Origin of the sequence: Palleronia sediminis (genome assembly GCF_004358695.1) — a bacterium.
Classification (GTDB): Bacteria; Pseudomonadota; Alphaproteobacteria; order Rhodobacterales; family Rhodobacteraceae; genus Palleronia; species Palleronia sediminis.
In genome coordinates this window covers 1-109,383 of the sequence record NZ_SNAA01000013.1, presented here as the reverse complement: position 1 = coordinate 109,383, position 109,383 = coordinate 1, and the positions used below count along the sequence as shown (strand labels likewise).

Below are 109,383 nucleotides of genomic sequence, written 5' to 3'. Positions count from 1 at the left end.
ATGACGTGTGACGACAAAATCCGCGCGGATTGCACCTTGCGCTCAGCCTAACTCATTGATTCTTCGTCTTGGCCGATGCGCAGCAGCCGAAAATCACCCCCGGAAGTGTCGAACTTCCGTGGCCCGCAGCCGCCCGTAGATCCCGCGCCGCGTCACGTGACCTGCCCCGCGCGGCGATGGGCGAAAAAGGACTGCGTCGGCGGCATCGAGACGACCGCCGCGGCCGGCGCCTCGGGCTCGGGTTCGGGCTCGGGTTCGCGTGCGTCGGCCGGGGGCGCGGGATGCAGCCGCGCGCCCCCAAAGCTGGGAGTGGGCGCCGGGGGCGGCGGCGATGCCGGTGCCGCGTCAGGTGCGGGCGACCGCGCCTCGATATCGTGCAGCGCGGCAAGCTGAAGCTCGAGATTGCGCGCCACGGTCTCGGCCCGTTCGGTCAGATCGCCCAGCGTCGCGTTCGAGCCCGAAGCGGCCTCGGTCGCGCGGTCGAGCGCGCGCATCAGGTCGTCGACCTGGCCCGACAACACGGCGACCGCGCCGCCGACCCCACGCTCGAGATCGGTAAAGCGCGTGAGACGGCGCGACAGGACATAGCAGTAGAACGCCAGCCCGAGCGCGCCTCCGATCAACAGGATATCAGCGATCTGCGACATCTCGACCCCCTTCAGCTCAATACGAATTCCATCACGAGGATGTCGCGTACGCGCCCCTCGCCGACGACCAGGGCCACGCGGCGCATGAGTTGCGCGCGCAGGTTGATGATCGCGCCGGGGGCCGAGAACTCCGCCGGATCGACGGCGCGAAGATACGAGTTCATCGCGTCCACGACGCGCGGCATCAGATATGCCACCTCGTCCACATGGGCCGACCCGACCTCGAGCTGGGCGGCAAAGCGCAGATGCTGCGCCTGGCCCGAAGTGAGGGAGACCACGATGGGATCGACCGGCAGAAAGGCGATGTCGCCGGTTCCCGGCACCTCGCGCCAGGCCGATGCCGATTCGGCTGCGGCGGACGCGTCGTCCGCGCCGCCGGCACCGTCGCGCGGGCCGAACACCATACCCGACCAGACGGCATAGAACCCGGCGCCGCCCAGCAGGAGACCGAGAATCGCACCGAGAACGAGCCCCTTTCCCCCGCCCTTTTTCACCGGGCCGCTTTCGGCCGCGGCATCCATCGCCGTCATGTCACGCTCCTTCTGAACCCGTTTCGGCGATCTCTGGATAACCCGGCATCCACTAACCGAATCTTAAGAGCGGCCGGTTCATACCGGGGTCACGGCGGGCAGAAGCCCGGCGCCACGCGTGACAGGAGGTCCGCCTTGCAGCAGGTGCTACAGATCTGGTCCGGGCTTTCGCCGAAACGGCGGATCGTCATGGGTCTTGCCACCCTGGCGATGTTCGTCACGGTTCTGGGCATCGGGCGGCTGGCCACGCAGCCGTCGCTGACGCTGCTCTATGCGGGGCTCGAGGCGGGCGCGGCCGGCGAGGTCGTGAGCGCGCTGGAACAGCGCGGCGCGGCCTACCAGATCCGCGGCGATTCGATCTTCGTGGACGGGGCCGTGCGTGACGAGCTGCGGATGACGCTCGCCTCCGAAGGGCTGCCCAGCAACCCGGTGCGCGGCTACGAGCTGCTCGACGAGATGACGGGGTTCGGCACGACGAGCCAGATGTTCGACAGCGCCGCCTGGCGCGCCAAGGAAGGAGAGCTTGCCCGAACCATCGTATCGTCGCCCACGATCGCGATGGCGCGCGTCCATATCGCCAATGCCGGGACCAAGCCGTTCCAGCGCGATCTGGAACCGACCGCATCGGTCATGCTCACCCCGGCCGGCAGCGGCCTGTCGGCGGCGCAGGCCCGCGCGGTACGCTACCTCGTCGCGTCGGCGGTCGCGGGGCTCGCGCCCGAGAATGTGTCGGTGATCGACGCGAATGGCGGCGTCATCCTCGCGGGCGACGGCGACGGGGCGCGTGAAACCGGCGAGGCGGGGCGCGCCGCCGAACTCAAGCGCAATGTCGAACGGCTGCTCGAGGCGCGGGTGGGCTATGGCCGCGCCGTGGTCGAGATCGCGGTCGAAACCGTGACCCAGCGCGAGGAGATCAACGAACGCCGGATCGACCCCGAAAGCCGCATTGCGATCAGCGAGGATGTCAGCCAGTCCTCGTCGAACGCGAGGGATGCCGGCGGCGGCGACGTCACCGTCGCCAGCAACCCGCCCGATGGCGACGCCGCAGGCGGTGGCGACGGATCGTCCTCGACCGATACGGAAACGCGGGAACGCACGAATTACGAGGTGTCCGAGACGGTCCGCCAGGTGGTCAAGAGCCCCGGCGCCGTCGACCGGATCAGCACCGCCGTCCTCATCGACGGCATCCGCGGCACCGGTGCCGACGGCGCCCCGACCTGGACCCCGCGCCCCGAGCCCGAGATGGCGGCGCTGCGCGAACTGGTGGCCGCCGCCGTGGGGTTCGACGAGGCGCGCGGCGATATCCTGTCGATCCAGTCGATGGAGTTCGAGCCGCTGCCGCTGGATGGCAGCGACCCGGTCGCCCGTCGCCTGTTCGGACCCATCGACGCCATGCGGCTCGTCCAGCTCGGGGTTCTGGCGCTTGTCGCGCTGATCCTGGGGCTGTTCGTGGTGCGCCCGGTCCTGCGCCAGCAGGCCGCGTTGCCCGCACCCGAAGGGGCGCCCGCCGCAGCCGCGGCCGCGGCGCCCCTGACCGGCGAGATCGACCCGCAGGACACGCCCGGCACCTTCATGCCGCCCGCCCTCGCCGATGCCCGCGCGACGCCGGGCAGCCCGGCGGCCTCCGGTGAAAGTCCGGCAGAGCGGCTGCGACAGCTCATCGACGAGCGGCAGGAGGAATCGCTCCAGATCCTGCGAAGCTGGATGGAAGACGAAGAGGAAACCGCGTGATGGCCAGGCTCGTCGTTCTAGAGGATTTCACACGATCCGCGGCCGCCGATGCGATGCCCGGCATCGACAACGCCCGGCTCGAGGCCGAGACGCTCGAGGCGTTCGACCGCGGCTATGCCGCGGGGTGGGACGACGCCTCGCGCGCGGCCGAACAGGACAGCGCCCAAGCCCTGAACGCGCTGAGGCTCAAGCTGCAGGACCTGTCCTTCACCTATCACGAGGCGCGCGCCCACGTGATGCAGTCGCTCGCGCCGCTGCTCGAGGCCATATCGCACCATGCCGTGCCCGAGATCCTGCGCGAGACGCTGGGCGCGCGCGTGGTGTCCATCCTCGACGATCTCGCCACCGGCAGCGATGGCGGCGAAGCCGAACTGTTGGTCGCACCGGGCGAGGCCGCCGGCGTCGAGGCCGCGATCGACGGGCTCGTCGTCTTTCCCGTCACCATCGTCGAAGAGGATCTGCTGTCCCCCGGCCAGATCCAGCTCAGGCTCGGCGCGGCCGAGGTTGCCGTCGATCTCGACGAGATGCGCCGGACCCTGAACGAGGCGCTCGATGCGCTGTCCACCCTCAACAAGGATATGCTGTCCCATGGATGACACCCACCATACCCCGCCCGACGCACCCAAAACCGCGCCGGATGCGTCGAAACACGCCACGCCCTTCAGCCGCGTGCCGGTCGAGATCGTGGTTTCGGTCGGCAAGGCCCGCCCCAAGCTGTCGGAACTGCTCAAGATGGGGCGCGACGCGGTGCTGCCGCTCGACACCAAGGTCGAGGACCCCGTCGAGCTTTATGTCGGGGATCGGCTGATCGCGCGCGGCGAGCTCGAAGAGATCGAGGGCGAGGGGCCGGGCCAGCTTGCCGTGCGCCTGACCGAGATCGCAGACCTGGAACCCGGCCTCTGACCTCCGCGATGCGTGCGGCCCCGATCCTCTGCGCGCTGGCATGGCTCTGCCTCGCCGGTCCCGCCATGGCGCAAAGCGTGACGCTCGACCTTGGCGAGGGGCTGGGCTCGGGCACGCTGGCCGGTCGTTCGGTGCAGCTTCTGATGCTGGTGACGGTGCTGAGCCTCGTGCCGGGGCTCCTGGTGATGGTCACGTGCTTTCCGTTCATCGTCACGGTGCTGTCGATCCTGCGGCAGGGGATCGGGCTTCAGCAATCGCCGCCCAACATGCTGATCGTGACGCTTGCGCTGTTTCTGACCTATTTCGTGATGGAGCCGGTGCTGATGATCGCCTGGGAGCAGGGAATCTCGCCGCTGACCGAGGGCGAATTGACGCTCGAACAGGCGTTCCCTCTGACGCTCGCGCCGTTTCGCGAATTCATGGCAGCCCGGATCGCGCCCGACACGTTCGAGGCGCTGGCCAGCCTGCGCCCCGGCCCGCCGCCCGGCTCGATCTCCGAGGATTCGTCGCTGTCGCTGATGGTCCCGTCATTCCTGCTGTCCGAGATCGAGCGCGCCTTTCGAATCGGCTTTCTCATTTTCCTGCCATTCCTCATCATCGACCTCGTCGTGGCGGCGGTCCTGATGTCCATGGGCATGATGATGGTGCCGCCCGCCATCGTGTCGCTGCCCTTCAAGCTCGCGTTTTTCGCGGTGGCCGATGGCTGGACGCTGATTTCGGGCGCGCTGGTGCGCGGCTACATGTGAAACGAGAAAGGGCCGCCCGGCGGGGGCGGCCCTTTCCCAACGTCAAGGCGCGGCGTTCAGCTTGCCGAATCCTCGGCGGCGGCGTCGGCCGCGTCGCCCTCTTCCATCTCGGGCCCGAGCGAGACGATATAGGCATAGACGTTCTTGGCGTCGTCCTCGCTGCGTACCTTGTAGGCCATCTTGCCGCGCGCACGGCTGTCGTCGAGATACTCGCGCAGGAAACCGGTCGGATCCTGCACATAGGCCACGAAATCGGCCTCGTTCCACTCGAGCCCGGCCTCGCCCGCCTCGACCATAGCGTCGGAGTAGCGGAAATCCTCGACGGTGCCGGCCACGCGGCCCTGGATCCCGTAGAGGTTGGGCCCCGTGCGACCGGCGCGGCCCGCGAGGGTGTTGCCCTCGTCATCGGCCACGACGTGACAGGCCGAACACTGGTTGAACACGGCTTCGCCCGCGGCGGCGTCGCCGGTGACCTCGGTCGCGGCAAGGGCCTGTCCGGCCCCAAGAAGGAATATTCCGGTCGTCGCGATAAACTTCATCTTGATCTACCTCTCTGGGGTGGTTCGACTCCGAACCCGTTTGCGGAACCTAGCGTGTCGTCGGCGCCGCGCAACCGGCATGATCGGTCAGGCGACCTGCCGCGACAACGCGCAGCGGCTCCACAGGGAATTGAGCGCCGAGACGAGGTGATCGATATCCGCATCGCTGTGGAACGGACCGGGGGTAAAGCGCAGCCGCTCGGTGCCCTTGGGCACGGTGGGATAGTTGATCGGCTGCACGTAGACGCCCCAATCGGTCATCAGGATATCCGCGATCATGCGGCATTTGACCGGATCGCCGATCATCACCGGGATGATGTGGCTCGGATTGTCGAGATGCGGAATGCCGTTCGCCTCGAGCCCGGCGCGCAGCCGCGCGACCTGCCGGCGCTGCCGGACGCGCTCGGTCTCGCTTTGCTTGAGGTGTTGCACCGAGACGCGCGCCGCCGCCGCCACCGCGGGCGGCAGGGCGGTGGTAAAGATGAACCCGCTGGCAAAGGACCGGATGAAATCGCACATCGCGCGCGACCCCGAGACATAGCCGCCGAAACAGCCGAACGCCTTGCCCAGCGTCCCCTCGATGATGTCGACCCGGTCCATGACGCCGTCGCGCTCGGCCACGCCGGCGCCGCGGGGGCCGTACATGCCCACGCCATGCACCTCGTCGAGATAGGTGAGCGCGCCGTGCTTGCGGGCGACCTCGCAGATCTCGGCGATGGGGGCGATATCGCCATCCATCGAGTAGACGCTTTCGAATGCGACGATCTTCGAGCGATCCGGCCCCACCGCGGCCAGCTTGCGGTCCAGATCCTCGGGGTCGTTATGGCGCCAGATGACCTTGTCGGCGCGCGAATGGCGGATGCCCTCGATCATGCTGGAATGGTTCAGCGAGTCCGAGAATATCACCGCCCCCGGCAGTCGTGCGCCCAGGCAGGACAGCGTGGCCCAGTTCGACACGTAGCCCGACGAGAACAGCAGCGCATCCTCCTTGCCGTGCAGGTCGGCCAGCTCGCGCTCGAGCATGACGTGGTGATGCGCGTTGCCCGAGATGTTGCGCGTGCCGCCCGCGCCGGTTCCGCAGGCGCGCGAGGTCTCGGCCATCGCCTCGACCACCTTGGGATGACGCCCCATGCCCAGGTAGTCGTTCGAGCACCAGACCGTCACCTCGGCCGGACCCTCGCCATGATTCCTGACGCGGGGAAACGACGCGCAGTCGCGTTCTAGATCCGCAAAGATCCGGTAATTGCCCTCGGCTTTCAGCGCCTCGAGCTGCGCCCCGAACTCGGCCTCAAAATCCATTGCTCGTACCCCCGCCTTTCATTCCCTTGTTCACTATCGCGGGATCATCCCGCTGGTTCCGCGGCAAGGCCCATCGCCAAAGCGACTCGTCGGGCAAGGGCAGAACCATCAACCAATGTTCCAAAAGCGCCAGCGTCGTCAGGCACAGCAGCAGCGCAAAGGCCGGCTCCCCGGTGACGGCAAGCCGCTCGATCCAGCAAAAGACGGCCAGCGTCAGCCCCAGGATCGAGACGGGAAACAGCCAGCTTACAGGGCCCTGCCGGAAATAGCTGGGCAGATGCGCCAGCGGCTCGGGCAGGAACTGCGCGTTGATCCGCGGGACGCCGAAAAAGATGTTGAGCTTGGCCGAGATCCGCGCGCCGAACAGCACCGCATAGGTCCAGAAGGCCAGCGTCGTCTCGGCCCCGCGCGTGGCGGCCCAGATCGCGACCAGCCCCGCGGCCAGCAAGAGCTCGTGCCAGGCCAGCGCCGACCAAGCGGCGCGGAACCGCTGTGCCTCGGTCACGCAGAACGGCATCTCATCGCGGCGCGGCCCCGTCACGCAGCCCGTCAGAAAGGCCGTCTCGATCCAGCCCCAGATCGCCAACGCCGACAAAAAGGCGCCATAGATCGCCAGTGGCCCGCCCATGTCGCGGGTGACGATGACCCCGGCGATCCCGGCGACCAGAACCGGCACGCTGGCCAGCAGCACGCGGCCATGCGCCCCCGCGCCGCGGCCATCGGCGCGTTTCACCGCCCACAGGATCACGCCGGTGGAAAACCACCACAGGAAAAGCGCGGTCGCGACGGCGATCCAGGGGTTGTCCAACACGCCCGCTCCTTCTCTGTTTCCCTAAATACTCATGTCGGACCGCCCGGTGACGGGCGATCCGGGCGACTGTTCAATAGGTCGGCTGAAGCCGGACGCTGGCCGGCGGCTCGGTCCGCCGGGCGGGCATGGTATAGATCGACGCAAAGGCCATCGCCGCCCGCGCCCCGGCGCCCACGCGGCCCAGCGCGCCCATGGCCCCGCCGCGGCGTTTCGCGGTCTCCATGTCGCGCATCGCCGCGTCGAGCCGCTTGCAGCCCCGGACGAAACGCGGGTTCTCGATGTCGATCTCGACGGGAAAGACCTGGCGGGCGATCTCGCTGGTCTTGCGGAACACCTCCATGTCGTACCAGTCGATATCGACGCCCAATGCCTCGTGGAACCGCGGCCGCGCGTGATCGCGCACCCACATGGTCGAATAGATCGCCGTGAGAAAGAACCGGATCCACAGTTTCGAGGTGAAGCTCTGCGTGATCTTCGGATCGGTGCGCATCAGCAGGGCGAATGCCTCGCCATGGCTGAACTCGTCGTTGCACCATTCCCTGAACCACTTGAAGATCGGGTGGAACCGGTGCTCGGGATGCGCCTCGAGATGGCGGTAGATGGTGATGTAGCGGGCGTAGCCGATCTTTTCCGAAAGGTAGGTGGCGTAGTAGATGAATTTCGGCCGGAAATAGGTGTATTTCTTTTCGCGGGTGAGAAACCCGAGATTCACCGCGACGCCCGCCTCGCGCAGCGCATCGTTGATGAATCCCGCATGCCGCGCCTCGTCGCGTGACATGTAACTGAACAATTCGCAGATATCGGGGTTGTTTCCGCGCCGCTTCATTTCCTTGTAAAGCACGCAGCCCGAAAACTCGGCGGTGCAGGACGAGATCAGGAAGTCGAGGAACTCGGCCTTCAGCTCAGGCTCCATCCCGTCCCAATCGACCTTGTCCCAATCCTCGGTCTTGCGGAAATGGCCCTTGTTGGGGTCCGAGCGCATCTGCTCGAGCAGTTCGTCCCAGTCCTTGCGGACGGGCGAGACGTCGATCGCGTCGAGCTCGTCGAAATCGGTCGTGTAGAACCGCGGCGTGAGCAGCGTGTTCTGCATGGCGAGATCGGTTGCCGCCTTGCTGTCGAAGCGGGATTGCTCCTGCTGGATGGCAAGGCCTTCCTCGGCTGTCGTGGCGTCTGCGGTATGACGTGCCTGCACGTTCATGGCCGAACCTCCATTTCCTCGGAAAAGCTGAATTCGCAAAGCTCCATGAACTCGAAATCTCCGGTCAGACGGGTCCAGAGCCTTTCGACGGCGCTTGCACGGGTGATCGTCGCGGTGCGCTTCTCGACCACCGCCTCGCCGAAGGGTGCCATGACGGGGGCACCGTGGACCAGCACCGTGTCGCCCGGATGGATCACGGCCCCGTTATCGAGACGGACATGGGCGCTGAGTTCCTCGAACTTGTGCACGACCTCGACCGTACAGGGCGCCTCTTCCCGGCTGCGCGTCAAAAACCCCATGTCATCCCCCTTCGAGATCGAACAGTTCCGCCCAGTGACGGGCATTGCCCGCGCCGAAAGACGTCAGTTCGGTCGTCCAGCCCGTCGCGGGATCGGACAACACCAGCCGGCCGTTTTCAAGCCGGCGCAATGCCACGGGCGGGTTTCCCTCGACCTTCGAGACCAGGCGCTTGCGCTCGAGCCCGTCGCCGACGACGGCGATGAACGCACCGTTCTCGCGGTCGACCAGCACCGAGCCGTCAGGCCGGACGAGCCGGATCGCCTGGCCGTCGGTCTCGAGGCTGAAGATCAGCTCATCCACCACCGGCGCGGGTTTCGGCACCCCCGAAAGCGGACGGTCGGTCAGCGACGCATAGGTCGCGATCGACAGGCCCAGCATGGCAAGCGCCCCCATGGCCACCAGCAACCGCTTGGGGATCATGTCGCGGTCGCGCCGTGCCATTTCGCGCGCTTCCGCGTCGTAATAAAGACCGCCTTCAGCCATCACATGTCCTCCTCATTCCGCCGCGATCGCGATTTCGGGACGTTCGGTGCGCGCGGCGACGGCATCCGACAAAAGCGCCGCCACGCGCGCGGGTTCGGGGATGCAGCGCAGGGCGGGCTGCACGATCTTCATCTTCCAGGGGCGGACATGGGGCCACATGACCGCATAGCTGAGCCTTGCGCCCTTGACCGGGGTCAGGGCGATGGTGCCCGTGCCGCCCGTGCCGGGCGCCATGTCGGCCCCCGCGATCCGCGCAAAGGGCATGTTGAGCGTGATCGTCAGCGCCGCGCCGATCCGCATCGCCACCCGCTCGGTCGTGATGGTGTAGAGCGTGGCGCGCGCCTGGATCCACGCGACCCCCAGCACGATGCCGCAGGCGACCGCCCCCAGCAAAAGAAAGGGCAGCCCCAGCATGATCGCGCGCCCCAGCCCGAACTCGGGCACGAGGGTGGCGACCCGCCAGGCATAGAGCCCCGCGAAATACGCCGCGATCCAGGTCAGCCACATGGATTCCCGCGCCAGGGCCAGCGTCCTTGGACGCCCCTGCCACAGGATCGACTCGCCGCGGGGAAGACGTTCGGGCAGGCCCGGAACGGGTTCGGTGCGAAAGTCGGGATCGTCGGTGTAATCGCGGGGCATCTCGTGCCTTCCTTTCTCAGTCGTACAGCAGGCCGCCGCCGAAGAAGGCGACGATGCGCTCTTCCTCCAGCAGGGTGATCTGCTCGGCGCTTTTCAGTTGCGGGATCTGCGTGGCGCGGTGCGAGGACAGGGTCATCGCATCCACGAAGCGCGGGCGAACCCGGACGAACTGCATCGGCATGAGCCGCCGGCCGCCGCCGAACTGCGGGTCGATCTCGATCTCGAGATAGCGGATGAGCTGCTCGGGGACGTCGACCCACAGGTCGACCACCGTGCCGATCACCGGGTCGTCCTTGGCCACCACGGGCATGCCGCGCGGATCGCGCCCGGCCGAAACGGTGAACTCCTCGAGCGAGGACATCGGCTGGATCTTGACGTGGCCTTCGCCGGTCAGCTCGGGCAGGTCGCCGCGCGGCGTCCACGAGGCCGGCCCCACGCCGTCGACGATGGGATCGCCGGTCGGCTTGTGCGGAAAGCCCTCGCCCACCGCGGTGCGCGCCATGGCAAGCTCGGTCCGCGCGTGGTTGGCCTCGTTCTCGGCCGAGGGCACGACGACGTCGGGGCGCCCGAACGGCATGTTGATCGTCTTGGGCTTGGGCACCGGGAACGGGCCCTGGTTGGGCGATACGCTGCCATCCTCGAGCTCGAGCGGATAGCCTTCGCGCATGTTTTCGGTCTGAAGATAGTAGATCAGCCCCGCGAAGAAGATCCAGAAGCCCCAGATGGCGAGCGATGCCAGATCGAAGTTTCCAAAGAATGTGACGCCGACCATATCGACCTCCTCAGGTTGGGAAATCGGCAAGCCCGATGCGGGCCGGCCGTTCGGTTTCGGGAATGGGATTCACAAGGGACAGCCGAACGAGCGGCCCCAGAACCGCGAGCGTGACGAACAGCAGGCAGATCTCGATGTGATAGACGGTCGTATAGCCCAGCGCGGGCGTCGCCAGCACCTCGCCCAGCGCACCCGAGGCGGCGAGCGATCCGACCCCGTCGCGGATACCCCCGCCCAGCGCGATGGCAAGCCCCGCCGCCGTCGCCTGTGCCGCGCCCCAGGCGCCCAGCGCCATGCCGCGCCCGGCCAGCCCGCGCGCGGGCAGCGTCATGGCCGCGGTCAGCGTGGCGACGGCGAAAAGCCCGCCGCCCAGGCCGATCCCGGCCGCCCCGGCAAAGAACAGCGCGGTCGAATGCATCGGCGCGGCAAAGACCACCGCCGAAAAGGCCGCGACGCCGAAGAGCACGCCGCGCGCGGCCATCCGCAGCGGATCGAGCCCGCGCGCGAGCCACCGCGCTGCCAGCCCGAAGCCCACCAGCGCCCCCGCCGCCCATATCGCCGACAGGAGTGTCGTCTGCGCCACGCTCAGCCCGAGGATCTCGCCGCCGTAGGGCTCCAGCAGGACGTCCTGCATGTTGAAGGCGAGCGTCCCGACAAAGACGACGGCCAGCAGCCGCCCGGCATCGCCGCCCGACGCATAATCGCGCCACGCATCCCCGAAGGAGGGGCGCGGCGCGGCGCGCTCGGCCGCGCTCATGGGGCGAAAGGCCTCCTGCTTCCACAGGGCGACGAGGTTCAGCGCCACCGTGACCATCGCCGCGCCCTGCACGACCCGGATCAGGCGAAGCGCCGAGAAATCGGCCAGAAGCGTCCCGATGATGACGGCCGAGACGCCCATGCCCACGAGGAACATGACATAGAGCAGCGCCACGACACGCGGCCGCGCCGCGTCGTCGGCCCGGTCCGAGGCCAGCGCCAGCCCGGCGGTCTGCGTCATGTGCAGCCCCAGCCCGGTCATGATGAAGGCGAGCGCGGCCAGCACCTCGCCGGCAAAGGGGATCGTGTAGGTCGTGTCGCCCCCCAGGACGAGCAGGGCAAAAGGCATCAGGGCCAGCCCGCCCATCTGCCACAGCGTCCCGAACCACAGGTAGGGCACGCGCCGCCAGCCCAGCGCCGAGCGGTGATGATCCGACCGGAACCCCAGCAGCGCCCGGAACGGCGCCACCAGGACCGGCAGCGCGATCATCGTGGCCACCAGCAGCGCCGGCAGCGACAGCTCGACGATCATCACGCGGTTCAGCGTGCCCAGCAAGAGGACCGTGGCCATGCCGACGCTGACCTGGAACAACGACAGCCGCAAGAGCCGCCCCAGCGGAAGCCCGTCGCTGCCTGCATCGGCGAATGGCAGGAACCTGAGAGGAAGGCGCGCGAGGCTCACGGGTGCAGCTCCATGCAGGTCGAGATGTAGAACCCCGAGGTGATGCGGCCGATCTCGGCCACCGGTCGGCCCAGCGTCCGGGCCAGCGCCGCGGGGGCCTGCGGCACCATGACGGGCGACCGGTCCCGGCGCGGAAACATCCGCCCCATGCCCCACATCGCCATCAGCAGCGGCGTGCGCGGCGCGGCGGTAAAGACGACCGGCCCCGCGCAGCGGGCCGACAGCCCGTCGACGGCGGCGGCGACCTCTTCGCGGGTGTAGTAAAGCAGGCTGTCCATCGCGATGACGGCATCGAACCGTCCGAGATCGGGGGCGAGCATGTCGCCCGCGAGAAACCGCACCTGCCCGCGCAGCCCCCGGTCGAGCCGGGCCTCGGCCACCTCGAGCAGCTTGGGCGAGACGTCGACCGCGACCACATCGGCGCCGCGCGCGGCCAGCTCGGCCGCCATGGCGCCCGTGCCGCATCCCGCGTCGAGAACCCGCGCGGCGGCCAGATCCTCCGGCAGCCGCGACAGCATCATCGCGCGCATCCGGTCGCGCCCGGCGCGCACCGTCTCGCGGATGCGGCTGACGCGCGCCTCGCCGGTGAGGTCGGTCCAGGCGCGCGTGGCCGTGCCGTCGAAATACGCCTCGACCCGGTCGCGGGTGCCGTGCCAGCCGGCGCCGCCGATATGATCCTGCGCGGCCATCAGTCGAACCCCAGAAGCTCGAAGATATCGCGGTCCTCCATCGGCGCGGGGGCCAGCGGCTCGGTCCCGGCGATCAGCGTCTGGGCCAGCCGGATATACTCGGCGCGGGCACGGACGATGTCCTCTTCCTCGGGCATCTCGAACAGGGTCTTCTTTTTCAGGCGCGACCGCCGGATTGCGTCGATATCGGGCAAATGCGCGATGCGCTTGAACCCGACCTCGGCGCAGTAGCGATCGACCTCGTCGGTATCGCGCGAGCGGTTGGCGATGCAGCCCGCGAGCCGCACGTTGTAGTTGCGCGCCTTGGCGCCCACGGCGGCGATGATGCGGTTCATCGCGTAGATCGAGTCGAAATCGTTCGCGGTGACGATCACCGCGCGGTCGGCATGTTGAAGCGGCGCGGCGAACCCGCCGCAGACCACGTCGCCCAGCACGTCGAAGATCACGACATCGGTGTCGTCGAGCAGGTGGTGCTGCTTCAAGAGCTTGACCGTCTGCCCGACGACATAGCCGCCGCAGCCCGTGCCGGCGGGCGGTCCGCCGGCCTCGACGCATTTCACGCCGTTCCAGCCTTCGGTCACGAAATCCTCGGGGCGCAGCTCCTCGGCGTGGAAATCGACCTCCTTGAGGATGTCGATTACCGTCGGTTGCAGCCGCCCGGTCAGGGTAAAGGTGGAATCGTGCTTGGGATCGCAGCCGATCTGCAGCACCCGGTTTCCCAGTTTGGAAAAGGCGGCCGATAGGTTGGACGATGTCGTGCTCTTGCCGATCCCGCCCTTGCCGTAGATCGCGAAAACCTGGGCCCCCTCGATCTTCATCGCGGGGTCCTGGTGGACCTGGACCGATCCCTCGCCGTCACGGCCGAGATCGGGAACGCCGGCGGCGCGGCGCAGCGTGGTCACGTCGTCTTTGGGGCTCATGATGTCCCTTTCCGGGCGGCGAGCGCGGCCCTGTTCGTTTCCCTTCCCGAAATATCTCGGGGGAGTCGCCCGAAGGGCGGCGGGGGCAGAGCCCCCTCGGTCCGGCGATATGGGGTGCATCCGGTCATTCGGCCGCGATCCCTTCCATCCGGTCGTCCAGCTCGTCCGCGGCGTGCATCAGCGCGTCGAGCGTTGCGGCATCCGGCTTCCAATAGGCGCGTTCGGAGGCCTCGATCAGCCGCCCGGCCATGCGCGCCGAGGCGGTGGGGTTGAGCTCCGACAGCCGCTTGCGCATCTCGGGGTCGAGCACGAAAGTCTCGCTCAGCCGCTGGTAGATCCAGGGCTCGACCGCGTCGGTCGTCGCCGACCATCCCATCGTGTTCGTGACCTGCGCCTCGATCTGGCGCACGCCCTCGTGGCCGTGCTTGAGCAGTCCCTCGTAGAAACGCGGGTTCAGACTGCGCGAGCGGGATTCGAGCGCGACCTGGTCCTTGAGGGTGCGCACCTTGCCCGTGCCCCGCGTCTGGTCGCCGATATAGACCGGCGTTTCCCGGCCGCCGCGGGCGCGGCGCACCGCGCGGCTGATCCCGCCCAGCGTGTCGAAGTAATGGTCCACCGTGGTCACGCCCAGCTCGACCGATTCGAGATTCTGATAGGCCAGGTCGACCTCGCCCAGCGCGGCCTGGAGCAGATCGGGCTGGGCCGACGGCTTGCCGTCGATCCCGTAGGCAAAGCCCTTGCGCGCCTCGTAGGCATCGGCCAGCTCGTCCTCTTCGCCAAAGGCCGAGCCGTCGACCAGCAGGTTGACGTTCGAGCCATAGGCCCCGGCCGCGTTGGAAAAGACCCGCAGGGCCGCGGTCTCGATGGTGCAGCCAGACCTGGCGGCATAGGCCTTGGCATGGGCCTTGACGAAGTTCATCTCGAGGGGCTCGTCGGCGGTCGCCGCCTTGAGCGCGGCCTCGGCCAGCATCCGGGTCTGGAGCGGCAGCAGGTCGCGGAAGATGCCCGACAGCGTCATGACCACGTCGATGCGGGGGCGGCCGAGCTGCTCCAGCGGGATCAGGTCGGCACCGCAGAGCCGCCCGTAGGAATCGAATCGCGTGGTCGCCCCGAGCAGGGCCAGCGCCTGCGCGATCGGGCCGCCATCGGATTTGATGTTGTCCGATCCCCAAAGCACCATCGCGACCGAGCGCGGCGTTCCCTCGTGCGTGTCGAGCAAGAGCTGCGCCTGACGCGCCCCGTCGGCCATCGCATAGGCGGTGGGCATGCGGAACGGATCGAAGGCGTGGATGTTGCGGCCCGTGGGCAGGATCTCGGGCGACCGGATCAGGTCGCCGCCCGGAACCGGCGCGATATAGCGCCCGCCCAGCGCCCGCAGCAATGCGGGGATCTCGGTCTGGCGGTCCAGTGCGGCGCCGATCTCGGCGCGGCGGGCGGGATCGGCGGCGTCGGGCAGCAGCGACAGCCATTCCTCGCGGGCCGCATCGGGCAGCGGCGCGCCGACGACGTGAAGCCCGTCGGGCACCAGCGCATCCTCGGTCTCGAGCAGCCGCAGCCACAGCGCATCCGGGGCGATACCGCCCAGATCGACCGCCTCGGCCTGGTCGGCGATCAGCGTCTCGAGCGTCGCGCGGGCCGTGCCCGGCGCCGTCTCGCGCCAGCGCGTGAGGCTTTCCTTGAGCTCGGCCAGCCCCTTGTAGAGCCCCGCACGCGCAAGCGGCGGGGTCAGGTGGGTGACGCAGACCGCATTTGCCCGGCGCTTGGCCAGGGTCGCCTCCGAGGGGTTGTTGGCGGCATAGAGATAGACGTTGGGCAGCCCGCCGATCAGGCGATCGGGCCAGTCGGCCGCGCCCAGCCCGGCCTGCCGGCCCGGCATGAACTCGAGCGCGCCGTGCATCCCGAAATGCAGCAGGGCATCGGCGCCGAAATCGTGCTTGAGCCAGTGATAGAACGCCGCAAAGGCATGGGTGGGCGCAAAGCCCCGCTCGAAGAGCAGCCGCATCGGGTCGCCCTCGTAGCCGAAGGCGGGCTGGATCGCGACCGTGACATCCCCGAAGGACGCACCGAGAATATAGACGCCGCGGCCGCTGGATTGCGCGCGGCCCGGCGCGGGGCCCCACTGCGCCTCGATCTCGTCGAGCCACGGGATCTCGGCCACCAGCCGGTCGGCCTCGATATGGTCGAGGACGTTGGCCTCCTGCCCGTGGCGCATCGCGTTGCCGTGCAGCACCGCCTCGCGCAGGTCGTCTACCGTGGCGGGCGGCTCGCAATCGTAGCCCTGCGCCTTCATCGCGTGGAGCGTGTTGTGCAGGCTCTCGAACACGGCGAGATAGGCCGCCGTCCCGATGGCGCCGGCATTGGGCGGAAAGCCGTAGAGAACCACCGCTACCTTGCGCCCCGCCACCTTGCTGCGGCGCAGCCGTGCGAGGCGCGCGGTCTTTTCGACCAGCACCTCGATCCGTTCGGGGCACGGCGCCATGACGCGGCCCTCGCCCGCGGAGCAGCAATGGCGCGAACAGCCCCCGCACCGGTCCTGCCCCAGCCGCCCGCCAAAGACGGTCGGGTTCGTCGCGCCGTCGAGCTCGGGCAGCGCGACCAGCATCGTCGTCTCGACCGGGCCGAGCCCCTGCGGCGAGGCCGACCACTGGTTGAGCGTCTGGAACTCGAGCGGCTGCGCCGCGACATAGGGCACGTCCAGCGCCGACAGCATGGCCACCGCCGCGTCGCTGTCGTTATAGGCCGGCCCCCCGATCAGCGAGAACCCGGTCAGCGACACCAGCGCGTCGATGCGGTTCTCAGTGAAATAGGCCTCGACCGCGGGGCGGCCGTCCAGCCCGCCGGCGAATGCCGGCAGCACGCGCAGGCCGCGCGCCTCGAAGGCGCGGATGACCGCGTCGTAATGCGCGGTATCGCCCGACAACAGGTAGCTGCGCATCATCAGCAGGCCGACCGTCGCCACCGGCGCGGCCGGCGCGGGAAGCCGTTTGGGGTCGGTGACGATCCGCGAGGCGAGGTCGGGGTGATAGAGCCCGATCTCGGGATACTCGATCGGCGCCTCGGCGCGGCCGCCCCGCCAGCCCGGCTCGGAGGCATAGCGCGACAGCAGGAACCGCATCATCTGCTCGACATTGTCGTCCGACCCGCCGAGCCAGTATTGCATCGACAGGAACCAGGCGCGCAGGTCCTGGGACTTGCCGGGGATATAGCGCAGGATCTTTGGCAGGCGCCGCAGGATGGTCATCTGGCGTGCGCCCGAGGACGCGCCGCCGCCCGTCTTGCCGCCGCCGCGCAGCTTGCGCATCAGCTTGGAGATGCCGGTGGGCGGCTTGCCCATGTCCAGATCGCCCATCTTGGTCAGCCGCACGACCGACCCGTCCGCGACCATGCCCACGAAGGCGTCGCAGCGGTCGCGCGCGGCCTGCAGGTTGGGCAGGATGGCGTTCAGATGTTCCTCGAGAAAGATCAGCGCGCAGACCACCATGTCGGCATTGTCGACCGCCGACCGGGCCTCGTGCAGCGATGCGGGATCCTCGCCCCATTCGGCCGCGGCGTGGACGGAGATGCGCAGACCGGGAAAATCGCCTTCGAGCCGGGCCAGGGCGCGTTCGGCCGGGCCGGCCGAGTGGGCGTCGAGGGTGACGATCGCGATCCGGTAGCCCGGAGCCGTGTATCCCGTGTCATCGCGCATAATGGGCCTTCGCTTCGTAAAGGGTATCTACGCTGATCTGCGCGACGCCGCGCGCGGCGGCGAAGCTCTCGGTGTTGCGGCGCGCCTTGCCGCGCACGAAGAACGGGATCTTGCGAAGCTCCCGCTCGGCCGCGTCGAGCCAAACGACCTCGCCCGTCGCAGGCTCGGCCGCAGGCTCGGGCGCGCGCTCGGCGGCGGCGGGGCGCGCGGCCGCGGTGCCGTGATGCGATGCGCCGGCCTCGTCCGAGAACTCGAAATCGTCGCGGAACATGTGCAGCAGGTGCTCTTCGAGCCCCATCACGAGCGGATGCACCCAGGTGTCGAAGATGACGTTCGCGCCCTCGAACCCCATGACGGGCGAGTAGCGCGCGGGGAAATCCTGCACATGGACCGGCGCCGAGATCACGGCGCAGGGGATGCCCAGCCGCTTGCCGATATGGCGCTCCATCTGGGTGCCGAGGATCATCTCGGGCTGGGCGGCCTCGATGGCGGCCTCGAGTTCGAGATAGTCGTCCGTGATCAGCGGCACGACGCCGTATTCCTTGGCCGCCTGCCGCAGCGGCCGGGCGAATTCGCGATTGTAGCAGCCCAGCCCGGCCACCTCGAACCCCATCTCGTCGCGCGCGATCCGCGCCGCGGCGATGGCATGGGTCGCGTCGCCGAAGATGAACACCCGCTTGCCCGTCAGGTAGGTCGAATCGACCGATGCCGCGTACCAGGGCAGGCGCAGCCCCGCCTCGGAGGGGGCGGTGGCCTCGGGGACGAGGCGGCGGATCTCGGCCACGAAATCGCGGGTCGCGCCGACGCCCATCGGCACCGTGCGGGTAAAGGGCTGGCCGAGTTCCTTTTCGCACCAGCGCGCGGCGGCCTCGGCCGTTTCGGGATAGAGCAGGACGTTGAAATGCGCCGCGCCCAGCCGCGCGATATCCGAGGGGCGCGACCCCATCGGGGCGGTCACGTTCACCTCGATGCCCATATCGGCCAGCAGCGACGTGATCTCGGTCACGTCGTCGCGATGCCGGAACCCCAGCCCGGTCGGGCCGAGGATGTTGCAGGTCGGCCGCTCGCTGCGCGCGCAGGGCACGGCAAGGTGGCGAACGATCTGATAGAATGTCTCGTCCGCGCCGAAATTCTCTTTCCGCTGATAGGATGGAAGCTCGAGCGCGATGACGGGTACCGGCAGGCCCATCGCCTCGGCCATCCCGCCGGGGTCGTCCTGGATCAGTTCGGCCGTGCACGAGGCGCCGACGATGATCGCCTCGGGCGAGAACCGCGCCACGGCATCCTCGCAGGCCGAGCGGAACAGGTCGGCCGTGTCGGAGCCCAGATCGCGCGATTGGAACGTGGTGTAGGTGACGGGCGGGCGATGGCCGCGCCGTTCGATCATGGTGAACAGCAGGTCGGCATAGGTGTCGCCCTGCGGCGCGTGCAGGACGTAATGCAACCCCTTCATCCCGGTGGCGACGCGCATCGCGCCGACATGGGGGGGGCCTTCATATGTCCATACGGCGAGTTTCATGTCCGGCGGTCCGACGGCAAAGGCGCGAGCGCGGTGATCGGGGGGCGAGGCTGCGTCATTCGGCGGCCTCCAGCTTGAGGGCGGCGCGGCGGCGCAGGGGCCGCGCGAATAGCTCGGCCAGGTCGCCCGCCTGCTCGTAGAAATGCACGGGCGTGAAGACGAGCTCGATCGCCCATTTCGTCGTCAGCCCCTCGGCCTCGAGCGGATTGGCAAGGCCCAGCCCGCACACGGTCAGATCGGCGCGGGCCTCGCGGGCACGGTCGATCTGGCGGTCGACATCCTGCCCCTCCGAGATCACGGGCCCCTCGGGCAGGAGCGCCAGGTCGGGCCCGGCGATCTCGGAATGGATGAAGGGCTGGCCCACCTCGACCGCCTCCATCCCGCATTCGCGGGTGAGAAACCGCGCCAGCGGGATCTCGAGTTGGCTATCGGGGAAAAAGAAGATGCGCTTGCCCGAAAGCGTGCGGGTCGCAGCCTCGACCGCCTTGCGGGCACGGGCGCGCGGGGCGGCGGTGACGGCCTCGAACCGCTCGGCATCGACGCCGAACTCGCGCGCGATGGCGGCAAGCCACGCGGTCGTGCCCTCTTCGCCAAAGGGCATCGGCGCAGCGATGTGCCGCGCGCCGTGGCGGATGAGCGCGGCATGGGTTTCGCCCAGAAAGGGCTGCGTCAGGGCAAAGACCGTCTCGGGACCGATGGCCGGAATGTCGTCGGCGCGGCGCGCGGGCAGGCAGCGCACCGGGCCGATGCCCAGACCGTCGAGCAGCGCAAGCGCCTGGTCCTCGACCACGTCGGGCAGCGCGCCGACCAGCAAGAGCTCGCGCGCCTGAGTCTTGGGCAGGGCGGGAACCATCGCGGCGAGGCAGGCATCCTCGCCCTCGGTAAAGGTCGTCTCGATCCCCGATCCCGAATAGTTCAGCACCCGCACATGCGGCGCGTGACGCGCCGAAAGGCGTTCGGCCGCCTTGCCGAGGTCGAGCTTGATGACCTCGGACGGGCACGAGCCGACGAGGAAGAGCTGGCGGATATCTGGGCGACGCGACAGCAGGCGCGCCACCTCGCGGTCGAGCTCGTCCTGCGCGTCGGCAAGCCCCGCGAGGTCGGTTTCCTCGAGGATCGCGGTGGCGAAACGCGGCTCGGCAAAGATCATCACGCCCGCGGCCGATTGCAGCAGGTGCGCGCAGGTGCGCGAACCCACGACGAGAAAGAACGCGTCCTGCATCTTGCGGTGCAGCCAGATGATCCCGGTCAGGCCGCAGAACACCTCGCGCTGGCCGCGCTCTTTCAGGACGGGCGCGTTGCCGCACCCGCGGGCCGGAGGCATCGCGGTCATGAACCGCCCTCCAGCCGGCCGCGGCGCAGCTTGAGCAGGAATTGCGCGGCATTCGCGACGTAGAGCGCGTAGGCCGCCAGCGCGACCGCCATCAGCGCGTGCGGCGCCATGGCCCCGGTGAACAGCGCCCAGAGATAGGCGGTGTGCAGCGCGATCACGACGAAGGAAACGACATCCTCCCAGAAAAAGGCGGGCGCGAACAGGTAGCGGCCAAAGACCTTTTTCTCCCAGATCGCACCGGTCACCATGATCGTGTAAAGCAGCGCGGTCTTGAGCAGGATCGACAGGTTGGCCGCGACATAGCCCTCGCCCGTGGCGAGGAACCGCATCACCAGCACCAGCGACACGCCGAACACGGCGAACTGGACCGGCGCGAGAATCCCCTGAACCAGCGTCCAGCGGGTCGCGTCGCGACGCGCGCGCTGTTCGGCCGTGTAGAGGGCGCGGGGCGCGCGGGCGGCGGCGGGGGCGAAGGGTGTGGCGGCTGCATCTGACATGCCTCGACTGAACCATCGGTCCGGCGATGTGTCAACTCTGATTTACACCTTGAGATTGACACTCGGGTGGATCGCCCTGCCCTTCTGTCAATCTGCTTTGACAACCCAATCGTTTTCCCCGAAGGTTTCCATGAAACCGGCCCGCCTTCCGGCCGGTCGAACGAAGGGAGGCGGACCCCTATGGCCTCGTCGTCGAATCGCAAGCTTGAGGCGGAACCGCCACGGAGCCATAGCCGTGTGGAGGATCTCGTGACCGAGGCGCTGGACGAACTCGCTTCGCGCTCGAGCGTGCGCCCGAAGATCGACGAAAGGTTCCTGGTCCCGCTCATCAGAAGCGTGATCGGAACCGATGCGAATGCGCGCTGTGCCGTGATCGATTCGATGCTGATGCACGGCGTTCCGCCCGACGATATCTGCGATTTCTACATCCCCGAGGCGGCGCGCCGCCTTGGCGGCGGCTGGGAAGACGACTCGCTCAGCTTTGCGGTCGTGTCGGTCGCGGTCGCACGCCTTCAGGGCTGTCTGCGCGACCTCGTCCCGGTCGAGGACGTGCCGCGGGGCGACCGGATGGGCGCGCCCGCGGTGGTCGTGGTGTCCGACAGGTATCACACGCTGGGCTCGATGGTGCTGACCGCGCAGCTTCGCCGTGTCGGCATCTCGGTCAGGCTCTTGCTCGGCCGCACGCCCGAGGATGCCTGCGCCATCGTCTCGACGGGCGATTACGACGCAGTCCTCTTGTCGGTCGCGCAGTTCGACGATCTCGACGAAGTTGCCGCATTGGTGAACGGGCTGCGACTCGCAATGGGCGCGACGGCACTTATCATCATAGGCGGAGGCGCACTTGGCGCGGGGGCCGATCAGGTCCGGGAAAAGACCGGTGCAGACCTTGCGACGAACGATTTGACCGAAGTAATTTCACAGGCCCGCCTTGCATCGAACCGGGCAAACGCGACATGACGTCGCGCGACGCGCGATCGAGACATGCGGCGACAGGAGAACACGTATGACCTCGCGAGGGGCGAAATACTGGTCGGCGAATTCCATCCCGCTGGTCGCACCCGACCTGCTGGGGGATATCATCGCCTCGGCTTCGGATATCGCCCTGGTCATCAACGATCTGGGGACGATTCTCTCTGTCCTGGTCAACCGCAATCACGCCAGCTTCGGGACGCTCGACGGCTGGCAGGGCCGCGACGTGCGCGAGATCCTCGCCCCCGAATCCGTGCCCAAGATCGAAAAGCGCCTGGTTGCTATGTCCGCCGGCGAGGATCCCGAGCGGCCCATCGAGCTCAACCATGCCGATAACGGTTTGATCTTTCCGATCCGCTACAGCCTGCACGAGATCGGCCCGGACGGCGCGATCCTCATGCTGGGGCGCGACCTGCGGCCCATCGCCGAGATGCAGCAGCAGCTCGTCGCCGCGCAGATTGCGCTCGAACGCGACTACGAAGGCCAGCGCGAGGTCGAGACGCGGATGCGCGTGCTGATGGAGACGACGGCCGATGCGGTGGTGTTCGTCTCGATCGGCACGGGTCTCGTCGCCGATCTCAACGCGCGCGCCGCGCAGCTTCTGGGCGGGACGATCCGCGATTTCACCGGCCGCCCCATCGGGGGCGAATTGCAGCGCGACGAGACCCCCGTCGAGATGCGCGACCTGATCGAGGCGGGCGCCGAGGACGAAGGTCCGGTCTATGCCGCGCGCCGCACCCGGCGGCCGCTATCGGTTCATGCCACGGCGTTCCGCGCCTCGGGCGAACGGATGGCGCTGCTCAGGATCACGCGCCCCGGCGGGCAGCCCGAACAGGATAGCGGGTTCGCCGCGCGGCTGTTCGAGAACGGCGTCGACGCGATGGTGTTCACCGACCGCGACGGACATATCCTGTCGGTCAACGAGGCATTCCTCGACCTCGTCGATCTCGACGACCCGACCAAGCTGCGCGGCCGCCCCATCGGGGATTTTCTGGCCCGCGGCGGCGTCGACGTAAAGGTGCTGTCCGACCACGCGGTGCGCAACGGCCAGCTCAAGGGCTATGCCACCCGCCTGCAAGGCGCCTATGGCACCGAAACGCCGGTCGAGATCTCGGTCTCGCACCTCGCCCATGCCGAACACCCGTCGCTCGGCATGGTCATCCGCGCGCCGCTGCGCGCCGAGGCCGGTGCGCAAACCGGGGCCGATCGCGAAAAGCTCAAGTCCACGCGCGAGCTGGTGGGCACTGCAACGCTCAAGGATATCGTGGCCGAAACGACCGAGGTGGTCGAACGGATGTGCATCGAGACCGCGGTCGAGCTGACCGACAACAACCGCGTCGCCGTGGCCGAGATGCTCGGCCTCTCGCGACAGAGCCTCTACGTCAAGCTGCGCAAGTACAATCTACTTTAGGCCTCACCGCGGCATCGGGTTGGTCGCCTTGCTGTAGGGCGCCCAGTCCTCGATTTGCGGATAGAAGGCCTTGCGCCATGCCCGCACGCGCTTGTTCATGATCCGGCGCCAGACCGGCGGAATCATCGCGACAAAGGTCATGGCCGGATATCCGGCTGGCAGTTGCGGCGCCTCGTCCGCGGCGTGGGCCTGCAACAGCGGAAAGCGCCGGTCGGGCTTGTAGTGATGGTCGGAATGGCGCTGGAGGTTGATGAGCAGCCAGTTCGACCAGCGATGCGACGCGTTCCACGAATGGCGCGGCTTGACGTGTTCGTAGCGGCCATCGCCAAGATATTCGCGCGTCAGCCCGTAATGCTCGACGTAATTCGTCAGCTCGAGCTGCCAGATCGCCACGCCGGCCTGCATCAGCAAGAGCCCCACGCCCTCGATCCCGCCCAGCGCAAAGGCCAGCAGCAGGAACGCCGCCTGCAGCGACCAGTACAGCCAGAACGGGTTGCTGCGGTGATACCACGGCCGCCCGCGCCGCGTCTGGCGCGCAGCCTCGGCGCGAAAGGCCGAGACCAGCGATTGCCGCAGGACGCGGGGATAATAGCGATGGAACCCCTCGTTGTAGCGCGCCGTCACCGGGTCGCGCGGCGTGCCCACATAGGGGTGATGCACCAGCAGGTGCTCCGAGCGGAAATGCGAATAGAACACCATCGCGAGCAGCAGATCGCCCAGCCGCCGCTCCCACCGGGCCTTCTGGTGGCAGAGCTCGTGCGCGTAGTTCACGCCGATCGTGCCGCTGAGCACGCCGACCCCGAAAAAGATGCCGATCTTTTCCCACGCGCCGAAGGCGGGGTTGCCGGTGACGTACCAGATCAGCCCGAAGGTCAGCGCCGCCTGCACCGGAAACCACAACACCGTGACCGCGCGATACCAGAAGAGTTGCGCGTCGGGCGTGTCAGGATCGGCATTAGCCTCGTTCAGGCCGGCAAAGCTGTCAATCAACGTGAAGAGCCACCAGGCGACGGCGGGCACCAAAAGCACGCTCCACCCCCCGCGCATCGCGGCAAAGACAACAACCGGCACGAGCAGCAGGGACATCCAGAAGGGCAGCGCCCTGACGATATGCGACATGATCCGACCTTTCAGCCCCCGGCGACCGCTATAGGCCCGGATCGTCGCCCGCATCAATCGGTCCCAGTGCCGCAACCCCGCGGGCGTGCGCCTTGCGCATCAGCGTCGGCAGGTCGCCGGGGTCGAAATCGCGGGCGCCGACAAAGCGCAGCCCGGCGGGGGCGGGGGCGTCGCGGGGCAGCCCGGCCGCGCGCACGTCGAGAACCAGGTGGAAATGGGTGAAGGTATGCCGCACCTCGCCCGCCGGGCGCCATTCGGCAGCAAGAGGCGGGGCGTGGTCCGGCACCCTTTCGGCCCAGTCCGTACCGGGCCAGCCCAGCATCCCGCCAAGCAGCCCCCGCGCGGGGCGCGTCTCGAGCAGCCAGGCCCCGTCGCCGCGCCGCGCGAGATAGGCGACGCCGCGGCGCACGGGCTTGGCGGGCTTGGGCGACTTGCGGGGCAGGTCCGCCGCGATCCCCGCGGCATGGGCGCGGCACATCGGGCGCAGGGGGCAGATGCCGCAGGCCGGACGGCGCGGCGTGCAGACCGTGGCGCCCAGATCCATGACCGCCTGCGCGTGATCGCCGGGCCGCTCTTGCGGCGTCAGCGCGTGGGCCAGCGCGACGAGTTCGGGCTTGGCGGCGGGCAACGGCGTCTCGACGGCGTGGAGCCGGGCCATTACCCGTTCGCCATTGCCGTCCACCACCGTTTCGGCGCGGCCAAAGGCGATGGCCGCGATGGCGGCCGAGGTATAGGGCCCGATCCCCGGCAGCGCCTCGAGTCCGGCACGCGTATCGGGGAATTGCCCGCCATGCAGCGACACCACCGCCCGTGCGCAGGCCAGCAGATTGCGCGCCCGCGCGTAGTACCCCAGCCCGGCCCATTCGCCCATGACGCGGGCATCCTCGGCGGCGGCCAGCGCGCCGACATCGGGCCAGATGGCGGTGAACCGCTCGAAATAGCTGCGCACCGCCGCCACGGTGGTCTGTTGCAACATGATCTCGGACAGCCAGACGCGATAGGGGTCGGCCCGGCGGCCCGCCGCGCTTTCGGCAGGGCCGATCCGCCATGGCAAATCGCGCGCATGAACGTCATACCACGCAAGCAACGCCGATCCGATCTCAGTGTCACGCAATATTTATGCCTTTCCGCCTATCGCCTCTGGTTCATGGCGCTTCAGACCGTAGATTGACACGGATGACCAGCCGCACGCCCAAGACCCGGACATTCCGCAAGCGCGCCGTGCGCGCCGCCGATCTCGTGTCCGTCACCGTGCGCCGCGTCGGCGAAGGGCGCGGTTTCGCCGTGTCGCGGGTGCTGACCCACTGGGACGAGATCGCGGGCCCCGCGCTGGCCGCGATCGCCCGCCCGGTCGAGGTTAAATACGGCCATCGCGGCAAGGGCGGCACGCTGCGCCTGCTGACCTCGGGGGCGCAGGCGCCCATGGTGCAGATGCAGCTTGAGCCGCTGCGCGACCGGATCAACGCGGCCTACGGCTACAACGCCATCGCGCGCATCCTCGTGACCCAGACCGCGCCCATCGGGTTCGGCGAGGATGGCGCGGGCTTCGACATCACGGGCCGCCCGCCCCCGGCCCGAGAGCCCCGCCCCCCGGACGAGGCGCAGATCCGCGCGGCCCGCGACCTTGTGGGCGATGTGTCCGACCCCGCCTTTCGCGACGCGCTCGAGCGTCTCGCCTGCACCGTCCTCACGAAATCCCGAACAGAAAAGTGACCCGATGATGACCCGCACCCCCCTCGCGATCCTCGCCGCCACCGCCGTGATCGGCGGCGGCTGGTACATGCTCCAGCCCGCCGCGCCGGGCAACGACCTGACCCCCTTTGGCGCGACCGCGCAAGAGGCGGACGAGACCGCGGAAAGCGGCGATGTCGAGATCGCCGAGATGACGCTCGGGGATGCCGACGCGCCGGTGAAGGTGATCGAATACGCCTCGTTCACCTGCCCCCATTGCGGCACGTTCCACGACATCGTCTTTCCCGAGCTGAAAGAGAATTACATCGACACCGGCAAGGTGGAGTTCACCTATCGCGAGGTCTATTTCGACCGCTATGGCCTCTGGGCCGGGATGGTCGCGCGTTGCGGGGGCGAGGATCGCTATTTCGGGATCGCCGATCTGCTCTACGAACGTCAACGCGAATGGGCGCGGGGCGAGCCGGCCGAGATCGCCGCGAACCTCAAGACGGTGGGCAAGACCGCCGGCCTGACCGACGAACAGCTAGATGCCTGTCTCGGCGACGGCGCCAAGGCCGAGGCGCTGGTCCGGAATTTCGAGCGCAACGCCGAGACCCATGACATCACCTCAACGCCGAGCTTCATCATCGACGGCGAAAAGTACTCGAACATGAGCTATGCCGATTTCTCGGCCGTGCTCGACGAGAAACTCGGCGAGGACAGCTAGGCGAACAGCCGCCCGAGCGCCGTGTCGAGCGGCGCCGGGTCGTCGATCTGCAATCGCACCGGGACGAACAGAACCTTGTGGCGGAAGGACGCGGGCAGGCGCACCGCGTCCTTTTCGGTCGTGACGAGCTGCGCGCCGGCCTGCATGGCCTCGCGTTCCAGCCGCATCATCAGCGCGGTCGTCAGCGGCTGGTGATCGGCCAGCGCGACGGTCCGCACGACATCCATCCCCAGGCCGCGCATCGTGTCGAACGCCTTTTCGGGTCGACCGATCCCTGCAAAGGCCAGCACCCGCAGGCCGCCCCATGTCATGCCGGTCTGCAAGGGCTCGAGCGCGCCGCGCAGGCGCGTGATTGCCGAGGCGATGGGCCAGTCGCGGGTGAACCGCTCCTGCGCCTCGGAAGGGCCGATGCTGAGCAGCAGGTCCGCACGCGCCAGCCCCGCCGCCACCGGCTCGCGCAGGGGGCCGGCCGGGATGACCCGCCCGTTGCCGAACCCCACATGCGCATCGACCACGACGATGGACAGGTCGCGGCGCAGCGCCGGGCTCTGGAACCCGTCGTCGAGCACGATCGCCCCTGCCCCCGCATCCACCGCCGCGCGCGCTGCCGCCGCGCGGTCGCGCCCCACCCAGACGGGCGCAAAGGCGGCCAGCATCAGCGGCTCGTCCCCGACATCGGCCGCAGCGTGGCGCGCGGGATCGACGCGGACGACGCCCACGGCCCGCCCGCCATAACCGCGGCTGACGACATGGGCCGCGATCCCGAGCCGCTGCAACCTGTCGAGCACGGCCACCACGGTCGGCGTCTTGCCCGTTCCGCCCGCGTTGATGTTGCCCACGCAGATCACCGGCCGCCCGACCGTCGCGCCAGCCGCCGCCACGCGCCGCGCCGTCTGACGGCGGTAGAGCGCCGCGAGCGGCGCGAGCGCGCGCGCCTGCCAGCCCGGCGCCTCTGGAGGGCGCGACCAGAAGGCGGGCGGCTTCATCGCAGGGCGATCCCGTCGACGAGATCGTCGAGCGTTTCGAGCAGGCGGGCCGAGACCTCGGCGCCGTCGCTCGTCACCGCCCAGGCGTCATGGGCGATCTGCGCCGCACGGTCGGGGTTCAGCAGTTCTTCGACCGCGGCGGCAAGCTGCCCGGCCCCCTCGATCCGCAGCGCCGCGCGGCCGCGATGCAGCCGCGTGACGGCACGTTCGTGGCCCGCCACCGCCGGGCCGTGAACCGTCGCCGACCCGAGAGAGGCCGGCGCATAGGGCGACGAGGCGGGGCCAGGCCCGGCAAGACTGCCGCCGAGATAGGTGATGGGCGCGATCCGCAGCCACAGGCCCCGCTCGGCCGCGTCGCAGGCCAGAAAGACCTGGTCCGACGGCTCGGGCGTGCCGACCTCGTCGCGGGCCGACCACAGCCAGCCGCCGCCGAAAAGCGCCTCGCGCGCTGTCTCGACCCGTTCGGGCACCAGCACCAGAAGCAGCCGATGCGTCAGCCGCGACGCGACGGCATGGGCATCGAGCACGGTCGGGATCTCGGCGTCGGGCACGTCGAGCGCCAGCCAGACCGGCCGGTTCGACAGCGATCGAGCCATTTCCTCGACATCGTCGGGATCGGCACCGGGCGGCGAGGGCACGGTGCTGAGCCGCCCGCTGGGCATTTCGGGGATGCCCAGCCGCGGGTCCGCGCGCAGCGGGAACACCGCGTCGAACCGGTGCAGGTCGCGCACAAGCGCCAGCCGATGCGGGACTGTATCGATCTCGGCCGCGGCCTGCGCGATGTTGCGCGCCAGCGCCTCGGACCACAGGGTCGGGAACGCGTCCGCCCCGGTCCACAGGATCACGTCGGGCGCCCAGCGGTCGAGAAAGCGGCGCACGGGGCCGCTGCGGTCGGGCGGCGGCGGGGGCGCCCCGGCCCCGCCCGTTCCCAGCAGCGCGAGCGTCGGGTGGCGGTCGCGCAGGTCGTTCAGCACAAGCTCGATCCCGAGCGGATCGACCCCGGCGCCGAGATGCACCCAGAGCAACGGGCCCGGAGGGCGCACCGGCTCGACCCCGTCGGCCGGCCGCGCGCCGCCCAGCCGCTCGCGCAGCCGCGCGAGCGACAGCGCCATTGCGGGTGGGGGGGTCAGCCCAGTTCCTCGGTCGGCGAGGCCGCGCTTTCCTCGTCGCGCAGCCGGTGGATATGGGCGATGAAATAGCGCATATGCGCGTTGTCGACGGTCTTGTGCGCCTCGCCCTTCCAGGCGGCAAAGGCCGAGGCATAGTCGGGATACATGCCGACGATGTGGATATCCGCGACGTTCTTGAACACGTTCCGCGACGGATCGGTGAGTTCGCCGCCGAATACGAGATGCAGGCGTTGGGTCATAGGCTCGCTCCTTCTTGCGGGGTTCCTCTAGCACTCCGGCCGCGGCCGTCCAATCGTGCGGCGCGGGCCGCTCAGGCCAGCGCGTCGAGGAGCCGGGCGTGCAGCGCGGCATTGGCGGCGACGACGCCCTCGGTCCGGCGCCCGGCCGAGTTGAAGCGAAGCTCGTCCCCCAGCCGGTCCGTCACCGCCGCGCCCGCCTCGGACGCGATGAGCACGCCGGCGGCGATGTCCCATTCCCAGGCCGGCATCACCGTCAGCATCGCATCGGCCCCGCCCTGCGCCATCTTGCACAGGCGATAGGCCATCGACGAGCGGTAGACGCGCCTGACCGGCGGCGGCCCGGCGCGCCAATGCGCGCCGCTGAAGGTCGCGCGGGTGGCGAGCGCCGTGGCCCCGCCGAGCGTCGCGTGGCGCGAGACCGCGATGGGTTCGCCGTTCAGCGTCGCGCCCAACCCGATCCCGGCGGTATAGGTCAGGCCGCGCGCGGGCAGGTGCACCACCGCCGCGGTCGGCCGCCCGTCCTCGACCACGGCCAGCGACAGCGCCCATGTGGCCTGCCGTTCGAGAAAGGACCGCGTGCCGTCGATGGGATCGACCACGAAACAGTGCCGCGCGCCCAGCCGGTCGGGCGTGTCGGGAGTTTCCTCGCTCAGCCAGCCGTAGCCGGGCCGCGCATGGGTCAGCGCGTCGCGCAGCGCGGTATCGACGGCGATATCGGCCTCGGACACGGGGCTGTCGTCGGGCTTGATCCACGTCTCGGGATCGCCCTTCCAGTGGCGATGCGCGATGTCGCCCGCCATCAGGGCCGCGTCGATCAGCAGGGCGAGATCGGCGGCCGACATGGCGCTAGCTTCCCGCGAGGGTGAGGCCCTCGACCAGCAGGGACGGCACGCGCCGGGACAGGTGCGGGCGTGCATCGTTGGCCGGCACCATGTGGCGCAGCATGTCACGCAGGTTGCCGGCAAGCGTGACCTCGTTCACGGGAAAGGCGATCTCGCCCCGCTCGACCCAGAACCCCGAGATGCCGCGCGAGTAATCGCCGGTATTGGGATTGATCGTGGCGCCGATAAAGCTCGTGACCAGCAGGCCGGTGCCCATCTGCGCCATGAGGCCCGCGCGATCCACCTCGCCCGGTGTCAGCGTCACGTTCGTCACCGAGGGGCTCGACACGGCAGCGGGCGAGCGGCTGGCACTGGCGGTCGAGCGCATCCCGAGCCGGCGCGCCGAGGACAGGTCGAGCGTCCAGCCCATGAGCACCCCGTCCGAGACAATGGCGCGTTTCGCGGTGGGCAAGCCCTCGGCGTCGAAAGGGCGAGAGGACGACACGCGCGGGCGGCGCGGATCCTCGACCAGGTCGAGCCCACGGGGGAGCACCTCTTGGCCCATCAGGTCGCGTGCCCAGGACGACCCGCGCACGATGGCCGATCCGTTGGTCGCGGACAGCAGGTGGCCGATCAGGCTCGAAGCGATGCGTTCGTCGAAGATGACCGGATAGGCCCCCGTTCTGGGTCGCCGGGGGTTCTGAAGGGCGACGGCGCGCTCTCCGGCCTCGCGACCGATGGTTTCGGGCGTGTCGAGATCCGAGGCGAACACCCGCCCGTCATAGCGGCCGTCCCGCTCCATCCCGGTGCCTTCGCCCGAGATCGCCGAGCAGCCCAGCGACGACCCGGTGCGGGCATAGCCGCCGGCAAAGCCGTTGGTCGCGGCAAGATGCACCTCGCGCCATCCCCAGCCCGCCGACGCGGCCTCGACCTGCGTCACGCCCGGCACCGCGCGGGCGGCGGCCTCGGCCTCGCGGGCCATGGTCTCGAGCGTGGCGGGGTCGGGCTCGGGGGCGGGATCGACAAGTTCCAGCGCATCCGCCGACAGGTCGCTGGCAAGATCGTCAGCATCGGCCAACCCCGCGCCCGGATCCTCGGGCGCCTCGCGCGCCATCGCGACCGCGCGCTCGGCCATGGCGCGCATCGTCTCGGGGGTCAGGTCCGAGGCCGAAACGCAGGCCTGCCGCCGCCCGATCAGGACGCGCAGGCCGATCTCGGTGCTTTCCGACCGCTCGGCCTGTTCCAGCGCGCCGCCGCGCACGTCGACCGAGATCGAGGCGTCGCGTATGGCCAGCGCGTCAGCGGCATCCGCACCGGCCGCGCGAGCGGCGTCCAGAAGGGCGGCGGACAGGTCGTGCAGCGAATGGGACATGAGGCTCCGGCAGGTTGCGCGCTGTGCAAGAGGTAGAGACGGCTGGGCCGAGCGCAAGCCGAAAAGCCCCGCGTGTGCCGATGCGAGGGGGCTCAGGGCGCGGGCAACTGCCCCGCGACGTTCCCGTTGAGCAGGATGTTCCCGTCCTCGCCGATCCTGAACTCGGACACGAGGCTGTCGGGCGTCTCGCCGGCGCGGGCGAAGAACCCCAACGCCATGCGCGCGCCCAGCGCCGGACCGTCGGGCAGGATTCCGGTCTGCGACAGGGTGTTGAGCAACGCGTTTACCCCGGTCGCCTCGACCCGTGCCTCGCCCGTGGGCCGGCCCAGCGGCTGCCCCGGTCCGGGCGTTCCGGCAAAGGCAAAGGCGCCCTGCCCCGTGACCTGCGCGCCCAGCGCCCCGAACTCGAACCGCTCGATCGTCAGCGACAGGGCGCGCGGCGGCCCGGCGCGCGTGCCCGATGCGGCCAGGGGCTCGGCAAGCATCACGTCGCCCGACAGATCGAGCACGAGCCGCGCCGGGTCGCGCGGCAGCGCACCCTGCGGGTCGAACAGCGCCCAGACCTGCGGCCCCGGCATCAGCGCGTCGATCTCGAACGAGAGCGACGCGTCCTGCGGATCGTCCGCGGGCAGCAGCGGCAGATCGGTGGCGATGCGCGCACCGCCCAAGCTCAGGGACAGCGCACCGCTCGGAACCCCGCCCTGAACGCCGATCCGGGTCGCGCCGATCCGCCCTTCGTAGGCCGCGCGCCCGTCCTGGGCCGTGAGCGAGATGCCGGCCTCATCCGACTCGATCCGCAAGGTTTCGGGCGTCGCGCCATCGGGCATGGTGGCCTCGAGCCGTCCGGGCCCGCGCGTCACCTCGATCTCGACCGGCCGCGTCGCGGCCAGCGCGCCGCCGCCGGCCACCGCCGACAGCGCCGCCGGCGTGCCGGTGAACCGCCCCGAGACGTCGTCGTAGCCGAGCCTGTAGGACGACCGATCGGCGCCCGAGGTCGCATCCGCCGCGACCCGCGCGGCGTCGAGCGTGACGGCCAGAACGCCATCGGCACCGGGCGTCAGCGTGGCGTCGAGATCGTCGACGGTCAGCACCGCCGCGCCGGGGCGGTCCGCGGCAGGGCCGCCCAGCCCCTCGAGCGCGGCGGTCATGCGCGGCAGGGCCAGCGAATAGGCGACCTGGTCGCCCGTCCGCCGCGCCAGAACCTCGCCCCCGGCGAGCCCCGCAATGGTGCCGGTCACGGGCGCGCGCGGTCCGGGCACGGTCAGGCTCGCGGTGTCCGAGGGCACGATCCGCACGGCTTCGCCCTCGGGCGAGAGGCGCAGCGTGTCGAGCGCGATCCGGGCTGCGTCGCCCCCGTCGCCCACCGACAGCACGACATCCTCGAGAAGCAGCGCCCCGCCATCCTCGCGCGCCTCGCCCGCCTGGAGCGTCACGCCGCCCCCGGCCTGCCACAACCGCCAGAGCGCATCCGGCGTCAGCCCCTGCGCCGCTGCGGGAAGGGCGGCCGCGACGCAGATCGCGGCGGCAAGGACGAGGCGAAGTGACATGGCGGACCTTCCGAAAACCGGGAACCCGGCCATGATGTGCCAAGATCGCCTGCCGTCAAGCGGGATGGCCAGCCCCCCGTTCGAGGGTCTAGGCTTGGGGTCGAAGAGGCTGACCGGGCAAGAGGAAAGAGCGATGGCGGATCTGGACGGGCGCGTGGCGATGATAACCGGGGCCAGCCGCGGGATCGGGGCGGCCGCGGCGCGCGCCTTTGCCGCGGCGGGCGCACGGGTCGCCCTGCTGGCGCGCAGCCGCGACGAGATCGCCGCCATCGCGGGCGAGATCGGCGCCGACCGGGCGCTGGCCATCCCCTGCGACATATCGCGGTTCTGGGAGGTCGAGGCCGCCGCCGAGGCCTGCCGCGCGGCCTTCGGCGGGCTGGACGTGCTGGTGAACAATGCCGGCGTGATCGCGCCCATCGCCCCCCTGCACGAGGCCGACCCCGACCGCTGGGGGCATCTCGTGGACATCAACCTCAAGGGCGCGTTCCACGGGATGCGCGCGGTGCTGCCCGGCATGATCGCGCAGGGCGCGGGAACCGTGCTGACGGTGTCCTCGGGCGCGGCGCACGGGCCGGTCGAGGGGTGGTCGGCCTATTGCGCGTCCAAGGCGGGCGCCGCGATGCTGACCCGCTCGGCGCATCTGGAGGCGGGGCCGCGCGGGCTGCGCGTCATGGGGCTGTCGCCGGGAACGGTCGCCACCGACATGCAGCGCGCCATCAAGGGCAGCGGCGTGCGCAACCGCGTCTCCGAGCTCGACTGGTCCGACCACGTCCCGCCCGAATGGCCCGCGCGGGCGCTGGTATGGATGTGCGGCCCCGAGGCCGACCCCTGGCTCGGCGAGGAGATCTCGCTCAGGGACGAGGGAATCCGGCGGGCCGTGGGGCTATCCGACTGACCGCCTGCGCCCGGTGGCAGGCCGGGCATGGGTATTTGGAAAGAGAAGACCGGGGGTGGAGCGCCCCGGCCCGCCGGTCGCGGGAGGCGCGCGCGGAACAACCCGGCGCGCCCCGCGTTTCGCGCGTGGCCCGCTGTGTATGGTGCGCGGTGGGCGATTTCCCTGGAGAGAGCCCGGAATGACCGAACGCCGCTTCGACGCGAGCCTTGCCCGCCCCGACCGGCTGGGTGCCGAACCCGATGCCGGTGGCACCAATTTCGCCCTGTTTTCCGATCACGCCGAAAAGGTCGAGCTGTGCCTGTTCGACGCCGACGGCGCCGAGACGCGCATGGCCTTGCCCGACATGGAGGGCGGCGTGTGGTTCGGCTACGTGCCGGGCATCGAGGCCGGGCAACGCTATGGCTACCGTGTCCACGGCCCCTACGCGCCCGAGGCCGGCCATCGGTTCAACCCCAACAAGCTGCTCATCGACCCCTATGCGCGCCAGCTCGACGGGGACGTGGCCTGGACCGATGCGCTTTTGGGCTACAAGCCCGGCGAGGGCGACCTGAGCTTCGACGACCGCGACACCGCGCAGCATGTGCCCAAGGGCATCGTGACCGACCCGACCTATGACTGGGATGCCGACCGCGCGCTTTCGACCCCCTGGGCCGAGACCGTCATCTACGAGGCCCATCCCCGCGGCCTGACCATGAAGCATCCCGGCGTCGTCAAGGCAGATCGCGGCACGTTCCGCGCGCTGGCCTCCGACCCGGTGATCGAGCATCTGCTCAAGCTCGGCGTGACCGCGATCGAGCTTTTGCCCGTCCATGCCTATCTTCAGGATGGGCACCTTCTCGAGAAGGGACTGTCGAATTACTGGGGCTACAACACGCTCAACTTCTTTGCCCCCGAAAAACGCTATCTCGCCACCGGCGAGCTCAAGGAGATGCAGGACGCGGTCCGGCGGTTCCACAAGGCCGGGATCGAGGTCATCCTCGACGTGGTCTACAACCACACCTGCGAAGGCTCCGAGCTGGGACCGACGCTCAGCTTTCGCGGCATCGACAATCTCAGCTACTACCTGAACGCGCCCGACGATCCGCGCCATTGCTACGACGTGACCGGCACGGGCAACACGCTCGATGTCGGGCATCCGATGGTGCTGCGGATGGTGCTGGATTCGCTGCGTCACTGGGTCGAGGTCGTGCGGGTCGACGGGTTCCGGTTCGACCTCGCATCGACGCTGGCGCGCGAGGGTGACGGGTTCGAGCGCGAGGGCACCTTCTTCGGCGCGATCCGGCAGGACCCGGTCCTGCGCTCGGTCAAGCTGATCGCCGAGCCCTGGGATGTCGGCGAAGGCGGCTACCAGGTGGGCGGCTTTCCCTGGCCCTTCCGCGAGTGGAACGACAAGTTCCGCGACGACGTGCGCAGCTTCTGGCGGCGCGACGAGGGCACCAAGGGCGCGCTGGCCGAGCGGCTTTCGGGCAGCCCTGTGCAGTTCGACCATTCCAACCGTCCGGCCACGTCCTCGGTCAATTTTATCTCGGCGCATGACGGGTTCACCCTGTGGGATACGGTCAGCTACGACGACAAGCACAACGAGGCGAACGGAGAGGACGGGCGCGACGGCCACGACAACAATCTCAGCGACAACATGGGGGTCGAGGGCGAGACCGACGACGAGAACGTCATCGCCGCGCGCAAGCGGCGCGCCCGCGCCATGCTCGCCACGCTGATCCTGAGCCGGGGCGTGCCGATGATCCTGGCCGGGGACGAGAACGGCAACAGCCAGGGCGGCAACAACAACGTCTATTGCCAGGACAACGAGATCGGCTGGACCGATTGGGAGACCGGGCGCGAGGACCTGGCCGAGACCGTCGCCACCCTGACGCGTTTGCGCCGCGACCACCCCGCCTTTCGCCCGACGCGCTTTGCCAGCGCCCCGGCGGTGAGCTGGCTGCGTTCGGACGGCACGGCGATGTCGGACGAGAACTGGGCCGACGAGGCGGCCGTCTTTGCCATGCGGCTCGAGCAGGAGGGCGAAGTCGCGCTGATCGTCATCAATGGCGGCGACGACGACAAGATGACCCTGCCCGAGGGCGAGTGGTCGGTGATCTTTTCGACCGAGGACGGCACCGCCACGATCGAGAACGGTGTCCTGTCGATCGGATGGCAGAGCGTCGCGGTCCTGACCTGCTGAGGCCACGAAAAAGGGGCCCCGCGGGGCCCCTTGACGTACGGTATCGTTGCGCGCTCAGGCGGCGCTGCGTTCGTTGCCCGACAGGGCCTCGAGCGTGCGCAGCGCGAGCGCCTGGTCCTTGGCGGGATCGTTGCGTTCGGGATTGCAGCCCGCCGCCACCACCACCCAGCCGTCGAAACCCGAGGCCGTGAGAAGGTTCATGCAGGTCCGGAAATCCACCGATCCGTCGCGGTCGCCGGGAACGGTGAAGACGCCCTTGCGGATGGCGCCCAGATACGAGGTGTCGTCCATCCGCGCGCGGGTCAGTTCGCGCACCCGGATGTTCGAGAAATGGACATGCGCCACGCGCGGCAGGTGCCGGGTCAGCACCTGCGCCGGATCGCCGCCGCCGAAATAGACATGGCCGCTGTCGAAGCACAGCTTGAGGTTCGGGCCGGTCTCGAGCATCAGGCGGTCGATCTCGTCGGGGGTCTGGACCACGGTGCCCATATGCGGCTGGTAGGCCAGCGTCAGGCCCTGGTCGGCCAGCGCGGTCGCGAGCTGCTCGAGCTTCAGCCCGAACGAGGAGAAATCCTCGGGGGCGAGCGTCGGGCGGGCCGAGATCGGCTTGGCGTCGTCGGAGGCGATTTCGTTCGAGGCCTCGTAGGCGACGAGCACCTTGGCATCCATCGCCTTGAGAAGGTCGATGACCGGCTTGAGCGCGGTCAGTTCGTCATCCGCGCTGCGCTCCAGCAGGCGAAGGCCCGAGGGCGCGGTGGCCAGGTCGAGCTTGTGCGCGCCGAGCTTTTCCTTGAGCGCGTCGGGGTCGTCGGGGAAGCTTGCGCCCTTCTCGATGCCGGCGAAACCGATCTCGGCGGCTTCGGTCAGGATACGGTCGAGATCGGCGGTGCCGAGGGTTGGGTCGTCGTCGTTGCTCCATGCGATCGGGTGGGTGCCGTAACGAATCATGCGGTCTCCTTCTGGGGGCTGCGTCGGTTGCGGATTGCGGCGCCGCGTCAAGCGCGGGCGGGCGCGTCCTGCGCGCCTGTCCCCGTCATATAGGACCGATTGCCCGGATTTCCCACCCGTGAACGGCCGGGCGCGGCCCGATCACCCGTTTTCGCGGCGTCCGCCCGGATCGGCCAGCCCCGCCAGCAGTGCGTCCTTGTCCAGCAATCCCAGCAAACGGTCGCCCTCGACGACGCCCATCGGCGCGTCGGTGCCGATCAGCCGCTCCATATGGTCGCGGACCAGGCTGTCGGCGTCGATCAGCGCCTCGGGCCGTTCGGCCCCGTTTGCCGGGCGCATCAGGTCGCGCGCCCGCAGCACGCCCAGCGGGTTCATGTGCTGTACGAACTCGGCCACGTAGTCGTTGCGCGGATCGCGAAAGATGTCCTGCGGGGTGCCGGTCTGGATGATGCGCCCGCCCTCCATGATCGAGATGCGGTTGCCGAGCTTGAACGCCTCGTCGAGATCGTGGCTGACGAAGATCAGCGTGCGCTTGAGCGTCTGCTGAAGCTCGAGCAACTCGTCCTGCAGCTTGGTGCGGATCAGCGGGTCGAGGGCCGAGAACGGCTCGTCCATGAGCAGGATCGGCGCGTCGGTGGCAAAAGCGCGCGCCAGGCCCACGCGCTGCTGCATCCCGCCCGACAGTTCGGCCACGCGGCGGTCGGCCCATTCCGACAGGCCCACCATGGAAAGCTGCGTCTCGACCTGCTCGGCCATCTTGCGCTTGGGCCAGCCGGCCAGTTCGAGCCCGAGCCCGACATTCTCGCGCACCGTGCGCCAGGGCAGCAGGCCGAATTGCTGGAATACCATGGCGACATGCTGCGTGCGGAGGCGGCGCAGGGTCTTGGGATCGGCATGGGTCACGTCGACCATGCCCTCGCCGTCATTCACCTCGACCCGGCCGCGCGCGACGGGGTTCAGCCCGTTCACCGCCCGCAGGAGGGTGGATTTGCCCGAGCCAGACAGCCCCATGAGCACGACGATCTCGCCCGAGGCCACGTCGAGCGAGCAATCGTGCACGCCCAGCACCTGCCCGGTGCGCGACTGGATCTCGCCCCGGTCGAGCCCCTCGTCCATGAGCGGAAGCGCCTCGTCGGGATGATCGCCGAAGACGATCGAGACATTGTCGATGCGGACCGCGGGATCGCTCATTTCCGGGCTCCCACGTTCAGCATCCGGTCGAGCACGATGGCCACGACCACGATGACGAAGCCGCTTTCGAACCCGAGCGAGGTGTTCACCTGGTTCAGCGCGCGCACCACCGGCACGCCCAGCCCGTCGGCACCCACCAGCGCCGCGATGACGACCATCGACAGCGACAGCATGATGGTCTGGTTCAGCCCCGCCATGATCTGCGGAAAGGCCGAAGGGAGCTCGACCTTCCACAGGACCTGCCGGTTTGTGGCGCCGAAGGCCCGCGCGGCCTCGAGCAGCGACTCGGGGGTGGACGACACGCCCAGCCATGTCAGCCGGATCGGGGCGGGCAGCACGAAGATCACGGTGGCCAGCAGTCCCGGCACCATGCCGATGCCGAAGAACACGATGGCCGGGATCAGGTAGACGAAGGTCGGCAAGGTCTGCATCAGGTCCAGCACCGGCCTGAGCCACGCATAGAGCCGCGGGCGATGCGCCGCGGCGATGCCGATGGGCACGCCGATGGCCATGCAGACCACGCAGGCCGACAGCACCAGCGTCAGGCTTTCGGTGGTTTCCTCCCAGTAATCCTGGTTGAGGATGAACAGGAAGCCGAGCCCCACGAAGAGGCAGGTCTTCCAGTTCCGTTGCAGCGCCCAGGTCATCGCGATGAAGACCGCGATCACGAGAAAGGGCCACCATCCCTGCGACCCGGACGGCCCCTGGAGGACAAGGAGGATGACGTCGATCATCACCTCCATCCCGTCCGAAATCGCGTCGAGCACGAGGCTCAGGTTATCGGTGATCCAGTCGAAGACGACTTCCGCCGCGTCGCCAACGGGAATCTTGTGATCGGTCAGCCATGTCACGGGGCGAATGGTCCTGTCTCGGGGCGCGGGAAAGGTTCGGCGCGGCGCCTGGGCGTGTATGGCCCATGCCGGGCCATGCGCCGGCCCGGACGAAAGGGCCGGGTCCGCGATGTGGATGGCACGGCGGCGGTCGCACCCCCGCCGTGCCGGTTCGGATCAGAGGCCAAGCGCATCCTTGACGGCCGGCAGGCCCGGCTCGCCGTCGAGCGTGGTCACGCCCTCGAGCCACGGATCGACCGTGCCGGGGTTGGCCTGGAGCCATTCCAGCGCCGCCTCGTCGGGGTCCATCCCGTCATCGAGGATCTTGCCCATGATCTCGTTCTCCATCGGCAGCGTGAACTTCATCTGCTTGAGAAGCTCGCCGACATTCGGGCATTCCTCGACGAAGCCCTTGCGGGTCACGGTATGCACCTGCCCCTGCCCGCCAAAGAAATCCTGCCCGCCCTCGAGATAGCGCAGGTCGAAATTGGCGTTCATCGGGTGCGGCTCCCAGCCGAGGAACACGATGTCCTCCTCGTCGTCGACCGCGCGGCGCACCTGCGCCAGCATCCCCTGCTCCGAGCTTTCGCGAACCTCGAACTCGCCGAGGCCATGGGCGTTCTGCTCGGTCAGCCCGACGATATAGGCGTTCGCCTCGTTGCCCGGCTCGATGCCATAGATCGTCTGGTCGAGCTCGTCTGCGAACTCGGCGAGGTCGTCGTAGCTTTGCAGGCCCTTCTCGTAGGTATAGGTCGGCACGGCGAGGTTGTATTTCGTGCCGTCGAGATTGACCGCGACCTGCTCGATCTCGCCCGAATCGAGATAGGGCTGGATCGCCTGGGTTTGCGACGGCAGCCAATTGCCGAGGAACACGTCGATATCGTCGTTTCCGAGCGAGGCAAAGGTCACGGGCACCGACAGGACCTTGACCTCGACATCGTAGCCCAGACCCTCGAGGACATGCTTGGCCACGGCGGTCGTGGTGGTGATATCGGTCCATCCCACGTCCGAAAAGCTGACCTCGCTGCATTCGGGGTTGGCCGCCGCATGGGCGGCCCCGGCGGCAAGCAGCGCGAGGATCGAGACGGAAAGGACTGGCTTCATGGTGTAGCTCCCTGGGTGAGTCAGCGTGTTCGCTTGTTGATTGATCGGTCAATTAAATGATACATCGTTCCCGATGGCAACGCTTGTATCCAGATTACCGGGAAAATCACCCGTCGAGACGCGCCGGAAGGCCGAATTGATCGACGCCGCCATCGCCGAGATCGGCGCGGCGGGGTCGCTCGACGTGAGCGTGGGCCGCATCGCCAAGCGTGCCGGGATGTCGGCCGCGCTCGCGTTCCACTATTTCGGCGGAAAGGACGCGCTCTTGCTCGAGGCGCTGCGCCATGTGCTGGGCCAGTACGGCGCATCGGTGCGCCAGGCCGTGGCCGAAGCGGACGGCCCGCGCGAACGTGCCCGCGCCATCGTCCGGGCCAGCTTCGGCCCGCAGAACTTCGGCGCCGAGACCGTGTCGGCCTGGCTGAACTTCTACGTCTTCGCCTATCGCGCCCCGCAAGCGCGGCGGCTGCTGGCGATCTACCACGCGCGGCTGCGCTCCAACCTGACCCATGCGCTCAGGCCGCTGGTCGGCGCGCGCGCCCCCGCCGCGGCCGAACGGATCGGCGCGATGATCGACGGCTTCTACATCCGCGCGACCTGCACGCCGCGGACCGATTCCGGGCAGTCCGAAGCGCATGTGCTCGCGACGCTCGACGACATGCTGCGAGAGGTTCCATGACCGCCCCCAACATCCTGATCCTGATGGTCGACCAGCTCAACGGGACGCTCTTTCCCGACGGCCCGGCCGAGTTCCTTCACGCGCCGAACCTGCGGCGCCTCGCCGAACGGTCGGTGCGGTTCCGCAACACCTATACCGCCTCGCCGCTCTGCGCGCCGGGGCGCGCGGCCTTCATGTCCGGCCAGCTTCCCTCGCGCACCGGGGTCTATGACAACGCGGCCGAGTTCGCGTCCTCGATCCCGACCTATGCGCATCACCTGCGGCGCGCGGGCTACCAGACGACGCTGTCGGGCAAGATGCATTTCGTCGGGCCCGATCAGCTTCACGGGTTCGAGGAACGGCTGACCACCGATATCTACCCGGCCGATTTCGGCTGGACGCCGGATTACCGCAAGCCCGGCGAGCGGATCGACTGGTGGTATCACAACATGGGCTCCGTCACCGGCGCGGGCGTGGCCGAGATCACCAACCAGATGGAATACGACGACGAGGTCGCCTATCACGCGACCCGCAAGCTCTACGACCTGTCGCGGGGGCTCGATCCGCGGCCGTGGATGATGACCGTGAGCTTCACCCATCCGCATGACCCCTATGTCGCGCGGCGGCGGTTCTGGGATCTCTACGAGGATTGCGATCACCTTGCGCCCCGCGTCGGCGCGATCCCCTATGACGCGCAGGATCCGCATTCCAAGCGGATCTTCGACGCGAACGACTGGCGGTCCTTCGACATCACCGACGACGACATCGCCCGGTCCCGCCGCGCCTATTTCGCCAATATCAGCTATCTCGACGAAAAGATCGGCGAGATCCTCGATACGCTGGAACGCACCCGGCAAGAGGCCATCGTGCTGTTCGTCTCGGATCACGGCGACATGCTGGGCGAGCGCGGGCTGTGGTTCAAGATGAGCTTTTACGAGGGCTCATCGCGCGTGCCGCTGATGGTGTCCGCGCCGGAGCTCGAGCCGGGGCTCGTCACCGATCCGGTCTCGACCATCGACGTCTGTCCGACGCTTTGCGAGCTCGCCGGCATCTCGATGGCCGAAATTGCCCCCTGGACCGAGGGAGAAAGCCTCGTGCCGGTCGCGCGGGGCGCCGCGCGGCGCAACCCCGTGCGTATGGAATACGCCGCCGAGGCGTCGCAGGCGCCGATGGTCTGCCTGCGCGAAGGGCGGTGGAAATTCACGCGATGCGCGCTCGACCCCGATCAGCTTTTCGATCTCGAGGCCGACCCCGACGAGCTGGTGAACCTTGCAGAAGGCGATGACGCCGCCGAGGTGCTGGAGGATTTCCGACGGCGCGCGGCCGGGATCTGGGATCTCGACCGTTTCGACGCCGAGGTGCGCGAAAGCCAGGCGCGGCGCTGGATCGTGCTCGAGGCGTTGCAGCAGGGCGGCCAGTATCCCTGGGATTTCCAGCCGCTGCAAAAGGCGTCCGAGCGGTACATGCGCAACCACATGGACCTGAACGAAGTCGAAGACCGCGCGCGTTTCCCGCGCGGCGAATGAGGACGTAATGATCTGCCAACCGACTGCCAGCCACTTTGTCGACGGGCGCTATCTCGAGGATGAGGCGGGCGACGAGATCGCCGTGATCTATCCCGCGACCGGCACGCCCATCGCGACCGTCCATGCCGCCACCGACGCCGTGATCGACGCCGCGCTCGACGCCGCGACGCGCGCGCAGGCCGAATGGGCGGCTCTGTCGCCGCGCGCGCGGGGCCGCGTCCTGACAGATGCCGCGCGGATCATGCGCGCGCGCAACCGCGAGCTGTCCGAGCTCGAGACCTACGACACCGGCAAGCCGCTGTCGGAAACGCTGGTCGCGGACGCCACGAGCGGGGCGGATGCGCTGGAATATTTCGGTGGGCTCGCCGGGACGCTGACGGGCGAGCATATCCCGCTCGGCGGGGACTGGGCCTACACGATCCGCGAGCCGCTGGGCGTCTGCGCAGGTATCGGCGCATGGAACTACCCCACGCAGATCGCCTGCTGGAAGGCCGCGCCCGCGCTCGCCTGCGGCAACGCGATGGTGTTCAAGCCGTCCGAGACGACGCCCCTGTCCGCGCTCAAGGTGGCCGAGATCCTGCTCGAGGCGGGTGCGCCGGCGGGGCTTTTCAACGTCGTGCAGGGCATGGGCATGGTCGGGGCGCGGCTGGCCACCGATCCGCGCATAGCCAAGGTGTCGCTGACCGGATCGGTGCCCACCGGCAAGCGGGTCTATGCCGCCGCGGCCGCCGAGATGAAGCACGTCACGATGGAGCTTGGCGGCAAGTCGCCGATGCTGGTCTTTGACGATGCCGATATCGACAACGCCGTGGGCGGCGCGATCCTCGGCAATTTCTACTCGTCGGGCCAGGTCTGCTCGAACGGGACCCGCGTTTTCGTGCAGCGCGGCGTGAAGGAGCGCTTTCTCGATCGGTTGGCCGAACGGGTGCGGGGCGCCGTCATGGGCGACCCGATGGACGAGGCGACGACATTCGGCCCCATGGTCAGCGCGACGCAGGCCGACAAGGTGATGGGCTATATCACGCAGGGCCGAGACGAGGGCGCCCGGCTGGTTTGCGGCGGCACCCGGCTCGACCGGCCCGGATACTGGATCGAACCCACGGTCTTTGCCGATGTGACCGACGACATGACCATCGCAAGGGACGAGATCTTTGGCCCGGTCATGGCGGTTCTGGATTTCGACGACGAGGCCGACGCCATCGCGCGCGCCAACGCCACCCCCTTCGGGCTGTCTGCGGGCGTATTTACCCGCGATATCAGCCGCGCGCACCGCGTGATCGGCGCCCTGCGTGCCGGGTCGTGCTTTATCAACAGCTACAACGACGCCCCCGTCGAAGTGCCGTTCGGCGCGGTCAAGATGTCGGGCGTGGGTCGCGAAAACGCCCGCGCCGCCATCGAGCACTACAGCCAGCTCAAATCCGTCTATGTCCGCATGGGCGACGTGGAGGCGCCCTTCTGATGCAGGCCGATTACGTGATCGTCGGCGCGGGCAGCGCCGGATGCGCCATGGCCTATCGCCTGTCCGAGGCCGGCCGCAGCGTGCTGGTCATCGAGACCGGCGGCAGCGACTGGGGGCCGTTCATCCAGATGCCGGGCGCGTTGTCATTCCCGATGAACATGGCGCGCTACGACTGGGGATATCGCTCGGAACCCGAACCCAACCTGGGTGGGCGGCGCCTTGCCCTGCCGCGCGGCCGGGTGCTGGGCGGATCGTCCTCGATCAACGGGATGGTCTTTGTGCGCGGCCATGCCCGCGATTTCGACACCTGGGCCGAGATGGGGGCGGATGGCTGGGCCTATGCCGACGTGCTGCCCTATTACCGCCGGATGGAGTCGTGGCACGATGGCGGCCATGGCGGCGACGCGGCTTGGCGCGGCAGCGACGGCCCGCTCCATGTCTCGCGCGGGACGATGAGAAACCCGCTGGTGCGCGCCTTCGTCGAGGCGGGGCGGCAGGCCGGGTTCGAGACCACCGACGATTACAACGGCGAAAAGCAGGAAGGGTTCGGCCCGTTCGAGATGACGGTCTGGAAAGGCCGCCGCTGGTCGGCGGCCAACGCCTACCTGCGCCCGGCCCTGAAAAGCCAGAAGGTCGACATGATCCGCGCCATGGCCCGGCGTGTCGTGTTCGAGGACGGCCGCGCCATCGGCGTCGAGATCGAGCGCGGCGGCCGTCGCGAGATCGTGCGCGCCCGCGCCGAGGTCATCCTGTCGGCCTCGTCGATCAACTCGCCCAAACTGTTGATGCTGTCGGGGATCGGGCCGGCCGATCACCTGCGCGCGCATGACATCGAGGTGCGCGCCGACCGTCCGGGCGTGGGTGCCAACCTTCAGGACCACCTGGAGCTTTACGTGCAGGCCGCCGCGAGCCAGCCGGTCAGCCTGTTCAAGTACTGGAATCCGTGGGGCAAGGCCTGGGTCGGCGCGCGCTGGTTGCTGACGCGCACCGGGCCGGGGGCCTCGAACCAGTTCGAAAGCTGTGCCTTCGTGCGGTCGCGCGCGGGCGTCGAATATCCCGACATCCAGTTCCACTTCCTGCCCATCGCGGTGCGCTATGACGGGCAGGCCGCGGCCGAGGGGCACGGTTTCCAGGCCCATGTCGGGCCGATGCGATCGAAATCGCGGGGCGAGGTGCGGCTGGCCTCGGGCGATCCGGCCGACGCGCCGCGCGTCGCCTTCAACTACATGTCGCATCCCGAGGATTGGGAGGATTTCCGCACCTGCATCCGGCTCACACGCGAGATCTTCGGACAAGATGCCTTCGCGCCCTTCTACAAGCACGAGATCCAGCCGGGCGCGGATGTGCGCGACGATGCCGCGCTCGACGCCTTCATCGCGCGCCACGCCGAAAGCGCCTATCACCCCTGCGGCACGGCCCGCATGGGGCGGCGCGACGATCCGGGCGCGGTGGTGGATCCCGAATGCCGCGTCATCGGGGTCGAGGGGCTGCGGCTGGCCGACAGTTCGATCTTTCCGCGGATCACGAACGGCAACATCAACGCGCCGTCGATCATGGTGGGCGAAAAGGCGGCCGATCACATCCTCGGTCGCACGCCCCTGCCCCGCGACGACCGCGCGCCCTGGATCGCGCCCGACTGGCGTGAACGCCAGCGGTAAGGGGGGCGCTCAGCTTCGGGCGTAGACGTCTTCGTAACGCACGATATCGTCCTCGCCGAGATAGGCCCCGGTCTGCACCTCGATGAGGATCATCGGCAGCTTGCCGGGGTTCTCCATCCGGTGAGTCGCGCCGAGCGGGATATAGATGCTCTCGTTCTCGGTCACGAGCCGCACCTCGTCGTTCACCGTGACCTTGGCGGTGCCCTCGACGACGATCCAGTGCTCGGAGCGGTGGTGGTGCGATTGCAGCGACAGCGCCGCGCCCGGATGCACGACGATGCGTTTCACCTGGAACCGCGTGCCGGTGGCGAGGCTCTCGAACCAGCCCCAGGGGCGGTGGTCGCGTGGCAGGCTCTCGGCCTGCTTCGCGCCCTTGGCCTTGAGCGCGGCGACGGCCTCTTTCACCTGCTGCGCACAAGAGCTGTCGGCCACGAGAACGGCGTCGGGCGTGGCGATGGCGATGACGTTGCGCAAGCCGATCCCCACCAGCTCGATCCCCGGATCTTCGGACCTGAGCAGCGTGTCGCGGCACTCGATGGCGGTCGTCTCGCCCGAGCTTGCCACGCCGTCGGCATCGGGCCCGGTCTCGCGCCAGACCGCGTCCCAGCCGCCCAGATCGGACCAGCCGCCGGCAAAGGGCACGACCGACAGCGCATCGGATTTCTCCATCACGGCATAGTCGATCGACACGTCAGGCAACCCGTCCCACGCCGCCGGATCGAGCCGCAAGAAGCCCAGGTCCGGCCGCGCCCGCTCGACCGCCTCGGCCGCCCCCGGCACGAGCTCGGGCGCGTGGGTGCGAAAGGCATCGAGGATCGCCCGCACCGAGAACAGGAACACGCCGGCGTTCCACAGGAACCGCCCCTCGGCCAGCATCGCCTCGGCCGTGGCGCGGTCGGGCTTTTCCACGAACCGCCTGAGCGGCGCGGCCTCGCCGTTCGGCGCCGCGTCGAGCTCGAGATAGCCATAGCCGGTTTCGGGCCGGTCGGGCGAGATGCCAAAGGTCACGATGCGCCCCGCCCGCGCGGCCGCCATCCCCGCCTCGACCGCCGCGCGGAACGCGCCGGCATCGGGGATGACATGGTCCGAGGGGGCGACAAGCATCATCGCCTCGGGGTCGGATCGTTCGAGCCAAAGCGCCGCGGCCAGCACCGCGGGCGCGGTATTGCGCCCCGACGGCTCGATCAGCACGGCGCCGGGGTCGATCCCGGCCGCGGCAAGCTGTTCGGTCACGATGAACCGGAAATCGGCATTCGTCAGGATCACCGGAGGCGCAAAGGACGGCCCCGACAGGCGCCGCGCCGAAGCCTGGAACAGCGTCTCGTCCCCCACCAGCGGCACGAACTGCTTGGGATAGCTCTTGCGGGACAGCGGCCAAAGGCGCGTTCCCGAACCGCCGCATAACAGGATGGGATGAATCATCGGCGACTCCTCGCTCATGGGATCAGCCTGCGCGAAAAGAGGCCATGAAAACAAGTGTGCCGGTGCAAATATGTCGATCCCGCGGCGGCCGGGGTCGGGCCCGTCTTGCGACGGGCGTCGTTTCTCGCCAAAGGGACGCATCCGTTCGAACAGACGATCGACAGGCCATTTCGGGAGGTCATTCAGTGAAAACCGCGCTCATTACCGGGATCACCGGTCAGGACGGGGCCTATCTGGCCGAGTTCCTTCTTGGCAAGGGATACGCGGTTCACGGGGTCAAGCGGCGCACGTCGCTGTTCAACACCGCGCGGATCGACCATCTGCTCGAAGGTGCGCCGGGCCAAGAGGACAGGTTCGTGCTGCATCATGGCGACATGACCGACAGCTCGTCGTTGACCCATATCCTCCAGACCACGCGCCCCGACGAGGTATATAACCTCGCCGCGCAAAGCCATGTCGCCGTGTCCTTCGAGGAACCGGAATACACCGCCAATTCCGACGCGATGGGGGCACTGCGCCTGCTCGAGGCGATCCGTTTCCTCGGGCTGGACAAGACCCGTTTCTACCAGGCATCGACATCGGAGCTTTACGGGCTTGTGCAGGAAACGCCGCAGCGCGAGACGACGCCGTTCTATCCCCGTTCGCCCTATGCCGTGGCCAAGCTCTATGCCTACTGGATCACGGTGAACTACCGCGAGGCCTACGGGATCTATGCCTGCAACGGCATCCTCTTCAACCACGAGAGCCCGCTGAGGGGCGAGACCTTCGTGACGCGCAAGATCACCCGCGCGCTGGCCCGCATCAAGCTGGGCACACAGGATGAACTGAAACTCGGCAATCTCGACGCCAAGCGCGACTGGGGCCATGCCCGCGACTATGTCGAGATGATGTGGCTCATGCTGCAACAGGATACCCCCGAGGATTTCGTGATCGCCACGGGGCAGCAGTATTCGGTCCGCGATTTCGTCAAGGCCGCGGCCGCCGAACTCGATATCGACATCACCTTCGAGGGCGAGGGGCTCGACGAGGTCGGGCGCGACCGAGACGGGCGTGTGATCGTATCGGTCGATCCGCGCTATTTCCGCCCCGCCGAGGTCGAGACGCTGCTGGGCGATGCGACCAAGGCCCGTGAAAAGCTGGGCTGGACGCCGCGCACGAGCTTTGCCGAGCTGGTCGCCGAAATGACCCGATCCGATCTTGCCGAGGCCCGGCGGGACAACAGCCGTGGCTGAGTTCGACCTGACCGGCAAGCGTGTTTTCGTCGCGGGCCATCGCGGGATGGTCGGGTCGGCGATCTGTCGCAGGCTCGCATCGGAAAGCTGCGAGGTCATCACCGCAACGCGGGCCGAGCTGGACCTGAAACGGCAGGCCGATGTCGAGGCGTGGTTCGACCGGACCCGCCCCGACGCGGTGTTCCTTGCGGCGGCCAAGGTCGGCGGCATTCTCGCCAACGACACCGCGCCGGCCGATTTCCTCTATGACAACCTCATGATCGAGGCGAACGTCATCCACGCCGCCCATGCCGCCGGCGTGTCCAAGCTGATTTTCCTGGGCTCGTCCTGCATCTATCCCCGCGACGCCGCGCAGCCGATGGCCGAGGATGCGCTGCTGACCGGGCCGCTCGAGCCGACGAACGAATGGTATGCCATCGCCAAGATCGCGGGCATCAAGCTCTGCCAGGCCTATCGCAAGCAGCATGGCGCAGATTTCATCTCGGCCATGCCAACCAACCTGTATGGCCCCGGCGACAATTACAACCTCGCCACCAGCCACGTTCTGCCGGCGCTCATGCGCAAGTTCGTCGAAGCCCGTGAGACGGGCGCGGACGAGGTGATGATGTGGGGCAGCGGCACGCCGCTGCGCGAATTCATGCATGCCGACGACCTAGCCGATGCGCTCGTGTTCCTCATGAGGCGCTATTCGGATGCGCCGCATGTGAATGTCGGCACCGGCGAAGAGATCTCGATCGGCGATCTCGCGAGAGAGATCGCCGCCGTCGTGGGGTATGCCGGCCGGATCGTCCACGACACAGACAAGCCCGACGGAACGCCCCGCAAGCTGATGGACAGCACACGCCTGCGCGCGATGGGCTGGACCCCCTCCATCGGTCTTGCCGAGGGCCTGCGCCGGACCCTGCGCGATTACGACGCGGCCCGCAGCGCCGCCTGAGCCGAAGGACCCTTTTGCGATGACCGATTATACCAAGATCCACCTGGGATGCGGCAAAAAGCACATTCCCGGCTGGTTTCACGTCGATGCCCTGCCGCTCGATCACGTCGATCATGTAGGCCGGGTCGAGGATCTGTCGTTCATCCCCGACGAAAGCACTGACCTGATCTATGCCTGCCACGTGCTCGAGCATTTCGGCCGCAAGACCTACATGGATGCGCTGCGCGAATGGCACCGGGTGCTGGCGCCGGGCGGGGTGCTCAGGCTGGCGGTGCCCGATTTCGCGGCGGCCGCCCGGCTTTACCTGTCGGGCACGCTCGCGCGCGGGATCGAGGACGTGCGCGGCCTCGTCACCGGCGGGCAAAGGGACGAGTACGATTTCCACGGCATGATCTTCGACCGGGACTCGCTGGATGCCGACCTGCGCGCCGTGGGCTTCGCGGAAACGCGGCTCTGGGATTGGCGCGAGACCGAACATAGCGACATGGACGACTATTCGCAGGCCTACATGCCCCACATGGACAAGGAAAACGGCACGCTCGTCTCGCTGAACATCGAGGCCATCAAGCCGCGCTGACCCCTCCGCGGGGCCGCCATGTCTTTGCCGCCGCCGAACGCGGCCTATGTCGCAAGCCGGGCCGGGGGCATGGGGCGAACCGGCGGCAGGTTGCGGTGATGGATGCGTTTCGTCCCAGTCTTGGCCTTAGCGGTTTTCGGTCCGGTTTCAGCCCTCGCGCAGGATTTCGGCGGCGACGCCATCGAGGGCGGCGTGACGCGGGCGTTGCAGGAGGATGGCCGCTTCGACCGGTTCATGCAGATCGTGACCGCCGCCGAACTCGGCCGCACGGTCGAGCTAGGGCGCACCATATTCGCGCCGGTCGACGGGGCCTTTGACAGGTTGCCCGCAGACCTGGCCGGGATTGCCGACCGCGACCTGCTGGGGCGCATCGTGCGGCTGCACCTGGTGAACGAGGGGCCGTTCCGCTCGACCGGGTTGCCGCAATCTGCGCCCAGCGATCTCGGGGTCGACCTGTCCTTTGGCGTCGGAACGGTCGCGGTCACGGGGGGCGGCACCTCGGCCTCGATCGTGGATGCGGACCTGGCCGCCGGGCTGGCGACGGTCCATGCCATCGACGACGTGCTGCTGACCGGCGAGATGCAGGACCGGATCGCGGCGCTTTCACAGCCGGCGCCCGAGCCGCGGGCCGATACCGAAGCTGCGGGCCCCGTCCCTGCGCCCGCCGATCCGACCGAACCGGATGCGATGGACGATCCCGCCGGGATCGCGGACGACACGGCAAATCCCATCGCGCGGAGCGAGGCGCAGACCGAGGCGCCGAGCCTCGCCGAGGATATCGCGGCCAGCGACAGCGGCCCGACCGAGGGCATTCTGCCCGATACCGCCCCGGACGACGCGCCGCCGCCCGCGCCCGCGACCGGCGATCCGGTGGGCGACATTCCCATCGGCGGAGACGGGCTTCCCGGCCGGGTCATCGCGCTTCCCGGCCCGGACGACACCGCCCCCCCGCGCGAGGCGATGCGCAGCGTGCTGTCGCTGTTCGGGCGCCCCGTGCTGGACACCGATGGCGCCCGGCTGGGCGAGATCAGCGATGTCGAGGTCGATATCGAGGCGCAGGAGACGGTCGTCGTCATCGCCATGCCGGGCGGCGCGTTGCGGCGCGAGCGGCTTGCCGCGCTGACGCTCGACACCCAAGCCGGCGCGCTGCGCCTGACCGAGGAGGACGCCGCGAATGGCCGATGAGAACGGCGACCGCCCCGAGGACCGCCCCGAGAACCGCGACGACGACACCCCGACGCCCGACGAGGCGCGGTATCAGCCCGAGAACGACGATGACGACGGCAAGGGCGGTCACTCGACCTTCTGGCTGTTCCTGATCGCCGGGGTGGTGATCCTGCTGCTGGGCGGCGGGATATACTGGTGGCTGTCGACCTCGGGCGAGACATCGTCGACCGAGCCGCCCCCGCCACCGCTGGTGCAGGCAGGGCAGGCCGAACCCGCCGCGCGGGTGTCGATCCGGCAGACCGCATTCATCCAGCCCCTCGCCGAGGTCGCCGTCACCGCGCAGGTGCAGGCCCGCGTGGCCGAGGTGGCCGACGGGTTTCGCCGCGGCGCACGGGTCGAGCGGGGCGAGCTTTTGGTGCGGCTCGAGACCGACAGACTCGAGGCGGCGGTCGACCGGGCCGAGGCATCGGTGCAGCAGGCCGAGGCGGCGCTGGCCGCCGCGCGGGTCGAACGCGACCGGCAGGCCGAGCTGGAAGAGGACGATTTCACCTCCGAGGCCGAGCTTCAGCAGGCCATCGTCGAGGTCGCGACCCAGCAGGCTAACCTGTCCACCGCGCGCGCCAACCTCTCGACCGCGCGCGCCGACCTCTCCGATGCCGAGTTGCGCGCGCCGTTCGATGCGGTGGTCGTGGCCGCCGATGCCGATATCGGCGCCTTCGCCTCGCCGGGGCAGGAACTGGGCCGGCTGGTCGCCTCGGCCGCGGTCGAGGCCGAGCTAGGGCTGACCCCCGCCGATCTCGCGCTTCTGGGCGGGGCCGAGATGGCCGTGGGCGGGCGCGTGCTGGTGCGGGGCACCGGGCAGGCCGCCGTGGCCGAACGGGGCCGCAGCCTTGGCCCGGTTGCGGCCTATGGCGTGGTCGACACCATCGGCGCCGAGGTGCAGGACGGCACGCGTACCATCCCGCTGATCGTGCGCATCCCGCGCCCCTTCGATCCCGAACGCTCCGAAGGGCGGCCACTGCGGATCGGCGAACTGGTCGAGCTGGACCTGCCGATCTCGTTGGTCAACCGTCGGGCGGTCTCGATCCCGGCCGTCGCCCTGAAAAGCGGCGACATGGTGTGGGAGGTTCGCGACGGCGCGCTTGTCCGCCACGAGGTGACGGTCCTGTCGCGCCGCGACGAGATCGCGGTGATCGAGGCCGACGGATTGGCGCCCGGCACGGTGCTGATGACCAGCGACCTGCCCGCCGCCGCCGACGGGGTCGAGGTGCGCCTGCCCGACGAAAGCGGCGATGGCGGTTCGGGCTCCGGCAACGGCGATGGCGGCCCGAACGATGACGGCGGCGACACCGCCGCCGCGTCGGAGGGCTGAGCCATGCGCGGATTGATCCGGTGGTTCCTCGACAACCCGGTCGCGACGAACCTGCTTTTGATGGCGATCGTCGCGGCGGGCATCGCCTCGGCCCTGTCCACCACGATCCGCACGTTCCCCGAGATCGCGACCCGCGCCGTGACGGTGACGGTCGCCTATCCGGGTGCCACGCCGACCGAGATCTCGGACGCCATCCTCGTGCCTATCGAGGAACGTCTGCAGGGCCTCGAAGGGGTGCGCAAGCTGACCGGCACCGCGCAGCCCAATCTCGGCACGGTCACGGCCGAGCTGACCAGCGGCGCGAACATGTCGACCGTCAAGGACGATATCGAGACCGAGGTCGGCCGCATCTCGACCTTTCCCACCGAGGCCGAACAGCCCCGCATTTCCGAGGTCGATCCCACCGAGCTTGCCGTGCAGTTCGCCATCTGGGGCGACGTTCCGCAGACCACGCTCAAGGCGCTGGCCGAACGGGCCCGCGACGACCTGACCGCCCTGCCCGAGATCAGCCAGGTCTCGATCAGCGGCGTGCCGGTGGACCTGATCGAGGTGACGGTCGACCGCGACACGCTGCGCGCCTACGGCATGGGGCTGACGGACCTCGGGCAGCGTCTGGCCTCGGAGACGCTGTCGCTCTCGGCGGGCACCATCGACACCGGCGACAGCGACATACAGGTCCGCACCGTCGGCGAGGCCGAAAGCCCCGATACCCTGCGCGACAAGATCCTGTTCACCTCGGACGCGGGCGGCACAGTTAAATTGGGCGAGATCGCGCGCATCCGCGACATCCTCGCCGACACGAACGTGAGCGCGACGATCTCGGGCAAGAGCGCGGTGTTCGTATCCGTGAACCGCGCGGGCAGCGAACAGGTGCTGACCGTGGCGGACGCGGCGACCCGGTACCTCGACCAGGAGCTGATGCCCAACCTGCCCCCGGCCGTCGAGGCCGCCGTCTGGCGCGACGAGGCCGACAGCCTGCGCGGACGCATCAACCTGCTGGCCAAGAACGGCGCCATCGGGGCCGCGCTGATCGTGCTGATCCTGATGATGTTCCTCGATCTGCGGGTTGCCGGATGGGTCGCGGCGGGCGTCGTCATCAGCTTTATCGGGGCCTTCATCCCGATGGCGATCTTCGGGTCGACCATCAACCAGCTTTCGCTGTTCGGCTTCATCCTGGCGCTGGGTATCGTGGTCGACGACGCCATCGTCGTGGGCGAAGAGACCTATGGCGAGCTCGAGGGCGACGGCGACCCCGAAGGCGCGTCGCGCCGCGCGATCATGCGGGTCTGGCGCCCGATCGTGTTCTCGGTGACGACGACGATCCTTGCCTTCACGCCGCTGCTGTTCCTGCCCGGCTCGTCGGGCTCGTTCATCAGCCCCGTGGCCGCGGTCGTGATCTTCATCCTGTTCATGTCGCTGATCGAGTGCTTTTTCATCCTGCCCCGGCACCTGCAGACCGTGAGGATGCGCGAGCCGCGCAAATACTCGCCCCGGCGCCTGACCGAGGCGATGCGCCGCTGGGTGGATCGCGGATTTCGCAAGTTCCGCGAGGGGCCCTTGCGGCGGCTCGTGCGCGGGTCGGTGAACCATCCCGTCTTTACCGTGGTCGTGTGCGTCGCGCTGGGCGTGGCCACGGCGGGGCTTTTGGCGGGCGGGGTCGTCCGGGTCGTGTTCTTTCCCGCCATCGAGGGCAATTTCGTGACTGCCGAGCTCAACCTGCCCGACGGCACCTCGGCGACGGAAACGTTGCTGCGTGCGCAGGAGTTCATCGACGCGGCGAGCGCCGCGGCCGAACAGGTGGCGTCGGCCGAGCTATTGCAGAACACCTCGGTCTCGATCGGCTTTGCCTCGGCCGGCGGCGGCGGTGGCGGGGGGACCAGCGTCAATCCCGGCTCGACCGCCCGCATCGAGGCCAAGCTGGCCGACGCATCGTCGCGCGACGTCTCGTCAGAGGCGTTCAAGAACGCCTGGCGCGAGGCCGTGGGCGAGGTTCCGGGCGCGCGCGAGGTGATCTTTTCCTCGTCGATCCTGGGGGTCGGCGCGCCGGTGGTCATTCAGGTCGCGGCCGAAACCGAAGAGGTGCGCGACGCCGCCACCGCCCGCCTGCGCGAGGCGCTGGCCGCCCGCTCGGGGGTATTCGACATCCGCGACGACCGCGTGTCCGCCGCGCAGGAGATCGCCATCAGCCTCAAGCCCGCCGCGCGCGTCTATGACGTCTCGCTCGAGGGGTTGGCCAACGAGATCCGCGCGGCCTTCTACGGGTTCACCGTGGACCAGTTCGCCCGCAACCAGGAAGAGGTCGATATCCGCCTCCGCCTCGTCGACGACCAGCGCGATTCGGTGGCGGATCTGCTCGCACTCCAGATCCCGACGGGCCCAGAGGCCGAGACGCCGGGGCTCGTGCCGATCTCGATCCTGGCCGACCTGTCCTTTCGGCCCGCGCCGACCTCGATCACGCGGCTGAACGGGCAGAGCATCACCACCTTGCAGGCCGACGTGGACAACGCGGTCACGACCGGCGGCGCCGAGACGTCCTATCTCATGTCCGAGATCGTGCCGGGGTTGGAGGACGACTACCCCGACCTGCGCGTGACGACCGGCGGCGAACAGGAAGAGGCAGGGCGCTTCGGCTCGGCGTTGGCGCTCAATTTCGGCCTGACCCTGCTGGCGATCTACGGCACGCTCGCGCTGGCCTTCGGTTCCTATGCGCGCCCCTTCATCGTGCTGGGCGTGATCCCCTTCGGGTTCTTCGGCGCCGTGATCGGCCATGCCGCGCTGGGGCTGAACGTCACGCTGCTGTCGATGTTCGGCATCATCGGGCTGTCGGGGGTGATCGTGAACGCGGCGCTTCTGATCGTCGATTTCATCCAGTCGAACGAGGCCGAGGGGATGGACCCGTTCGATGCCATCGTCGAGGCCACGCTCAGCCGGTTCCGCCCGGTGATCCTGACCACGCTCACCACGTTCTTCGGGATCGCGCCGCTGATCCTCGAGCCGTCGGTGCAGGCGCAATTCCTGATCCCGACCGCCGTTGCGCTAGGGTTCGGCGTGCTGTTCGCGTCCCTTATCCAGATGGTAATCGTTCCGGCCTATGCCTCGCTCTATGCCATGGGGCGACGCCGGATCCAGGGGCGCGCGCAGCAGCCCGCCCGAGCGTGATGGACGCGCGCACGCCCCTGTCGTAGGAACGCGGGCCGAGCCGAAAGGATGATGCGATGACCAACCACCTGCACCAGCGCGACCTGCCAGACGGGCTCGACCTCGGCCCGGCGGTCGCCATTGATTGCGAAACGATGGGGCTGAACCTGCATCGCGACCGGCTCTGCGTCGTGCAGCTGTCGGCGGGCGACGGGGACGCGCATCTGGTGCAGATCGCACCGGGCCAGACCGAGGCGCCGAACCTCGTTCGCCTGATCGGGGATCGCGACGTGCTCAAGCTGTTCCATTTCGGGCGGTTCGACATCGCGGCGCTGCAAAACGCCTTTGGCGCGCTGGCCGCGCCCGTCTATTGCACCAAGATCGCGTCCAAGCTGTGCCGGACCTATACCGACCGCCACGGGCTGAAATACCTGCTTCAGGAATTGCTCGACGTCGATATCTCGAAACTCCAGCAACAAAGCGACTGGGGCGCCGAAACGCTGACCCGCGCGCAGATCGACTATGCCGCGTCGGACGTGCTGTATCTGCACCGCCTGCGCGACGAGCTCGATCGCCGCCTCGCGCGCGAGGGACGCGGTGCGCTGGCGCAGGCCTGTTTCGATTTCCTGCCGCAGCGGGCTCTTCTGGATCTCGAGGGCTGGCCCGAGGTCGATATCTTCGCGCATTGATCGCGTTCACATCACGCGCGTACGGCCCTACAGGACGGGCAGGCACCGCGCCGGAGCGACCATGGCCGTCTTCGACAATCGACATTCCCGATGGGTGCGGCGGCTCAAGATCGCCCTGCCGCTGGCCGCGCTGGTCATTCTGTCGCTTCTCTTCCTCGTCGCCGACCGGCGGGGCAGTTCGACCCGCCTGCCCTACACACAGGTCGAGATCGACCGCATCGCGGCCGAGAACCGCGTCGGCAACCCGTCCTATGCTGCGATGACCGGCGATGGCGACTCCATCGTGATCTTTGCCGATACCGTTCGCCGCGACGGTGAGGCCGGCATGGTCGCCGACGACCTGAGCGGCGCGCTGGCGGCCGCCAATGGCGACCGCTTCGGGCTGAGTGCGGCGACCGGGCGGCTCGAGGAGGGCACCGAGACGATGCACCTCACGGGCGACGTCCGGCTGAGCGCGCCGACCGGATACCGGGTGCGGAGCGACGCGCTCGACCTCGACATCGCCACCGGAACGCTAGTTTCCCCCGGAGCCGTCGCCGCGACCGGCCCGCCCGGAACGCTCGATGCGGGCGGCCTGCGGCTGGAGCGGGTCGGGGACGATCATCTTCTGACCTTCACCGGCGGCGTGAAACTGGTTTACGATCCGACGGCCACAGGAACCGACTGACCATGCGCCTTGCTCTTTTCGCCACGCTCGCCACGCTCGCCGCCGCCCCTGCCCTGTCGCAAGACGCGCAGGTCGATTTCGGGGGGCTGCGGCAGGATACCTCCCTGCCTGTCGAGGTGGCCGCGGACAAGCTGCAGGTGAACCAGGCGGACGGGACCGCGACATTCTCGGGCAACGTGCTGGTGACGCAGGGCGAGATGCGGCTCGAAGCGGCCGAGATCCTCGTCAACTATGCCCAGGGTGGCGAGGCCGGGCGCATCAGGTCGCTCGAGGCGACGGGCGGCGTGACGCTGGTCAACGGCGCCGAGGCGGCCGAGTCGCAATCGGCCACCTACGATATCGACGCGGGAACGGTCGAGATGACGGGCGATGTCGTCCTGACACAAGGGCCGGCGGCCCTCTCGGGCGATGCGTTGAGCATCGACCTTGCCACGGGTACCGGGACCATGCAGGGCCGGGTCCGCACGGTATTCCAGCCGTCCGGGCAGTAATGGCGCAATCCACCCCCCGGTCGCCCGACGATGGCCTCGTCGTCGAGAACCTGCGCAAGAGCTATCGCAAGCGCCCCGTGATCCGCGATGTCAGTCTCGACCTGCATCGCGGCGAGGTCGTGGCGCTTCTGGGTCCGAACGGATCGGGCAAGACGACGTGTTTCTACGCCATCGCGGGGCTCGTCATTCCCGAGGCGGGGCGCGTCTCGATCGACGGGCGCGAGGTCACGACCCTGCCGATGTATCGCCGCGCGCGGCTGGGGATCGGCTATCTCCCGCAGGAGGTGTCGATCTTTCGCGGCCTCACCGTCGAAGAGAACATCCTCGCCATTCTCGAACTGGGGCCGGGCGACCGCCGGGCGCGCCATGACCGGCTCGAGACGCTGCTCGACGAGTTCTCCATCGGCCATCTGCGGCACACCCCCGCACCCGCGCTGTCGGGGGGCGAACGGCGCCGGGTCGAGATCGCGCGCTGCCTCGCCGCCGATCCGCGCTACCTGCTGCTCGACGAGCCCTTTGCCGGGGTCGATCCCATCGCCGTGGGCGACATCCGCGAACTGGTGCTGAGCCTGACCCGGCGGGGCATCGGCGTGCTGATCACCGATCACAACGTGCGCGAGACCCTGTCCATCGTCGACCGCGCCTTCATCCTGCATGACGGAACCGTGATGATGAGCGGGACCAGCCACGAAATCGTCGCCGACGAGAACGTGCAACGCGTCTATCTCGGCCGCGGCTTCCGGCTGGAGTGACCGCACCGGGTGGCCATTTGAGTTGACACCGGCCCCCCGTTCGGCCCCAATCGGCTGGGGGAGGTTCCCCCCGGCACCTCGCGCGAGCGGTTAAAAACCGTTCACGAACATGGCGTTGACGCCGGAACGCAAGTTTGCGCGGGGTGTTGATATTCGGCCGGATCGCCGGGCGCGACAATCGCGACCGGGCGTTCGGGCGACTGACCAGAGGAGTGTCACATGCGCTATCAGATCAGCGGCAAACAGATCGACATCGGAGAGGCGCTGCAAACCCACGTCAAGGCGCAGATCGAGACCGTGGTCGAGAAATATCCCGGCCGGCCGACCGATGCCCTTGTCGTCTTTTCGCGTGACGGGTCGGCCTATGCCTGCGAGGCGGTGCTGCACCTGTCGACCGGGCTGACCGTGCAGGCGAAGGGGAAAGAGCATGACATCTATGCCGCTTTCGACGCCACCAACCAGAAGATGGAAAAGCAGCTTCGCCGCTACAAGCGCCGGTTGAAGGATCACCACCGCGACCGGGAGCGCCCCGTTGAACTTCTGGCCGCGTCGTCCTATATCCTCGCCGCAAACGAGGATGCTGAAGCGGAAGAGCCCGCAAGCCTCCAGCCGATCATCGTCGCTGAAATGGAAGCGCGGATCCCGTCCTTGTCGGTCGGCGAGGCCGTGATGCAGATGGAACTTGCCGGCGCGCCGGTGCTGGTGTTCCGCAATGAAAAGCAGGCGAACGGGATCAATGTCGTCTATCGCAGGGACGACGGCAATATAGGCTGGATCGAACCCGACCATAGGACCTGAAACCGGCCGGTCGGGTCGCGACAACATCTTGGATTCTTCATGATTCTATCTCACCTCCTGCGGTCCGAGGCTATTCGGGTCGTTCCGTCGGCGAGCAGCAAGAAGCGCCTGTTCCACCTGATCGCGGAGATCGGTGAAGAGGTGTATGGTCTGCCCGCCGAGGCGGCCATCGAGGCCCTGCTGGAGCGTGAGAACCTCGGCCCGACCGGCGTCGGCAACGGCGTGGCCCTGCCCCATGCGCGGCTCGACGGGTGCGAAAAGGTGCACGGGGTGTTCCTGCGGCTCGTGAAACCGCTCGATTACGGCGCCCCGGACCGTTTGCCGGTGGACCTGTTCTTTGGGCTCTTCGCCCCGTCCGATGCCGGTGTCGATCACCTCAAGGCGCTGGCCTCGGTGTCGCGGACCCTGCGCGACGCCGACCTGTGCGCGCGGCTGCGCGCCAATGACGAGGTCAACGCGATCTATGCGCTGTTGACCGAACCCACGGCGACCCACGCGGCCTGAGGGCTCAGACCCACCCGAACATCAGGTAATCGCGCGCATAGATCTGCGCGACCAACCTGTCGATCCGGGGGTCGCGGATCGCCGCCAGCGGGTGCGGCCCCGGCTCGGGCTCGGGCGCATAGACCGGCGCCGCGATCCCCGCATCGCCCGCCAGCATCGACAGCATCCGCGGCAGGTCGTCCTCGCGGATCAGCAGGTCGGGGATCGCGAAATCGGCGAGCCCCTGCAGGATAGCCGTCTGCGTGGCCCAGGCCGGATCGACGCGAATGCTGGTCTGCCCGCCCAGATTGCCCTTGACGAATTTCAGGAACCCCATGAAGGCCGCGCGATGGGCCTCGGCGTCGTACTCCGCGGCGAAGGGATTTTGCGGCAGGGGCACGGCATAGGTCGTGCGCAGCGTGTCGGCGATCTCGGTGAAACGCTCGGGGCCGTCGAGCAGGATATGCCGGCAAAAGGCATCATGCGCTCGCGCGACCGGGTGGCGCAGCACCGAGAACCGCCGGTGTCCGGGCCGCTCGGCCAGCCATTGACGCAGCTCTTTCTGGCGCATGTCGCGCAGCAGATCCCCGGTCCCCACCCCGTCGAGCGCGGCGAGCCATGCCTCGACCGCGCGCATGGGCCCGCCCTTGACCGGCACGAACAGCAGCGGTGCGCGGGCCGCGCCGACATAGCTGGGCACGTTGGGGCCGCGGCGCGGCTCGAAGCTCGGGGTGCGGTTCAGGGCGAAATGGTCGATCCCCGACAGGGCCGCGACCGCCTCGTCGTAATTCTCGACCTTGTCGCGCAGCCCGTCGGGGTTCTGCACCTTGGTCTTGCGCGACAGCGCCTCGATCCGGCCGGGAACGCCCAGCCACGCGGCCAGCCCGTTCATCACGTCAAGCTCGCCCACATCCTCGTAGGCAATGTAGAACGCCGTCTGACCTGTCGTCTGAAGGCGCCGCATGATGTCGAGCTGCGTTGCCTGGAGCCGCGCCAGATGGGCGTGAAAGGCGTCGATGTCGAAATGGATGCGCGTGCTGCGCGCGTTCTTGAGGTCGCTCAGCCGCCACTGGTTCGTCTGCCGCGCGATCTGGAGGCTCACGAAACTGTCGAGCGGATTGCGCGTCAACACGATCTTGGCGCAATCGCGATCCCCCATCACCCGTACAAATATCCGCGGGTCATGGCCGGTGAACAGCCGGAACCCCGCAAGCCCGTCGGTGCGGTCGCGAATGCGGTCCAGCAGCGCGCCGGGATCGGCCTCGCGCGCGGCGAGGTCCATGCCCAGCATCTCGGTCTTGCCGGCCCCGCCCATGAAATGCGGGTTGAACGCCTCACCCCAGCAGCGCAGGCCCGGAATGGCGTTCAGGTTCTCCTCGAGAAAGTTCGACCCGGTCCGCATTTCGGCCAGGACGACAAAGGACGTGAAGGGCATCGGACTACCTTACGGCATAGGGTTTCGGGCGGGCGGGGCGGTCTGGCGCGCTGTCGCCGGTCCGCAGATCGCCGACCAGCCAGGGCTGCATCCCCTCGTTGCGCAGATCCTGCAGGAACTGCCCGAAACCGGTCAGATCGCGCATCCGGGGTGCTTCGGTCAGGCGCAGGCCCGCCTTGTTGCCGATCTCGTCGATCATGGTCTGCAACGGCTCGACCGGAGATTCGATGAAATCGGCCAGCGTCCAGACATGGACCCGCGCCTTGGCCCAGCGGCTGCGCAGATGGTCGAGATGCTTGCCCTCGATGCGCTGAAGCTCGGCCGCCTGCTTGCGGATCTCGATCACCGGCCGACCGGACAGGTAGAGCGGGATCGCCCAGGCCCCCGTGATCGCAAAGACGTCCGCGTTCAGGTCATAGGGAAAGAAATCGCCTGCCGCGACGGTGTCGCGCGGCCCGTAGAGAAAGCTCTGCCGTTCGCCGCGCGTGTTCCAGATCAGGTTCGTCAGAAAGGCCACCGCGTTATAGTCGCGCAGCGTCGCGCTGTCGGAGAGGGCGCCCGAGAATACCGACTGCCCGTCGGCAAACTCGGCCCGTTCGGGGCCGAACAGATGGCCATGCGCGCGCAACCCTGTGGTGCGGGCGGCCCAGGCGGGGAAATCCTCGAACAGGTCGCCGAACCCCTCGAACACGACATACCGCGCGCAGGTCCGCCCGGCATCGGTCTGCACCCGCGGAAAGCGCCCGGTCATGTAAAGCCCCGCGCGCCCGCGGGTCCGACGCTCGATCGCCTTGGAAAAGATGCGGTCGATCTTGCCGGGATTCGGCTCGGCCCGGCTTTCGGTGGCGGTGCGGTCCGACAGGAAGGTGGCATAAAGCCGGTCCGCCCGCGGCCAGATCTTGCGCGCGACAAAGCAATCCGAGCGTCGGAGAAGCTGGAGGTGATCGTCGTAAAAGATATGCGGCTTGCCCTGGTAATCGAACTTGGCCAGTGTCAGCGACCGGCTTTCGACCCTGTCGGTGCAAAGCCGCACGAGGCTCTGGAAATAGCTTTCGTCGGGAATCCACACGCCCTTGAAAAAACGGTCGAACTCGGCCCGGCGGGGATGGTCGAGAATGGCCTGCAGCGTCCCGCGGGTCAGGCACCACCATTGCGACCCCATATGCGGAACCAGCCCTTTGGGGATCCGGCGGCGGTAGCCGAGGCGCCGTTGCAGGCGAACCGACAGATCGAAGAGCTTGCGCTGCCGTTTCCACGAGAACGGAAAGCGCAGGGCGAACCGTTCGTGATCGAGCCCGCCCTTCGTCCAGGGCACGTCCTCGGTCGTCACGCTTTCGATGAAGTTCACGCCCGGCCGCTCGGCCAGATAGGCGCGAAGCTGCGAGATATGGCGCAGGGGCAGGCACGAGCCCGACGCGAGAAAGACATGGCTCGCCGTCGGAAACTCGTCGATCATGACGCGCGCGGCGGCCAGCGTCGCGGCGACCAGCGACCACCGCCCCCATTCGCAGCGAAACCGCTCGGAAAAGCGGATGTTGTGCCGCCCCTCGAGCGCGGCGACCAGCGTGTCATAGGCCTCGCGGCTTACGCGGCGGTCGACGTGGATGACCACGGGGCACCCGCGGTCGGCCCAGTAGCCCGCGACCTGCGCGGCACGGTCCAGCCCGTCATGGCAGAGCATGAGGAACCCGACCCTCATGCCCAATTGCCCTTGGACATCAGGCCCAGGATCTCGAGCTGCCGCCAGTTGATGTAGCGCTCGGACCACTTGCACCAGAATTGCGGGCGCTCGGCCATCCGATCGGCATAGGCCTTGTACTCCCGCCCCTCGCCGTAATGCTCGGCGCGGGCGGCCTCTTCGTCGGCGCGCCCGGCGAACACGTCGAGAAACTTGGCATGGAGCAGTACGCCGCAGGCCTTTTCGCCGCCCTGATCGTCGAAGACGAGGTTCAGTCCCCGCGGCAACAGCATATGGGTCGAGCTGGCGAACACCACGCCGCGGCGCCATTTCACCAGCGGCACCTTGTTCAGCGCGGGCGCCAGCTTGGGCCGGTCGGCAAAAAATACGCGCGCCCGCGGCCCGCCCTGTATCCACAGGCTCGAGTAATCCCAGTTGCGCGAGATCGTGTAATTGCCCGCGTCGAACCACGAGGCGATCTCGATCGGGTTCTGCCCCTCGGAATAGGCGGCCTGCGCGAGGTCGCCCTTGGGATACATGTCGAGCAGCATGGCACCGAAAGACCGGATCTCGGTCGCGTCGAGCCAGTCGGTCAGCGCGCGCAGGGGCCGGGTGTCGCAGAACGGATAGACGAAGAACTCGTCGACATCGACGCACAGCACCCAGTGGCCACAGCAATAGCGCCGGCCGAGCCAGTTCAGCCAGTCGACCCCGAACCGCGACCGCCGGTAACTGGCCTCGGTGCGCCAGACCGAGCAGTCGGGCTGGCCGGCGAGGTATTCGGCGCTGCCATCCGTGCTGCCGTTATCGACGAAAAGGAAATGATCGACGCCGATACCGCGGTAATAGGCCAGGAAGAACGGCAGGCGGATGCGTTCGTTGCGCAGCGTCGACATGACCAGCGTATCGCCCGGCCGGATTTTCCGGGTACGCTGCTTGACGCGGGTCAGGTCGCGGCGCTTGCGGATGGCGCGGTAATACCATCGCCGCCGGCGCAGCCCCAGCCGGATTGCCTTGAACGCGCTCACCGCCCCGCCTCCGCATTCGTGCCTTGGTGCCCGGTGCTTGTGCCGGGCTTTCCCCGGACCGCCATATCACACCGCCCCCCGCCGTCACAGTCCCGCACGATCAGATCCACCCGCCCCGCGACATGAGGCCAAGCGCCTCGAGATGGCGCCAGCCCCGCAACCGGGTGGAGCGGGGCGTCCACAGGGTCGGGTTCTCGATGATGCGGCGATAATATTCGGTGTATAGCGCCGAATTGGCGAAATGCTGGCCGCGCATCAGCTCCTCCTGCGATTTCTCGACGATCTGATCGAGGAACTTGGTATGCAGCAAGAGCCCCGTCACCTCTTCTCCGCCGGTCTCGTCATAGATCGCGTTGAGCCGCCGCGGCAGCGCCGCGTGGGTCGAGTTCACATAGACATAGCGGCGGTTCCATTTCACCAGCGGCACCTTTTGCAGCGTCGGCGCGCGTCTGGGTTCGGCTGCGAAAAAGGCCCGCGCGCGCGGCCCGCCCTGCACCCAGAGATTGCCCATGGGCGCCTGCCGGCGGATCATGTGGTTCCCGGCGTCGAACCAGTGCAGGATATCGGTCGGATCGTCGCCCGCCGCATAAGGCGCATCGCCCACCGGGCCGCGCGGATAAAGGTCGAGCATCAGCGCGCCCATCATTTCGCGCCCCGAGGCGTCGAGCCATTCGGTCAGGGCTTGCAGGGGGCGGGTGGGCCAGTTCGGATAGACCAGCAATTCGTCCGCATCCAGCGTCAGGCACCAATGCCCATGGCCGTGTCGGATCATCAGCCATGTCAGCCAGTCCAGCCCGAAACGCGACAGCCTGTAGGATGCGCCCGTCCGCCACAGCGAAACGTCATCGGCCCCCGCCAGCAGTTCGGCCGTGCCGTCGGTGCTGTCATTGTCGACGGCCAGGAAATGCGCCACGCCCAGCGCGCGGGTATGGCGCAGGAACCAGGGCAGGCGCTGCGCCTCGTTGCGCACGCACAGGAAACACAGGATGGCATCGGGCGCGATGGTTCGGGTCCGGTCCACCACCGGCACGATCTGGCGGCGTTTGGCAATGGCGCGCGCAAGCAGCCTTCGGCGCCTCCACCGCAACCGATAGGCGGTGCGCAGGTCGGGGGGCGGGGACGGGGCCGCCGGGTCGGCGCCGGGAGAGCCGCCCCCGCGGATCACCCCTGGTAATGTCCGGTCCGGTGCCATGCCCAGGCGTCGGCGATCATCGTCTCGAGGTTCGACCGCGTCGGCCGCCACCCCAGGTCGCGCTCGGCGCGCGTGCTGCCCGAGACCAGTGCCGTCGCGTCGCCCTGCCGGCGCGGACCGGTTTCGACCGGGACGGCACGCCCCGTGACCGCGGCGGCGTGGTCGATCACCTGCCGGACCGAATAGCCCTTACCCGTCCCGAGGTTGAACACCGCGCTGTCGCCGCCCCGCGCCAGGCGGTCGAGCCCGGCGACATGCGCCTCGACCAGGTCCATGACATGGACGTAATCGCGCACGCAGGTGCCGTCGGGCGTGTCGTAATCCTCGCCATGGATCGTGACCGACGCCCGCTCGCCCGCCGCCGCCTGAAGCACGATGGGGATCAGGTGCGTCTCGGGGCGGTGGAACTCGCCCACATCGCCATCGGACGAAGCACCCGCAACGTTGAAATATCGGAACGCGACCGACCGCATCCCGTGGGCGGCGCCGAAATCGCGCAGCATGTGCTCGACGGCGAGTTTCGAGGCCCCATAGGCGTTGATCGGCCGCAGCGCGCAGGTTTCGTCCAGCACGATGCCGTCCTGGTCGCCATAGACGGCGCAGGTCGAGGAAAAGACGAAGTCGAGGCACCCGGCCCGGACCGCCGCCTCGATCAGCCGCAGCGATCCCAGGACGTTGTTCAGCCAGTAGGCGCCGGGGTCGCGCACGGATTGGCCGACATCCGACAGGGCGGCGAAATGCATCACCGCGTCGGGCCGGTACTGCGCGAACACCCGGTCGAGCGCCTCGGCGTCGAGCAGGTCCACCTGCTCGAACGGGCCGAACTTGACGGCGTCACGCCAGCCGACGGACAGGTTGTCGATCGTGACGGGCTCGTGTCCCGCGGACACCAGCGCCTTGCAGGCATGGGAGCCGATATAGCCCGCCCCCCCGGTGACCAGGATGCGCCCCACGCGCCTAGCGCCCGAGCCGGCTGTCGTCGAGGTCGCGGATGAAGGCGGCCAGCTCGTCGCGCAGTTCGGGGCGGCGCAGGCCGAATGCGACGGTCGCCGTCAGGAACCCGGTCTTGGACCCGCAATCGAACCGCTCGCCCTTGAACTTGAGGCCGGTGACGCCCGGCGTCTTGCCGATCTGCTGCGCGATCGCGTCGGTCAACTGGATCTCGCCGCCCTTGCCGGCCTCCTGCCCGTCGAGCGCGTCGAGAACGTCGGGCGTCAGGATATAGCGCCCGATCACGGCAAGGTTCGACGGCGCCTCGCCGGGCTCGGGCTTTTCGACCATGCCCTTGACCTGCATCACGTCGCTTCCGTTCGCCTCGACATCGAGAATCCCGTAGGCCGAGGCCTTGTCGGCGGGAACTTCCATGGCGGCCATCATGCAGCCGCCGACCTCGGCATGGGCATCGACCATCTGCTTGAGGCAGGCCGTATCCGCGGCGATCACGTCATCGGGCAGGATCACGGCAAAAGGTTCGTCGCCGATCAGGCGCCGCGCGCACCAGACCGCGTGACCGAGCCCCATCGCCGATTGCTGACGCACATACGAAATCGCGCCCGACGGCATGTTCGTATGCTCGAGCGTCTCGAGCAGCGCGTGCTTGCCCTTTTGCTTGAGCGCGGCCTCGAGCTCGGGGGCGAGGTCGAAATAATCCTCGAGCGCCGATTTCCCGCGCGACGTCACGAAGATGAAATCCGTGATCCCCGCCGCGCGCGCCTCGTCGATGGCGTATTGGATCAGCGGACGGTCGACGAGCGTCATGATCTCTTTCGGGATCGACTTGGTCGCGGGCAAGAAGCGCGTTCCAAGCCCGGCGACGGGAAATACGGCTTTCGTGACTTTTGATGTCATGGGGTATCCTGGGGTTGAGCTGTCGTGACGATGGCGCGTCAGGCCGCGGAGGGCCTGAGCGTCACGCCCGGAACTAGTGCGATGAAAAACGGATTCTCGAAACCCGGCTTGCCATAGGCCAGGGGCGCATGATCGTCGAAGCGGACGACCTGCCCGCCCGCCCCTGCCAGAACGGCATGGCCAGCGGCGGTGTCCCATTCCATCGTGCGCCCGAGGCGCGGATAGAAATCGGCCTCGCCGGTGGCGACGAGGCAGAACTTGAGCGAGGACCCCGCGCTTTTCACGTCGGCCACGTTGTAGCGGCCGATATAGTCGTCGGTCGCTGCATCGCGGTGACTTTTAGAGGCCACGACGCGCAGCGCGCCATCGTCCGGCGTCGCGACCGTCAGGGCGCGCGTCTCGCCCGGCGCGTCCTTGGCCAGATCGCCGGTCTCTTCGACCGCGCGGCCGTCGGCCTCGGTATAGAAGAGCCGTCCCTTGGCCGGCGCATAGACGACGCCCCGGATCGGCACGCCGTTCTCGACATAGGCGATGTTGACGGTGAAATCCCCGCGGCGCTTGACGAATTCCTTCGTGCCGTCGAGCGGATCGACGATGAGAAAGGTCGCGACGTCCTGGCCGTGGCTCGCCGCCTGTTCCTCGGTAACGAGCGGCGTGTCGGGAAAGGCCGCGCGCAGCCCGGCCGAGATCAGCGCATCCGCGGCCTCGTCGGCCTCGGTCACGGGGCTCGCGTCGCTTTTCGTCTTTACCTCGAAATCGTCGGCGCCGTAGATCTCCATGATGGCGTCGCCCGCTTCGAGCGCGAGCCGACGCATGGTCCGCTGAAGAACGTCGTGGTCCAAACCGCTCCCTCCGATGTCATTGCGGGGCCGTTGCCCCTGGGGCGTGCGGTCCTTATGATCCAGCGTCAAGAAAACAACAAGATTTGCGTGTACGAAACGCCGCAGACCGGGATCGGGTAATTTCCATGTTTCAGCAGACGCGACACGCGACACGGATGGGCGGTGCCGTCGGCGTGCTGGAACTCATCTACCACAACACCGTCCGCAACGTTCGCAAGACCCATTCCAACGCGCTCATGGCGATCGGGCTGAACATCCTCCAGACCGTGGTGTTCGTCGGGGCGTTCTACATCATGTTCTCGGTGCTGGGGCTGCGCGGATCGGCGCTCAGGGGCGATTTCCTGTTGTACATTATGACGGGGATCTTCCTGTTCATGGTCCACACCCGCACCGTCTCGGCCATCGCCGGGGCCGAGGGGCCGTCATCGGCCATGATGAAACACCGCCCCATGAACACGATCATCGCCGTGGGCGCCGCCGCGCTGGGGGCGTTGTATGTCCAGATGCTGTCGATGATCCTCGTGGTCTATGTCTATCACGTCATCTGGGGGCCGATCACGATCCACAACTGGCACGGATCGCTGGGGATGGTCCTGCTGGCGTGGTTCTCGGGCGCGGCCATCGGGCTGTGCCTCTATGCGCTCAAGCCGTGGCTGCCCAATTTCACCTCGACCGCGGCGACGATCTACCAGCGCGCCAGCATGATCGCCTCGGGCAAGATGTTCGTAGCCAATTCGCTGCCGGGCTACATGATCGCGTGGTTCGACTGGAATCCGCTGTTTCACGCCATCGACCAGGCGCGGGGGTTCACCTTCGTCAACTATTTCCCGCACAACTCGAACCTCGTCTATCCGGTCGTCGTATCGCTGGTTCTGCTGATGATCGGCCTCATGGGCGAGTTCTATACGCGCCGCCATGCCTCGATGAGCTGGGACGCCGGACGCTAGCCCGCGGCCGCGGCGCGTTGCAGCCTCGGGGAAACACAAGGGCAGAATCCCCCGGCCGGTTCAATTCGGACGGCTTGCAGGCCAAAAACCGCCTTCCTATATACCCGAGGACACCGGACAGGGGGTCGCCCCCCCGGTATCGCCCACATCACAGGGATCGCCGGGCCGGCGCCATAACGGGCCGGACCGCACGAACATCGCCTAGAGAAGAGGATCAAGAGCAATGGCCAAAGTGATCGGTATCGACCTCGGCACGACGAACAGCTGCGTCGCTATCATGGATGGCAGCCAGCCGCGCGTGATCGAGAACGCCGAAGGGGCGCGCACGACGCCCTCGATCGTCGCCTTCACCGAGGAAGAGCGGCTCGTCGGCCAATCCGCCAAGCGGCAGGCCGTCACCAACTCGGAAAACACCGTCTTTGCCGTCAAGCGTCTGATCGGACGCCGCTTCAACGACGAGCATCTCGCCAAGGACAAGAAGAACCTCCCCTATTCCATCGTCGATGGCGGGCAGGGCGACGCATGGGTCCAGGCGCGCGGCGAAAAGTTCTCGCCCAGCCAGATCTCGGCCTTCATCCTGCAAAAGATGAAGGAAACCGCCGAGTCCTATCTCGGCGAGGACGTGACCCAGGCCGTCATCACGGTGCCGGCCTATTTCAACGACCAGCAGCGTCAGGCCACCAAGGATGCCGGCAAGATCGCCGGGCTCGAGGTGCTGCGCATCATCAACGAACCGACGGCCGCCGCGCTGGCCTACGGTCTCGACAAGAAAGAGACCAAGACCATCGCCGTCTATGACCTCGGCGGCGGGACGTTCGACATCACCATCCTCGAGATCGACGACGGGCTGTTCGAGGTGAAATCCACCAACGGCGACACGCTCCTCGGCGGCGAAGATTTCGACATGCGCATCGTCGATTATCTGGCCGACGAGTTCAAGAAAGAGCACGGCGCAGACCTGCGGTCGGACAAGATGGCGCTTCAGCGTCTCAAGGAAGCCGCCGAGAAGGCCAAGATCGAGCTGTCGTCGTCCTCCCAGACCGAGATCAACCAGCCCTTCATCTCGATGGGCTCGAACGGCCAGCCGCTGCACCTCGTGATGAAGCTGACCCGCGCCAAGCTGGAAAGCCTGGTGGGCGACCTCATCAAGGCGTCGATCAAGCCGTGCCAGGCCGCGCTCAAGGATGCCGGCGTCTCGACCGGCGAGATCGACGAGGTCGTTCTGGTCGGCGGCATGACCCGGATGCCCCGCGTCATCGAGGAAGTGACCAAGTTCTTCGGCAAGGAGCCGCACAAGGGCGTCAACCCCGACGAGGTCGTGGCGCTGGGCGCGGCGATCCAGGCCGGGGTGCTTCAGGGCGACGTCAAGGATGTCGTGCTGCTCGACGTCACGCCGCTGAGCCTCGGAATCGAGACGCTGGGCGGTGTCTTCACCCGGCTGATCGACCGTAACACGACGATTCCGACGAAAAAGAGCCAGATCTTCTCGACTGCCGAGGACAACCAGAACGCGGTGACGATCCGGGTCTTCCAGGGCGAGCGCGAGATGGCGGCCGACAACAAGATGCTCGGTCAGTTCAACCTCGAGGACATTCCCCCGTCGCCGCGCGGGATGCCCCAGATCGAGGTGACGTTCGACATCGACGCCAACGGCATCGTGTCGGTCTCGGCCCGCGACAAGGGCACCGGCAAGGAGCAGAACATCACCATCCAGGCGTCGGGCGGCCTGTCCGACGACGAGATCGAACAGATGGTGAAGGACGCCGAGACCAACGCCGAGTCCGACAAGAAGCGCCGCGACCTCGTCGAGGCCCGCAACCAGGCCGAAAGCCTCATCCATTCGACCGAAAAGTCGATGGAGGACTACAAGGACAAGGTCGACCCCACCACGGTCGAGGCGATCGAACTGGCCATCTCGAACCTGCAGGAGCAGCTCGAGAAGGACGATGTCGACAAGATCAACTCGGGCATCCAGAACGTGCGCGAGGCCTCGATGAAGCTGGGCGAGGCCATCTACAAGGCCGAGCAGGAGAAATCGGGCAGCGCCGATGCCGGCGAGGCGTCGGAAACCGGCACGGGGGCCGAGGACGACTCGATCGTCGATGCCGATTTCGAGGATCTCGACGACGACAAGCGCGCGTCGTAAGGGCGGCACGAACGCTCCAGCGGCCGGCCCGACCATATCGGGCCGGCCGATTTGTTTCGGAGGATGAAACGGAATGGCCAAGCGGGATTTCTATGACGTTCTCGGCGTCGCCAAGGGCGCGTCGGCGGACGAGATCAAGCGCGCGTATCGCCAGAAGGCAAAAGAACTCCACCCCGACCGCAATGCCGACAACCCCAAGGCCGAAGCGTCCTTCAAGGAGGCGAACGAGGCCTACGAGGTGCTCAAGGATGCCGAGAAAAAGGCCGCCTATGACCGGTTCGGCCACGCCGCCTTCGAAGGCGGGATGGGTGGCGGACGCCCCGGCGGACATGCCGGCGGCGCGGGACAGGCCGATTTCGCCTCGGCCTTCTCGGATGTGTTCGACGATCTCTTCGGCGATTTCATGGGCGGTCAGCGGCGCGGCGGCGGGCAACGCGCCACGCGCGGGTCGGACTTGCGCTACAACCTTCGCGTGACGCTCGACGAGGCCTATCACGGGCTGCAAAAGACGATCACGGTCCCCAGCTCGGTCGCCTGCGCCACATGCAGCGGCACAGGCGCCGAGGGCGGCGCCGAGCCGTCGGTCTGCCCGACCTGTTCGGGCATGGGCAAGGTTCGGGCGCAACAGGGTTTCTTTACCGTCGAACGGACCTGCCCGACCTGCTCGGGCGCCGGTCAGATCGTCAAGAACCCCTGCCATGTCTGCGGCGGGGCCGGTCGCGTCAAGAAGGACCGCGCGTTGAACGTCAACATCCCCAAGGGGGTCGAGACCGGCACGCGCATCCGTCTTTCGGGCGAGGGCGAGGCAGGGCTACGGGGCGGACCTGCGGGCGATCTCTATATCTTCGTCGAAGTGGCCGATCACCCGATCTTTCAACGCGAGGCCGAAAACCTGTTCTGCCGCGTGCCGGTCTCGATGACCAAGGCCGCGATGGGCGGCGATATCGAGGTGCCGACCATCGACGGCGGGCGCAGCCGCGTCAAGATCCCGGCCGGCAGCCAGTCGGGCAAGCAGATGCGCCTGCGTGGCAAGGGGATGCCCCATCTGCGCAATACGGGCTCGGGCGACATGTTCATCGAGATCCATGTCGAGACGCCGGTCAACCTGACCCAGCGCCAGAAAGAGCTGCTGGCCGAGTTCGAGCGTCAGAGCGAGGACAACAACCCGGAAAGCTCGGGCTTTTTCAAGACCGTCAAAGGGTTCTGGGACAGCATGAAAGGCTGATCGGGCGGCGCGTCTTAACCGGACGGTAAGACGCGCCTGCAATGCTCGCGGCATGAACCTTTCGGATTCGATGCCGCTTTTCACGGGCGTTGCGGCGTCCAGACCGCCCTCCTACCTCGCCGACCACCGCAAGCGGCTGCGCACCCGCTTTTGCGAGGGCGGCGCCGAGGCGGTTCCCGATTACGAGCTGCTGGAACTGCTGCTCTTCCGTTTCATCCCCCGACGAGACGTGAAACCGGTCGCTCATGCGCTGATGCACGCCTTTGGCGATCTCAACGGCGTTCTGGCGGCCGAACCACGGCAACTGACCGGCATCGACGGGGTCGGTCCCTCGGTCGCGACCGACCTCAAGATCGTCGAGGCGACCGCGCATCGCATGGCCCGCGCCCGCGTGATGAACCGGCCTGTCCTGTCGGGCTGGCAGCAACTGCTCGATTATTGCCGCACGACGATGGCGCACCGGCATACCGAACAGGTGCGGGTGCTGTATCTCGATACGAAGAACGCCCTGATCGCGGACGAGGCGCAGGGCGGCGGCACGGTCGATCATGTCCCCGTCTATCCGCGCGAGGTGCTGAAACGCGCGTTGGAACTCGGGGCCAAGGCGCTGATCCTGGTGCATAACCACCCTTCGGGCGATCCCACGCCCTCATCGGCCGACATCGCCATGACCCGCAAGATCGAAGAGGGGGCGAAGGCGCTCGATATCGTGCTGCACGATCATCTCGTCATCGGCCGGGGGCGCGAGGTCAGTTTCCGCGCCGAGGCGTTGATCTAGCGCAGCCAGACCTCGACACGGCGGTTCACCCGCCGTCCCCAGCCGGTATCGTCGCAGGCCATCGGCAACGCCTCGCCAAAGGCCGCGACCGCCATCTCGGGCGGCTCGGTCGCGGCCTCGCGGACCGCGTCGCGCACCGCCGTCGCGCGGGCCAGAGACAGCTTGCGGTTGGCCGCGGCCGACCCGCCCCCGTCGGAAAAGCCGGCGAACACGATCTCGCGGGTGCCGAACAACCCGCGCGACACTGCCTCGGCCAAGAGCATGACGTTCGACCGCGACTGCGCGTCGAGCTCGGTCGATCCGTTCTCGAACCGAAAGGACAGCGACAGCCGCACCGTGCCGTCCATCGCCCGCGACAACCGCCGCAGCGTCCCCAGCTCGGCCTCGGGCCTCAGGATCGCGCGGATCAGCCGATCCCCCTGCGCGGCGACGGGGATCGCCTCGGGGAACTGGTCGACGAGCCCGGTGCGCGACACGACGCTCTGGGCCGCGGGCGAGGTGGCGTAATCCACGAAATCGCGGGCGAAATCGGGCAGACGGCGCGCCGGCGCATAAAGGAACACGGGCGCGGTCAGCGGGAAATCCTCGGTCTTGATCGCCGTCTCGCTGACCGAAAGCCGCGCACCGCAAGGGCCTGTCAGGGCCAGCGGCTCGCCCAGCCCGACGGCCGCATAGCTGGTGACGCCCAGCGCGGCAGGATCATCGAGCACGGCATCGACCAGCGCATCGGGGCTGTCATGGCGCGTGGCCACGGCGGCGGCGGGACCGATCCGCGCGCCGATGGTCTCGGCCAGCCCCGTGGCATCGCCCGGCAGGTGCAGCGCAATCGGGCCGGGCGCGCCCCCAAGATCGGCCCAATCGACGATCTCGCCGCGCAGGACGGCGCGCAGGTCGTCCAGCGCGATATCCGCCACATCGCTCAGCGGACCGACGATCGGGATCACGGCGTCGAGCGCCAGGATCGCGCTGCGCCCCGAGGCGGTGAGATCGCCGCGCCCCGCCTCTTCGGCCAGTTCGGCCTCGGCGCGCGCGACCTCGCGCGGGGACAGGACGAGGTCGGCATCGTCGGCGATCAGATTGGCGAACCCTTCGGACGGCGCGGCAAAGGTGATCTCGAACGTGCCGAGACGCCCCGCCCCATCGGACAGGTCGACCACGAACCCGTTGCCCACGGGCTCGGTGACAAGGGCGAACCCCCGGCGCCGCGCAAAGGTCTCGAACAGGGGCGGCAACAGGGTGCCAGCGAGCCCGCTCTCGGCGCTGATCCGCACGCGCGGCACGAAATCGGCGGGCGGGCAGGCACCCTCGCAAGTCAGCGCGGTCCCGTCCACCGACACCTCGCCGAACTCGGTCATCACGCGATAGAACTGCCCGTCATAGCCCAAGAGCTCGCCGCGCAGCACCTCGACGCCGCCCGCGCTGCGCAGGCTCACGTCCTGCGCGGCGGCGGCCCCGCAGGACAACAGAAGCGCGCAGGCGACGCGGATCATCGTAAAGCGTGACGCGGCCAAAGGACTTCCCCCAGGGCCGGCAGTCTTGCCCCCCGACCGCGCGCGATCAACCGTCAATCACGCAAGCTGGCCGTGGCAATGCTTGAACTTCTGGCCCGATCCGCAGGGGCAGGGATCGTTGCGCCCCGGATTGCCCCAGGTCGACGGGTCGGCCTCGACAAAGCCGGGGGCCGCCGCCTGGGCCTCGGCCTCGCCCTGCGGGGGGGCGGCGGTGGCCTCGGCCTGGATCGCGGCCCGCTGCGCCTCGATCTGCGCCATCATGCGCTTTTGCTCTTCTTCGGTCAGCGGGCGGATCTGGCTCAGCTTCTTGGTGACGTCGGCGCGGAGGCTGTCGAGCATCCCCTCGAACAGTTGGAACGCCTCGTTCTTGTACTCGTTCAGCGGGTCGCGCTGCGCATAGCCGCGGAACCCGACCACCGAGCGCAGGTGATCCAGCGTCAGGATATGTTCGCGCCATTTCGCGTCGATGGTCTGCAGCAGCACCTGCTTTTCGATCTGGCGCATGTTCTCGGGGCCGAACTGGTCGGCCTTGGCCGCCATGGTCTTGTTGCTTTCCTCGTAGAGCCGGTCGCGGATCACCTGGTCGTCCACGCCGTCTTCCTCGACCCATTTCAGGATCGGCAGGTCCATGCCCAGCGTTTCCAGAACGGCAACATAAAGCCCCTGCCCGTCCCATTGATCGGCATAGCTGCGCGCGGGGATGAACTGATCGACCAGGTCGTCGATGACCTGGTGGCGCATGTCCTGCGCGATCTCGCCCAGATCCTCGTTTTCCATGATCTCGCGGCGCTGGCCGAAAATGACCTTGCGCTGGTCGTTCATCACGTCGTCGAACTTGAGAAGCTGCTTGCGGATGTCGAAGTTGCGCCCCTCGACCTTGGCCTGTGCGCGTTCCAGCGATTTGTTCACCCAGGGGTGAACGATGGCCTCGCCCTCCTTCATCCCGAGCTTTTGCAGCACGTTGTCCAGCCGCTCGGACCCGAAGATCCGCATCAGGTCATCCTCGAGCGACAGGAAGAACGCCGAGCGGCCCGGATCGCCCTGGCGGCCGGATCGCCCGCGAAGCTGGTTGTCGATGCGGCGGCTTTCGTGCCGTTCGGTGGCCAGGACATAGAGCCCGCCTGCCTCTTTCACCTTTTGCTCGGCCGCGGCCGTCTCGGCCTCGATCCGGGCGCGGATCGCTTCGGGGTCGCCCTCGGGGTCGGCGGCCAGCGCCTTCATCACCTTGTAATCGAGGTTTCCGCCCAGCTTGATGTCGGTGCCGCGGCCGGCCATGTTCGTCGCGATCGTGACCGCGCCGGGCTTGCCCGCATCGGCGACGATCTGGGCCTCCTGCTCGTGCTGGCGCGCGTTCAGCACGTTATGCACGACGCCCTCTTTCTCGAGCATCTGGGACAGGAACTCGGATTTCTCGATCGAGGTCGTCCCGACCAGCACCGGTTGGCCCTTGGCGTTTGCTTTCTTGATCTCTTCGACGATCGCGGCATATTTCTCGGCCGCGGTGCGGTACACAGCGTCGTGCCGATCCTCGCGCGCGATGGGGCGGTTGGTGGGCACCTCGACCACGCCGAGGCGATAGATCTCGGCGAATTCGTCGGCCTCGGTCAGGGCCGTGCCCGTCATCCCCGCCAGCTTGTTGTAAAGCCTGAAATAATTCTGGAACGTGATCGAGGCGAGCGTGACGTTCTCGGGCTGGATATCCACGCCCTCTTTCGCCTCGATGGCCTGATGCAGGCCGTCCGACAGGCGGCGACCGGCCATCATCCGGCCGGTGAACTCGTCGATCAGCACGATCTGCCCGTCGCGGACGATGTAGTCCTTGTCGCGCTGGAACAGCTTGTGCGCCCGCAACCCCTGATTGATGTGGTGAACCAGCGTCGTGCTCTCGGGATCGTAGAGCGATTGCCCCTCGGGCAGCAGCCCCGCACCCGCGAGATGCGCCTCGAGGAACTCGTTGCCCTCGTCGGTAAAGGTCACGTTGCGGGTCTTTTCGTCGAGGGTGAAGTGATCGTCCTGCAAGAGCGGGATGATCGTGTCGACGGTCTTGTAAAGCTCGCTGCGGTCCTCGCTCGGGCCCGAAATGATGAGGGGCGTGCGCGCCTCGTCGATCAGGATCGAGTCGACCTCGTCCACGATCGCGAAGTTATGGCCGCGCTGGTACATGTCCTTGAGCTCGGACTTCATGTTGTCGCGCAGATAGTCGAACCCGAGCTCGTTATTCGTGGCATAGGTCACGTCGCAGGCATAGGCCGCGCGCTTTTCGGCCTCGGGCTGCTGGGGATAGACGACGCCGGTGGTCATGCCGAGCGCGGCATAGACCTTGCCCATCCATTCGGCGTCGCGGCGCGCGAGATAGTCGTTGACGGTGACGATATGCACGCCCTCGCCCGACAGCGCGTTCAGATAGGCCGGGAAGGTCGCGACGAGCGTCTTGCCCTCGCCCGTCTTCATCTCGGCGATATTGCCCTGGTGGAGGAACATGCCGCCCATCAACTGCACGTCGAAGGCCCGCAGACCCAGCGCACGGCGCGCCGCCTCGCGACAGTTTGCAAAGGCTTCGGGCAGGATGTCGTCGGTGGTCTTTCCGCCCGCCAGCGCCTCGCGCAGCTCCTGCGTCTTGGCGACGAGTCCCTCGTCGGTCAGCTTCTCGAACTCGGGCTCGAGCGCATTGATCCGTTCGATCATCGGGCGCGTCGCCTTGATCTTGCGGTCGTTCGTCGTGCCGAACACCTTGCGCGCGACAGTACCGAATCCCAGCATCGTCTCTCCTGACGTATTCTTGTGAGGGGGATTGCTTGCCCGGTCCGCGAACCGCGAATAGGAAGGCGGCAAGATAACGCCCCTTCAGAGGCTCAAAGCGATGTAAGGGGCGCCCAAGTCACTGTCAACGCTGGCCCCGGCGGGGCCGCGCAGGAGATCTTCACGATGTCGAAATTCACCACCCTTACCGCGGCCGGCGCGTTCGCGCTGGCGCTTGCCGGCGCCGCCCCCGCGCAGGATCAGGGCGCCTCGGCCGATACGGTGCTGGCCACCGTCGGCGATACCGAGATCACGCTGGGCCATGTCATCGCCATGCGTGCGCGGCTGCCCCAGCAATACCAGGCGCTCGACGATGCGGCCCTGTTCGACGGCATCCTCGAACAGCTCATCCAGCAGACGGCGCTCGGCGCGCAGGTCGACATGCTGTCACCGCGCAACGAACTGGTGCTCGAGAACGAACGGCGCGCGCTGGTCGCGTCCGAGGTGTTGCAGGCGCAGGCCGACGGGACCGTGACCGAAGAGGCGATCCAGAAGGCCTATGACGCCGAATATGCCGGGGCCGAGCCGCAAACCCAGTACAATGCCGCCCATATCCTCGTCGAAACCGAGCAGGAGGCGCAGGCCCTGATCGAAGAGCTCGAGGGTGGCGCCGATTTCGCCACGCTCGCGCGCGAGAACTCGGTCGGCCCCTCGGGCCCCTCGGGCGGTGCGCTGGGCTGGTTCGGCCCCGGCGCCATGGTACCCGCCTTCGACACCGCCGTTCAGGAGATGAGCGCGGGCGAGATCGCGGGCCCTGTCGAGACGCAGTTCGGCTGGCACGTCATCAAGCTGAACGAGACGCGCACGCTGGATGCGCCGCCGCTGGACGAGGTCCGCGGCGAGATCGAAAGCCAGTTGCAGGAACGCGCGATTCAGGAGGCGATGCAATCCGCGGTCGAGGCCGCCGACATCACCCGTGCCGATTCGGGGATCGACCCTTCGGTGATCCGCGACGATTCCCTGCTCGACGAGTAAGACCCAGATGCCGCAGCTTTCGCCGCTCGCCCCCGCCGCCTTTCCCGACCTTCCGGCGATCGAGGGGGTGCGTTTCGCCGCCACCGCAGCCGGGGTCCGCTACAAGGACCGCACCGACGTGATGCTCGCCCTGCTCGATCCGGGCAGCACCGTGGCGGGGGTATTTACCCGGTCGGCCACCCGCTCGGCCGCGGTCCGCGATTGCGAGGCCAAGCTGGGCGGCGACGCCAGCGGCGGTGCCGCGATCCTGGTCAATTCGGGCAATTCCAACGCCTTCACCGGCCGCGCGGGCGACGAGTCGGTGCGCCGTATCTGCGCCGCGGTCGCCCGGCTGGCCGACCTGCCCCAGGAGCGGGTCTTTACCGCCTCGACCGGCGTGATCGGCGAACGCCTGCCCGACGACCGCATCACCGCCTGTCTCGACACGCTCAAGTCTGGCCTGTCGCCAGATGGTATCGGCATGGCCGCGCGCGCCATCATGACGACCGACACCTTTCCCAAGGGCGCGACGCGCACGGTCGAGATTGACGGGCAGCCCGTTCGGATCGCCGGGATCGCCAAGGGGTCGGGCATGATCGCGCCGGACATGGCGACGATGCTGGTCTATATCTTTACCGACGCACGCATCGCCCAGCCGCTGCTGCAAGAGATGTTGCGCGACCTGACGGATCGCAGCTTCAACTGCATCACGGTGGATGGCGATACCTCGACCTCGGACACGCTGCTTCTGGCCGCGACGGGCCGCAGCGCCGGGATCACGGCCCGCGGCGGCCCGTTCGAAGAGGCGCTGGGCGCGGTCATGCTCGACCTGGCGCATCAGGTCGTGCGCGACGGCGAGGGGGCGACCAAGTTCATCGAGATCGCCGTCACCGGTGCCGATAGCGACGCGGATGCCCGGCGCGTGGCGATGTCCGTCGCGAATTCTCCGCTGGTCAAGACCGCCGCGGCGGGTGAGGATCCGAACTGGGGGCGCATCGTCATGGCCGTCGGCAAGGCCGGGGCCCGCGCGGATCGCGACCGCCTGTCGATCCGGTTCGGCGATATCCTCGTCGCAAAAGACGGCTGGGTGGCCGAAACCTATACCGAGGCCGAAGGCGCCGCCTACATGAAACGGCCCGAGCTCAGGATCGGGGTCGATATGGGGCTCGGTTCGGGCGCGGCCACCGTATGGACCTGCGACCTGACCCACGCCTATATCACGATCAACGCCGATTACCGCTCGTGAAGCTTATCCTTGTCTCGGCCGTCGCCCTCATCGACCGCGACGGTCGCGTGCTCTTGGCGCAGCGACCCGAAGGCAAGGCCATGGCCGGCCTGTGGGAGTTTCCCGGCGGCAAGGTCGAGCCCGGCGAAAGGCCCGAAACGGCGCTGATCCGCGAGCTCGAGGAAGAACTGGGGATCGGCACGTGGGAAAGCTGCCTCGCGCCGCTGACCTTTGCCAGCCACGCCTATGAGGACTTTCACCTCCTGATGCCGCTTTTTGCCTGCCGCAAATGGGAGGGGCAGCCGCAGGCCCGCGAGGGTCAGGTGCTGAAATGGGTGGCGCCACGAGACATGCGGACCTATCCGATGCCGCCGGCCGACCTGCCCCTTATCCCGATCCTGCGCGACTGGCTCTGACCCCGACCGGCGACGCATGGCCCTGAAACGGGAAAGGCCCGCGCAATGGCGGGCCTTTCGATCAATTCGAGCGGAGGATCAGAGCGACCGCTCGACCTCTTCGCGGGTAAAGATCTCGATCACGTCGCCAACGCGGATATCGTCGTAGCGCTCGAATGCCATGCCGCATTCCTGGCCCGAGATCACTTCGTTCACCTCGTCCTTGAAACGCTTGAGCGTCTTCAGCGTGCCTTCGTGGATCACCACGTCGTCGCGCAGCAGACGCACCCCGGCCGACCGGCGGGCGACCCCCTCGGTGACGATACAGCCGGCGACGTTGCCGACCTTCGTGACCTTGAAGACCTCCTTGATCTGCGCGTAGCCGATGAAATGCTCGCGCACCTCGTTGGAGAGAAGGCCGCTGGCCGCCGCTTTCACGTCGTCCACCAGGTCGTAGATGATGGAATAGTACCGGATCTCGACGCTTTTCTGGTTGGCAGTCGCGCGGGCCGACGCATTGGCCCGGACGTTGAAGCCGATGATCGGCGCGTTCGACGCCTCGGCGAGGCCCACATCGGTCTCGGTGATAGCACCGACCCCCGAATGCAGCACGCGCACGCGGACCTCGTCATTGCCGATCTTTTCCATCGCCTGAACGATGGCCTCGGCCGAACCCTGCACGTCGGCCTTGACCACGATGGGCAGCTCCGCAACGCTCTGATCGGCCTTGGCCTTGGCCATCATCTGCTCGAGCGTCGTTGCCGCACCCGCCGCCGCACGCTTGTCGCGCGCCGCGTTCTGGCGATATTCCGCGATCTCGCGGGCCTGTGCCTCGGTCGAGACGACGTTGAGCACGTCGCCCGCCTCGGGCGTGCCGTTGAGGCCCAGAACCTCGACCGGAACCGACGGCCCGGCCTCCTTGACGCGCTCGCCGCGGTCGTTCTCCATCGCGCGGACCTTGCCCCACTGTTCGCCGACGACAAAGATGTCGCCCTGGCGCAGCGTGCCGTTCTGGATCAGCACCGTCGCGACCGGACCGCGCCCGACATCGAGCTTGGCCTCGATCACCGCGGCCTGGGCTTGGCGGTCGGGATTGGCCCTGAGCTCGAGGATCTCGGATTGCAGCGCGATCGCCTCGAGCAGTTCGGGCAGGCCCTGGCCGGTCAGGGCCGAGACCTCGACATCCTGAACGTCGCCGGACATCTTTTCGACGATCACCTCGTGCTGAAGCAGCGAGGTCCGCGTCTTGTCCGGGTCGGCATCGTGCTTGTCGATCTTGTTGATCGCCACGATCATCGGCACGCCCGCCGCCTTGGCGTGGGCGATGGCCTCGACCGTCTGCGGCATCACCGAATCGTCGGCCGCGACCACGAGGATGACGATATCCGTCACCTGTGCGCCGCGCGCCCGCATCGACGTGAACGCCGCGTGGCCGGGCGTATCGAGGAAGGTCAGCGTCGCGCCGCCCTCCGTCTCGACCTGGTAGGCGCCGATATGCTGCGTGATGCCGCCGGCCTCGCCATGCGACACACGCGCCTTGCGGATCGCGTCGAGGATCGAGGTCTTGCCGTGGTCGACATGGCCCATGATCGCGATGACGGGCGCCCGCGGCTTGAGATCCTCGGGGGCGTCTTCGGTCTGCTGGATCACGTCCTCGACATCCGACGCGCTGACGCGCACGACCCGGTGCCCGAACTCCTCGATGATGAGCTCGGCCGTATCCGCGTCGATTGTCTGCGTCTGGGTCGCCATGATGCCGTTCTGCATCAGCGCCTTGACCACGTCGGCCACGCGTTCGGCCATGCGGTTTGCCAGTTCCGAGACGACGATCGCCTCGGGAAGCTGGACGTCGCGCCGGACCTTTTCACGCTCCTGCGGCTGGCCCATCGCCTTCTTGCGGGCCCGCTCCTGCTGGCGGCGCATCGACGCCATGGAGCGCTGCCGCCCGCCTTCGCCACCGGCGAGGGCCTGGTTCACGGTCAGCTTGCCGGCACGCCGCTTGTCGTCGACCTTGGTCGTCTTGGCGTTGCGATCCTTGTCGCGGGCATCGCGTTCGCGCGGGGGCGCCGCCTTGGCGGGTTTCTGTTCGCGGGCCTGGGCATCGGCGGGCGAGGGCTGCGGCTCGGCCGCGCGGGTACGGGCCTCCTGCTCTTCGCGCAGGCGGCGGGCATCCTCGTCGGCCTTGGCCTTCAGGGCTTCCTCGCGCTCGCGTTCCTCGCGCTCCTTCGCCTCGATCTCGGCGCGGCGACGCTCGCGCTCTTCGGCGCGGGCCTTTTCCTCGGCCTCGCGCTGGATCGCCTCGTCGGCCTCGCGCGCACGGGCGGCGGCGAGCGCCTTCATCCGGCGGTCGAGTTCCGCGTCGGTGATGCCGGCGGGACGTTTGCGCGGGTCGCCGCCGCGCGGCGCGGCCGCCGCCGCGTCGCCGGGCTTTGCCGCAACGGGTTTGGGAGCGACCACGCGCTTGCGCTTCGTCTCGACCACGACGTTCTTCGTCCGGCCGTGCGAAAAGCTTTGCTTTACCTGTCCGGGGCGGCCGCTTCCGCTGCCGCGCACACCGAGGGGTTTCTTGCCGTCGTTATCACTCATCAGGTCTTCTTTACCTTTCCGGCGCCGTCGCCATCTGGTGCCCAGCGAACGCCTGAAAGCCGCACGGCATCGTCGCGAAACAAATCAGCGAGTCTGCCTGCGGCAAGCGCCGCGTGTATCACACGTTCCCGTCCGAAGGACAAACCCAATTCATCCGCCGTCAGGATGTCGAAGAAACTGCCGCGACCGCCGGGGCGATACAGCTTCGACTTGCCTCTTTCCGACCCGTCGGACGCCTGCAGCAGGATGCGGCAGCGGTCCTTGTCGAGCCAGTCCTTCACCTTTTCGAACCCCGACACGGCGGCTCCGGCCTTGCGGGCCATCGCCACCCGGTCGATGCAACGCCGGGCCAGCGCGGCCTCGACATCGGCGACCAGCGTCTCGGGGGCCGAGACCTGCCGGCGCGCGCCCTTGGAAAAGAGCCGCCGCGCCACCGCCGTCTCGAGCGCCTCGCGCTCGGCCGCGACATACATGCCGCGACCGGGCAGCTTGCCCGCGATATCGGGCACCACGCTGTCGTCGGGCCCGACCACGAAACGGATCAGGCCCCGCTTGGGCGACACCTCGCCCGTCACGATGCATCGCCGTTCGGGGGCGTCGGGGCCCGGACGTGGCGTCCCTCGGGTCATGCCGTCACCGCTCAGGTTCGGTATCCTCGACCTCGGCCCCGTCGGCCTCGGCCGGTTCGAGATCCGCCGGATCGACCCAGCCAAGCTGGATCCGGGCCGACATCACCATCGCCTGCGCCTCTTCGAGGTCGACGTCGAACGGTTCGAGAATTCCATCGTCCTTTACGCGCTGCCCGTCGGATGTGGTCCACCCGCCGGCAAGTTCCCAGTCGGCGCAGGTCGCAAAATCCTCGAGCGTCTTCACCCCGTCCTCGGCCAGCGCCACGATCATCTGGGGTGTCAGGCCCTCGAATGCAACCAGGCTATCCTCGACACCCAGTTCGCGGGCCTTTTCCATCGCCACGCGGTTCTGTTCGTCGATGAAGTCGCGCGCCCGCGCCTGAAGTTCCTGCGCGGTGTCGTCGTCGACCCCGTCGATCACCGTCAGCTCGTCGAGCTCGACATAGGCGACCTCCTCGAGATTGGTGAAGCCCTCGGCCACCAGAAGCTGTGCGAAGAACTCGTCGAGATCGAGCGTGTCCATGAACAGCTTGGTGCGCTGCTCGAACTCGGCCTGGCGGCGCTGGCTTTCCTCTTCCTCGGTCATGATGTCGATATCGAGCCCGGTGAGCTGGCTCGCCAGCCGCACGTTCTGACCGCGCCGGCCGATGGCCAGCGAAAGCTGTTCCTCGGGCACGACGACTTCGATGCGCTCGGCCTCTTCGTCGAGGACGACCTTGGACACCTCGGCGGGCTGAAGCGCGTTCACGAGGAAGGTGGGCAGATCCTCGGACCACGGGATGATGTCGATCTTTTCGCCCTGAAGCTCGTTCACCACGGCCTGCACGCGGCTGCCACGCATGCCGACGCAGGCACCCACGGGGTCGATCGAGCTGTCATAGGAAATCACGCCGATCTTGGCGCGGCTGCCGGGGTCGCGGGCCACGGCCTTGATCTCGATGATGCCCTCGTAGATCTCGGGCACTTCCATCTTGAACAGCTCGGCCATGAACTCGGGCGCGGTGCGCGACAGGAAGATCTGCGGCCCGCGCGGCTCGCGGCGCACGTCCTTGATATAGACGCGGATGCGGTCGTTCGGGCGATAGCTTTCGCGGCCGATCTTTTCGTTGCGGCGCAGCACGCCCTCGCCGGGGTTCAGGTCGACGATGACGTTGCCGTATTCCTCGCGCTTGACCAGCACGTTGATGATGGTGCCGATGCGGTCCTTGTATTCCTCGAACTGCTTGTCGCGCTCGGCCTCGCGGACCTTTTGCAGGATCACCTGCTTTGCCGACTGGGCGGCGATGCGCCCCATCTCGACGGGCGGAACCTCTTCGACCAGCATATCGCCTACCTTGGGATCGTCGAGATATTGCCTGGCGGTCTCGACGGTCATCTCGGCCTGGTAATTCTCGAGCGCGTCATCCTCGACCACGGTGCGCACGCGGGTAAAGGTCGCCCGCCCGGTCTTGCGGTCGATCGACACGCGGATGTCCATCTCGGCGCCGTAGCGGGACTTGGCGGCACGGGCGAGGCTTTCCTCCATCGCCTCGACCACGAGGCCGGGGTCGATCATCTTTTCGCGCGCGACCGCTTCGGCCGTCTGCAAGAGCTCGAGCTGGTTGGCAGAGGTAATGGCCATCTGGCGTCAGTCCTTCTGGTCGGGAAGACGGGCATCGTCTTCGCTGTCGATGATGGTTTGCACTTCGTCGAACTGGCTTTCGTCGATCTCGCCCGCATCCTTGCGGGATTTCAGCACGTCGCGGATCAGGTCGTCGGTCAGGACGAGCTTGGCGTCCGAGAGCCAGTCGAACTGGAGCCCGATCGTGCCCTCCTCGATCTCGATCAGCACCTCGGACCCTTCGGTGCCCGCAAGCCGCCCCTTGAAGCGGCGCCGCCCGTCGATCAGGTCGTGCGTCTCGAGCTTGGCCTCGTAGCCGGCCCAGGCGTCGAAATCCTTGAGCCGGGTCAGGGGGCGGTCGATGCCGGGGCTCGACACCTCGAGGTTATAGGCCTCGTCGACCGGGTCCTCGACGTCGAGATGGGCCGAAACCGCGGTCGAGATCGTGCCGCATTCGTCGACCTCGATCCCGCCCGTGGGGCGGTCGGCCATGATCTGCACCGTGGGCGTCTTTCCGCCCATGTAGCGCACGCGGATCAGTTCGAACCCCAAGTCCTCGATGACGGGGGTGACGATCTCGGCGAGGCGGCGGTCGATGGCGGCCTTGGCGATGAGGTCGGACATGCCGGAAAACTCCTGCGTGGCGGGCGGCGATGCGCGGGCACAAAAAAACGGGCCAACGGCCCGTCCCTGTGGTTCGATGGTGTGTCGGGTTTGGACCCCGAACGCCGCTGTCTCTGGCGATATAGGCACACGGGCGGCAGGATGCAAGCCTAGCGCCGCAGCCTATCCATGACGCGCACCAGCGCCTCGCTGATGCCCGGCTCGCTCAGGGCGTGACCGGCGCGGGGCACGATCCGCAATGTCGAGCCGCGCCAGGCCGCATGCAGGTCATGCGCCGCGCGCGGCGGGCAGATCATGTCGTAACGACCCTGCACGATGGTGCCCGGCACGTCGCGCAGCCGCGCCATGTCGCGCAGGATCTGACCCTCCTCGAGGAAGGCGCCGTTGTGGAAATAATGGTTCTCGAGCCGGGCAAAGGCGCGGACGTAATCGGCCGGCCCCTCGCCCGGCGGGGAGTCGTTGTCGATGCTGGCAAGCGTGTTCTCCCACGACGACCAGATGCGCGCGAACCGCGTTTCCGACATCATGTCGCCCGAGAACAGCCGCCGGTTATAGGCGGCGATCAGGTCGCCCTGCTCATCCGCCGGGATGGCCTGTGTGAACCGATCCCAGAGCTCGGGCCAGAACCGCCCTGCCCCGCCGCCGTAGAACCAGTCGAGCTCGCCCCTCGTGGCCAGGAACACGCCGCGCAGGATGATATGCCGCACCCGGTCGGGATGGGCCTGCGCATAGACCAGCGACAGCGTCGCGCCCCAGCTACCGCCGAACACCATCCAGGCCGGGATGCCCAGCGTCTCGCGGATCAGCTCGATATCGCGCACAAGGTGCCATGTCGTGTTGTCGCTGACGCTGGCATGGGGACGCGAGCGTCCGCAGCCGCGCTGGTCGAACAGGATCACGCGATAGGCGGCCGGGTCGAAATAGCGGCGCATCGCCGGCGAACAGGCCCCGCCCGGCCCGCCATGCAGCACGCAGACCGGGATGCCGTCGGGATTGCCGCATTGTTCGACATAGATTTCGTGGCCATCGCCTACGGCCAGCATGCGCTGGTCGAACGGGTCGATCCGGGGATAGAGATGCGCCGCTGCGCTGGTTTGGCCTGCCGACTGCTCCATAACTGTCCTATATATGCGGGCAAAGGCGTCGAACACTGGCGCGCGAAGAAATTCTGGGACAAAGGGGTTCTGACATGGCGGCGACGGTCGATCCGGGCGAAATCGAGAAATTCTCGGCCATGGCGGCCGAATGGTGGGATCCGCAGGGCAAGTTCAAGCCGCTGCACATGCTCAACCCGTGCCGGCTGGACTACATCACCCGCCAGATCGAGGGCCACTTCGGCCGCGACCTCGCCACGCCGCGCCCGTTCGACGGGCTGCGGCTGCTCGATATCGGATGCGGCGGCGGTCTTCTGGCCGAGCCGATGGCCCGGCTGGGCGCCGAGGTGGTGGGCGCCGACGCCGCCGAGCGCAACATCCCCGTCGCCCGCATCCATGCCGAGGAACAGGGGCTCGAGATCGACTATCGCCACACCACCGCCGAGGCGCTGGCCGAGGCGGGCGAAACATTCGATGTCGTGCTGAACATGGAGGTCGTGGAGCATGTCTCGGACCCCAAGGCCTATCTCGCGGCCTGTCACGATCTGGTCAGGCCGGGCGGGATGATGGTCTGCTCGACGCTGAACCGCACCGCCAAGAGCTTTGCCCTGGGCATCGTCGGGGCCGAATACGTCATGCGCTGGCTGCCGCGCGGCACGCATGACTGGAACCGCTTTATCACGCCGGACGAGCTTTGTGCGATGCTGCGCGAGGCCGGGCTCGACCCGGTGGACCGCACGGGAATGGTGTTCAACCCGGTGTCGTGGCGCTGGTCGCTGTCCGAGCGCGACCTGTCGGTGAACTACGTCACGACAAGCCTTCGGGCGGGCTGAAGCGCCGGTCGCCCGCAAGGCTGGGAACGCGGCGGCGCGCGTCGGCCACCGCCTCCAAGTCGATCTCGGCAAAGGCGATGCCGGGCGCGTCGCCCATGCGCGCGATCACCTCGCCCCAGGGCGCCACGGCAAGGCTGTGCCCGTAACTGCGCCGGACCCGTCCCCGCGTCGTCGGGTGCGTGCCGCATTGCGCGGGCGCGATCACGTAGCACCCCGTCTCGATGGCGCGGGCGCGCAACAGCACCTCCCAATGGGAGGCGCCCGTGACCGGCGAAAACGCGGCCGGAACGCTCAGCACCATCGCCCCGGCCTGCGCCAGCGCGCGGTAAAGATGGGGAAACCGCAGGTCGTAGCAGATCGTCATGCCCAGCAGGCCCGCGACCGAAGGCGCGAGCACCGCACGCTCGCCCGGACGATAGGCCGACGATTCGCGATAGGTCTCGGTCGCGTCGATCTCGACGTCGAACATGTGGATCTTGTCGTAGCGCGCCACGATCCCGCCCCGGTCGTCGATCAGGATCGACCGGTTGGCAAACCGCCCGTCCGCGTCGCCCGTCGTCACCGCGACCGACCCCAGCAGGATCTCGACCCCGTGCCGCGCGGCCAGCGCGCGGGCCTCGGCGACGACGATATCCTCGTCCTCGGGGCGCAGGACGGCGGATTGATGACTGCGGCTGCCCGAGATGCAGTTCGTGACCTCGGGCGTGGCGATCAGGCGGGCGCCGCCCGCGACCGCGGCGCCCGCGGCATCGCGCAGCAGTTCGGCATTGCGCCCCGGATCGTCGGTCGCACAAAGCTGGACCAGCGCGACCCGCGTCACCCGAGCAACGCGTCGAGCTTGCCCTGCCGGTCGAGCGCGGCGAGGTCGTCGTAGCCCCCAATATGGCGGTCGTCGATGAAGATCTGCGGAACGGTGTGCCGCCCGTTCGCGCGCTGCATCATCGTGGCCCGCGCGTCCGGTTCGCGCGAAATGTCCGTCTCGGCAAAGCTCACGTCCTTGGACGTCAACAGTCGCTTGGCCGCGTGACAATATCCGCAAAGCGGGCTGGTGTAGATTTCGACATGCGCCAAGGCTGATTCTCCGTTTCTCGTGCCCCTTCGATCTAGGTGCGCCGGGCCACCCTTGCCAGCACGGCGATGTCGATCCGGCTCGCGCCGGCCGCCGCGCAAGCCTCGGTCGCGGCCGCGAGCGTCGCCCCCGAGGTCATCACGTCGTCGATCACGATCGCCGGTCGGCCGCGCAGCGCCGCACCGAAACGCGGGTCGGGCGCGAGCGCGCCGTCGAGCATCGCGAAACGGTCGGCAAGGCTGCGCCCGTCCAGAACGGCGGTCCGCCGCACGCGACGCAGCGCGCGGGGCGCGCAATCGATCCCGGCCGCACGGCCCAACGCCTGCGCCAGCACCGCCGACTGGTTGTAGCGGCGCGCCACGCGGCGGCGCCAATGGATCGGGACCGGCACCAGCACCGTGCCCTCGCGGATGAGCGGGTCGACCGCGCGCCGCATCAGGCCGGCCAGCACGGGCGCGAGGTCCAGCCGGTCGCCATGCTTGAACGACAGCACCAGCCGCCGCGCACGCCCCGCATAAAGCAACGCCGCGCGTCCGCGCGCCCATGGGCGGGGCGTCGCGAGGCAATCGTCGCAGACCACATCCTCACCATCGTCCTGCGCCGCGTCGCCGGGCAGCGGCGCGCCGCAGCACCGGCAGACCACGCCCTCCACAAAGGGGACATCGCCCCAGCAGCCGGGGCAAAGCTGCCCCCGCCCCGCGACCAGCGTGTCGCACAGGGCGCAGTGATCGGGAAAACCAGCGTCGTGAACCTTTGCAACATCGCGCGCGATCCCTAACTCGACCCCATGACCACGGATGCGCCCCGCCTGACCGACCGCGCCGCGCTGGCCCTGCACCGGGCGCGCGCGACCGACGATTCGCTGTTTCTGCACCGCGAGGCGCGGTCCCAGCTTCTCGATAGGCTGGCACTGGTTAAGCGCGCGTTCACGGCGCCGGTCATCGTCACGGGCCATCCCCGGATCTGGGCGGATACGCTGCCGGGCGCGCGGGTCGTGGCCGATGACGACACGCTCGACCTCGTTTCCGGCGCGCATGACCTAGTGATTCACGCCATGGCGTTGCACTGGGCCGACGATCCGGTGGGCCAACTCATCCAGTGCCGCCGCGCGCTCAGGCCCGACGGGCTGTTCCTGTCGGTGGCTTTTGGCGGCCGCACCCTGTCCGAGTTGCGCGAGGCGATGGGCGCCGCCGAGATCGCGGCGCGCGGCGGGCTGAGCCCGCGCATCGCCCCCATGGCCGAGATCCGCGACATGGGCGGGCTGCTGCAACGCGCCGGGTTCGCGCTTCCGGTCGCCGATATCGAGCCGTTGACCGTCACCTATCGCGACTTGCCCGCGCTCGTGCGCGACCTGCGCGGCATGGGCGAGACGAACGCGCTGGCCACGCGCGACCGCGCGCCTGTGCCGCGCCGGATGCTGGCCGAGGCCGCCCGGCTCTACGCCGCTGCCCACCCCGCGCCGGACGATCCCGGCCGCATCCGCGCGAGCTTTGATCTGCTGCATCTGTCGGGCTGGGCCCCGGCCGAAAGCCAGCCCAAACCGCTCAGGCCGGGCTCGGCGCAGGTGCGGCTGGCGGATGCGCTGAACACCTCCGAGACGACGCTTCGCGACAATTCGCGCCCGCTGGACGATTGACGGCCCGCGCCCGGCGGGTAAGTGACCACCGACACCTTGAACGACGAGACGGGAGCACGGCCCATGCTGGATGCGAAATCGACCGATGGCAGCGCGATGTTCACCGCCGAGGACGCCGCGCGGCCCGTCCATGCGGGGGCCGACCACCCGCGGGTGCCGGTCGCCAAGATCGGCGTGCTGGTCGCCAACCTCGGGACGCCGGACGGCTACGACTACTGGTCGATGCGCCGCTATCTCAACGAGTTTCTCAGCGACCGGCGCGTGATCGACTATTCGCCCTGGATCTGGCAGCCGCTCTTGCAGGGCGTGATCCTGTCCAAGCGGCCGTTCTCGTCGGGGGCGGCCTACAAGTCGATCTGGAACGAGGAAGAGGGCGAAAGCCCCCTCATGACGATCACCAAGGCGCAGACCGCCAAGCTGACCCAGCGCCTCAAGGCCGAGTACGGCGACAGGGTCGAGGTCGATTTCTGCATGCGCTACGGCAACCCCTCGACCGCGTCGCGGGTGCGGCGGATGGTCAAGGAGGGGTGCCAGAAGATCCTGTTCTTCCCGCTCTATCCGCAATATGCCGGCGCCACCACGGCGACCGCGAATGACGAGTTCTTTCGCTCGCTGCTCAAGGAAAAGTGGCAGCCCGCAGCGCGGACCGCGCCCGCCTATTTCGACCGCCCGACCTATATCGACGCGCTCGCCAAATCGGTCGAGCGGGTCTGGGGCGCGATGCATGAAAAGCCCGAGCTGCTCATCGCGTCCTATCACGGCGTTCCGCGCCGCTATCTGATGGAGGGCGACCCCTATCACTGCCAGTGCCAGAAGACGACGCGCCTGCTGCGCGAGCGACTGGGCTGGCCCGAGGATCGGCTCATCACGACCTTCCAGAGCCGGTTCGGCCCCGAGGAATGGCTCAAGCCTTACACAGTCGAAGAGGTCGCCCGCCAAGCCCGCGAGAACGGCGTGCGGCGCATCGCGGTGATGGCGCCGGCCTTTTCGGCCGACTGCATCGAGACCCTCGAAGAGATCAACGAGGAAATCCGCGAAAGCTTCGAGGAAGCGGGGGGCGAGCAGTTCACCTATATCCCCTGCCTCAACGACGACGACGACCATATCGAGGCCCTGGCCGAGGTCGTGCGCGAGAACCTCGCGGGCTGGATCTAGGCCTTCAGACCAGCACGACGGGCATACCCTCGCCCGTCAGCGCGAACAGCTCGGCCATGGCGGCGTCACATAGCGCGATGCAGCCCGCGGGCGGCGACGGGGCGCCGTGCCGCGGACGGCCGTGGATACGGTGGAACCGCCACGACAGGTAAAGCGCGTGCCGCCCCAGCGGATTTCCGGGACCGGGCGGCACGAAGCCGGGCCAATCCGGGTGGCGGCGGCGCATCGCGGGCGATGGCGCCCAGCTCGGCCCGGCGATCCGGGCGGCGATCTCGCTGCGCCCGGTGCGGATGGGTTCGGGGCCCAGCGTGACGGGATAGGCGCGGTGGACCGCCCCGCCCACGCTCCAGACCGACAGGCGCCGCGACGCGGTATCGCACAGGATCGCCCCGCGCCCGAGATCGGGGAAATACGGTCGCCACGCGGCCCCGCCCTGTCCGCGCAGGACGGCCGGGGCACATAGCAGCCCCCCGGCGGCCACGCTGCGGGCGAGGAACCGGCGGCGCGTCGCGCTGTATCGGGGTTCTGCCGTCATTGCCGCCCTCGCGCTCCCGACCGGCGCCTGTCGAAAACGTTACCGCGCCGGGCCCCGCGGGACAATCCGCGCCGGCGCCATTCCGCGCGTCGGGCGATGCGGCGGCGTTGCCGGGCGTGCAATTTGTCGCTATCGGGTGGCCGTTCACCCGACTGGAGCTGTCCATGCCGCGCGTTTCGGTTCTTGCCCTCATCGCCCTGACAACGCTTGCCGCCTGCGGCACCCCCGAGGTGGCCGCGCCCGTCATCGGCCCGGACGGGCGCGAACTGTCCAAGGTCTATCCCATCGCCGAGTCGGATCGCGACGCGATCCAGATCCGGTTTCTCGACGGCATGAACACGTTGCGGCAGGCGCGCGGTGTGCCGCCCGTCGCGCTCGATCCGTTCCTGACGGCGGCGGCCGCGACCCATTCGCGCGACATGAGCGTGCAGAACCGGCCCTGGCATTTCGGCTCGGACGGGTCGTCGCCGCTCGACCGGGTGCAGCGCGTCGGATATACTGGCCGCCTTCTGGGCGAAAATATCTCGGAAACCTACGAGACCGAGCTGGAAACCCTGGCCGCCTGGATGGAGGACGCGGAAACGCGGTCCGTCATCCTCGATCCGCTGGCGCGCACCATGGGATTCGCCTGGTTCCAGGAGCCGAACGGCAAGATCTGGTGGACGATGGTCACCGGGGCCTGAGCCCCGGCGATCCGCTCAGGGCAGGATGGAGATCGGCGTCCCGTCCTTCACCATCGCATAGATTTCCTCGATTTCTTCGTCGGTCACGGCGATGCAACCGGCCGTCCAGTCGAAAGGCGCGTCGGGCTTGTAGGTCTTGCCGCGCCCGTGGATGAAGATGTCGCCGCCCGGCGCGAACCCCATCAGGTCAGCGCGCTTGCGGTCGGCGAGGTTGGGATAGGACACGCCGATGGACAGGTGGAACTGGCTTTTCGGATTGCGGCGGTCGATCATGTAGGTGCCTTCGGGCGTGCGGCCGTCGCCCTCGCGGTACTTGTGCCCCTCGGGCGCAAAGCCGAGCCCGGCCTTGTAGGCCTTGAGGACGCGGTCGTGATGCCAGAGCTGCACCTGCCGCGCGCTTTTCAGCACGACGACACGGGTCACCTCGGGGCCGTTATAGGTCTGGAACTTGTTCGAGCCGCAGGACGCGAGCACGGACAGGCTGAGAAGGACAAGGATCGCACGAAGGAATGTCATGGGGGCTGCCGACCTCGGGGGGTATTTTTCGCCGACCATACAGCGAATCGCCGCCCCGTGGAATAGCGTCCGCGCCTATCGGCTGAAGGCCGCGGCAATTTCGACATGGGGCGACCAGCGGAACTGATCGACCACCCGGACCCAATCCAGCGCGAACCCCGCCCCCGCCAGGATCCGCGCGTCGCGGGCGAAACTGACCGGGTTGCAGGACACCGAGGCCACGACGGACAGGCCCGAGCGGGCGATCTCGGTCACCTGCGCCTCGGCCCCCGCGCGGGGCGGGTCGATCACCGCCGCGTCGAAGCCGCCAAGCTCGAGCGCGGTCAGTGGGTCGCGGAACAGGTCGCGCCGCGCAACGGTCAGGGCGCGCAGGCCGGTGCCGCGCCGCCACGCGGCGCCGAGCGCCTCGAGCGCGGGCGCATCGCTTTCCACGGCGTGAACCTCGGCCCCCCGCGACAGCGGCAGCGCGAATGTCCCGCAGCCCGCAAACAGGTCGACCACCCGCCCGGCGGGGCCGATGGCCTTGGCCACGCTGGCGATGAGCGCGGATTGCCCCTCTTCGGTAGCCTGGAGGAACGCGCCCGGCGGCGGCGAGACCTCGACCCCGGCAAAGCGGATCACCGGGCGCCGCGCCTCGGCCACGGGCTCGCCCTCCCATGTCAGCCGGGCGAGGTCGTGCAGACCGGCAAGCTCGGCCAGCCGTTCCGATAGCGCCCGATCGAGCGGTTTGCCCCCTTCGGTGGCCACGTCCAGCCCCGATTCGCTGGCGGTGACGCGCAGCGTCATCTCGTGCTTGCGCGATCCCCCGGCGGCGACGAGCGCCTCGAGCGCGGGCAACCCGGCAAGGATCGGCGGGGCCAGCACGTGACAGTCGGGCACCGCGACGATCTGGTCCGAGCCGCGCCGGTGCAGCCCCACCAGCGCGCCCGCCTTTGTCCGCCGCCCCGACAAAGCGGCGCGGCGGCGCGTGTTCGGCGACGAGGTGGCGATGCCCACGACCGGCGCATCCAGCCCCTGCGCGCGCAGCGCCTCGGTCACGATGCCGGTCTTCCACGCCGCGACAAAGGGGTCGGCCGCGTGCATGACCGCGCAACCGCCGCAGGTCAAGTAATGGCGGCACCGGGGGCGCACCCGCTCGGCCGAAGGGGCGAGGATGCGCGGCGCGGGCATGCGCCCCTCTTCCACGGTGCCTTCGACCTCTTCGCCCGGCAGCGTACGCGGAACGAAGACCGGGCCGGGCGCGATGCCGTCGCCGCGATGGCCCAGCCGCTCGATCACCAGCCGTTCGGCTGTCATTCGGCCGCGTCCTCGTAGCCGATGAACCCGCCCGACTGGCGTTTCCAGTAGCGCGCATAGGTGCCGCGCTGGCGCAAAAGCTCGGAATGGGTGCCCTGCTCGACGATGCGGCCCGCCTCGATCACCACGATCCGGTCCATCCGCGCGATGGTCGAGAGTCGATGCGCGATGGCCATGACGGTCTTGCCCTCCATCACGCGGTCGAGCGCGGACTGGATGCTGGCCTCCACCTCGCTGTCGAGCGCGCTGGTCGCCTCGTCCAGAACGAGGATCGGCGCGTCCTTGAGAAAGGCGCGGGCCAGCGCGATCCGCTGCCGCTGCCCGCCCGAAAGCTTGACGCCACGCTCGCCCAGATGCGCGTCATAGCCCTTGCGCCCCCGGAAATCCTCGAGCTCCATGATGAACTCATGCGCCTCGGCCTGCTCGGCGGCGGCGATCACCTCGGCCTCGGTCGCGTCGGGGCGTCCATAGAGGATGTTGTCACGGGCCGAGCGGTTGAACATCGCGGTTTCCTGCGTGACCATCCCGATCTGGCGGCGCAGGCTTTCCTGCGTGATCTCGCGGATATCGCGCCCGGCGACGGTGATGCGCCCCGTTTCGACATCGTAGAGCCGCAAGAGCAGCGCGACGAGCGTCGACTTGCCCGCGCCCGAGGCGCCGACGATCCCGAGTTTCTCGCCCTCGCCGATATGCAGGTCGATATCGCGTACGCCGCCGACATCGCGCCCATAGGCGAACGTCACCCCCTCGAAACGCACGCCGCCCGCCGCCTCGAGCGGTTTCGCATCGGGCGAATCGCCCAGCGTATGCGGCGGCGTCAGGGTGCGCATCCCGTCCTCGACCTCGCCGACATTGGCGTAGATCGCCATCAGCGTGAACGACACCCAGCCCGTCATCTGCGCGATGCGGATGGCGATGGCGCCCGCGGCGGTGATGTCGCCGGCGCTGGCGGCGCCCTCGCTCCACAGCCACAGCGTGCCCCCGACCAGCACCACCGGCAGGATGCCCGCCAGCGTCATCAGCGAAAACCGGAACCCCGCCGAGAGAACGCCGTAATCGACGATGGCCTCGCGGAACGAGGTGATCGCGTTCAGCGCGGCGCGGTCCTCGTGATCGGCATGGGCGAACAGCTTGACCGTCTTGATGTTGGTGATCGTGTCCACGACCTGCCCCGACACCATCGCGCGTGTCGAGGCGCGCACCTTGGACCGCGCACGGATGCGCGGCACGAACCAGGTGATGAGCGCGATATAGCCCGCGACCCAGACCCCGAGGCCCAGCGCCATCCATCCGTTGATGGTGGTCAGCAGCAGCGCCGAGCCGATCAGGCTCGCCAGCGCGAAACAGACCACGTTGATGACCTCGGACGCGACATCGGTGATGGCGCGGGCGGTCTGCATCTGTTTCTGCGCGATCCGCCCGGCGAAATCGTCGTCGAAGAACGTGACCGACTGGCCCAGCGTCCAGCGATGCAGCCGTTGCAGCGCCATGGGATAGATGTTCGGCGCGACGACGATCGAGTTCGAGGCCGAGGACAGCCCGAACAGGATCGGGCGCAGCACGAGAAAGAACGCCGCCGTCCCGATCAAGAGCCCCGTGTTCTGCACGAAATAGGTGGCGAGCGCCCCGTCCACCGCGCTGTCGACCACCTTGCCCAGCAAGAGCGCGGTCACGACCTCGGCCGTTCCCGCCGCGGCCGACAGGAGCCCCGCGAGGATCATCCACGGCCAGCCGCCGCGCAGTGCCCAGCCCAGGAAACGCGCCAGCGTCTGCGGCGGGGGGCCTTCGGCGGGGCGGAAGGCGTCGATCGTGTTGGCGAGGCGGCGGATCACGATGCTTGCCTCGCGTCAAGGAAACCGCCCGACTGGCGCGACCACAGCCGGGCATAAAGCCCGCCCCGCGCCAGCAGCGCGTCATGCGTCCCGTCCTCGACGATCCGGCCGTCCTCCATGACGACGATCCGGTCCATCTGCGCGATGGTGGACAGGCGGTGCGCGACCGCCAGCACCGTCTTGCCGCGCATCACCCCGTAAAGCGTAGCCTGGATGCTGGCCTCCACCTCGCTGTCGAGCGCGCTTGTCGCCTCGTCCAGAACGAGGATCGGCGCGTCCTTGAGGATGACGCGAGCGAGCGCGATCCGCTGCCGCTGACCGCCCGAAAGCTTGACGCCCCGCTCGCCCACCTGCGCGTCATAGCCGGTGCGCCCCTCCGCGTCCTGAAGCGTGAGGATGAAATCATGCGCCTCGGCGCGGCGGGCGGCCTCGATCATGCGGGCCTCGCTTGCCTCGGGCCGGCCATAAAGGATGTTGTCGCGCACCGAGCGGTGCAGCAGCGACGCATCCTGGCTGACCATGCCGATATGCCGCCTGAGCGAGCTTTGCGTGACCTGCCCGATATCCTGCCCGTCGATCTCGACCCGGCCGGACTCAGGGTCGTGGAACCGCAGGAGCAGCTTGATCAGAGATGTCTTGCCCGCCCCCGAGGGACCGACGAGCCCGATCTTTTCGCCCGGCGCGATCTCGAGGCTCAGCCGGTCAAGCCCGCCCTGCCCCTTGCCGTAATGGTGGCTCACCTCGCGGAACGCGATGGCCCCCCGGTCGAGCCGCAGCGGCCCCGCACCCGGCCGGTCGGTCAGGGTCAGCGGCTGGGCGATGGTCTCCATCCCCTCGGACACGACACCGAGGTTCTGGAAGAAGTTGCTCAACGCCCACATGATCCAACCGGTCATGGAGTTCAGCCGCAGCACGAGCGCCGTGGCCGCCGCGACGACCCCGACGCTGGCCGAGCCGGCCTGCCACAGCGCGATGGCCCAGCCGACCACCCCCACGACGAGCAGCCCGTTGAGGAAGGTCAGGCTGATATCCATGATGGAATAAAGCCGCATCTCGCGGATGAAGGTCTGGCGTGCATTCTCGATCGCCTCGCGCCCGAAGGCGAGTTCGCGGTCGTGATGGGCGAACAGCTTGACCGACTGGATGTTGGAATAGCTGTCCACCACGCGGCCGGTGACTTCGGACCGGGCATCCGAAGACGCCTTGGAGGCCGGGCCGATCACGCGCACGACCCAGCGCACGAGCCCGCCATACAGCACCAGCCAGAGCGCCATGGGAATCGCGAGCCGCGGGTCGGCCTGCCCCAGCAGGATCAGCGCGCCCGCGATATAGGCCACCGAATAGGTGATCGCGTCGAAGACCTGGAACGCCGCCTCGCCCGCGGCGGGCGGGGTCTGCATGATGCGGTTGGCGATGCGCCCGGCGAAATCGTTCTCGAACCAGCCGACGGACTGGCGCAGGACATGCGAATGCGCCCGCCAGCGGAATATCGTCCCGAGGTTGGGCAACAGCGCGTTGTTGAGCAGCATCACGTTCACCGCCTGCACCGCCGGGCGCAGCAGCAGAATGGCCGCGGCGGCGAGGAACAGTTCAAGCCCGTGGCGCGACCAGAGCGCGGCGCGCCCCGCCTCGGTCAGCAGATCGACCACGCGGCCGGTATAGGCGATCAACGCCAGTTCGATCACCGCGACGGCGACCGAGGACAGGGCCGCCCAGGCAAAGAGGCGCCGGAACGGAACGGTATAGCTCATCAGAAAGGGCCACAGCCGCCGGGGCGGTGCGTCATCGGCCTCATACGGCGTATAAGGATCTACCAGGCGTTCAAAGAAGCGAAACATCGGGGCCCTTCCGGCTGAACCCCTGATCTAGTCGTTTGCGCCGGGAATGGAACCGACCGCCCCGATCAGGCCCGCGCGAGCAGCGCTTTGCGGTCGAGCGTGAAATCCGACGCGATCCATTCGGACTGGAGCGCGCGCAGGCGCTTGCCCACGTCGGCACCCTGATATGCGGCCAGATCGCCCCCGCCGATCGGAAACTCCGCCGCCGCCCCCCGCGCGATCCGCGCGCCCAGATCCGCGTCGAGCGGCTGGCCCATGACCGCCGCGCGCAGCAGGGCGACGTCCCACGCCGTGCCGGCGCAGTGGCGCCAGGCGATCTCGGCCGGGCCGGCGCTGCCTTCGACCCCGGCGCGCAAGACATTCAACCGACGCGCATCGGCCCGCGACAGGCGCAGGGCGGATCTGACGTTCTGCCCGCCGATCGCGGCAAGACGGCGCAGCGCATCGGGCGCGACCCCGGCCTCGCCCTCGAGATGCACGAGCGGCGCAAGCGCGGTCCAGCCGGCACCGGGCAGACAGCGCATCAGGATGCCCGCCTGGCCCATGGTTGCAACCGCCGGCGCCGGATCGGGCGCGGACAGCAGCTTGAGCATCTCGGCACCGATACGCTCGCGCGCGATCCGCTCGAGCCCCTCGGCCAGCTCGGCCGACGCCGCCAGCCCCTCGGGGTCGATCCCCCCGCCGGGCGCGCCGAACCAGGCGTGAAACCGGAAAAAGCGTAGGATGCGCAGGTAATCCTCGACGATCCGCTCATGCGGGTCGCCGACGAACCGCACCCGCCGCGCAACGAGATCGTCCCACCCGCCCAGCGGATCGACCACGGTGCCGTCGGCCTCGGCGTAGAGCGCGTTCATCGTGAGGTCGCGTCGCATCGCGTCGTCCTCGATCCGGGTCGAAAAGGCCACGACGGCCCGCCGCCCGTCGGTTTCGACGTCGCGACGAAAGGTCGTGACCTCGACCGGGGTATCGCCGGCCAGAACGGTGACGGTGCCGTGGTCGATCCCCGTTGGCACGGTGCGGAACCCGGCGGCGGCGGCGATGCGCATCACCTCGGGCGGCAGCGCGTCGGTCGAGGCGTCGATATCGGCGACGGGTCGACCCAGCGCGGCGTCGCGCACGCATCCCCCGACATAGAGCCCGCGATAGCCCTCGGCGCGCAGCGCGGCCAGCAGCGCCCGCGGGCCGGGCGCGTCGAGCCACGCACCGCCCACCCTCATCGCGCCAACCGTTCGGCCAGGCCCCGCAGGACGCGGGCGGTGGCGCCCCAGACATAGTGGGGCCCGACCGGAACGGTGTAATACCGCCGCTCGACCCCACGCCACTGCCGCGCCTGTATGTCGAAGCCCGCCGGATCGGCGACGCGCGCAAAAGGCACGCGGAACACCTCGGCCACCTCGCCCGGTTCGGGCACCGGGCGGAACGGCGCCGTGACGAGCGCGATGACCGGCGTCATCACGTATCCCGTCACGGTCACATGCGCGGGCAGCGTGCCCAGCACCTCGAGCGCGTCGGGCGGCAGCGCGATCTCTTCGTGTGCCTCGCGCAGCGCCGTGGCGGTGATGTCGGCATCGCCCGCATCCATCCGCCCGCCCGGAAAGGCGATCTGGCCGGGATGCTGCGACAGGTGCGACGCCCGCTTGGTCAGCCAGAGCGCGCCGGTTTCGGCGTCGAAGGCGGCGAGCACACCGGCCTGTCGCAGCACCCCGCCCGCCGGACGCCTATCGTCGTTCAGATCGGAATCCGACGTCCCCGTACCCGGCGCCGCGATGGCCCCGAGCAGCCTGTCGCGCAGGTCAGCCGTCATTGCCCGACGCGGCCCCGGCCTCGGCTTCGGCCTCGAACCCCAGGGTGCGGGGATCGAACTCGTAATGCGCGCCGCAGAACTGGCAATCGGCCGTCACCTTGCCGTCCTCGGTCGTCATGTGGGCGATGTCCTTTTGCGAATAGATCGACAGCGAGGTGCGCACCCGGTCGGCCGAGCAGGTGCAGCCGAAACTGACCGGCTGGGCGTCGAAGACGCGGGGCCGTTCCTCGTGGAACAGACGCACCAGCAGGTCGGTGGGTTGGACATGGGGGCCGGCAAGCTCGGTTTCCTCGACCGTATCGAGCAGCAGATTCGCGCGGGCCCAGTCCTCGGCCTCGTCGCCCGACAGCATGTCGTCGGCCTCGAGCAGCCCCTCGGCCCCCGATGCGCCCGCATCCGCCCGCAGCGGCGATGCCTTGGGCATGTGCTGCAGCATCACGCCGCCGCCCCGCCAGCCCGGCTCGGCGCCCGGCTCGTGCGACTGCCCGAAGGTCAGGGCGAACCGGGTCGGCAACTGTTCGGACTGGGCGAAATAGGTCTCGGCACAAGAAGCGAGCGATCCGCCCGCCAGCGGCGTGATCCCCGAATAGGGCGTCATCCCGTCGCCCTGATCGAGCAAGAGCGCGAAATATCCCTTGCCGATCTGGCCGAACGCATCCTCGCCCCGGCGCAGCGTGTCACCATCAAAGCTGGCATAGGCGCGGATCTGTGCCGGGCTGCCATCCTTGCCGGGTGCGAAATAATCGGTCGCGATCAGCCGCACCGGGCCGTCGCCGCGCACCTGCAGCGACAGCTTCCAGCGGAGCTTGATGGTCTGCCCGATCAGCGCGGTCAAAAGAACCGTCTCGGCGACCAGCGCCTCGATCTCGGCGGGGTAGTCGTGCTGGGACAGAACCGCGCGCAGCACCCCGTCGAGTCGCGCGACGCGGCCGCGGATATCGGATCGGTCGAGCTGAAACGGCAGGACGGTATCGTCCCAGGCGATGGTCGGACCTAGGGTCATGGGCTACCTTGGGTGTCGGAGATTGACATGAGCGTCCTATATAGTCGGAGAAGTCCTGCCTTGAACCCCCGCCTCGGCCGCCCGTGATCCGTCGTTACGGCCCCCCTCCGCTGCGCGATATCCGCTATCCGGCGCGCCCCGGCGCCTATGGCGTGGTGGTGCGTGGCGGCTCCATCCTGCTGACCTTCACGCGCAGCCCGGCGCCCGAGCTGCAGCTTCCCGGCGGGGGGATCGACGCGGGCGAAGGGGTTTTGACCGCGCTTCACCGCGAAGTGTACGAAGAGACCGGCTGGCGGATCGCGCCGCGCCGCCGCCTCGGGGCCTTTCGGCGGTTCGTCTTCATGCCCGATTACGACCGCTGGGCCGAAAAGATCTGCCATGTCTACCTTGCCCACCCGGTCCGGCGGCTCGGCCCGCCGACCGAGCCCGCGCACGAGGCCGTGTGGCTGCCGCTGGCCGAGGCCGCGCCGCGGCTGGGCAACGAAGGCGACGCGGCGATGGTGGCGCGCGTCGCGCAGCAGCTCAGCCGTCGCGGGTGAGCAGAACGGCCGAGATGTCGTCGGGCATCTCGGCATCGTCGATCCGGGCGCTCACCTCCCATTTCAGGGCCTCGAGCAGGCTCGGCCCGTCGGCATGGCGGTGCCGCTCGAGGATCGCGGCGAACCCGTCCTCGCCCAGCATGGCCCCGTCCTGGCCCATCAACTCGGTGAACCCGTCCGAATGGATCAAGAGACGGTCGCCGGGGCCGAGCGTCAGCGGCACCGCCTCGTAACCGGCGCCCTCGAGCAGCCCCACCGGCAGACCGCCATCGCCTACCGGCTCGATCCCGCCGTTCCTGCGCAGCACGAAAGGGCGCGGATGCCCGGCCAGACAGATCGCCCCCCGCCCCGTCGCGGCGTCGATCCGAGCCAGCGCAAGCGTCGCGTAATGGTCGCTCGCGATCTCGGTCAGGATCAGCGCGTTCAGGTCGGCCGCGACGGCATCGGGCGCGCGCAGGCGGGGGTCGTCGCCCAGTCGGCAGACGGCGACGGTGCGATCCGATTGCGCGCCGCCGAACCACGTGGCGAGCCGCGCCGTGACCAGCGCCGAGGCGATCCCGTGGCCCGAGACGTCGATGCCATAGACACAGATCTCGGCATCGCCCAGCGCCAGCGCCCCCACGAGATCGCCGCCGACATGGCCGGCCGATTGCAGCATGAAATCGGCGCGCAGCCCCCCGCAGAACCGTGGCCCCTGCGGGATCAGCGACATCTGAAGGCGCCGCGCCTCGCACAGGTCGCGGTCGAGCGCGGCGTGCAGCGCGCGCATCGAGGCCAGCGTTTCGTTGACGAGGCGGTTCTTGGCGGCAAGCTCGCGCTCCACCCCCAGCAGCCTTATGCCCGCGCCGAGCCGCGCACGCAGCTCGTCGAACGAGACCGGCTTGGACAGGAAATCGTCGGCCCCGCGATTGAGCGCCTCGGCCGCGTCCTGCGTCTCGACCTTGGAGGTCAGCACGATGAAATAGACGTAGCCCGCCCCGAACTCGGCCCGGATCGCGTCGCAAAGGTCGAGCCCGCTCGCGCCGGGCATCATCCAGTCGCTGATGACGATATCGGGCGCGCGGTTGCGGCACAGCGCAAGCGCCGCCTCGGCGCTGTCGGCCTCGCGGATATCGCGACCCAGCCGCGCGACGGCCGCGCGCAACAGCTTGCGCTGCGCCGCGCTGTCGTCGACCAGCAGGATCGCCGGGCCGGTATCGCCGCACGCCATGGCGGCGGGTCTGTCCTCCATACCTCTCCCCTCGTCATTTCGGCGAGATTTTCACGCCCGCGTGAACGTAACGTTAAGCGCAGCATGGTTTGGTCGGAGGGCAGAACGGGACCGACGACGATGCTCATAGACGAATCGCGACTTTCCACCCTCATCTCGGATGTGGGGGCCGATTCCCTGGGTGAGCTGCTCGATATCTTCGAACGCGAAACGGGGCAGAAGATCGCGTCGCTTGCCGCCTGCCCGCCCGAACGGCTGTCGGCGGCCTATCACTTCGTCAAGGGCAGCGCGCAGAACCTCGGGCTGGCCGAGCTTGCCGCGCTGTGTCGGCAGGCCGAACACGATGCCGCGCGGGGCGTGATCCCCGATGCCGCGCGGGTGCGCGACTGCTTTCACGCCTCGTTCGCGGCGCTCAGGGCGCGCTGCGACTAGACCAGGAACTCGGCCAGGGTGCGGTCGTCGGTGATGTCGCGCCAGACCAGCCCGGCCTGCGACATGCGCGCGAAAAGCGCGTCGAAATTGCCGGCGCGGTCGGTCTCGATCCCGATCAGCACCGATCCGAAGTTGCGGGCGCTTTTCTTGAGATACTCGAACCGCGCGATATCGTCATGCGGCCCCAGCATCCCCAGGAAATCCTTGAGCGCGCCGGGTCGCTGCGGCAGGCGCAGCACGAAATACTTCTTCAGCCCGGCATGGCGCTGGGCGCGTTCCTTGACCTCGGGCAGCCGCTCGAAATCGAAATTGCCCCCCGAGGTGACGCAGACGACGGTTTGCCCGGCGATCTGCGGCGCAAGCTCGGGCAGCACGTCGAGCGACAGCGCCCCCGCGGGCTCGAGCACGATTCCCTCGACGTTGAGCATGTCGAGCATGGTGGTGCAGATCCGGTCCTCGGGGGCGAGCAGGACGTCGCCCGCGTCGACGGTGCGCAGGATCTCGAAATTGCGCGCCCCGATCCGCGCGACCGATGCCCCGTCGACGAAGGAATCGACCGGGTGGACCGTGGCGGGCGCGCCCTGCCGCAACGCTTCGGTCAGGGATGGCCCGCCCGTCGGCTCGACCAGGGTGAAACGCGTCTCGGGCGACAGCGCGCCGAACAGGCGCACCATCCCCGCCGACAAGCCACCGCCGCCCACGGGCAGGATCACGCGGTCGGGCGGGGTCTCGATCTGATCGAGGATCTCGATCCCGACAGAGGCCTGCCCCTCGATCACCTGCGCATCGTCGAACGGGGCGAGGAAATGCCCGCCCCTCTCGGCGCAGAACGCCTGCGCGACCTTGAGCGTCTCGTCGAAATAGTCGCCAACAAGCTCGATCTCGACATGCTCGCCGCCAAAGGCACGGGTCTTGTCGATCTTTTGCGCGGGCGTCGTGACGGGCATGAACACCACGCCCTGCACGCCGAAATGTGCGCAGTTGAACGCCACCCCCTGCGCATGGTTGCCCGCGCTTGCGCAGACGAAAAGCCGCTGGTCCGGGTCGGCGGCGCGCGCGGTCTGCATCGCGTTGAACGCGCCGCGGATCTTGTACGAGCGCACCGGCGACAGGTCTTCGCGCTTGAGCCAGATATCGGCGCCGTATTTCGCCGACAGGTAGGCGTTGCGTTGCAGCGGCGTCGGCGGGAACAGCGCGCGCAGGCGATCCGTGACGGCACGGGCGGTATCGGCAAAGGCGGTCATGGCATCGACATGACGGCTTGTCCGCGCCGGCGCAAGCGCGCGCCCCGCCCCCCGCACGCGCTTGTCGCACCGCGCCGAACTGGATAAGCCCGCCCTCGTCCGCCATCTGCCCGCAAGGAGGCCCCCCATGACCGCGCCGAAGAAAGTCGTTCTCGCCTATTCCGGCGGCCTCGATACCTCGATCATCCTGAAATGGCTGCAGACCGAGTATGGCTGCGAGGTCGTGACCTTCACCGCCGACCTGGGCCAGGGCGAAGAACTCGAGCCCGCCCGCCGCAAGGCCGAGCAGATGGGCGCCACCGCCATCTATATCGAGGATCTGCGCGAGGAATTCGTGCGCGATTTCGTCTTTCCGATGTTCCGCGCCAACGCGGTCTATGAAGGGCTCTACCTGCTGGGCACGTCGATCGCGCGGCCGCTGATCTCGAAACGGCTGGTCGAGATCGCCGAGGCCGAGGGTGCCGATGCCGTGGCCCACGGCGCCACCGGCAAGGGCAACGACCAGGTGCGGTTCGAACTGGCCGCCTATGCGCTTAACCCCGACATCAAGGTGATCGCGCCCTGGCGCGAATGGGATCTGACGAGCCGGACCAAGCTGCTCGACTTCGCCGAAAAGAACCAGATCCCCATCGCCAAGGACAAGCGCGGTGAGGCGCCGTTCAGCGTCGACGCGAACCTCCTGCACACCTCGTCCGAGGGCAAGGTGCTCGAGGATCCGGCGCAGGAGGCGCCCGATTACGTCTATCAGCGCACCGTGAACCCCGAAGACGCCCCCGACACGCCGCAATTCGTCGAGATCGGGTTCGAGCGTGGCGACGCGGTCAGCATCGACGGCACCGCGATGTCGCCCGCCGCGCTGCTGGGTCGGCTGAACGAGCTTGGCGGCGCGCACGGGATCGGGCGGCTCGACCTGGTCGAGGGCCGGTTCGTCGGCATGAAATCGCGCGGCATCTACGAGACCCCCGGCGGCACCATCCTGCTCGAGGCGCATCGCGGGATCGAACAGATCACGCTCGACCGCGGGCAGGCGCATCTCAAGGACGAGCTGATGCCGCGCTATGCCGAATTGATCTACAACGGCTTCTGGTTCTCGCCCGAACGCGAGATGCTGCAGGCCGCCATCGATCACAGCCAGCAGCATGTGACCGGCACCGTCAGGCTCAAGCTGTTCAAGGGCCAGGCCAGCACGGTCGGCCGCTGGTCGGATCACTCGCTCTATTCCGAGGCGCATGTGACCTTCGAGGACGATGCCGGGGCCTATGACCAGAAGGACGCAGCGGGCTTCATCCAGCTCAACGCCCTGCGGCTCAAACTGCTGGCCGCCCGCAAGCGCCGCCTGGGCCGGTAATCGGCAGGGGCGGCGCAGATCGGCGCCGCCCCGTCGTTTCGGCGGGCGCTCAGCCCTCCATCATGGTGGCGCTTGGGCCGGTCACGGACATGTAGGACGCATCGAGGTCCGACACCGACTGTGCGCCCGCCAGCAGCAGGTCCGAACGCAGCTCCGCCGCCAGCGCGTTCAGCACCGAGGCCACCCCCGGCGCGCCGCCCACGCCCAGCCCGTACATCACCGGCCGGCCGACGGCGACGCATGTGGCGCCCATCGCCAGCGCGCGGATCACGTCGCCGCCACGCCGGATGCCGCTGTCCATGATGATCGGCACCCGCCCGTTCACGGCCCGCGCCACGAGCGGCAAGGCGCTGATCGCGGCGGGAACGCCGTCGATCTGGCGCCCGCCATGGTTCGACACCTGGATCGCGTCGGCACCGGCGGCGATGATCGGGTCCACGTCCTCGGGCCGCAGGATGCCTTTGACGATCACCGGCAGGCCGCCCGTCTCCTCCTTGACGAGGCGGATGTCGTCGGGGGTCAGCGCGGCCTTCTGGTCGAGGAAGTTGCCGGTGCCGCCCTGCGCGGGGTCGTGGTTGCCAAACGCCATGTCGGGGCGGAACGGCATGCCCATGGCGCGGAACGCGTCGGGCGTGCCCGGCCCGAGCGCGTCAGCCGTCAGCACGATGGCGGTATAGCCCGCGTCGCGCGCGCGGCGCAGCACCGAGCGGGTCACGTCCTCGTCGGCGTTGAAGTAGATCTGGAACCACTTGGGCCCCGTGGTGGCCTGCGCGATCTCCTCGAGCGTGCGGTTGGACGCGCCCGACGAGCAATAGAGCGCGCCGGCCATGCCCGCGCCCCGCGCGGTGGCGACCTCGCCCTCTTCGTGGACCATGCGATGCGCGCCCATCGGCGCCACGAAAAAGGGGAAGGGCATCCGCTCGCCCAGTATCTCGACCGACAGGTCGAGATTGTCCGGGCTCACGCCGGTCAGGCGGTGGGTCATGATGCGGAAATCGTGCATCGCGCGCAGGTTTTCCTGCAACGTCCACTCGTCGCCCTTGGCGCCCGTGACAAAAACGTAGCCCGCCTCGGGCACCGCCTCGCGGAAAGGCGCCTCCAGCCGCGGCAGGCTGATGACGTCAAGCTCGGCATTGGCCGTCGAGGCGCCGTAATCCGACGACGCCGGCACCGGCGCCTCGGTCGCGGCCTCCGAAGGCGCGGCGTCGTCGGTCGCGGCGGTCTGTGCCAGCGCGGACCCCGCAAAGGGCATCGCGCCAAGGGCCGTCGCGGCACTGCCGAGGAAGGCTCTGCGATTAGTCATGTCATGTTCCTTTCGACTGGATGACGTCGGGATCGTCTTCATGGCATTCGGGCGACGCCCGGTGACGGCTTAGGGGTAATGCACGCCGCCGATGGCGCGGCGGGCCTTTCCCGGTCCTTCGGGCAGGGGGATGAACTCTTCTTCGTCGCCCGGCACGGTTTCGAACCTGCCGCGGAGCCATTCCTCCTTGGCCTGCTCGATCCGTTCGGGGCGCGACGAGACGAAGTTCCACCAGATCCAGCGGGGCCCCTCCATCGGCGCGCCGCCGAACAGCATGAAGCGCGCGTGATCGCCCGTCCCGTTCCCGCGCGCCGTGACGGTAATCTCGTCGCCCGGCCGCAGCACGAGAAGCTGGCCGGGGCCGAACGTGTCGCCCGAAATCTCGATCTCGCCATGGATGGTATAAAGCGCCCGCTCCTCGGTATTCGCGGCGATGGGCGCACGGGCGCCAGGCGCGAGCGTCACGTCCGCATAGAGCGTGTCCGACGACGTCTCGAGCGGCGAGGCCGCCCCGAAGGCCGACCCCGCAATCAGCCGCGCGCGCAGCCCCTCGGCCTCGACCACCGGCAGGTCGGCGCGGCCGTGATGCATGAAGGCGGGGTCGGATTCCTCGTCGCGCTCGGGCAGCGCCATCCAGGTCTGGATGCCGAACAGCCGCTGCCCGGTCGCCCTGCGTTCGGGGGCGGTACGCTCGGAATGGACGATGCCGCGCCCGGCCTTCATCCAGTTCACCGCGCCCGGCTCGATCGCCAGATCAGTGCCGAGGCTGTCGCGATGATGGATCTGCCCCTCGAACAGGTAGGTCAGCGTCGCGAGGTTGATATGGGGGTGCGGGCGCACGTCGATGCCCTGGTCGGTCAGGAACTCGGCGGGGCCCATCTGGTCGAAGAAGATGAACGGCCCGGCCATCTGGCGCTTGATGGACGGCAGCGCGCGGCGCACCTCCATCTCGCCCAGATCGACGGCACGGGGGACGATCAGCGTCTCGACGGCGTCGACGCTGTCGACGTCGCCGGGAACGGGATCGGGGCAAGGGCTCCAGCTCATGGGTCTTCCTTTCGTGGGTCAGGCGTCGTTGAGATGGCGGCGCAGCCAGGCGGCCTCGTCTGCGACGATGCCGTGCCCGGCGCCGGGAATGACGTGGGTCTCGACGTTCGCGCCCATGCCTGACAGCACTTCGGCGCTGCGCCGCACCCGCGCGAGCGGGATATGCGGGTCGCGTTCGTGGCACCCCAGCAGGACGGGCACGCCGTCCAGCCGCCCGTCATAGGCAAATGTCTTGTCGCTGTACCCGTAGAGCTCTTCGGACGCCCCTTTGCCCGCGTCGCCGGTGCCGACCAGCGCGCCCGACAGGCCCGCCACCGCGCGCAGGGGGCGGCCCAGCCGCGCCGCCGCCTCGACGGCGAGGCAGGCGCCCTGGCTGAAGCCGGTCAGCAAGATCCGTTCGGGGCCGAAACCCTCGGCCGCGAGATCGTCGAGCAGGGCCGTCACGACGCCGATCCCACTGCCGAGGCCCGGTTCGTTCGCGTCGATGGGTGCGAGGAACGAGGCCGGCCACCAGGATCGGCCCGCCGCCTCGGGGGCGAGGACCGCGACATCCGGCAGACCCAGGTGATCGGCCAGCCCGACCATGTCCTCGGGGCTGCCGCCGCGGCCATGAACCATGACCATCGCCAGCCGCGCCCGGTCGAGCGATGCGCCCGCCATGACCAGCCGCTGACCGCCATGCGGCCCATTTCCGCGTGTGCGCGGTGCGATCCCGCCCGTCATGCCGGCACCCTGATCGGGGGCAGGAGCTGCTCGATCCGGGCGCGATGCGCCTCGTATTTCTCGGGCAGCTTCAGCGCCTCGCCAAGATGCGCGGGATCCTCGTCGACGGCAAAGCCCGGCGGATCGGTGGCGATCTCGAACAGCACACCGCCCGGCGTGCGGAAATAGATCGCGTCGAAATACTGACGGTCGATCACGGGAGTGACCTGCATCCCGGCTGCGGACAGGCGTTCCTGCCATTCGACCTGTTCGGCCCCGTCGCGCGCGCGAAAGGCGACGTGGTGAATGGTGCCCGCGCCCGGCCGCCCGATGGAAGCCGCATCCGAGGTCATCAGGTCCACCGCCGAGCCCCGCTCGGGATCGGTCGAGCGGTAGCGCACCCGCGTCTCGGTCCCGCCGGTCCCGCCGGTGCCGCCGGTCGCGGCATCCTCGTCCGCCTCGCGGGCATAGCCCATCGCCTCGAGGACACGGGCCGTCGGGGCGATATCGTCGAGCCAGAGCGTGACCGAGTGGAACCCCTCGTCCTTCGCGCCGCCCTCGATCAGCTCGACGCGGAGCCCGTCGGGATCCGTCAACGCGATGGCTCTTTCGCCCAGTCGCTCGAACGGGCCTTCGAAATCCACCGCGGCTTCGGCCAGGGTCATCATGCGCGCGTCGAGATCCGGCACGGCATAAGCCACGGCCGACGCCATGCCGCTGCCCGCGCGACCGGGGCCCGCATCGGCAAAGGGAAAGAACGTCATGATCGACCCCGGCGCCGCCTCGGCATCGCCGTAATACAGATGGTAGGTGCCCGGATCGTCGAAATTTACCGTTCGCTTGACAAAGCGCTGGTCAAGCGTGCCGACCCAGAAATCGAGGTTGGACTGCGGCGGACCCGAGATCGCCGTGACGTGATGCAGGCCGGGAATGGCCGGGGGTGTACCTGTCGGCATCGCTGCCCTCCGTTCATGCGGCGCGCCCTGCGCGCCATGTTGCGTTTTGCCGTTGCCTGCCTAGCTAGAGCGTGAATTCCCAAGTGAAAGTCGTTACCGAATGGAAACTACCACCGATTTACGCGATCCGCTCGATCCGCCGGAGACGCCCCCCGCACCGTCCTGCCCCTCTGACGCGTTGCTGCGCGCGCTCTGGGGTCAGTGGAAATTGCATGTGATCTACACGCTGGGCGCGCATGGGCCGTCGCGTTTCGGCGTCCTGCGCCGGGCGATCCCGACCATTTCACCCAAGGTCCTGACACAGCGCCTGCGCGAACTGGAATCCGACGGCCTCGCGTGGCGCGAACAGGTCAACACCATTCCGCCACAGGTGACCTATGGCCTGACGCCCATCGGAGAGAGCGTTCACCGCGTGCTGAAAGAATTCGACCCCATCGCTGCCGCATGGGCGAAGGAAACCGGCCGGCCCCGCTGACCCGACCGAGCCGCGACGGCATTGGGCGGATCGCCGCGAGGAGGGGGGGTAGGGCCGAGCTGGGGCGAGAGACGGTTGCCGGGCGTGGCCTTACCGTGGAGAACGCCGTAGTTTTTCACCTAGTATCTATTAGGCACCCCATTACGACAGCGCCACACCTACCAATCAAAGATACAGACGGATTGTCTGATCGTTCACCGACAATCGGGGCCGCGGCGCAAGCTCGCAAAGCGGGCGATAGAGCACACCGCGTTCACCCCATTTTCACGTCTCACAGCGGACGCTGATCCGATGACCGACTTTCCGCCCACGGCACCCCGCTCGGCTGCCCCGACACAGCGCTCAGAGCTGCGCTGTTTCACATTGGCTACTCGGGGAAGGTCATGATAACCTTCATCGGCCAGCGATCTCTCGGATCGTTTATCTTAGGGTCAGGATGCATTGATTGTTGCTGTTCGGCGTGATTCACGGCCCGAAAAACGGAGCGGTGACATGGACGACCTCTACTGGCTGAGCGACGAGCAGATGGCCAAGCTTTCCCCTT

102 protein-coding genes are annotated in these 109,383 nt (G+C 68.3%); 41 read left to right on the top strand and 61 right to left on the bottom strand.

Annotated elements, in window-relative coordinates:
• Positions 1 to 152: 152 nt before the first annotated feature.
• The gene (locus E2L08_RS12180; protein WP_206077008.1) at positions 153 to 647 is read right to left on the bottom strand and encodes a hypothetical protein; all 495 of its coding nucleotides are present in this window, start codon (positions 645 to 647) and stop codon (positions 153 to 155) included.
• A gap of 11 nt (positions 648 to 658) precedes the next feature.
• Positions 659 to 1,177 (bottom strand): flagellar basal body-associated FliL family protein, encoded by a 519-nt coding sequence (locus E2L08_RS12175; RefSeq protein ID WP_370450685.1) that lies wholly within the window; start codon positions 1,175 to 1,177, stop codon positions 659 to 661.
• A gap of 144 nt (positions 1,178 to 1,321) precedes the next feature.
• Here E2L08_RS12175 and fliF point away from each other — a divergent pair, with 144 nt between their 5' ends.
• From fliF to fliP, 4 genes are read left to right on the top strand one after another with little or no spacing between them, the layout of a single operon-like run.
• On the top strand, positions 1,322 to 2,908 hold the full coding sequence (fliF, locus tag E2L08_RS12170; RefSeq protein WP_338069521.1) for a flagellar basal-body MS-ring/collar protein FliF: 1,587 nt from the start codon (positions 1,322 to 1,324) through the stop codon (positions 2,906 to 2,908).
• Positions 2,908 to 3,504, top strand: coding sequence for a FliH/SctL family protein (locus E2L08_RS12165; protein WP_133397364.1), 597 nt, complete (start codon positions 2,908 to 2,910; stop codon positions 3,502 to 3,504). The genes fliF and E2L08_RS12165 overlap by 1 nt, the downstream gene beginning before the upstream one ends.
• Positions 3,497 to 3,811: a FliM/FliN family flagellar motor switch protein gene (locus tag E2L08_RS12160; RefSeq protein WP_133397363.1), complete on the top strand. Its 315-nt coding sequence runs from the start codon at positions 3,497 to 3,499 to the stop codon at positions 3,809 to 3,811. The genes E2L08_RS12165 and E2L08_RS12160 overlap by 8 nt, the downstream gene beginning before the upstream one ends.
• Positions 3,812 to 3,819: 8 nt before the next feature.
• Positions 3,820 to 4,557, top strand: coding sequence for a flagellar type III secretion system pore protein FliP (gene fliP, locus E2L08_RS12155; RefSeq protein WP_133397362.1), 738 nt, complete (start codon positions 3,820 to 3,822; stop codon positions 4,555 to 4,557).
• A 56-nt stretch (positions 4,558 to 4,613) separates the two neighbouring features.
• On the opposite strand, the gene E2L08_RS12150 is transcribed toward fliP, so the two are convergent.
• From E2L08_RS12150 to bchF, 15 genes are all read right to left on the bottom strand, one after another.
• Positions 4,614 to 5,096, bottom strand: a complete 483-nt coding sequence (locus tag E2L08_RS12150; protein ID WP_133397361.1) for a c-type cytochrome — start codon at positions 5,094 to 5,096, stop codon at positions 4,614 to 4,616.
• A gap of 87 nt (positions 5,097 to 5,183) precedes the next feature.
• Positions 5,184 to 6,395 carry a 5-aminolevulinate synthase gene (hemA, locus tag E2L08_RS12145; protein WP_133397360.1) on the bottom strand — a complete coding sequence of 404 codons (1,212 nt, stop codon included), beginning with the start codon at positions 6,393 to 6,395 and terminating at the stop codon, positions 5,184 to 5,186.
• Positions 6,385 to 7,206 (bottom strand): putative photosynthetic complex assembly protein PuhE, encoded by an 822-nt coding sequence (gene puhE / locus E2L08_RS12140; RefSeq protein WP_133397359.1) that lies wholly within the window; start codon positions 7,204 to 7,206, stop codon positions 6,385 to 6,387. Before puhE ends, hemA begins: the two co-directional genes overlap by 11 nt.
• Before the next feature lie 70 nt (positions 7,207 to 7,276).
• Positions 7,277 to 8,404: a magnesium-protoporphyrin IX monomethyl ester (oxidative) cyclase gene (gene acsF / locus E2L08_RS12135; RefSeq protein WP_133397358.1), complete on the bottom strand. Its 1,128-nt coding sequence runs from the start codon at positions 8,402 to 8,404 to the stop codon at positions 7,277 to 7,279.
• Positions 8,401 to 8,703 (bottom strand): O2-dependent cyclase accessory protein, encoded by a 303-nt coding sequence (locus E2L08_RS12130; protein ID WP_133397357.1) that lies wholly within the window; start codon positions 8,701 to 8,703, stop codon positions 8,401 to 8,403. Before E2L08_RS12130 ends, acsF begins: the two co-directional genes overlap by 4 nt.
• A gap of 1 nt (position 8,704) precedes the next feature.
• Entirely contained in the window at positions 8,705 to 9,187 is a 483-nt protein-coding gene (gene puhC / locus E2L08_RS12125) for a photosynthetic complex assembly protein PuhC (protein WP_133397356.1), read from the bottom strand.
• Positions 9,188 to 9,199: 12 nt separating this feature from the next.
• Positions 9,200 to 9,826 carry a photosynthetic complex putative assembly protein PuhB gene (gene puhB, locus E2L08_RS12120; protein ID WP_133397355.1) on the bottom strand — a complete coding sequence of 209 codons (627 nt, stop codon included), beginning with the start codon at positions 9,824 to 9,826 and terminating at the stop codon, positions 9,200 to 9,202.
• A 16-nt stretch (positions 9,827 to 9,842) separates the two neighbouring features.
• Complete coding sequence (puhA, locus tag E2L08_RS12115) at positions 9,843 to 10,598, bottom strand: photosynthetic reaction center subunit H (protein WP_133397354.1); 756 nt, start codon at positions 10,596 to 10,598, stop codon at positions 9,843 to 9,845.
• Positions 10,599 to 10,608: 10 nt separating this feature from the next.
• Positions 10,609 to 12,036, bottom strand: a complete 1,428-nt coding sequence (locus E2L08_RS12110) for an MFS transporter (RefSeq protein WP_240758220.1) — start codon at positions 12,034 to 12,036, stop codon at positions 10,609 to 10,611.
• Positions 12,033 to 12,725: a magnesium protoporphyrin IX methyltransferase gene (gene bchM / locus E2L08_RS12105; protein ID WP_133397353.1), complete on the bottom strand. Its 693-nt coding sequence runs from the start codon at positions 12,723 to 12,725 to the stop codon at positions 12,033 to 12,035. Before bchM ends, E2L08_RS12110 begins: the two co-directional genes overlap by 4 nt.
• On the bottom strand, positions 12,725 to 13,645 hold the full coding sequence (gene bchL, locus E2L08_RS12100; protein WP_133397352.1) for a ferredoxin:protochlorophyllide reductase (ATP-dependent) iron-sulfur ATP-binding protein: 921 nt from the start codon (positions 13,643 to 13,645) through the stop codon (positions 12,725 to 12,727). Before bchL ends, bchM begins: the two co-directional genes overlap by 1 nt.
• Positions 13,646 to 13,769: 124 nt before the next feature.
• Entirely contained in the window at positions 13,770 to 17,333 is a 3,564-nt protein-coding gene (locus E2L08_RS12095) for a cobaltochelatase subunit CobN (RefSeq protein ID WP_133397351.1), read from the bottom strand.
• Positions 17,323 to 18,852, bottom strand: a complete 1,530-nt coding sequence (bchB, locus tag E2L08_RS12090; protein WP_133397350.1) for a ferredoxin:protochlorophyllide reductase (ATP-dependent) subunit B — start codon at positions 18,850 to 18,852, stop codon at positions 17,323 to 17,325. Before bchB ends, E2L08_RS12095 begins: the two co-directional genes overlap by 11 nt.
• A gap of 55 nt (positions 18,853 to 18,907) precedes the next feature.
• The gene (locus E2L08_RS12085) at positions 18,908 to 20,185 is read right to left on the bottom strand and encodes a ferredoxin:protochlorophyllide reductase (ATP-dependent) subunit N (RefSeq protein ID WP_133397349.1); all 1,278 of its coding nucleotides are present in this window, start codon (positions 20,183 to 20,185) and stop codon (positions 18,908 to 18,910) included.
• The gene (gene bchF, locus E2L08_RS12080; RefSeq protein ID WP_133397348.1) at positions 20,182 to 20,682 is read right to left on the bottom strand and encodes a 2-vinyl bacteriochlorophyllide hydratase; all 501 of its coding nucleotides are present in this window, start codon (positions 20,680 to 20,682) and stop codon (positions 20,182 to 20,184) included. The genes E2L08_RS12085 and bchF overlap by 4 nt, the downstream gene beginning before the upstream one ends.
• 237 nt (positions 20,683 to 20,919) lie before the next feature.
• On the opposite strand from bchF, the gene E2L08_RS12075 reads away from it, so the two are divergent.
• Together E2L08_RS12075 and ppsR are read left to right on the top strand one after the other, a co-directional pair.
• A complete protein-coding gene (locus E2L08_RS12075; protein WP_168771138.1) occupies positions 20,920 to 21,639 on the top strand; it encodes a cobalamin-dependent protein in 720 nt (239 codons plus the stop codon).
• A 46-nt stretch (positions 21,640 to 21,685) separates the two neighbouring features.
• Positions 21,686 to 23,062, top strand: a complete 1,377-nt coding sequence (ppsR, locus tag E2L08_RS12070; protein WP_133397346.1) for a transcriptional regulator PpsR — start codon at positions 21,686 to 21,688, stop codon at positions 23,060 to 23,062.
• A gap of 3 nt (positions 23,063 to 23,065) precedes the next feature.
• On the opposite strand, the gene E2L08_RS12065 is transcribed toward ppsR, so the two are convergent.
• Together E2L08_RS12065 and E2L08_RS12060 are read right to left on the bottom strand one after the other, a co-directional pair.
• A complete protein-coding gene (locus tag E2L08_RS12065) occupies positions 23,066 to 24,181 on the bottom strand; it encodes an alkane 1-monooxygenase (protein WP_133397345.1) in 1,116 nt (371 codons plus the stop codon).
• Between the two features lie 28 nt (positions 24,182 to 24,209).
• On the bottom strand, positions 24,210 to 25,295 hold the full coding sequence (locus E2L08_RS12060) for an A/G-specific adenine glycosylase (RefSeq protein WP_133397344.1): 1,086 nt from the start codon (positions 25,293 to 25,295) through the stop codon (positions 24,210 to 24,212).
• Positions 25,296 to 25,357: 62 nt separating this feature from the next.
• Here E2L08_RS12060 and E2L08_RS12055 point away from each other — a divergent pair, with 62 nt between their 5' ends.
• Both E2L08_RS12055 and E2L08_RS12050 read left to right on the top strand, forming a co-directional pair.
• Complete coding sequence (locus tag E2L08_RS12055) at positions 25,358 to 25,894, top strand: DUF721 domain-containing protein (RefSeq protein WP_133397343.1); 537 nt, start codon at positions 25,358 to 25,360, stop codon at positions 25,892 to 25,894.
• 4 nt (positions 25,895 to 25,898) lie between these two features.
• Positions 25,899 to 26,579, top strand: coding sequence for a DsbA family protein (locus E2L08_RS12050; protein ID WP_168771137.1), 681 nt, complete (start codon positions 25,899 to 25,901; stop codon positions 26,577 to 26,579).
• On the opposite strand, the gene lpxK is transcribed toward E2L08_RS12050, so the two are convergent.
• From lpxK to E2L08_RS12020, 6 genes are all read right to left on the bottom strand, one after another.
• Entirely contained in the window at positions 26,576 to 27,565 is a 990-nt protein-coding gene (gene lpxK / locus E2L08_RS12045) for a tetraacyldisaccharide 4'-kinase (RefSeq protein WP_133397341.1), read from the bottom strand. The two genes, E2L08_RS12050 and lpxK, sit on opposite strands and share 4 nt — an antisense overlap.
• Positions 27,562 to 28,677: a 3-deoxy-D-manno-octulosonic acid transferase gene (locus tag E2L08_RS12040; protein WP_133397340.1), complete on the bottom strand. Its 1,116-nt coding sequence runs from the start codon at positions 28,675 to 28,677 to the stop codon at positions 27,562 to 27,564. Before E2L08_RS12040 ends, lpxK begins: the two co-directional genes overlap by 4 nt.
• Before the next feature lie 14 nt (positions 28,678 to 28,691).
• Positions 28,692 to 28,934, bottom strand: a complete 243-nt coding sequence (locus tag E2L08_RS12035; RefSeq protein WP_133397339.1) for a DUF4170 domain-containing protein — start codon at positions 28,932 to 28,934, stop codon at positions 28,692 to 28,694.
• Between the two features lie 71 nt (positions 28,935 to 29,005).
• Entirely contained in the window at positions 29,006 to 29,776 is a 771-nt protein-coding gene (locus E2L08_RS12030) for a 3'(2'),5'-bisphosphate nucleotidase CysQ (protein WP_133397338.1), read from the bottom strand.
• A gap of 4 nt (positions 29,777 to 29,780) precedes the next feature.
• Entirely contained in the window at positions 29,781 to 31,127 is a 1,347-nt protein-coding gene (locus tag E2L08_RS12025; protein ID WP_133397337.1) for a TldD/PmbA family protein, read from the bottom strand.
• A 92-nt stretch (positions 31,128 to 31,219) separates the two neighbouring features.
• Positions 31,220 to 32,674, bottom strand: a complete 1,455-nt coding sequence (locus E2L08_RS12020) for a DUF2125 domain-containing protein (RefSeq protein WP_168771136.1) — start codon at positions 32,672 to 32,674, stop codon at positions 31,220 to 31,222.
• Between the two features lie 133 nt (positions 32,675 to 32,807).
• Between E2L08_RS12020 and E2L08_RS12015 the strand changes: the two genes are divergently transcribed.
• Positions 32,808 to 33,569, top strand: coding sequence for an SDR family oxidoreductase (locus E2L08_RS12015; protein ID WP_133397335.1), 762 nt, complete (start codon positions 32,808 to 32,810; stop codon positions 33,567 to 33,569).
• A 178-nt stretch (positions 33,570 to 33,747) separates the two neighbouring features.
• Positions 33,748 to 35,751 (top strand): glycogen debranching protein GlgX, encoded by a 2,004-nt coding sequence (gene glgX / locus E2L08_RS12010; protein WP_133397334.1) that lies wholly within the window; start codon positions 33,748 to 33,750, stop codon positions 35,749 to 35,751.
• Between the two features lie 54 nt (positions 35,752 to 35,805).
• On the opposite strand, the gene E2L08_RS12005 is transcribed toward glgX, so the two are convergent.
• The 4 genes from E2L08_RS12005 to choX form a co-directional block, all read right to left on the bottom strand.
• Complete coding sequence (locus E2L08_RS12005; RefSeq protein ID WP_133397333.1) at positions 35,806 to 36,699, bottom strand: TIM barrel protein; 894 nt, start codon at positions 36,697 to 36,699, stop codon at positions 35,806 to 35,808.
• Between the two features lie 141 nt (positions 36,700 to 36,840).
• Positions 36,841 to 37,890 carry a choline ABC transporter ATP-binding protein gene (choV, locus tag E2L08_RS12000; protein ID WP_133397332.1) on the bottom strand — a complete coding sequence of 350 codons (1,050 nt, stop codon included), beginning with the start codon at positions 37,888 to 37,890 and terminating at the stop codon, positions 36,841 to 36,843.
• Entirely contained in the window at positions 37,887 to 38,741 is an 855-nt protein-coding gene (gene choW, locus E2L08_RS11995; protein ID WP_133397331.1) for a choline ABC transporter permease subunit, read from the bottom strand. The genes choV and choW overlap by 4 nt, the downstream gene beginning before the upstream one ends.
• Before the next feature lie 156 nt (positions 38,742 to 38,897).
• Positions 38,898 to 39,824, bottom strand: coding sequence for a choline ABC transporter substrate-binding protein (gene choX, locus E2L08_RS11990; protein ID WP_133397330.1), 927 nt, complete (start codon positions 39,822 to 39,824; stop codon positions 38,898 to 38,900).
• A gap of 73 nt (positions 39,825 to 39,897) precedes the next feature.
• On the opposite strand from choX, the gene betI reads away from it, so the two are divergent.
• Genes betI through betA form a run of 4 tightly spaced genes read left to right on the top strand, consistent with a single transcriptional unit; the run spans position 39,898 to position 45,122 of the window.
• On the top strand, positions 39,898 to 40,500 hold the full coding sequence (betI, locus tag E2L08_RS11985) for a transcriptional regulator BetI (protein WP_133397329.1): 603 nt from the start codon (positions 39,898 to 39,900) through the stop codon (positions 40,498 to 40,500).
• A complete protein-coding gene (gene betC, locus E2L08_RS11980; RefSeq protein ID WP_133397328.1) occupies positions 40,497 to 42,005 on the top strand; it encodes a choline-sulfatase in 1,509 nt (502 codons plus the stop codon). The genes betI and betC overlap by 4 nt, the downstream gene beginning before the upstream one ends.
• Before the next feature lie 7 nt (positions 42,006 to 42,012).
• Positions 42,013 to 43,464, top strand: coding sequence for a betaine-aldehyde dehydrogenase (gene betB, locus E2L08_RS11975; RefSeq protein ID WP_133397327.1), 1,452 nt, complete (start codon positions 42,013 to 42,015; stop codon positions 43,462 to 43,464).
• The gene (betA, locus tag E2L08_RS11970; RefSeq protein WP_133397326.1) at positions 43,464 to 45,122 is read left to right on the top strand and encodes a choline dehydrogenase; all 1,659 of its coding nucleotides are present in this window, start codon (positions 43,464 to 43,466) and stop codon (positions 45,120 to 45,122) included. Before betB ends, betA begins: the two co-directional genes overlap by 1 nt.
• A gap of 9 nt (positions 45,123 to 45,131) precedes the next feature.
• Here betA and E2L08_RS11965 read toward each other — a convergent pair whose 3' ends face one another.
• Positions 45,132 to 46,544 (bottom strand): mannose-1-phosphate guanylyltransferase/mannose-6-phosphate isomerase, encoded by a 1,413-nt coding sequence (locus E2L08_RS11965; protein ID WP_133397325.1) that lies wholly within the window; start codon positions 46,542 to 46,544, stop codon positions 45,132 to 45,134.
• A gap of 185 nt (positions 46,545 to 46,729) precedes the next feature.
• On the opposite strand from E2L08_RS11965, the gene gmd reads away from it, so the two are divergent.
• From gmd to E2L08_RS11905, 12 genes are all read left to right on the top strand, one after another.
• On the top strand, positions 46,730 to 47,776 hold the full coding sequence (gene gmd, locus E2L08_RS11960) for a GDP-mannose 4,6-dehydratase (RefSeq protein ID WP_240758219.1): 1,047 nt from the start codon (positions 46,730 to 46,732) through the stop codon (positions 47,774 to 47,776).
• Positions 47,769 to 48,713 carry a GDP-L-fucose synthase gene (fcl, locus tag E2L08_RS11955; protein WP_276321530.1) on the top strand — a complete coding sequence of 315 codons (945 nt, stop codon included), beginning with the start codon at positions 47,769 to 47,771 and terminating at the stop codon, positions 48,711 to 48,713. The genes gmd and fcl overlap by 8 nt, the downstream gene beginning before the upstream one ends.
• 19 nt (positions 48,714 to 48,732) lie before the next feature.
• Positions 48,733 to 49,290, top strand: coding sequence for a class I SAM-dependent methyltransferase (locus E2L08_RS11950; protein WP_133397323.1), 558 nt, complete (start codon positions 48,733 to 48,735; stop codon positions 49,288 to 49,290).
• Positions 49,291 to 49,410: 120 nt separating this feature from the next.
• Positions 49,411 to 50,475 carry a fasciclin domain-containing protein gene (locus tag E2L08_RS11945; RefSeq protein WP_168771135.1) on the top strand — a complete coding sequence of 355 codons (1,065 nt, stop codon included), beginning with the start codon at positions 49,411 to 49,413 and terminating at the stop codon, positions 50,473 to 50,475.
• Positions 50,465 to 51,829: an efflux RND transporter periplasmic adaptor subunit gene (locus tag E2L08_RS11940; protein ID WP_133397321.1), complete on the top strand. Its 1,365-nt coding sequence runs from the start codon at positions 50,465 to 50,467 to the stop codon at positions 51,827 to 51,829. Before E2L08_RS11945 ends, E2L08_RS11940 begins: the two co-directional genes overlap by 11 nt.
• A gap of 3 nt (positions 51,830 to 51,832) precedes the next feature.
• Positions 51,833 to 54,988 (top strand): efflux RND transporter permease subunit, encoded by a 3,156-nt coding sequence (locus E2L08_RS11935; RefSeq protein WP_133397320.1) that lies wholly within the window; start codon positions 51,833 to 51,835, stop codon positions 54,986 to 54,988.
• A 56-nt stretch (positions 54,989 to 55,044) separates the two neighbouring features.
• Positions 55,045 to 55,656, top strand: a complete 612-nt coding sequence (locus tag E2L08_RS11930; RefSeq protein ID WP_133397319.1) for a ribonuclease D — start codon at positions 55,045 to 55,047, stop codon at positions 55,654 to 55,656.
• A 61-nt stretch (positions 55,657 to 55,717) separates the two neighbouring features.
• The gene (lptC, locus tag E2L08_RS11925) at positions 55,718 to 56,323 is read left to right on the top strand and encodes an LPS export ABC transporter periplasmic protein LptC (RefSeq protein ID WP_133397318.1); all 606 of its coding nucleotides are present in this window, start codon (positions 55,718 to 55,720) and stop codon (positions 56,321 to 56,323) included.
• 2 nt (positions 56,324 to 56,325) lie between these two features.
• Positions 56,326 to 56,814, top strand: coding sequence for an LptA/OstA family protein (locus E2L08_RS11920; RefSeq protein ID WP_133397317.1), 489 nt, complete (start codon positions 56,326 to 56,328; stop codon positions 56,812 to 56,814).
• The gene (gene lptB, locus E2L08_RS11915) at positions 56,814 to 57,566 is read left to right on the top strand and encodes an LPS export ABC transporter ATP-binding protein (protein ID WP_133397316.1); all 753 of its coding nucleotides are present in this window, start codon (positions 56,814 to 56,816) and stop codon (positions 57,564 to 57,566) included. The genes E2L08_RS11920 and lptB overlap by 1 nt, the downstream gene beginning before the upstream one ends.
• Before the next feature lie 219 nt (positions 57,567 to 57,785).
• Complete coding sequence (hpf, locus tag E2L08_RS11910) at positions 57,786 to 58,364, top strand: ribosome hibernation-promoting factor, HPF/YfiA family (RefSeq protein ID WP_133397315.1); 579 nt, start codon at positions 57,786 to 57,788, stop codon at positions 58,362 to 58,364.
• 39 nt (positions 58,365 to 58,403) lie between these two features.
• Positions 58,404 to 58,868, top strand: coding sequence for a PTS sugar transporter subunit IIA (locus tag E2L08_RS11905; protein WP_133397314.1), 465 nt, complete (start codon positions 58,404 to 58,406; stop codon positions 58,866 to 58,868).
• 4 nt (positions 58,869 to 58,872) lie between these two features.
• On the opposite strand, the gene E2L08_RS11900 is transcribed toward E2L08_RS11905, so the two are convergent.
• The 7 genes from E2L08_RS11900 to cysQ all read right to left on the bottom strand — a co-directional run bounded on the left by E2L08_RS11900 (position 58,873) and on the right by cysQ (position 66,843).
• Positions 58,873 to 60,282, bottom strand: a complete 1,410-nt coding sequence (locus E2L08_RS11900; protein WP_133397313.1) for a nodulation protein NodH — start codon at positions 60,280 to 60,282, stop codon at positions 58,873 to 58,875.
• 4 nt (positions 60,283 to 60,286) lie between these two features.
• On the bottom strand, positions 60,287 to 61,981 hold the full coding sequence (locus tag E2L08_RS11895; protein ID WP_133397312.1) for a DUF5927 domain-containing protein: 1,695 nt from the start codon (positions 61,979 to 61,981) through the stop codon (positions 60,287 to 60,289).
• Positions 61,978 to 62,988 (bottom strand): glycosyltransferase family 2 protein, encoded by a 1,011-nt coding sequence (locus E2L08_RS11890; protein WP_133397311.1) that lies wholly within the window; start codon positions 62,986 to 62,988, stop codon positions 61,978 to 61,980. Before E2L08_RS11890 ends, E2L08_RS11895 begins: the two co-directional genes overlap by 4 nt.
• Before the next feature lie 100 nt (positions 62,989 to 63,088).
• Positions 63,089 to 64,009, bottom strand: coding sequence for a glycosyltransferase family 2 protein (locus E2L08_RS11885; RefSeq protein WP_240758218.1), 921 nt, complete (start codon positions 64,007 to 64,009; stop codon positions 63,089 to 63,091).
• A gap of 140 nt (positions 64,010 to 64,149) precedes the next feature.
• Complete coding sequence (gene galE / locus E2L08_RS11880) at positions 64,150 to 65,133, bottom strand: UDP-glucose 4-epimerase GalE (protein WP_133397309.1); 984 nt, start codon at positions 65,131 to 65,133, stop codon at positions 64,150 to 64,152.
• 4 nt (positions 65,134 to 65,137) lie between these two features.
• Entirely contained in the window at positions 65,138 to 66,028 is an 891-nt protein-coding gene (gene galU / locus E2L08_RS11875) for a UTP--glucose-1-phosphate uridylyltransferase GalU (protein ID WP_133397308.1), read from the bottom strand.
• Between the two features lie 38 nt (positions 66,029 to 66,066).
• A complete protein-coding gene (gene cysQ / locus E2L08_RS11870) occupies positions 66,067 to 66,843 on the bottom strand; it encodes a 3'(2'),5'-bisphosphate nucleotidase CysQ (RefSeq protein WP_370450686.1) in 777 nt (258 codons plus the stop codon).
• Positions 66,844 to 66,995: 152 nt separating this feature from the next.
• Here cysQ and E2L08_RS11865 point away from each other — a divergent pair, with 152 nt between their 5' ends.
• From E2L08_RS11865 to radC, 4 genes are all read left to right on the top strand, one after another.
• A complete protein-coding gene (locus E2L08_RS11865; protein WP_133397306.1) occupies positions 66,996 to 67,817 on the top strand; it encodes an ABC transporter permease in 822 nt (273 codons plus the stop codon).
• Between the two features lie 223 nt (positions 67,818 to 68,040).
• Positions 68,041 to 69,963, top strand: coding sequence for a molecular chaperone DnaK (gene dnaK, locus E2L08_RS11860; RefSeq protein WP_133397305.1), 1,923 nt, complete (start codon positions 68,041 to 68,043; stop codon positions 69,961 to 69,963).
• A gap of 73 nt (positions 69,964 to 70,036) precedes the next feature.
• On the top strand, positions 70,037 to 71,188 hold the full coding sequence (dnaJ, locus tag E2L08_RS11855; protein ID WP_133397304.1) for a molecular chaperone DnaJ: 1,152 nt from the start codon (positions 70,037 to 70,039) through the stop codon (positions 71,186 to 71,188).
• Positions 71,189 to 71,240: 52 nt separating this feature from the next.
• Positions 71,241 to 71,966: a RadC family protein gene (gene radC / locus E2L08_RS11850; protein WP_133397303.1), complete on the top strand. Its 726-nt coding sequence runs from the start codon at positions 71,241 to 71,243 to the stop codon at positions 71,964 to 71,966.
• Here radC and E2L08_RS11845 read toward each other — a convergent pair.
• Positions 71,963 to 73,456, bottom strand: a complete 1,494-nt coding sequence (locus E2L08_RS11845) for a phosphate ABC transporter substrate-binding/OmpA family protein (RefSeq protein ID WP_133397302.1) — start codon at positions 73,454 to 73,456, stop codon at positions 71,963 to 71,965. The two genes, radC and E2L08_RS11845, sit on opposite strands and share 4 nt — an antisense overlap.
• Positions 73,457 to 73,534: 78 nt before the next feature.
• Complete coding sequence (gene secA, locus E2L08_RS11840; protein ID WP_133397301.1) at positions 73,535 to 76,237, bottom strand: preprotein translocase subunit SecA; 2,703 nt, start codon at positions 76,235 to 76,237, stop codon at positions 73,535 to 73,537.
• 165 nt (positions 76,238 to 76,402) lie between these two features.
• Here secA and E2L08_RS11835 point away from each other — a divergent pair, with 165 nt between their 5' ends.
• From E2L08_RS11835 to E2L08_RS11825, 3 genes are read left to right on the top strand one after another with little or no spacing between them, the layout of a single operon-like run.
• Entirely contained in the window at positions 76,403 to 77,251 is an 849-nt protein-coding gene (locus E2L08_RS11835) for a peptidylprolyl isomerase (RefSeq protein WP_133397300.1), read from the top strand.
• A gap of 7 nt (positions 77,252 to 77,258) precedes the next feature.
• Positions 77,259 to 78,476, top strand: coding sequence for a bifunctional glutamate N-acetyltransferase/amino-acid acetyltransferase ArgJ (gene argJ / locus E2L08_RS11830; protein WP_133397299.1), 1,218 nt, complete (start codon positions 77,259 to 77,261; stop codon positions 78,474 to 78,476).
• On the top strand, positions 78,473 to 78,871 hold the full coding sequence (locus E2L08_RS11825; protein WP_133397298.1) for a (deoxy)nucleoside triphosphate pyrophosphohydrolase: 399 nt from the start codon (positions 78,473 to 78,475) through the stop codon (positions 78,869 to 78,871). Before argJ ends, E2L08_RS11825 begins: the two co-directional genes overlap by 4 nt.
• A gap of 78 nt (positions 78,872 to 78,949) precedes the next feature.
• On the opposite strand, the gene infB is transcribed toward E2L08_RS11825, so the two are convergent.
• The 5 genes from infB to pip all read right to left on the bottom strand — a co-directional run bounded on the left by infB (position 78,950) and on the right by pip (position 85,404).
• Positions 78,950 to 81,436, bottom strand: a complete 2,487-nt coding sequence (infB, locus tag E2L08_RS11820) for a translation initiation factor IF-2 (RefSeq protein ID WP_133397297.1) — start codon at positions 81,434 to 81,436, stop codon at positions 78,950 to 78,952.
• Complete coding sequence (locus tag E2L08_RS11815; RefSeq protein ID WP_133397296.1) at positions 81,436 to 82,065, bottom strand: RNA-binding protein; 630 nt, start codon at positions 82,063 to 82,065, stop codon at positions 81,436 to 81,438. The genes infB and E2L08_RS11815 overlap by 1 nt, the downstream gene beginning before the upstream one ends.
• A 4-nt stretch (positions 82,066 to 82,069) precedes the next feature.
• Positions 82,070 to 83,686 carry a transcription termination factor NusA gene (gene nusA / locus E2L08_RS11810; RefSeq protein ID WP_133397295.1) on the bottom strand — a complete coding sequence of 539 codons (1,617 nt, stop codon included), beginning with the start codon at positions 83,684 to 83,686 and terminating at the stop codon, positions 82,070 to 82,072.
• 6 nt (positions 83,687 to 83,692) lie between these two features.
• A complete protein-coding gene (gene rimP, locus E2L08_RS11805) occupies positions 83,693 to 84,289 on the bottom strand; it encodes a ribosome maturation factor RimP (RefSeq protein WP_133397294.1) in 597 nt (198 codons plus the stop codon).
• Positions 84,290 to 84,438: 149 nt separating this feature from the next.
• Complete coding sequence (gene pip, locus E2L08_RS11800; protein WP_133397293.1) at positions 84,439 to 85,404, bottom strand: prolyl aminopeptidase; 966 nt, start codon at positions 85,402 to 85,404, stop codon at positions 84,439 to 84,441.
• 74 nt (positions 85,405 to 85,478) lie between these two features.
• Here pip and ubiG point away from each other — a divergent pair, with 74 nt between their 5' ends.
• On the top strand, positions 85,479 to 86,216 hold the full coding sequence (gene ubiG, locus E2L08_RS11795; protein ID WP_133397292.1) for a bifunctional 2-polyprenyl-6-hydroxyphenol methylase/3-demethylubiquinol 3-O-methyltransferase UbiG: 738 nt from the start codon (positions 85,479 to 85,481) through the stop codon (positions 86,214 to 86,216).
• Here the strand turns inward: ubiG and E2L08_RS11790 are convergent.
• From E2L08_RS11790 to E2L08_RS11780, 3 genes are read right to left on the bottom strand one after another with little or no spacing between them, the layout of a single operon-like run.
• Entirely contained in the window at positions 86,191 to 87,036 is an 846-nt protein-coding gene (locus E2L08_RS11790) for a carbon-nitrogen hydrolase family protein (protein ID WP_133397291.1), read from the bottom strand. The genes ubiG and E2L08_RS11790 overlap by 26 nt on opposite strands.
• Entirely contained in the window at positions 87,033 to 87,287 is a 255-nt protein-coding gene (gene grxC / locus E2L08_RS11785; protein ID WP_133397290.1) for a glutaredoxin 3, read from the bottom strand. Before grxC ends, E2L08_RS11790 begins: the two co-directional genes overlap by 4 nt.
• Before the next feature lie 32 nt (positions 87,288 to 87,319).
• Positions 87,320 to 88,057: a ComFC family protein gene (locus tag E2L08_RS11780; protein WP_133397367.1), complete on the bottom strand. Its 738-nt coding sequence runs from the start codon at positions 88,055 to 88,057 to the stop codon at positions 87,320 to 87,322.
• A gap of 15 nt (positions 88,058 to 88,072) precedes the next feature.
• On the opposite strand from E2L08_RS11780, the gene E2L08_RS11775 reads away from it, so the two are divergent.
• Complete coding sequence (locus E2L08_RS11775; protein WP_133397289.1) at positions 88,073 to 88,921, top strand: methyltransferase domain-containing protein; 849 nt, start codon at positions 88,073 to 88,075, stop codon at positions 88,919 to 88,921.
• 96 nt (positions 88,922 to 89,017) lie between these two features.
• The gene (gene hemH, locus E2L08_RS11770; protein WP_240758221.1) at positions 89,018 to 90,076 is read left to right on the top strand and encodes a ferrochelatase; all 1,059 of its coding nucleotides are present in this window, start codon (positions 89,018 to 89,020) and stop codon (positions 90,074 to 90,076) included.
• Between the two features lie 4 nt (positions 90,077 to 90,080).
• On the opposite strand, the gene E2L08_RS11765 is transcribed toward hemH, so the two are convergent.
• Positions 90,081 to 90,611 carry a L,D-transpeptidase gene (locus E2L08_RS11765; protein ID WP_133397288.1) on the bottom strand — a complete coding sequence of 177 codons (531 nt, stop codon included), beginning with the start codon at positions 90,609 to 90,611 and terminating at the stop codon, positions 90,081 to 90,083.
• Positions 90,612 to 90,775: 164 nt separating this feature from the next.
• Here E2L08_RS11765 and dalA point away from each other — a divergent pair, with 164 nt between their 5' ends.
• Positions 90,776 to 91,294: a divisome-associated lipoprotein DalA gene (dalA, locus tag E2L08_RS11760; protein ID WP_133397287.1), complete on the top strand. Its 519-nt coding sequence runs from the start codon at positions 90,776 to 90,778 to the stop codon at positions 91,292 to 91,294.
• Between the two features lie 15 nt (positions 91,295 to 91,309).
• On the opposite strand, the gene E2L08_RS11755 is transcribed toward dalA, so the two are convergent.
• The 7 genes from E2L08_RS11755 to hslO form a co-directional block, all read right to left on the bottom strand.
• Complete coding sequence (locus E2L08_RS11755) at positions 91,310 to 91,810, bottom strand: L,D-transpeptidase family protein (RefSeq protein WP_133397286.1); 501 nt, start codon at positions 91,808 to 91,810, stop codon at positions 91,310 to 91,312.
• A gap of 75 nt (positions 91,811 to 91,885) precedes the next feature.
• Positions 91,886 to 93,106, bottom strand: a complete 1,221-nt coding sequence (locus E2L08_RS11750) for a class I SAM-dependent RNA methyltransferase (RefSeq protein WP_133397285.1) — start codon at positions 93,104 to 93,106, stop codon at positions 91,886 to 91,888.
• Positions 93,103 to 94,938: an ABC transporter ATP-binding protein gene (locus E2L08_RS11745; RefSeq protein WP_370450684.1), complete on the bottom strand. Its 1,836-nt coding sequence runs from the start codon at positions 94,936 to 94,938 to the stop codon at positions 93,103 to 93,105. The genes E2L08_RS11750 and E2L08_RS11745 overlap by 4 nt, the downstream gene beginning before the upstream one ends.
• The gene (locus tag E2L08_RS11740) at positions 94,935 to 96,776 is read right to left on the bottom strand and encodes an ABC transporter ATP-binding protein (RefSeq protein WP_133397283.1); all 1,842 of its coding nucleotides are present in this window, start codon (positions 96,774 to 96,776) and stop codon (positions 94,935 to 94,937) included. The genes E2L08_RS11745 and E2L08_RS11740 overlap by 4 nt, the downstream gene beginning before the upstream one ends.
• A 65-nt stretch (positions 96,777 to 96,841) precedes the next feature.
• Positions 96,842 to 97,993, bottom strand: a complete 1,152-nt coding sequence (locus E2L08_RS11735) for a CCA tRNA nucleotidyltransferase (protein WP_133397282.1) — start codon at positions 97,991 to 97,993, stop codon at positions 96,842 to 96,844.
• Complete coding sequence (locus tag E2L08_RS11730; RefSeq protein ID WP_133397281.1) at positions 97,990 to 98,580, bottom strand: NUDIX hydrolase; 591 nt, start codon at positions 98,578 to 98,580, stop codon at positions 97,990 to 97,992. The genes E2L08_RS11735 and E2L08_RS11730 overlap by 4 nt, the downstream gene beginning before the upstream one ends.
• Positions 98,570 to 99,583, bottom strand: a complete 1,014-nt coding sequence (gene hslO / locus E2L08_RS11725; protein ID WP_133397280.1) for an Hsp33 family molecular chaperone HslO — start codon at positions 99,581 to 99,583, stop codon at positions 98,570 to 98,572. Before hslO ends, E2L08_RS11730 begins: the two co-directional genes overlap by 11 nt.
• An 83-nt stretch (positions 99,584 to 99,666) precedes the next feature.
• On the opposite strand from hslO, the gene E2L08_RS11720 reads away from it, so the two are divergent.
• Complete coding sequence (locus tag E2L08_RS11720; protein ID WP_133397279.1) at positions 99,667 to 100,122, top strand: NUDIX domain-containing protein; 456 nt, start codon at positions 99,667 to 99,669, stop codon at positions 100,120 to 100,122.
• On the opposite strand, the gene E2L08_RS11715 is transcribed toward E2L08_RS11720, so the two are convergent.
• Entirely contained in the window at positions 100,106 to 101,353 is a 1,248-nt protein-coding gene (locus E2L08_RS11715) for a PP2C family protein-serine/threonine phosphatase (RefSeq protein ID WP_133397278.1), read from the bottom strand. The genes E2L08_RS11720 and E2L08_RS11715 overlap by 17 nt on opposite strands.
• Positions 101,354 to 101,452: 99 nt before the next feature.
• Between E2L08_RS11715 and E2L08_RS11710 the strand changes: the two genes are divergently transcribed.
• Positions 101,453 to 101,764 (top strand): Hpt domain-containing protein, encoded by a 312-nt coding sequence (locus E2L08_RS11710; protein WP_168771134.1) that lies wholly within the window; start codon positions 101,453 to 101,455, stop codon positions 101,762 to 101,764.
• On the opposite strand, the gene ilvA is transcribed toward E2L08_RS11710, so the two are convergent.
• On the bottom strand, positions 101,761 to 103,008 hold the full coding sequence (gene ilvA / locus E2L08_RS11705) for a threonine ammonia-lyase IlvA (protein WP_133397276.1): 1,248 nt from the start codon (positions 103,006 to 103,008) through the stop codon (positions 101,761 to 101,763). The genes E2L08_RS11710 and ilvA overlap by 4 nt on opposite strands.
• Positions 103,009 to 103,135: 127 nt before the next feature.
• Here ilvA and E2L08_RS11700 point away from each other — a divergent pair, with 127 nt between their 5' ends.
• Positions 103,136 to 104,356 carry an argininosuccinate synthase gene (locus E2L08_RS11700; RefSeq protein ID WP_133397275.1) on the top strand — a complete coding sequence of 407 codons (1,221 nt, stop codon included), beginning with the start codon at positions 103,136 to 103,138 and terminating at the stop codon, positions 104,354 to 104,356.
• Between the two features lie 49 nt (positions 104,357 to 104,405).
• On the opposite strand, the gene E2L08_RS11695 is transcribed toward E2L08_RS11700, so the two are convergent.
• The 4 genes from E2L08_RS11695 to E2L08_RS11680 all read right to left on the bottom strand — a co-directional run bounded on the left by E2L08_RS11695 (position 104,406) and on the right by E2L08_RS11680 (position 108,364).
• Positions 104,406 to 105,659 carry an alpha-hydroxy-acid oxidizing protein gene (locus E2L08_RS11695; RefSeq protein ID WP_133397274.1) on the bottom strand — a complete coding sequence of 418 codons (1,254 nt, stop codon included), beginning with the start codon at positions 105,657 to 105,659 and terminating at the stop codon, positions 104,406 to 104,408.
• A gap of 69 nt (positions 105,660 to 105,728) precedes the next feature.
• On the bottom strand, positions 105,729 to 106,706 hold the full coding sequence (locus E2L08_RS11690; RefSeq protein WP_133397273.1) for a pirin family protein: 978 nt from the start codon (positions 106,704 to 106,706) through the stop codon (positions 105,729 to 105,731).
• An 18-nt stretch (positions 106,707 to 106,724) separates the two neighbouring features.
• On the bottom strand, positions 106,725 to 107,429 hold the full coding sequence (locus E2L08_RS11685; protein WP_133397272.1) for an alpha/beta hydrolase: 705 nt from the start codon (positions 107,427 to 107,429) through the stop codon (positions 106,725 to 106,727).
• Complete coding sequence (locus tag E2L08_RS11680; RefSeq protein ID WP_133397271.1) at positions 107,426 to 108,364, bottom strand: ring-cleaving dioxygenase; 939 nt, start codon at positions 108,362 to 108,364, stop codon at positions 107,426 to 107,428. Before E2L08_RS11680 ends, E2L08_RS11685 begins: the two co-directional genes overlap by 4 nt.
• A gap of 100 nt (positions 108,365 to 108,464) precedes the next feature.
• Here E2L08_RS11680 and E2L08_RS11675 point away from each other — a divergent pair, with 100 nt between their 5' ends.
• Entirely contained in the window at positions 108,465 to 108,839 is a 375-nt protein-coding gene (locus E2L08_RS11675) for a winged helix-turn-helix transcriptional regulator (RefSeq protein ID WP_133397270.1), read from the top strand.
• Positions 108,840 to 109,383 lie beyond the last annotated feature (544 nt).

Excerpts from the sequence above, each read along its gene's own strand:
- E2L08_RS12180 (WP_206077008.1), bottom strand. The coding sequence starts at position 647 with ATGTCGCAGATCGCTGATATCCTGTTGATCGGAGGCGCGCTCGGGCTG.
- E2L08_RS12175 (WP_370450685.1), bottom strand. The coding sequence starts at position 1,177 with ATGACGGCGATGGATGCCGCGGCCGAAAGCGGCCCGGTGAAAAAGGGC.
- E2L08_RS12165 (WP_133397364.1), top strand. The coding sequence starts at position 2,908 with ATGGCCAGGCTCGTCGTTCTAGAGGATTTCACACGATCCGCGGCCGCC.
- E2L08_RS12160 (WP_133397363.1), top strand. The coding sequence starts at position 3,497 with ATGGATGACACCCACCATACCCCGCCCGACGCACCCAAAACCGCGCCG.
- fliP (WP_133397362.1), top strand. The coding sequence starts at position 3,820 with ATGCGTGCGGCCCCGATCCTCTGCGCGCTGGCATGGCTCTGCCTCGCC.
- E2L08_RS12150 (WP_133397361.1), bottom strand. The coding sequence starts at position 5,096 with ATGAAGTTTATCGCGACGACCGGAATATTCCTTCTTGGGGCCGGACAG.
- hemA (WP_133397360.1), bottom strand. The coding sequence starts at position 6,395 with ATGGATTTTGAGGCCGAGTTCGGGGCGCAGCTCGAGGCGCTGAAAGCC.
- acsF (WP_133397358.1), bottom strand. The coding sequence starts at position 8,404 with ATGAACGTGCAGGCACGTCATACCGCAGACGCCACGACAGCCGAGGAA.
- E2L08_RS12130 (WP_133397357.1), bottom strand. The coding sequence starts at position 8,703 with ATGGGGTTTTTGACGCGCAGCCGGGAAGAGGCGCCCTGTACGGTCGAG.
- puhC (WP_133397356.1), bottom strand. The coding sequence starts at position 9,187 with ATGGCTGAAGGCGGTCTTTATTACGACGCGGAAGCGCGCGAAATGGCA.
- puhB (WP_133397355.1), bottom strand. The coding sequence starts at position 9,826 with ATGCCCCGCGATTACACCGACGATCCCGACTTTCGCACCGAACCCGTT.
- puhA (WP_133397354.1), bottom strand. The coding sequence starts at position 10,598 with ATGGTCGGCGTCACATTCTTTGGAAACTTCGATCTGGCATCGCTCGCC.
- bchM (WP_133397353.1), bottom strand. The coding sequence starts at position 12,725 with ATGGCCGCGCAGGATCATATCGGCGGCGCCGGCTGGCACGGCACCCGC.
- bchL (WP_133397352.1), bottom strand. The coding sequence starts at position 13,645 with ATGAGCCCCAAAGACGACGTGACCACGCTGCGCCGCGCCGCCGGCGTT.
- E2L08_RS12095 (WP_133397351.1), bottom strand. The coding sequence starts at position 17,333 with ATGCGCGATGACACGGGATACACGGCTCCGGGCTACCGGATCGCGATC.
- bchB (WP_133397350.1), bottom strand. The coding sequence starts at position 18,852 with ATGAAACTCGCCGTATGGACATATGAAGGCCCCCCCCATGTCGGCGCG.
- E2L08_RS12085 (WP_133397349.1), bottom strand. The coding sequence starts at position 20,185 with ATGACCGCGATGCCTCCGGCCCGCGGGTGCGGCAACGCGCCCGTCCTG.
- bchF (WP_133397348.1), bottom strand. The coding sequence starts at position 20,682 with ATGTCAGATGCAGCCGCCACACCCTTCGCCCCCGCCGCCGCCCGCGCG.
- ppsR (WP_133397346.1), top strand. The coding sequence starts at position 21,686 with ATGACCTCGCGAGGGGCGAAATACTGGTCGGCGAATTCCATCCCGCTG.
- E2L08_RS12065 (WP_133397345.1), bottom strand. The coding sequence starts at position 24,181 with ATGTCGCATATCGTCAGGGCGCTGCCCTTCTGGATGTCCCTGCTGCTC.
- E2L08_RS12055 (WP_133397343.1), top strand. The coding sequence starts at position 25,358 with ATGACCAGCCGCACGCCCAAGACCCGGACATTCCGCAAGCGCGCCGTG.
- E2L08_RS12050 (WP_168771137.1), top strand. The coding sequence starts at position 25,899 with ATGATGACCCGCACCCCCCTCGCGATCCTCGCCGCCACCGCCGTGATC.
- lpxK (WP_133397341.1), bottom strand. The coding sequence starts at position 27,565 with ATGAAGCCGCCCGCCTTCTGGTCGCGCCCTCCAGAGGCGCCGGGCTGG.
- E2L08_RS12040 (WP_133397340.1), bottom strand. The coding sequence starts at position 28,677 with ATGGCGCTGTCGCTCGCGCGGCTGCGCGAGCGGCTGGGCGGCGCGCGG.
- E2L08_RS12035 (WP_133397339.1), bottom strand. The coding sequence starts at position 28,934 with ATGACCCAACGCCTGCATCTCGTATTCGGCGGCGAACTCACCGATCCG.
- E2L08_RS12030 (WP_133397338.1), bottom strand. The coding sequence starts at position 29,776 with ATGTCGGCCGCCGATCTCGCCCTGCTGATCGACGCGGCCCTGATGGCG.
- E2L08_RS12025 (WP_133397337.1), bottom strand. The coding sequence starts at position 31,127 with ATGTCCCATTCGCTGCACGACCTGTCCGCCGCCCTTCTGGACGCCGCT.
- E2L08_RS12020 (WP_168771136.1), bottom strand. The coding sequence starts at position 32,674 with ATGTCACTTCGCCTCGTCCTTGCCGCCGCGATCTGCGTCGCGGCCGCC.
- E2L08_RS12015 (WP_133397335.1), top strand. The coding sequence starts at position 32,808 with ATGGCGGATCTGGACGGGCGCGTGGCGATGATAACCGGGGCCAGCCGC.
- glgX (WP_133397334.1), top strand. The coding sequence starts at position 33,748 with ATGACCGAACGCCGCTTCGACGCGAGCCTTGCCCGCCCCGACCGGCTG.
- E2L08_RS12005 (WP_133397333.1), bottom strand. The coding sequence starts at position 36,699 with ATGATTCGTTACGGCACCCACCCGATCGCATGGAGCAACGACGACGAC.
- choV (WP_133397332.1), bottom strand. The coding sequence starts at position 37,890 with ATGAGCGATCCCGCGGTCCGCATCGACAATGTCTCGATCGTCTTCGGC.
- choX (WP_133397330.1), bottom strand. The coding sequence starts at position 39,824 with ATGAAGCCAGTCCTTTCCGTCTCGATCCTCGCGCTGCTTGCCGCCGGG.
- betI (WP_133397329.1), top strand. The coding sequence starts at position 39,898 with ATGGCAACGCTTGTATCCAGATTACCGGGAAAATCACCCGTCGAGACG.
- betC (WP_133397328.1), top strand. The coding sequence starts at position 40,497 with ATGACCGCCCCCAACATCCTGATCCTGATGGTCGACCAGCTCAACGGG.
- betB (WP_133397327.1), top strand. The coding sequence starts at position 42,013 with ATGATCTGCCAACCGACTGCCAGCCACTTTGTCGACGGGCGCTATCTC.
- betA (WP_133397326.1), top strand. The coding sequence starts at position 43,464 with ATGCAGGCCGATTACGTGATCGTCGGCGCGGGCAGCGCCGGATGCGCC.
- E2L08_RS11965 (WP_133397325.1), bottom strand. The coding sequence starts at position 46,544 with ATGATTCATCCCATCCTGTTATGCGGCGGTTCGGGAACGCGCCTTTGG.
- E2L08_RS11950 (WP_133397323.1), top strand. The coding sequence starts at position 48,733 with ATGACCGATTATACCAAGATCCACCTGGGATGCGGCAAAAAGCACATT.
- E2L08_RS11940 (WP_133397321.1), top strand. The coding sequence starts at position 50,465 with ATGGCCGATGAGAACGGCGACCGCCCCGAGGACCGCCCCGAGAACCGC.
- E2L08_RS11935 (WP_133397320.1), top strand. The coding sequence starts at position 51,833 with ATGCGCGGATTGATCCGGTGGTTCCTCGACAACCCGGTCGCGACGAAC.
- E2L08_RS11930 (WP_133397319.1), top strand. The coding sequence starts at position 55,045 with ATGACCAACCACCTGCACCAGCGCGACCTGCCAGACGGGCTCGACCTC.
- lptC (WP_133397318.1), top strand. The coding sequence starts at position 55,718 with ATGGCCGTCTTCGACAATCGACATTCCCGATGGGTGCGGCGGCTCAAG.
- E2L08_RS11920 (WP_133397317.1), top strand. The coding sequence starts at position 56,326 with ATGCGCCTTGCTCTTTTCGCCACGCTCGCCACGCTCGCCGCCGCCCCT.
- lptB (WP_133397316.1), top strand. The coding sequence starts at position 56,814 with ATGGCGCAATCCACCCCCCGGTCGCCCGACGATGGCCTCGTCGTCGAG.
- hpf (WP_133397315.1), top strand. The coding sequence starts at position 57,786 with ATGCGCTATCAGATCAGCGGCAAACAGATCGACATCGGAGAGGCGCTG.
- E2L08_RS11905 (WP_133397314.1), top strand. The coding sequence starts at position 58,404 with ATGATTCTATCTCACCTCCTGCGGTCCGAGGCTATTCGGGTCGTTCCG.
- E2L08_RS11900 (WP_133397313.1), bottom strand. The coding sequence starts at position 60,282 with ATGCCCTTCACGTCCTTTGTCGTCCTGGCCGAAATGCGGACCGGGTCG.
- E2L08_RS11895 (WP_133397312.1), bottom strand. The coding sequence starts at position 61,981 with ATGAGGGTCGGGTTCCTCATGCTCTGCCATGACGGGCTGGACCGTGCC.
- galU (WP_133397308.1), bottom strand. The coding sequence starts at position 66,028 with ATGACATCAAAAGTCACGAAAGCCGTATTTCCCGTCGCCGGGCTTGGA.
- cysQ (WP_370450686.1), bottom strand. The coding sequence starts at position 66,843 with ATGCGTCGGCTCGCGCTCGAAGCGGGCGACGCCATCATGGAGATCTAC.
- E2L08_RS11865 (WP_133397306.1), top strand. The coding sequence starts at position 66,996 with ATGTTTCAGCAGACGCGACACGCGACACGGATGGGCGGTGCCGTCGGC.
- dnaK (WP_133397305.1), top strand. The coding sequence starts at position 68,041 with ATGGCCAAAGTGATCGGTATCGACCTCGGCACGACGAACAGCTGCGTC.
- dnaJ (WP_133397304.1), top strand. The coding sequence starts at position 70,037 with ATGGCCAAGCGGGATTTCTATGACGTTCTCGGCGTCGCCAAGGGCGCG.
- radC (WP_133397303.1), top strand. The coding sequence starts at position 71,241 with ATGAACCTTTCGGATTCGATGCCGCTTTTCACGGGCGTTGCGGCGTCC.
- E2L08_RS11845 (WP_133397302.1), bottom strand. The coding sequence starts at position 73,456 with ATGATCCGCGTCGCCTGCGCGCTTCTGTTGTCCTGCGGGGCCGCCGCC.
- secA (WP_133397301.1), bottom strand. The coding sequence starts at position 76,237 with ATGCTGGGATTCGGTACTGTCGCGCGCAAGGTGTTCGGCACGACGAAC.
- E2L08_RS11835 (WP_133397300.1), top strand. The coding sequence starts at position 76,403 with ATGTCGAAATTCACCACCCTTACCGCGGCCGGCGCGTTCGCGCTGGCG.
- argJ (WP_133397299.1), top strand. The coding sequence starts at position 77,259 with ATGCCGCAGCTTTCGCCGCTCGCCCCCGCCGCCTTTCCCGACCTTCCG.
- infB (WP_133397297.1), bottom strand. The coding sequence starts at position 81,436 with ATGAGTGATAACGACGGCAAGAAACCCCTCGGTGTGCGCGGCAGCGGA.
- E2L08_RS11815 (WP_133397296.1), bottom strand. The coding sequence starts at position 82,065 with ATGACCCGAGGGACGCCACGTCCGGGCCCCGACGCCCCCGAACGGCGA.
- nusA (WP_133397295.1), bottom strand. The coding sequence starts at position 83,686 with ATGGCCATTACCTCTGCCAACCAGCTCGAGCTCTTGCAGACGGCCGAA.
- rimP (WP_133397294.1), bottom strand. The coding sequence starts at position 84,289 with ATGTCCGACCTCATCGCCAAGGCCGCCATCGACCGCCGCCTCGCCGAG.
- pip (WP_133397293.1), bottom strand. The coding sequence starts at position 85,404 with ATGGAGCAGTCGGCAGGCCAAACCAGCGCAGCGGCGCATCTCTATCCC.
- ubiG (WP_133397292.1), top strand. The coding sequence starts at position 85,479 with ATGGCGGCGACGGTCGATCCGGGCGAAATCGAGAAATTCTCGGCCATG.
- E2L08_RS11775 (WP_133397289.1), top strand. The coding sequence starts at position 88,073 with ATGACCACGGATGCGCCCCGCCTGACCGACCGCGCCGCGCTGGCCCTG.
- hemH (WP_240758221.1), top strand. The coding sequence starts at position 89,018 with ATGTTCACCGCCGAGGACGCCGCGCGGCCCGTCCATGCGGGGGCCGAC.
- E2L08_RS11765 (WP_133397288.1), bottom strand. The coding sequence starts at position 90,611 with ATGACGGCAGAACCCCGATACAGCGCGACGCGCCGCCGGTTCCTCGCC.
- dalA (WP_133397287.1), top strand. The coding sequence starts at position 90,776 with ATGCCGCGCGTTTCGGTTCTTGCCCTCATCGCCCTGACAACGCTTGCC.
- E2L08_RS11755 (WP_133397286.1), bottom strand. The coding sequence starts at position 91,810 with ATGACATTCCTTCGTGCGATCCTTGTCCTTCTCAGCCTGTCCGTGCTC.
- E2L08_RS11750 (WP_133397285.1), bottom strand. The coding sequence starts at position 93,106 with ATGACAGCCGAACGGCTGGTGATCGAGCGGCTGGGCCATCGCGGCGAC.
- E2L08_RS11740 (WP_133397283.1), bottom strand. The coding sequence starts at position 96,776 with ATGTTTCGCTTCTTTGAACGCCTGGTAGATCCTTATACGCCGTATGAG.
- E2L08_RS11735 (WP_133397282.1), bottom strand. The coding sequence starts at position 97,993 with ATGAGGGTGGGCGGTGCGTGGCTCGACGCGCCCGGCCCGCGGGCGCTG.
- E2L08_RS11730 (WP_133397281.1), bottom strand. The coding sequence starts at position 98,580 with ATGACGGCTGACCTGCGCGACAGGCTGCTCGGGGCCATCGCGGCGCCG.
- hslO (WP_133397280.1), bottom strand. The coding sequence starts at position 99,583 with ATGACCCTAGGTCCGACCATCGCCTGGGACGATACCGTCCTGCCGTTT.
- E2L08_RS11715 (WP_133397278.1), bottom strand. The coding sequence starts at position 101,353 with ATGGAGGACAGACCCGCCGCCATGGCGTGCGGCGATACCGGCCCGGCG.
- E2L08_RS11710 (WP_168771134.1), top strand. The coding sequence starts at position 101,453 with ATGCTCATAGACGAATCGCGACTTTCCACCCTCATCTCGGATGTGGGG.
- ilvA (WP_133397276.1), bottom strand. The coding sequence starts at position 103,008 with ATGACCGCCTTTGCCGATACCGCCCGTGCCGTCACGGATCGCCTGCGC.
- E2L08_RS11700 (WP_133397275.1), top strand. The coding sequence starts at position 103,136 with ATGACCGCGCCGAAGAAAGTCGTTCTCGCCTATTCCGGCGGCCTCGAT.
- E2L08_RS11695 (WP_133397274.1), bottom strand. The coding sequence starts at position 105,659 with ATGACTAATCGCAGAGCCTTCCTCGGCAGTGCCGCGACGGCCCTTGGC.
- E2L08_RS11690 (WP_133397273.1), bottom strand. The coding sequence starts at position 106,706 with ATGAGCTGGAGCCCTTGCCCCGATCCCGTTCCCGGCGACGTCGACAGC.
- E2L08_RS11685 (WP_133397272.1), bottom strand. The coding sequence starts at position 107,429 with ATGACGGGCGGGATCGCACCGCGCACACGCGGAAATGGGCCGCATGGC.
- E2L08_RS11680 (WP_133397271.1), bottom strand. The coding sequence starts at position 108,364 with ATGCCGACAGGTACACCCCCGGCCATTCCCGGCCTGCATCACGTCACG.
- E2L08_RS11675 (WP_133397270.1), top strand. The coding sequence starts at position 108,465 with ATGGAAACTACCACCGATTTACGCGATCCGCTCGATCCGCCGGAGACG.